Genomic DNA, 112158 nt, shown 5'->3' on the forward strand with positions numbered 1-112158 from the left:
AAGCTGAGCCTGACGCGGACCGGGTCGAAGGTGCTGCTGGACTTCGCCGGCAGCAGCCCGCAGGCGCAGGGGCCGATCAACTACTACCTGAACGAGAACCTGGTCCGGATGTTCTTCGGGATCTACATGATCACGGTCGCGGACCCGCAGATCCTGTGGAACGACGGGTTCTACCCCCTGGTCGACGTGAACATCCCGGACGAGTCGTTCTGGAAGCCGAAGTACCCGGCGGCGCTGAACGCGCGCAACCACGGGATCGGGCGGGTGTTCGACCTCTTCGGCGGGCTGCTCGGGCAGACGAACCCGAGCCTGCTGAACGCGGCCGGGTTCTCGTCGTCACCGCACTTCATGTACTCCGGGAACTACGGGCCGGGGGAGCGCAAGGGCGAGTGGTTCCAGCTGTACTCGATCGGGTTCGGCGGGATCCCCGGCCGGCCGATCGGGGACGGGCCGGACGGGCACTCGTTGTGGCCGTCGTTCGTGAACATCCCGTGTGAGTACCTGGAGTCGTACTACCCGCTGCGGATCGAGCGCTGGGAGACGGTCGCGGACACGGGCGGGGCCGGATTGCACCGGGGTGGGAACGGGGTCGATGTCGCGTACCGTTTCCTGGAGGCGGGCACGATCGCGATCCACGACGACCGGTGGCTGACGTATCCGTGGGGAGTGAACGGCGGCGAGCCCGGCGCGCGGTCGCGGAAGTGGTTGGAGCGGGCGGACGGCACCCGGGAGATGCTGGGCAGCAAGGTCCACGACGTACCGGTAGCCGTCGGAGACCTCCTCCACTTCGTCACCTGGGGCGGAGGCGGTTGGGGCGACCCACTCGCCCGCGACGCTTCTTTGGTCGGCCTGGAAGTCCTCCGCGGCCTGATCACAGTGGACGGCGCACGCAGGTACGGCGTGGTGTGCGACGAGGAGGGTGTCGTCGACGAGGCAGCCACGGATGCCCTTCGAGCGGACCTCCGCTCCACACGCCCGGACCCGCTTCCTACGTTCGACAACGGACCGGGCATCGAGACGATCCTGGCGAATGCGCTGGAGGAGACGGGTCTGCCCGCCCCACGGCCGCCGGTGGCGCGGTGAGCGGGCCTACTGATTCCACCGCAGCCGCAGCTCCACCCGCGGCCTCTGGCCACGAGCCGGGGTTTGGTGGACGGTTGGAGGCGGGGCGGCGGCCCGTCCTTCTGCTTGTCGACCTCATGCGGGCCTACTTCGATCCGGCTAGTCCGATGTGCTTGCCCTCGAAGGACTGTCTGGAGTCGGCTGCTCGGGTGCTGGGGGCGGCTAGGGAGTTTGGGGTGCCTGTTGTTCATACCCGGGTGGCTTACGCACGGGACGGCGCGGACGGCGGGTTATTTGTGCGGAAGGTGCCTGCGCTCCAGCAGTTGTTCGGCGGTGGGATGTTGGGCGAGTTGATGGAGGAGGTTGCGCCCGTCGAGGGTGAGTTGGTGGTGGTGAAGCAGTACGCGTCGGCGTTCTTCGGGACCTCGTTGGTTTCGACCCTTCAAGTGCGGGGGATCGACACCGTAGTGCTGGCAGGTGTGAGTACCAGCGGGTGCATCAGAGCGACCGCGGTAGACGCCATTCAGTACGGGTTCGTGCCGCTGGTGGTCAGCGACGCGGTCGGCGACCGAGGGCCGGGGCCGCACGAGGCCAACCTGTTCGACCTGCAGGCGAAGTACGCCGAGGTAGTGAGCGAGCAGACGGTGACCGACTACTTCGCGGAGGAGCGGTGAGTGTGACGTCGGTGGAGCTCGTCGAGATGGCCCCGCGCGACGGCCTGCAGAACGAGGACGCCATCCTCACCACCGAGGCCAAGCTCGAGCTGATCGATCGCGCCGTCCGCGCCGGCACGAAACGCATCGAGGTCACCAGCTTCGTGAACCCGAAGCGCGTTCCGCAGCTCGCCGATGCCGACGAGCTGATGCAGGCCCTCCCGCGGTACGACGCTGTCCGCTACGCCGGCCTGGTGATGAACCAGCGCGGCCTCGACCGCGCACTGGCCGGCGGCGTCGACGAGATCGACGTGGTGGTCGTCGCCACCGACACGTTCTGCCAACGCAACCAAGGCATGACAACCGCAGAAGCCTGCACAACTGCGGCGTCGATCGTGGAGGCAGCCAAAGCCGCGGGGAAGTTCACCACGATCACCGTCGGCGCTTCCTTCGGCTGCCCCTTCGAGGGTGAGGTTCCGCTGACCCGCCTGCGCGAGGTGCTCCAGCAGGTAGTTGCCGCAGGCCCCGATGAGCTCGCCCTCGCGGACACGATCGGCGTCGCCGTACCAACCGACGTCACCGAGCGCGCCGCGGTCGCGCGAGCAGCCGCCGGCCCTGACCTGCCGCTGCGTCTCCACCTGCACGACACCCGCAACACCGCCGCCGCCAATGCGGTCGCGGCTTTGTCCGCCGGCATCACCACCCTCGACACCAGCATCGGCGGTGCCGGCGGTTGCCCGTTCGCCCCGGCGGCAACCGGAAACCTCGCCACCGAGGACCTGCTGTATCTCCTCGACCGCATGGGCTGGACCACAACAGTCGACCTGCAAGAGACCATCGCGAACGCCGCCTGGCTGCAGAAGCAGCTCGACAAGACCCTCCCCAGCTCACTACTGCGGGCAGGGCCCTTCCCCTAACGCCCGAGGATGCCCTGTTCGTAGCCCTTGGCAACGGCCGCGGCTCGGTCGGTGACACCGAGCTTGGTGAAGACGTGGCTGAGGTGGGTCTTCACCGTGGCTTCGCTGATGAACAGCTCGCGGGCGATGTCGCGGTTCGGCGTACCCTTCGCGACCAGCTCCAAGACCTGCCGTTCGCGCGCGGCGAGCGGACTCGGCGCCGGCGTACGGACAGCCGTCACGAGCCGTGAGGCGACCGCGGGGGACAGCACCGTGCGACCCTCGGCCGCTTGGCGTACGGCGTTGAACAGGTCGTCCTGCGGCGCGTCCTTGAGCAGGTAACCGGTGGCGCCGGCCTCGATCGCCGGCAGCGTGTCGGTATCGGTGTCCCAGGTGGTGAGGACCAGCACCTTCGAGCGGATGCCGCGGCGGGTCAACTCGGTGATCGCGTCGAGGCCGCCACCGCCGGGCATCCGCAGGTCCATCAGGATCACGTCCGGGTCGAGGTCCGCGGCCAGCTCGACCGCCTCCACGCCGTTCGAGGCCTCGCCCAGGACGGTGAAGCCCGGCACCGATTCGAACATGCCGCGCAGGCCGTTGCGGACCACGGGATGGTCGTCGACGAGCATCAGCGAGATCTCAGGCAGGTTGCCGGGAAGTTTGTCAGGCATGGGGCACCAACGGTACGCGAGCCGACACCGCCGTACCGAAGCCTGGTTCGGCCTCGACGGTGAGGGATCCGGCGATGCGTTCGGCGCGGGCCCGCATGCCGTCGAGGCCGAAGCCGCCGGTGCGTGTGCGGGCGGGGAGCGACATCGGGTCGAAGCCCTTGCCGTCGTCGCGGACGTCCAACGTGACCTCGCTGTCCATGAAGCTGAGGGTGACGCCGACCCGGGTGGCCGCCGCGTGCTTCGCGACGTTGGCCAGCGCCTCTTGGGTGATGCGGAGGATCGTCGCCGAGATCTCACCGTGCAGATGCTGCGGTGTCCCGGTGACGGTGAACTCGGCCCGTACGTCGCTGCGCTCGGACCACTGCTCGACGATCTTCCGCAGTGCTTCGGGGAGACCGTCGTTCGACAGGCCGACCGGGGCGAGGTTGTGGACCGAGCGTCGCGCCTCGCCGAGGCTGTGCCGGGCCAGGTCGGTCGCGAGGCCCACGTGGTCCTTGACCGTCGCCGGGTCGGAGGTGTTCGCGACGACCTGGAGCTGGGCGATGATGCCGGTAAGACCCTGCGCGATCGTGTCGTGGATCTCCGCGGCCAGCCGGCGACGTTCGTCCGCGATACCGGCCTCGCGCGCCTGGACCAGAAGCTGTGCTTGCAATGCGGCGTTCTCGTCGTGCGCCTGCTGGAGCTCGGTGATCGTGGCGGCCCTGGCCCGTGATCGCGCCTCCTCCTGGTCGGCGAAGTGCTTCGCGACCGTCAGCAGCGCGTTGTTCGCGATCAACAGGCCCCCGAACACCAGCCAGCGGGCTACGTCGTGGACCGGGATGCCGCTGGCCTGAGCTGCGGAGATCGGGATGGAGCAGGCGAACAGAGCGGTCCGCCTGGCCCGTCGCCCGGGGATCCTCTCGTCGGCGTCGTAGTACCCGGCCGCGGCGTAGAACGCGAAGAAGCCGTTCAGCAGGGTGAGCGCGAAGCCGATCGCCCACCGCAGCACGTAGTACGTGACCGACAGCTTGCTTGGAACCGTTTGCTTCCAGCCGATCCTGCTCCAGCACAGCTCGACGACCAGAGCAGACCCCACCAGCACCGCGGCCACGGTGCGCTGGTCGTTGAACGGCGTGATCAGGCCGGCTGTCACCAAGGCCAGGAAGGTGCCCAGGGCGAGCAGGAAGTACGGCGCCCACCGGCGGAAGACTTCCTGCCGCCGGTCGAGGACGTCTCCTGCTGCCGTGGTCACGGTCCCAGTTTGCATGACTGACCGATCATTCCCAGCGGAACCACTTGGCGGCGGCTGCGGACAGGAGCACTGCCCAGACCGCCAGTACGCCGAGGTGGGACCAGGACGGCCAGTCTCCGGCCGCTGCCTGACCGAGTGCGCGAGCCGCGGCACCGAAGGGAGTCAGCTCGACGATCGTCCGCAGTACGTGCGGCATGGACTGCACCGGCAGCCAGACGCCCGCGCAGAACATGCTCGGGAAGAACACCGCGGAGCCGATCGCGGTGGCGATCTTCGCGGTCCGGGCGAGTGCGGACACCAGTGCTCCGAGTGCCAGCGCCGCGGCCGCCGCGAGGATCAGCGCCAACGCATAGCCGGCAGCCTGCTTCGGCAGCCGGACGTCGAACGCGAGCCGGCCGATCGTCAGGCAGACCAGCGCCGACACGACCGCGGCCGCACCGTTGAGTCCCATCTGCGCGGTCAGCAACGCGGACGGCTTGACCGGGGTCGCCGACATCCGGCGCAGGATGCCGCGCTCGCGGTACCCGGTGATGATCGGCGGCATCGTCTGCAGACCGGTCACGATCAGCGCGACCAGGACGAGGATCGGGACGTACAGGTCGATGATCCGCAGCCCGCCGAGGCCGGGGTCGACCTTGCGGAACGACGGGATGCTCCCCAGGATCACCAGCAGCAGCGGCGGGAAGCCGAGGATCCAGAACCAGCTCCCGGGCTCCCGGCGGAACAGCCGGGCCTCGGCACGCAGTACGGCGGCCCGGGGCGAGGTACGGCGTACTGGCGCAGTGGTGGCGATGGCGCTCATCGGGTGGCTCCTGTGAGGTCTAGGAACGCGTCGTCGAGGGTGGCATCGGTGACGCGGAGCTGGTGGGCGGTGATGCGGTGACGGGCGAGCAGCGACAGCACGGCGGTCACGGTTTCATCGGTGCCGCCGAGGGTGATCCGGCCGTCCTTCTGCTCGATGGATGCGAGCGCGGGCAGCCCGGCCAGATCCACGTCGTCGAGCGGGGCCGACGGGGTGAACGAGATGACGGTCGATCCCGCCGTACGGCTGATCAGACCCTGAGGTGTGTCGAGCGCGGTGATCTTGCCCTTGTCGATGACCGCGATCCGGTCACACAGCCGTTGGGCTTCCTCCATGAAGTGCGTGACCAGGAGGACGGTGACGCCGCGGGCGCGGACATCCTCGACGACCTCCCAGGTGTCTCGACGGGCGCGCGGGTCGAGGCCGGTGGTCAGCTCGTCCAGTACGACGACCCGCGGGTTGCCGATCAGCGCGAGCGCGATGAACAGCCGCTGCTTCTGGCCGCCGCTGAGTACGCCGAAGCGCGACGTCAGCTGATCCGTCAGGCCCAGCCGCTCGGCCAGCGGGCGCCAGTCGGCCGGGTTCGGGTACAGGGCGGCGTACAGCTCGAGCGCCTCGCGGACGGTGAGCTTGGCCTGCAGCTCGCTCTCCTGGAGCTGCGCGCCGAGCACCTGGGTGACAGCAGCGTGGTCGGCGACCGGGTCGAGCCCGGCGACGCGGACCAGGCCGCTGTCGGGGACGCGCAGTCCCTCGACGCATTCGACCGTGGTGGTCTTGCCGGCGCCGTTCGGGCCGAGGATCCCGAAGATCTCGCCCTCGTCGACGCTGAAGGACAGGTCGTCCACGACGGCGCGGCCGCCGTACGACTTACGCAGGTTGCCGACTTCGACGATCGGCCCGTTCGTGATCATGCCCCGAGCTTCGCCGACCAACCACCCCCCAGGCATCGCCCAACAAGCTCAAGCCGGCATCAGCCAAATGGCTGACCCCGCCCTACGACTCGAGCTGCTGGTCGGCAACCAGGACGCCAGAGAAAAAGAGATGAAGCAAATACAAGAAAGAAAACAAAGAAAGAGATATGGGGTTGTAGCTAGGTTCGGCGGTCGGCCGTGAGTTTGTCTGCACGATGGCAAACTCAGTCGGGTGGCTGGCTCTTTCTTCTTTGAGGACGATTCAGAAGTCCTGGGTCAGTCCGCGCCGTGGAAGCGCGGTGGGACCGTGGGAAGAGCTTGAAGACCAGATGCTTCGATGTCCGGTCCGGGTTTGGCTTGCGCCGCCAAGTCGTGCTCGTGCTCGGAGCCGGCCCCGACACCAACCGGATCCGGTGTCGGGTTCGTCGAGTCGTGGGTTCTGGCGATATTTTGCAGCCGCTGTCCACGACTCGGCGTACCGGCCCGGGGCCGTTCTCCACGACTCGGCGAACCAGCCGACCGGGTGGCCGCCGGCGTCGGGTCTGAGCAACGTTCTGCCGCAGATACATCAGCACCGGCACCACCTGCCGATACAAACCGAGCGACGGCGGACGACCAAAGGCTCTCCCGAGGTCGGCCGCCACTCAGTATCTCTTCTTTCTCTGTTCCTTCTTTAATCTCTTCCTTGCAGGCTCACCCAAGACTTCTGAATGACCCTCTTTCCTTTTCTTTCGTTCTTCGTTTGTTTCTGTCTACTTTGTGTAGAGGGCCTCTACGGCGGTGCCGTATTTTTCCATGACTATGTGGCGGCGGAGGGAGAGTTTGAGGGAGAGTTCGCCGGATTCTTGGGTCCAGTCGATTGGCAGGATCGAGAACTTCTTGATTGCCTCGGCGTGTGAGACCGAGGTGTTGGCCTCGTCGACTGCCTTCTGGAGCTCGGCGATCAGGTCTGTGTCGTGGGTCAGGTCCGCTGGGTCGGTCGGCTTGCCGCGTTCGGTTGCCCACGGGACGATCGTCTCCGGGTCGATCGTGATCAGCGCGGCGATGAACGGCTTGCCGTCGCCGACCACCATGCACTGGCTGATCAGCGGGTGCAGCCGGATCTGGTCCTCGAGCATGCTCGGCGCGACGTTCTTGCCGCCCGCCGTCACCAGGATCTCCTTCTTCCGGCCGGTGATCTTGATGAACCCGTCGACGTCGAACTCGCCCAGGTCGCCGGTGTGGAACCAGCCCTCGGCGTCGATCGCGGCCGCGGTCGCCTCGTCGTTCTTCCAGTAGCCCTGCATCACCTGGCCGCCCTTGAACAGCAGCTCACCGTCCTCCGCGACCGCGACCGCGACCGTCACGCCAGGCAGCGGCCGGCCGACGGTGCCGATCCGGATGTCATCAGGCAGGTTCACCGCAACGGCAGCGGTGGTCTCGGTGAGCCCGTAGCCCTCGAGAACCGGTACGCCGATGCCGCGGAAGAAGTGTCCGAGCCGATCACCGAGGGGAGCGCCACCGGAGACGGCGTACTGCACCTGGCCGCCGAGGACCGCGCGCAGCTTGCTGAAGACCAGCCGGTCGAACAGCATGTGCTTGGCCTTCAGCCCGAACGACGCGCCGCCCTTGTCCTGCGCCTGCGAGTACGCGATCGCGGTGTCCGCGGCGGCGTCGAAGATCTTGCCCTTGCCCTCGGAGTGCGCCTTCTGGCTGGCCGAGTTGAACACCTTCTCGAACACCCGCGGCACGCTCAGGATGAACGTCGGCTTGAACGCGCCGAGGTCCTCGACCAGGTTCTTCACGTCGGCGCTGTGGCCGACCTTGACCCGCTTCATCACGCAGCCGACCTGGATGATCCGGGCGAACACGTGCGCAAGCGGCAGGAACAGCAGCGTGCTCGCGCCGGTGGTGTCGAAGAGGCCGTCGAGGATCTTCACCGCGGGACCGAGCTCGTCGATGAAGTTCGAGTGGCTGATCTTGCAGCCCTTCGGGCGTCCCGTCGTACCGGAGGTGTAGATCAGCGTGGCCAGGTCGTCGGCCGTGACCGCGGAGCGGCGCTTGTCGAATTCGGCGTCGCTGATGTCGTGGCCGAGAGCGGTGAGCTGGTCGACGGCGCCGGCCTCGATCTGCCAGACCTCCTGCAGCGCAGGGGCTTCGGCCCGGGCGGACTCGACGACCGCGCCGTGGGTCGCGTTCTCGACGACGGCGACGACTGCCTCGGAGTCGGTGAGGATCCACTGGATCTGCGAGGGGGAGGAGGTTTCGTAGATCGGCACGGTGACCGAGCCGATGCTCCAGATCGCGTAGTCGATCAGAGTCCACTCGTACCGCGTCGGGCTGAGCAGGGCGACCCGCTCGCCGGGCTTCACACCGGCCGCCATCAGGCCCTTCGCGACGCCGATGACCTGCTGGGCGAACTCGGCGGCGGTCACGTCCTGCCAGCCGCCGCCCGCCACCCGGCGGCTGAAGACCGCGGTGTCAGGATGGGAGGACGCGTTCGCCCACACCGGGTCGCTCAGGCTCCCGCTGGCGGGCTCGGTCACAGCAGGAACGGTGTACTCACGCATCCGCGTCGTCTCCTCAGTCGGTCACGAATTGTCGACTTCCGGCGCACGCTACAGTCACCTACCCACAAGTAGCCACCTTTATGTGACCCAAGGAACTAAGTGTCCTGTGTGAGATGTAGCTCGACGCTATCGGCGCCCAGGCACGCACCTCGCGGCACTTGGCCAGCGCCCACGATGCTCCGCATCGAGGCCACTGACCAAGCACCACGATGCACGCACCTGGACACCGCTATCGTTCAAGCTACATCTCACACAGGACACTAGGTTCGAAGGCATGCCCACGCTCGACATCAGTTGCGACGACCTGGTCGTTGCTGATCCAGCCTACGTCGCCGAGCGACTCGGATCGGACACCCTCTGGCGCGAGTGGTGGCCGGACCTGACCCTGACACCGTCCGAACGACGCGGCGCGGAGGGGGTCCGCTGGGCCGTCACCGGAGCAGCCGTCGGTACGTCGGAGTGGTGGCTCGAACCGGTCCGCGACGGGGTCGTCGTGCACTGGTACCTCCGCGTCGACCCGGCCCGACCGGTCCGCGGCCGGGCCCTCGAACGGCTCAAGGAGCGGTACGTCGCGACGTACCGGGAGCACCTGTGGCGGTTCAAGGACGAAGCCGAAGCGGGCCGCGCGGCGGGCGAACGACGTACCTCGTCCGATCCCGCGATAGTCTCCGTTGAGGACCCCAAGTCCGACACTGAGAACCGACCGGCGAAGAGGTGAATCGATGGCGGAACAGACCACCTCGACCATCCAGGTGAACGCGAGCCCCAAAGACATCATGGCGGTGATCGCGGACTTCGCGGCGTACCCGGAGTGGGCCGACTCGATGCGGGAGACCGAGGTGCTGTCCACCGACGAGGCCGGCCGGCCGAACAAGGTCCGTTTCAAGGTCGATGCCGGCGCGATCTCGGACGAGTACACGCTGGCCTACGTCTGGTCCCGCAACGAGGTGACCTGGACGCTGGTCGAGGCGAAGATGGTGAAGGGGATGGACGGCGCGTACGTGCTGCGCGACCTGGGTGCGGAGGGGACCGAAGTGACGTACCGCTTGGCCGTTGATGTGGCGATCCCGATGATCGGCATGCTCAAGCGGAAGGCCGAGAAGGTCATCATCGACACCGCCCTGAAGGGCCTCAAGAAGCGCGTCGAGTCCTGATCCAGTGACTCGCGTTCTGCTGTATACGGGTAAAGGCGGGGTCGGCAAGACGACCTCTGCCGCGGGTACCGCCACGCTCGCCGCACTGCGCGGGCTGCGGACGCTGGTGCTGTCGACGGATGCCGCGCACTCGCTGTCGGACGCGTTCGACTCCGAGGTCGGCCCCGAGCCGACGGAGATCGACGATCTGCTGTTCGTGCAGCAGATCGACGCGCAGCGCAAGTTCGAGCGGTCCTGGGGCGACATCCAGAACTACCTGCGGTCGGTGCTGCACATGGTCGGGGTCGACCCGATCGAGGCCGAGGAGCTGACCGTGCTGCCCGGCGCCGCGGAGGTGCTCGCGCTGCTCGAGGTGCGCGACCATGTCCGGTCCGGTCGCTGGGACGTGATCGTCGTCGACTGTGCGCCGACCGCGGAGACGCTCCGGCTGCTGGGGCTGCCCGAGGCGCTGAACTGGTACCTCGACCGGATCTTCAACGCCGAACGCAAGATGATGCGCACGTTCCGGCCGTTCCTGAGCCGCGGGTCGAGCCTGCCGGTCCCGGACGACAACGTCTTCGACGCGTTGCGCCGGCTGCAGAGCGACCTGTCGGACATCCGCACGCTGCTGGCCGGCCCGGACGCCTCGGTGCGGCTGGTGCTGACGCCCGAGGCGGTCGTTGTCGCCGAGGCGCGGCGGTCGCTGACGAGGCTCTCGTTGTACGGGTACCGCGTGGACGGCGTCGTGGCCAACCGGGTCTTCCCGGCTGCCGGCGCGGACACCTGGCGCCGGCAGTGGGTTGCTGCGCAGCGGGGGATCCTCGAGGAGGTCGCCGACTCGTTCCGGCCGCTGCCGATCTGGGAGTCGCCGTACCGGGTCTGTGAGCCGGTGGGCGTCGAGGAGCTGGCCGCGTTCGCCGTCGAGATGTACGGCGGGGACGACCCGTTCGCGCGTGCCACCGATGAGACGTCGCTGTGGGTGGATCGGCACATCGACACCGACGGTCGGACGTACACGCTGACGATGCCGTTGCCCTTGGCATCGGCCAGCGAGCTGGAGCTGGCGCGGCACGGTGACGAGCTGATCATCACCGTCGGGTCGTACCGCCGCGTCCTGCCGTTGCCGGCGGCGCTGGCGCGTGGAGTGGTCGCGGGTGCACGGCTCGACGACGGACGGCTGCAGGTGCGGTTCGCGCCGCGGGAGAGTGCGCGGCCGGTCGCCCCGGCGGAGCTGCCCAGCGGATCGGGTCCGCTGGAGTCGGCGCAGGAGCTGGCCCAGGGCCTCACAGCGGAGTACCACGAGCAGCTGGCTCGCCGTACGGCGGCGATCGGGGAGGGCTTGTGAGCAAGGACCCGGTCGGCTCGGTTGCCGAGGAGGCGGCCAAGCTGTTCGCGGTGCTGCAGCATGCGGCCACGGACGCTCCGCCACAGCGCGAGCCGGCGGCTGACGCGGCTGACGAGGCGCCGCCGGCTGATGCAGTGGAGCACGAGCACAAGCTTGGGCCCGACTGTATGTGGTGTCCGGTGTGCCAGCTGATCCACCGGGTCCGGAACACCAGCCCGGAGACGATCGAGCAGCTGTCGACGGCGGCCGCGCATGTGTTGGGCTCGTTGAGATCCCTGCTGGAGGCCGCCGCGGAGGCGGCCCGGCAGTCGCGGGAGGACGCAGCGTCGCGGCCGAAGAGCTCCGCACAGCCCGAGGAGGAACCGGCCCCGACCAAGGTGGACCGGATCGACGTGAGTGAGGACCCCGAACCATGGGACTGACGATCGGCATCGATGTCGGCGGTACGAAGATCGCGGCCGGCGTGGTCGACGAGCACGGCACGATCGGGGCCCGCACGCACCGCGACACCCCGGCGGACTCCGCCGACGGGACCGCGGCGGCGATCTGCGACGCGGCGGCCGAGCTGATCGCCGAGCACGAGATCGAGGCGGTCGGGATCGGCGCCGCCGGGTTCGTCTCGTCGGACCGGTCGACCGTGCTGTTCGCGCCGAATCTGGCCTGGCGGGACGAGCCGCTCGGCGCGCGGGTGTCGGAGACGCTGAACATCCCGGTGGTCGTCGAGAACGACGCGAACGCCGCGGCCTGGGGCGAGTTCGCGTTCGGCGCGGCGAAGGACGTCGAGCACATGCTCTGCCTCACGGTCGGCACCGGCATCGGCGGCGCTGTGGTGAGCGACGGCGAGATGCTCCGCGGTGCTCACGGCGTCGCGGCCGAGCTCGGCCACATGCGCGTCGTACCAGGCGGGCATCGGTGCGGGTGCGGGTCGCGCGGATGCCTGGAGCAGTACGCGTCCGGGCGGGCGCTCGTGCGTGAGGGGCGGGCTCAGGCGGAGTCGGGTTCGATCGCGGCGGCGCAGATGCTGAGCGTGTGCGGGATCACCGACCCGGCGCAGCTGACCGGGCCGATGATCACCGAGGCGGCGATGGCCGGCGATCCCTGCGCGGTGGAGCTGCTCGAGGACCTCGGCCGCTGGCTCGGCGAGGGGCTGGCGAGCCTCGCGACGATGTTCGACCCGACGCTGATCGTGATCGGCGGCGGTGTGAGTGCCGCGCGGGACCTGCTGATGAAGTCCGCCGAGATCGCCTTCGAGAAGGTCCTCCCGGCCAAGTCCAACCGGCCCCACCCGACCTTCACCCTCGCTCTGCTGGGCAACGACGCCGGCCTGATCGGCGCCGCCGACCTGGCCCGCCGCCCGGCTCCTGTCCAGGCTCTCGCTCGGTGATCTGGGATACTGGGAGCGGACCGGCGGGGGTCGGGGGTACCGCGAGGAAGGTCGAACCTTGGCTCTGACGCAGGCTTTGACGATCGGGATCGATATCGGCGGGACCAAGGTCGCCGCCGGGGTGGTCGACCCGGAGGCCAACATCCTGGACCGGGTACGCCGGGACACGCCGACCACGGACCCGAAGGAGACCGAGGACGCGATCGCGGAGATCGTCCACGACCTCACGTCGCGGCACGACGTGATCGCGGTCGGGATCGGCGCGGCCGGGTTCGTCGACGTGACCCGGTCGTCGGTGTTGTTCGCGCCGCACCTCGCCTGGCGGCACGAGCCGCTGCGGGACGCGGTCGAGCGCCGGCTCGGTCTGCCGGTCGTGGTCGAGAACGACGCCAACGCGGCGGCCTGGTCCGAGTGGCGCTTCGGCGGCGGACAGGGCGAGAGCCACCTGGTGTGCGTCACGCTCGGCACCGGCATCGGCGGCGCGATCCTGAACGACGGCTCCCTGCAGCGCGGGAAGTTCGGCATCGCCGGCGAGTTCGGCCACATGCAGGTCGTCCCCGGCGGTCACCGCTGCGAGTGCGGCAACCGCGGCTGCTGGGAGCAGTACGCGTCCGGCAACGCGCTCACCCGCGAGGCCCGCGAGCTGGCGACGTCCGGCTCACCCGTCGCACACAACCTGCTGCGTGCGGCCGGCGGCGACCCGCGCAAGATCAACGGCCCGATGGTGACCGAGCTGGCCAAGGACGGTGACCCGGTCGCGGTCGAGCTGCTCGAAGACGTCGGCCGCTGGCTCGGCATCGGCCTCGCCAACCTGGCCGCCGCGCTCGACCCCGGCACGTTCGTCATCGGCGGCGGCGTGTCCGACGCGGGCGAGCTGCTGCTGGCGCCGGCTCGTGAGGCGTTCAAGCGCACGCTGACCGGCCGTGGCTTCCGCCCGGAGGCCCGGATCGTCCGCGCGGTCCTCGGCCCGGAGGCAGGCCTGGTCGGTGCGGCTGACCTGGCTCGGGAAGAGGCGACCTGGTTGCGCCGGGTCCGCGTCAAGACGACCGCGGTCACGGCAAAGACGGCAGCGGCACGCGGACGCTCGACTCGCTTGGAGCGGGCCGCCCGCAAGTCGGCCGCCCGGCGGACCGGAATGCGCGCCGCAGCGACTGAGACCGAGCTGCACCCGGCCGACGTGAACGGCGACAACGAGGCATGAGCGACAGGCCGCCTGCAGAGGCGGTGCTGCGGGTGCTGTCGTACAACGTGCACCGCTGGGGCGACGACCGTACGGCGCTCGCCCGGGTGGTGAGGGCATGCGCGCCGGACGTGATGCTGGTGCAGGAGGCGCCGACCTGGTTCGGTACCCGGCGCAAGCGACGCGCGATGGCGGCCACCTTCGGCCTGCGGTACGTCGCGGCGTCGGCCCGCAACGCGATCCTCGTTGCCGACGGCATCGACCTGACCGCCATCCGAGGCCGCCGCATCTGGCGCCCGTTCGTCCGCCGCCGCCTGAACTTCATCGCCACCCAACTCCCCGGCGGCGCCGTCGGCGGGGTAGTAGTCCTGGGCTCGACGCGCGTGGCCGTCGTGGTCTGCCACTTGGGCCTACACCCCCGAGGCCGCATCCACGAACTGGCTCAGGTCCTGACCCTCTGCCGCTCCTTCCACACGCCATACCTACTGACCGGCGATGTCAACGAAGAACCAGACGGCCCCATCTGGAAGACCCTCGCCGAAGAAGGCCTGGTCGACCTAGGCGGCGGACCCACCTTCAGCTCCACCAACCCCCGCAAACGCATCGACGCCGCCCAACTAACCCCCCAACTAACCGGCCGCCTCCGCCACATCCCGGCAACCAAACAAGACCTGGCCGCCGCCTCCGACCACCTCCCACTCCTGGTCGAGCTCGCCCCGTAACTCAGACGGACCTCCGCCACTGACCAACCTCGGTGCATCCACCCTCGCCAGGCGGGACGGGCCGCTCGACGCGTCGCCGGCGAGACCTTGGTCAGTGGCTCAGGTCCGGATCCCCAGCCCACCACATTCGAGGCCTCGAGCCCCCTCCACGCGCGACCCCGCGGGAAGCTGCCGATCGTGATGGCCTGGAGATCCGGGTCAGAGCCTGAACTCCAGCAGCGGGTCGGTGACCACCTCGCGCCAGCGCTCGCGATGGCCGGCGGCCTGGAGGCGGTAGTAGAGGGTCTCCCGGCGTACGTCCGTCGCCGTCCCGAAGTGGCCGCCGATGTTGTGGGCCAGCAGGTAGTGGGCGAAGAGCACGCTGCCGGCTGGGCCGGTCGCCTGGATGGGGTCGCCGAGAGGGACGTCTGGGTATGGGCCGGGGTTCATCTCGTCGAGGCGGGCGAGGGCGTCGGCGCCGTGCTCGGCCAGGTAGCCGCCGAGCCGCAGATGTGTGCCGGGCCAGATGTACAGATTCCCGCGGTCGGGCTCGGCGTGATCGGTCAGCCAGATCCCCGCGAGCATGCTGAACGTCCCCGGGGTGCCGTCGTCGAGACCCGGCGTGATGCCGTCGACATGCGGTCCACCCGGTCGGTGCGGCCACGGCGGGATCGTCGTCGCGACCTGCGCGAAGTCCGGATCTTGTACGGCGAGGTCCGGCCGCAACAGTTCACCGGCCAGCTCCGCGAGCTCGACCGAGTGGTAGAAGTCGAGCAACGGATGCCCGTCCCCGAATCGCGGCCAGAGGAAATGCGCACCGACCCCCTCCGGCGGCTGCCGCTCCAGCATCGTCGCCACGATCCGGCGGCCGGTCGCGAGTTGCGCGTCGGTCAGTACGCCGGGAACGACGAGGTACCCCTGCTCCTGGAAGTGCTTCCGCTGCGCATCGCTGATCATGTCGGCAGTCCATCAGCGGGCCGTCGTACCGGCAATTGAATTAGCTCTTGCGGCGGTTGAGGAAGGCGCGCATCGCGTCCTGGGCCACAGGCGAGCCGAAGAGCGACGCCGAGAGCTCCGCGAGGTCCTTGCCATTGGCATCGATATTGGCGAGGAGGTCGCGGTTGAGGAGCTTCTTGGTCTCGTGCATGCCCTGCGGGACACCCTTCAGCAGCGCCTCAAGCACCGTGTCGACCGCCGCGTCGAGGTCATCGTCCGGCACCGTCAGTGTGAGCAGCCCGAGCCGCGCCGCTTCCAATGCGTCGAACCCGTTGCCCGTGAGGAACGTGTACGCCGCCGCGCGATCGGTCAGCCGCGGAATGACAGTGAGCGAGATCGTCGCCGCCGCGAGCCCCAGCCGTACTTCGGTCAACGCGAACGTCGCGCTCTCCCCGGCGATGCTGATGTCGGCCGCCGCAACGATCCCGATCCCACCGGCCCGCACCGCCCCGGCCACCCGCGCGACCACCGGCTTCGGGTTCGCGACGATGGCCCGCTGTACGTCGACCATCCGCTGCGCCCCGACCCCCATCCCGACGGTCGTCGCCTCGGACAGATCAGCCCCCGAGCAGAACACATCCAGCGCCGACCGAACCACGATCACCCGCACCAGCTCATCCGCCCCCGCCGCCTCGAGTTGCTCCAACAACTCACCCGTCAACTGCTGCGACAACGCGTTCTTGTTCTGCGGCGAGTCCAGCGTGATCGTCGCGACGCCGTCGGCCACTTCGAGGTGCACGAGTTCGGTCATGTTCGCATTCAACACCCTCCACGCCACACCCGCTGTGTGCTGCGTTACCTGCCCCCGTCCACTCCTACGATGGGCTGCTTCAGCCCGATGAAGGAGTGGTGCGATGCCGATCGACATCAGCGGTGCGACCGTGAAGCAGACCGTCAGGTTCGATCGGCCGATCCGCGGCGACCAGCTGATCGATGCGGTCAGGCGGACCTGCGAGGCGAACCGGTCGAAGTTCTCCGAGACCAAGGAGTACGACGACGGCTGGCGGCACGCGGTTGGGCAGAGCTCGAGTACGCCGTACGAGAATCTGCTCGTCGCGCCCAACCGGACCGACGCGTTCATCGAGCCGAACGCTCACTACACCGAGGCCGTGGTCCTGCGTCACAACGACGGGTACGGCTCGCGCACGATGGCTCGCTTCACGATCGAGGACGAGGTCGAGTCGGCCGTCCAGTTCGCGGAGTCCCTGCAGCGGACCGTCAACCACGGTCCTGGCACCTCCGCCGGCATGACTCGCGCTCCGCAGACCCGCGGGGAGGAAGCCGACACGTCGCTCAACGCCGGTGACCCGGCGCGGTCCTGGGATCCGCCGTCGGGCGGTTACCGCGCCGGCAACCGCGACCTGAGTCGCTGACCGTCACGGGCCGGACGGGGAGGCCTTTGGATTGAGGGGGTCGGCGTGGCGGTGGGTGATTTTCCACTCACCGTGCTCGGCGCGGAACACCATCGTGGCCCGGAGGACGTGCGGGACCGGCTCGGGCTGGGTGATGTGGTGGACCGTGCAGCGCTCGATCGCGACCGTGTACGCCGTGTCCGCGCCGACGTGCTGCTCGAGGTACTCGAACTCGACCTTGGCGCCGGTGTCGCGGAACTGTGACGACGCCCATTCGTACCTGGGCCCGATCTGCGAGAAGCCGACCTCGTGGCCGCCGAAGCCGCCGAAGATCGAGGTCTGTTCGCTGTGCGACACCAGCGGCATCCACAACGACGGATCCCCGTTGACGAAGGCGGTGTTGGCCTCCTCGAACCGGCGCAGGAACGATTCGAAGTCTTCAATCACCCAGCCAGTCTCACCCGAGCAGGGGTCACTTGCTGTCGGCGTACTCCGGGGACAGCTCGCGGGCCAGGTGCTCGATGAACAGGCCGACGTCGGTGACGATGCCCCGCGCCTGCGACGAACCGCGGTCGGCGAGCTTGGTCACGGTCGCAGGGTTGATGTCCACGCAGGTCAGCGGGATCGACGCGGGCAGGATGTTGCCGGTGGCAACCGAGTGCAGCATGGTCGCCGCCATCAGGCAGTACCCGACCCCGTCCAGTTCGGCCCGCATCGCTCGCTGCCCCTCGAGTACGTCGGTGTAGACGTCCGGCAGCGGCCCGTCGTCGCGCACCGACCCGACCAGCACGAACTTGCCGCCCGTCTTCACCAGCGCGTGCATCACGCCCGAGGTGAGGACGCCCTGGTCGACCGCGGCCTTGATCGAACCGGCCTTGCGGATCGTGTTGATCGCGCGGATGTGGTGCTCGTGCCCGTGCTCGACGCCCCGCCCGCGGGCAAGATCCACCCCGAGCGACGTCCCGTACAGCGAGGACTCGATGTCGTGCGTCGCGAGCGCATTGCCGGCGAACAGTACGTCGACGTACCCGGCCTCGACGATCGCGACCATCGCCGGCGCCGCGCCGGTGTGAACGATGCCGGGGCCGCCGACCCACAGCACCTTCTGCCCGTTGGCCTTCGCCTCACGCATCCCGTCCGCGACCTGCTTGACCAGGACCCGCTGCGGCTTCTCCGACGACACGTCCGACTCCATGAAGCCGAAGCCCTCGTCGGTGTTCACCACGATCGGGGGAGTGACCCGCACGCCCTGCGCGCTGGTGATGATCCTCATCCCTGCACGTACGTCGGACATCGGGATCGTCCGCACGATGCCAGATTCAGGGTCGCCCTCGACGAGCAGACCGCAGTCCATTTCCGGGTTCTGCACCGGCACCCAGTGGCCGCCGAGTCGCACACTGGTCGGCAGGTTCGTGGTCGAGTAGAACCCGTCCGGGAACACGCCGTCCTGCGACACCTCGGTGATCTCCGGCGTACCGGGGTCGACCAGGTTGGCGCCCTTGGTCTGGATCCGCATCAGCAGCCGCTGCAGCGATTCCTCGTCGTCCGCGCCGACCGTCATCCGGACCGTGGACGGGTCGTCCTTGTCGTAGCCGAGGTCGAACTTGTCCAGCGTGTACTCGCCGCCGTACCCGCGGATGTCGTCGAGGACGCGGGACAGCAGCCCGGAGTCCATCAGGTGGCCGGTGATCTCGACCGTCTCGGTGACCTGCACGGGTGCCCTCCCTCGCGATTCGTCGGATTGTCCGACGATCCGCATGCTAACTCAGACGACCGCCCCGTCGTCGCCCCCGTCACCAGGTGGAAGGCGGTCCTTCATCCGCAGCACCAGCGTCAGGAAGCCGCCGATGAAGCCGGCGACCGCGAGCGTGGTGATCCGGCCGGTGCCGAAGTCGAGGACCGCGGCAGCGATCAGCAGCAACGGACCGCCGAGCAGCCCGAGCCAGGCGAGCCGGGTGATCCAGTCGAGCCGCGGGCCGCGCGGCGGGTCGGGCGGGACGAAATGGTCGTGCGGATCGTCGGCCTTGCGGGCCGGCTTCTCGTCCTTCTCGTCCTCGTCGTCGTCCGACGTCTCCGAGACGGTCAGCCCGGTCGGCACGTCGATGAGCGGCTCGTACTTGTCGTCGACGTCCTCGCTGGCCGGCCACCGCGGGACCGGGTCCTCGCCGCCGTCGTGACCCGGCGCGGACGGCTGGCTGAACTGCTGGACCAGCGACTCCCACTCCGCGTCCTCGGTACTGCGATCGATCACCGGGCGGGCCTTGTCCACCGCCTCGGCGTCGACGAAAATCTCGTCGTACCCGACCGGAATGCGGACCGGTTCCTCGGCCTCTTCCGGCGTTCGCGCCTCGCTCTGGTTCTCGCAGTACGCCGCGATCCCGGCCGCGGCGAGCGCGTCCAGCACCGGCTGGGCGACCAACGGGTCGATCCCCCCGAGCGACGCGTACGACGCCGCGGTCAGTCCGTTGTCACGCATCGGTGGTACCGCTCAGCCGCTTGATGAAGGCTGATGAGTCCGCGAAGATCCGCGGCGCGTCGTTGTCCAGGGTTGCCACGTGATAGCTGTCCTCGAGCAGGGTCTCGGTCACGTCGCGGGACGAGATCGAGGCCAGCACCGTCCGCCCCGAGCTCGGCTCCACCACATGATCGACAGTACTGCGGAACAGCAGCACCGGCTGCGTGACTTCGGCCAAATCATCGCGGGTGAGCTTCCACAGCTGCGACAGCGAATGCAGCGCGCGCAACGGCATCTTGTCGTACGCACCCTCGTCGGCGTCCGGTTTCTTGATGTCGTTCGAGATGCCGGGGAACGACGGCACCAGCCTGGCCAGCACCGGCAGCAGCGCCAGCCGCTTGTCGTCGGTGCGCACCGACGGGTTGATCAGGACCAGACCGGAAACATCCGTCCCGTGCTGCTCGGCCAGTCGCAGGACCAGGCAGCCGCCCATCGACAGTCCGACGAGGAAGACCTGGTCGTGCTCCTTGCGCAGGCGCATGAGCTCGTTGTCGAGTACGGCGTACCAGTCGGGCCAGCCGGTCTTGTTCATCTCCTGCCAGCTGGTCCCATGACCGGGCAGCCGCGGTACGGCGACGCCGTACCCCTCGGCGGCGAGATGTTCCGCGAAGGGCCGCATCGACTTCGGCGAGCCGGTGAACCCGTGGCTGAGCAGGACTCCGACGGCCGCGTTCGCCCCGCTTCCGGGACTGCGAAACTCCTCCGCGTGGGCTTGCACTGGCACGCTCGACTCCTCGCCGTTCCGTTCCTCACAGACGCCCCAGCCGAAGACGGCCGGAGCGCGTGTCAATCGTCGCATCTGGGCTGCGTCCAGTCTGCATCCAGGTGACAACACGGTGAGCAACACCCACATTCCTGGCGGTGACATTGCCTGAGGGGGAAGCTGGAACGTAGTGTCCGCTGTGTCGGGCGAGTGACGGAGGTCGAGGCGAATGCTGTACCTGTTCCTGAGACGGTTCCTGGTCGCTCCATTGATCAAGCTGCTCTTCCGGCCCAAGGTGACCGGGCTCGAGCACGTGCCGACCGACGGTCCGGCGCTGCTGGTCAGCAACCACCTGGCGTTCTGCGACTCGATCTTCCTGCCGGTGTCGGTACCGCGGCAGATCGTCTTCCCGGCCAAATCGGAGTACTTCACCGGTCCAGGCCTGAAGGGCAAGCTGGTCGCCACGTTCTTCCGGTCGGTGGGCCAGATCCCGATCGACCGGTCCGGCGGGCGCGCCTCGCTGGCCGCGCTGAACACCGGCCTGAGAATCCTCGAGGAGGGCGGCCTGTTCGGGATCTATCCCGAGGGCACCCGCTCGCCTGACGGCCGGCTGTACAAGGGCAAGACCGGCGTCGCACGGATGGCGATCGTGGCCGGCGTCCCGGTGATCCCGGTCGCGATGATCGACACCGAGAAGCTGCAGCCGCCGGGCAAGATCCGGCCGAACTTCTTCTACCGCGAGAAGGGCCGGCTGGTCCCGCGCCTGGTCCGTCCGGGCGTCGCGTTCGGCAAGCCGCTGGACTTCTCGCGGTACGAGGGCATGGAGCGCGACCGCTTCGTCCTGCGCTCGGTCACCGACGAGATCATGTACGCGCTGATGGACCTGTCCGGCCAGGAGTACGTCGACATGTACGCCGACAAGGCCAAGGAGCTGATCAAGGCCGGTGAATCGGTCGACGAGCACCTGCGACTCGGCGACACCAAGGCGAGCTGACGCGGTTCGGGGCCGGTCCCGGGCGAGGATGTCGCCATGGACAGCGACCTGAACGTGCTGGGCGGACCGCTGGAGGAGTGCGGGACCGATCCGGTCACCGGCTTCTACCGCGACGGCTGCTGCACGAGCGGCCCCGAAGACCTCGGCAGCCACACCGTCTGCGCGGTGATGACCGCGGACTTCCTCGCCCACCAGACCTCGGTCGGGAACGACTTGATCACACCCCGCCCCGAGTACAACTTCCAGGGTCTCGAGCCGGGGGACCGCTGGTGCGTGGTCGCCGCCCGCTGGCTCCAGGCGTACCACGCCGGCGCCGCGTCTCCCGTCGTACTCGCGTCCACCCACGCCCGTACGCTCGACACGATCCCGCTCACCGCGCTCCGCGAGCACGCGGTCGACGTACCGTCCGATCCGGGCTCATTGACCTGAGACGGTCACGGTCGGTTCTGGGCTCTGGCCTAGAGTTGGCCCCATGCAATTTGCGACGTTGACGGCCGGGGAAGTGCCGGGGGTTCCGAGTCTGGACGAGCTGCGGGAGATGAAGCCGCTGCAGCAGCCGGAATGGCCGGACGGGGCCGTGCTGGACCAAGTGATCCGTGAGCTCCGGACGCTGCCGCCGCTGGTGTTCGCCGGTGAGTGCGACGACCTGACCACGAAGATCGGCGCGGTCGCCCGCGGCGAGGCGTTCATCCTGCAGGGCGGCGACTGCGCCGAGACGTTCGCCGGCGTGACCGCGGAGAACATCCGGGCCAAGCTCCGGGTGCTCCTGCAGATGTCGGTCGTCCTGCAGTACGCCGCGAGCGTGCCCGTGGTGAAGATCGGCCGGATCGCCGGGCAGTACGCGAAGCCGCGGAGCTCCGGCGAGGAGACGCGGGACGGCGTCACACTGCCGTCGTACCGCGGTGATGCCGTCAACGGCTTCGACTTCACGCCCGAGTCGCGCATCCCGGACCCGAACCGGCTGCGCGGTGTCTACAACGCGGCCGCCGCGACGCTGAACCTGACCCGCGCGTTCACCACGGGTGGGTACGCCGACCTGCACCAGGTGCACGCCTGGAACACGGACTTCGTGAAGTCGTCGCCGGTCGGCCGCCGGTACGAGCAGCTGGCGTCGGAGATCGAGCGGGCGCTGGCGTTCATGCGGGCCTGCGGCGCGACGGCGGACGAGTTCAAGACCGTCGACTTCTACGCCTCGCACGAGGCGCTCATCCTCGAGTACGAACACGCCCTGACCCGGATCGACTCACGGACCGAGCAACCGTACGACGTGTCCGGCCACCTGCTCTGGGTGGGGGAGCGGACCCGTCAGCTGGACGGCGCGCACGTCGAGTTCCTGGCGTCGTTGTCGAACCCGCTCGGCGTCAAGATCGGCCCGACCACGACCCCGGAGTACATCCGGGCGTTGATCGACAAGCTGAACCCGAAGGGGATCGAGGGTCGGTTGACCTTCATCACGCGGATGGGTGCGGGCAAGATCCGCTCCGCGTTGCCGCCGTTGCTGGAGGCGGTGCGTGATCACGGCTCGCCGATCGCCTGGGTGTGCGACCCGATGCACGGCAACACGTTCGAGACCCCGAACGGGTACAAGACCCGCAACTTCGACGACGTGATGGACGAGGTGCAGGGCTTCTTCGACGCGCACGAGCAGGTAGGGACGTGGCCGGGCGGCGTACACATGGAGCTGACCGGCGACGACGTCACCGAGTGTCTCGGCGGCGGTGAGGAGCTGGTCGCGGAGGATCTCGTGAACCGGTACGAAACGGCCTGCGACCCGCGGCTGAACCGTCACCAGTCCCTGGAGCTCGCGTTCCTGGTCGCGGAGCGGCTGCGGGGCGCGCAGGCATGATCGATCTTCGCTCCGACACCGTCACGCGGCCGTCGGCCGAGATGCTGGCCGCGATGACGTCGGCGCCTTTGGGCGACGATGTGTACGGCGAGGATCCGACCGTCAACGAGCTTGAGGAGACGGTTGCGGGGCTGCTCGGGCATGAGGCCGGGCTGTTCACCGTCACCGGATCGCTCGCGAACATGCTCGGCGTACGGGCGTTGGTGCCGCGTGGCGGCGAGGTCCTGTGTGAGGCGAACGCGCACATCGTTCGCGCGGAGCTAGGGGCTCACGCGGCCGCCAGCGGCGTCACGACGCGGACCTGGAGCGCGCCGGGTGGGCAGATCGACCTGGAGCAGATCCGCGCGCTGATCGCGGCCGACCTCGGTCCGTATTTCGTGCGGACGTCCGCGGTCTCGGTCGAGAACACGCACAACTTCGGCGGGGGTGCGATCCAGCACGGGTACGACGCCCTTGCCGACGAGCTGGATGCCCGGGACATCCCGCTGCACCTGGACGGCGCTCGGCTGTGGAACGCGTCCGTGGCGTCGGGTGTGCCGGTCGCGGCCTATGCCTCGCGGGCTGCGGCCGCCAGCGTGTGCCTGTCCAAGGGCCTTGGTGCTCCCGTCGGCTCGGTGCTGGTCGGCTCAACGGAGCTGATCCGCGAGGCGCGGGTCTGGCGGAAGCGTCTCGGTGGCGGTTGGCGGCAGGCGGGCGTGCTCGCCGCGGCCGGGCTGTACGCCGTTGCGCACAACGTCGAGCGGCTCGCCTCCGACCACGCGAATGCTCGCGCGATCGCCGAGGTGTTGGCGGATGCTGCGCCTGGCTCGGTCAAGCCGGACCAGGTCGAGACGAATATCGTGGTCGCCGACCTGGCGAGTACCGGTCGCACGGTCGCCGAGGTGGTGGCCAGCGCGAAGGAGGCCGGCGTACTGGTCGGCGGTGTCGGCGCCACCCAGCTCCGGATCGTGACGCATCTCGACGCCTCCGCGGAGGACTGCCGCACGGCTGCGACAGTCCTCGCGCGTCTGGTCAGCTGAATCGGTAGGCGGCGATCGTCGGCCCGCTTGTCCCATGCACGTCACGAGACCCGCGAAGTGTTGAGCTTTCCGCTCGATGCCGTCGCTGCTCGACGCCCTCGGCACTAAGGGCACGGATGCGCCAGGTAGGCTGCGACTGTCGGGTTGCTGCGTTCGGGGAGAGCCGTGCGAGAGATCGTCGTGTTCAGCGGAAATGCCCATACCGAGTTGGCGGAGCAGATCTGTAGTGATCTCGGCGTACCGCTTTCACCGGTCGAGATCCATCGTTTCAGCAACGACTGCCTGCAGGTCCAACTCCAGGCGAACTGTCGGCAGCGAGACGTGTACATCGTGCAACCACTGGTGCCGCCGACGCAGGAGCACCTGATGGAGCTCCTGCTGATGATCGACGCCGCCCGCGGTGCGTCGGCCCAGCAGATCACCGCGGTGATCCCGCACTACGCGTACGCACGCTCCGACAAGAAGGACTCGTCCCGCATCTCGATCGGCGGCCGCCTCGTCGCGGACATGCTGACGACGGCCGGCGCTCACCGCGTCCTGACGATGGCACTGCATGCGCCGCAGGTCCACGGGTTCTTCTCCGTACCGGTCGACCACCTGACCGCGATCGGCGTACTCGCCGACCACTTCCGCGGCCGCGACCTCAGCGACACCGTCGTCGTCAGCCCCGACCTGGGCAACGCGAAAACCGCGACCCAGTTCGCCCGGCTCCTCGGCACCCCCGTCGCCGCCGGCAGCAAGCAGCGCCTGGCCGACGACCGGGTCGTCATCGACGCCATCGTGGGCGACGTAGCCGGCAAACGCGCGATCATCCTCGACGACGAGATCGCCACCGGCGGCTCCATCATCGAACTCCTCGACCGCCTCAAGGACCGCGGCTGCACGCAAGCCGCCGTAGCCTGCACCCACGGTCTCTTCGCCGGCCCCGCCGTCGAGCGCCTCCGCTCGCACCCCTCCATCACCGAAGTCATCAGCACCGACACCGTCCCCCGCCCCGACGGCTTCCCCGAACTGGAGGTCACGTCAGTAGCCGGCCTCTTCGCCGAAGCCATCAAACGAATCCACGACGGCGAATCGGTCAGCAGCCTCTTCGACGGCGTCGACCCAACCCACGCCCCGCCCCAACCCAAACTCCCCTTCTAAGGCGACTACGGGGTGACGATGGCGAAGTTCTTGTCGCCGGGATCCAGTACTGCGTTGAGTCGGGCGAGGACCGAGGCGTCCCCTGTCAGCTTCATGCCTGCGCTCGCGAGGGTGTCTGCCGACAACGTCCCCTGGGCAAGGACGGGTAGGGCGTGGCGGGTGGTGATCAGCTCCGCGTCGGCGTCGTCGCGTTGTGGTCGGGCGCTGTAGGTGAGGACACCGTTGGCGAGCCGGAGACGGTAGCGCTCGTCGGTGTCGGTGAGGACGATGTCGATGGTGAGCTGTTCGTTCCAGGCGGCGGGGCCGTTGACCTGGATTGCGATGGCGTCGAGGAGCATGGCTGGTGTGAGCTGTGCGATGACGTCGTGGGCGGCGGTCTCGGTCGGGGTGCCGAACTGCCCGTCGCGCAGTTCGATGGCGCCGGAGAGATAGAAGTCGCGCCAGGTGCCGTTCTCGGAGCCGTACCCGAGCTGCTCGTAGGTATCGGCCAGGATCTCCCGTGCGGGCGTGTGGTCCGGTTGGGCGAACACCGCGTGGTTGCCGAGCTCTGCCGCCCAGCGGTAGTCGCCGGCGTCGAACGCGCTGCGAGCTTTCTGTACGGCGTTGTCGATGCCGCCGACGAGTTCGACGTACCGCTTTGCTCGCTCGACCGGTGTGTGTTCCCACAGGTGTGCCGGGTTGCCGTCGAACCAGCCCAGGTAGCGCTGGTAGATGGCCTTCACGTTGTGGCTGATGCTGCCGTAGTACCCGTTGGTGTTCCAGGCGTTCTCCAGCGCGGGCGGCAGCGTGATCTCCTCGGCGATCTCTGGTCCGACCAGGCCTTTGTTCGCCAGCCGCAGGGTCTGGTCGTGGAGGTAGGCGTACAGGTCGCGCTGGGTGGAGAGGAACTCGACGACGCGGTCGTTGCCCCAGGTCGGCCAGTGGTGAGAGGCGAAGACGACGTCGACGTCGGCGCCGAACAGCTCGATGGTCTCGGTGAGGTACGTCGCCCATGCGTGCGGGTCGCGGACCACAGCGCCGCGAAGGGTGAGCAGGTTGTGCAGCGTGTGCGTGGCATCCTCCGCAGCGCAGAGCGCGTTGAAGGCGGGCAGGTACACCAGGAACTCCGAGGGCGCCTCGGTATCGGGTGCCATCTGGAAGACCATCCGGACGCCGTCGACAGTCGCTTCGTGACCGGTTGTCGTGACAACATCCGTCGGCTCGATCAGAGAGACGGTGCCGGTGGAGGTGGTCTGGCCGAGGCCGGCGCCGACGCCGCCCTGTGGTCCACGGACCAATGCCGCGCCGTACATGTAGCCCGCCCGCCGGCCCATCGCCGTACCGGCGTACACGTTCTCCACGATTGCGTCCTCGACGAAGCCCTCAGGAGCGAAGATCCGCACCTGGCCGGCGTCGACGTCGGCCTGGGAGATGAAGCCCTTGACGCCGCCGAAGTGGTCGACATGAGAGTGCGTGACCACGACCGCCTTCACCGGGCGGTCGCCGCGATGTTTGCGGTACAGCGCCAGTGCGGCCGCGCCGGTCTCCACCGACAGCAAGGTGTCGATCACGACGATGCCCTCGTCACCTTCGACGAGAGTGGTGTTCGACAGGTCCATGCCGCGAACCTGATAGATGCCGGGGACGACCTCGAAGAGTCCGTCGATCGCGGCCAGTTGCGACTGCCGCCACAGGCTCGGATGCACCGTGTCCGGGCAGCCGCCGGCGAGGAAGTCGTAGGTGGAGTTGTCCCACAGTACGGTGCCGTCCGCAGCGACGACGGGCTCGTCGATCGGTGAGATCAGCCCGCGGTTGGCATCCTCGAAGTCCCGCGTATCGGAGAACGGCAAGGATCCTGCGGCATCCCGGTGCTGAGAACGGATGGCGGCACTGGCTGGACGGGGAGTCGACGTCATATCCCGAGCCTGGGGGCACACCGAGTGCAGTGAATCACCCAATGAGGATGATCTGAGCCTCATCCGCGTGGGGTGAGGCGACCTGGTTGGGCCAGTAGTCAGGCTCTCGGGATAGACGCTCACCTAGGGGATCGGCCGCCTGTGGTCCTAGCAGGGAGATGGGATGGCGCACAGAGCGCGGGTCCTGTTCGGGTCGTTCGCCGGGTATCGGTCGCGTTGGCTGCGCCGGGACGTGGTCGCGGGCCTGACGGTATGGGCCGTGCTGGTGCCCGAGTCGCTGGCGTACGCCACGATCGCCGGTGTCCCTCCGGTGGTGGGACTGTACGCAGCAGTGCCGGCGCTGGTCCTGTACGCGATGGTTGGAAGCTCCCGGCACCTGGTGGTCGGCCCGATGTCGTCGACGGCAGCCCTGTCGGCAGGGATTGTCGGCACCTTCGCCGCGGGCGGCGGCGACCGGTACGTCGCGCTGTCAACCGCGCTCGCAATCATGACCGGAATCGTCTGTGTGGCCGCCGGGCTCGCGCGGCTCGGATTCCTGGCCTCGCTCATCTCCGAGCCGGTCTTGAAGGGCTTCATCGTCGGCCTGGCGCTGACGATCGTTGCCGGGCAGCTTCCCAAGCTCTTCGGGATCGAGGGCGGGGATGGCGACTTCTTCGCAAAGCTGTGGCACTTGCTCACGTCCCTGGGCCAGACCAATGGAGTAACGCTGGCGGTCGGCCTGCTCAGCCTGGTGGTCCTGCTCGGCCTGCGCCGGTGGCTTCCGCTCGTACCCGGATCTCTGGTGGCGGTCTTACTCGGCATTGCCGCCGTCGCCGTGCTCAACCTGGACCAGCACGGCGTGGCGATCGTCGGACCGATCCAGTCCGGCCTGCCGACGCTGGGACTCCCCTCCGGGCTGGGGATGGACGACTACCTCGCATTGGCGGGGCCGGCCGGGGGCGTGCTGCTGATCGGCTTCGCCGAGGGACTGGCGGCGGCGAAGACCTACGCCGCCCAGGCGGGCTACGACATCGACGCCAACCGGGAGCTGGTCGGTATGGGCACGGCCAACCTCGGCGCCGGGCTCGCGTCCGGAATGGTCGTCAACGGCAGCCTGTCCAAGACGGCCGTCAACGGCGGCGCCGGGGCCCGCTCCCAGCTCAGCGGTCTGACGGTCGCCACGCTCACGCTGCTGACGCTGCTGTTCCTGACCGGCCTGTTCGAGCAATTGCCGGAGGCAACCCTGGCCGCCGTCGTGATCGTCGCGGTCGTCGAGCTGATCGACATCCCCGCACTGCGCAGGCTGTACAAGGTCTGGACCGAACGGCTCGCCGGCATCTACGGCCCGGCCTCCCGCGCGGACTTCCTCGCCGCGATCACGGCAATGCTCGGCGTACTGATCTTCGACACCCTGCCCGGGCTGGTGATCGGCATCGTCGTCTCGATGACACTTCTGCTCTACCGGACCAGCCGACCACACGTAACCCAGCTGGTCCGCATAGCCGACTCGGACGGCCCCGGACTCTGGGTAGACGCCAGCCGGCACCCCGACCTTCACCCACCGCGGGGCGTCGTCGTGGTCCGCGTGGAGTCCGGCCTCTTCTTCGCCAACGCCGACCACGTCCGCGACCACATCCGCGCCCTCGCCACAGCCGGGACCAGCGCCGTGGTCCTCGACGGCGAGACCACCCCCTTCATCGACGTCACCGCGGCCCACATGCTCGACCAACTCACCCACGACCTGGCAGCCCACGACGTCCAGCTGTACTTCGCCCACGAGATCGGCCAAGTCCGCGACGTCGTGCACCACACCGAGAACGATCCCGAGCTCGTGATCTACCCAGACATCGACACCGCCGTCACCGCCGCCCGCGAGCACCCCCAACAACCCAGCAACTGACACCCCCGCCACACCGCCTTGCCGGAGGACCATGGTGAGACCGTTGCCGCGGACTTCGAGTTCGGCAGGTACGGCGTCGTCGTCTGGTCGAGCTGTGCGACGTACGGCGTTTACTGGCCGGCCAGCTTGGCCACCATCGGCGCGAGGGTGTCGGCGAAGTTGGCGCCGATGACGAAGTACGAGAAGCCGATCTCCTCGCGTCGGCGTTGGATCTCTTCGGCGGCTGCCGCGGGGTCACTCGGAAGGATGACGAGCGAGTCGGCGGCGCGGAGCGCAGCAGTGTCGAGGTTGGGCGCCGCCATGAACGGAGCGGGACTGTCTCCGACGGCGGCGACATGCTGGGCGAGCTCGATGTCGGTGCGGCCGGCAAAGTCGCGTACCCGCTTCGTGGTTTCAACCCGATCGTCGTCCGTTGCGAGTACGAACGTGACTGCGTCAGCGACTTCGAGCGCCAGCGCCTGCGACTTCGGTCCGCTCACCGCCATGACCACCGGCGTGTGCAGATCGGGGCCGTCAAATGTACGCAGAGCGGCCACGGTGTCGCGCATCCGGGTGCGACGCTCAGCGGGGGAGACGACCGGCTGTCCGAGTTCGACTTCGATGCCGGGTCGGCCGGCGCCGATGCCCATTTCGAACCGGCCTTCTGTGAGTACTGAGAGCGAGTGGGCTTCCCATGCTGTGCTCCATGGTTCGCGCAGTGCGGCGGCATAGACCCACGAGCCGATCCGCAGGTCACTGAGCGCGGCCGCGGTTGCCAGCGTGGGGCCAAGCGCTGGCTGCCAGGTAGGTACGTCGGGCATCAACAACGTCGAGTAACCGCTATCGGCGATGCGGCGCACACGGTCTCGCCACGTCGCCATGTCTGAAAGGATCGGCGCAACGACCCCGAAGCGGAAAGCTCTGGTCGCACGCCCAGCCTGGTCGTTCATCGTGGTTCTCCTCGAGTCTGGGACCTTGTCAGGTCCGGTTGCTCTATCCACGAACCCGCTACCCCCAATTCGACAACCCCACCCAAGAACGCCGGCCCGATGGGTCGCAAGGGTTCAGTGCCAGAAGGTCCAGCCTTCGGGGGCCTTCGGGAATGTGGGTGGGGGGTTCCAGCCTCGGAGTGGTCGCCAGTCCGGCGCAGCGGGTGGCCAGTTTGGGGGAGGGTGGAAGCGGTATCGCTTGTCTCGGAGTTGCCAGAACACTGACCACCCGGCCGCGACTACGGCCAACGTGAGGAGTGCCGCGCCGACTGCGGCGAATGTTGTGGGTTCGGGCCCGCACCCGGTCGCGTCCGGTGCGCAGGGGTCGGACGGAACTCCCAGCATCATCACGCCAAGGAATCCGAGTACTGCGAACACGCCCGACGCGCACCACCCAACCGTGATCAAGATCTTGTGGGTGGGCGCGTCGGAGAAGCCGTGAAACACGCGGGGGTCCGGGGGCGCTGACCAGCTCACGTCGTCATTACAGACCACGGACGTCGGAGTCCGGGCGACGTCGCCTCCTGTTGGCACCCAACCGTGACCTTCGAGCCAGTCTGTCAGCGGCGGCGGCCCCAGCGGCCCGCGCCGACGCCGGCCAGGTGGAGCGCGATGCACAGGAGGCCGGCCATTAACAGCGTCTGCGGCGTGAATGCGTCACTTACGCGGGCGTCGGCCCAGTCCAGAATGAGTGCCAGGCCAAAGATGACAGCGGCGATGATCGCGAACATTGCGTGCTCCTTCGAACGATCGGGCGGAAGTAGCCTTCAAGTACCCATCGGCTATTCCAGCCGCGAGCTGACCGCCGTACGAAATGAAATGTTTCCGGACTTGTCGCGGAGGGTAGAGGCGTCCCATTGATTTCGTTGACGATGCGCCTCAGGTTGCGGCTTTGGTGAGGAGGGCGATGATGATTTGCTGTTCGGCCTTCGCTTCATCTGAGCCGGTGCCGCCGCGGCCTGTTGTGAGGTGGGCCAGGTCGGACGGGGTCGAGCCGTGGTCGTTTGGCAGGCGGGGGTTGGCGCCTGCGCGGAGGAGTTGATCGACGGCGGCTGAGCAGCGGTTGCGGACTGCTCGGTGGAGGGGAGTGACGCCGCCGGCGGCAGTTGCGTTCGGGTCGGCCCCTGCTTCGATGAGGAACTCGATGATGGCTCGCTGAGCTGTCGGGTTCCAGTTCGTTGAGCCTGGTACGCCGTTGGCCGCGGCGTGCAAGGGTTGTGCGCTGCGTCGGTTTGGAGCGCTGATGTCGGCGCCGCGGGCGATCAGGTCTTGGGCGAGTTCGACGTCGTACGCGAAGGCCGCGGCGTGCAGTGCGGTGTCGCCTTCGTACAGCTGGGCGTGGCACTGGTCGATGAAGAACTCGTCGGGGCGCGCCAGGCGTGCCGTGACCAGCGACGGTGTGGCGTCGAGGGATGCCGTCACGGACCGTCGGTCGCCTGTTGCGATGGCCCTTAGCAGGCTGGGGAGGTCTTTCACATTACCTCGATAGGGACTACGCCCTTGCGGGTGTGCCCAGGCTTCTGAAGGTGAGTAGGACGAAAGGAATGGCGAGGAGGACTGCTCCTGCGATGGCCGATGCTGTGCTCGGTGTTCTGGTGCTGGAGTCCAGGAGGGCGTAGCGGATGATGAAGGCGAGGCCCAGGTTGATTGCGCCTACTGCGAAGATCGTCTGTGCGTCGCTCCATTTATCCACGTCCAGCACGTGTTTGGGCAGGTTGCTGATGCCCATCACAATCAGTCCGGTCGGAACGAGAGCGATGTACATGCTCAGCAGAAGCCACAAGATCTCGGTGAACTTGCCGCTCCAGCTGTCTTTACCCGTTACCAGCGCCACAATGCCGACCACTGCCGAATAGGCTCCCAATGCTTTCAGTACCTTGTCCATGCCGCCCCCTTGCTCCGATGGCAATCACGCCATCCGCGACGGCATCGGCCTAGCCGTCCGTCGCGCCCGCCCCGTCCCCCCCGGGATGAGGTCAGTGTGGCACCAGCACCTCATTCACGCCACGATCAATCCGCAGAGATTGCCCTAGGCCCATGAATTGCAACCTCTCCTTGATTCGGTGCGACTTTCGCTAACTAGGCTGGCGGTATGAGCCTCGACATTCCCGACCAGGTCCGCAAGACGGTCATGTCCGACGGGAACCAATCCTGGCTGGACGAGCTGCCAGCCGTGGTCGACTCGCTGTCCCAGGAGTGGTCTCTGACGATCGGGTCCAGCTTCGCGGGCGATCACGCAGCCCTGGCCGTCGAGGCCACGCTTGCTGACGGGACTCCGGCGGTCCTCAAGATCGGCGTACCGGGTCGCGACGTCGGGCCGGAGGCCACGGTGATGCGCCTGGCGAACGGAGAGGGATGCGCCAAGCTGTTGCGCGAAGACCTGGGTCGACAAGCCCTTCTGTTGGAGCGCCTTGGAGCCCCGATGTACGACGTCGTGGCCGACCCCGCGAGCCGGCACACGTTGCTGTGCGACGTGGCGGTTCGCTTGTGGCGTCCGATCGGTGCCGACGTTGACCTTCGAACCGGCGCGATGCTGGCCGAGCAGTACGCCGATCGGCTGCCGGAGCTATGGGAGCAGGCGGGGCGACCGTGTACGCCGGGCACCGTGGCGGATGCGCTGGAGTGCATGGATCGTCGTCGTGTCGCCCACGACGATCGGTCCGCGGTTCTGGTCCACGGCGATATCCACGAGATGAACGCGCTGCAGGCCAGTGACGGCACCTACAAGCTCATCGATCCAGCCGGACTTCGGGCCGAGCCGGCGTGCGATCTCGGCACCATCGTGCGCTGCAATCCCGACCTCGGCGACGACCTCCGGGCGCGGACAGAGCGACTGGCTTCGCGTACGGGCGTGGACGCCACCGCCATCTGGGAATGGGGAACCATCCACCGAGTCTTCAGCGGCGTCTACGCCTGCACCATCGACTTCCAGCCCTTCGGCAATCTCCTCCTAGCCGAAGCAGACCGCCTCACGGCATAGCCACCGGATAGGCGCGTTGCGGATGCGCAGCCCGTACTGGACGCCCGCCGGCCTCGGTATCGTCGGGGTATGGCGGGCTGGGAGAGTCTGCGGGTGGACCTGCTGCGGTTGCGTGAGGAGTCACCGGGCGCGCTCGTGGTGTGGCCGAGTCCCCACACCGAACGGCGGTCCGAGCGGCGATTTCGGATCGTATTGGCGGCCTGGGCGACCGAGATTGCGGACACGCTGAAGGCGAAGTACGGCGATGTGGTGGATCTGCAGGTCGGGGCGATGACCTTTCCAGGCGGGGAGTTGGTGGCGAGTGAGTCTGCCCTCCAGTTGCCGGGAGTCCCTGCCGAGGCTGCCGGGCTCGACGTCGAGCAACGTGGGACGCGGCGGACTCCCGATTGAGGCTCAGCAGAGTCGGCCCGTGACTGTGTTGGTTGGTACGGCGTCGGTGGTTCCTGAGTTGGGGTATGCGGTTCCGCCGGGGGAGTGGAAGCTGGTTGTCTTGTTGCAGACCGACGAGGGGTTCGTGGTGTCGGGGCCGTTGGAGATCATGGTTACGCCGTAGAGACGGATGGGAGCTGGCCTTGAGCGAGCAGGGGTGGCAGCGGTTTGTGGCTGCGGAGGGTGGGGGCGACTGGGTGGTGCTGCACGGCGGCGCGGTGGCGACCTTCCCGGTGGCGTCGCTGGTTGAGGCGGCGCGGTTGGCTGAGGCGGTGGCTCAGGTTGCCGGGGCGGACGTGATTCTGACCTTGACCGATCGCCAGCTCACTGTGCGGTTGGCGCGTGGTGTCTTTCGGTTGGAGGACGCGCATGTTGAGGTGGCTCGGGCGGTGTCCGCGGTAGCTCGAGCGCAGGGTGCGACGGCTGATCGGAGCCTGGCGCAGGAGGTGTCGTTTGCTGTGGCGGCTCAGCCTGACGCGATTGACGTCGGGTTCTGGCGTGCGGTCCTTGGGTACGACGAATTGGACTACGACAACGCCGTCGACCCGCTCGGCCACGGATCGACGGTCTGGATGCAGGACCTTGACCCGAACAAGCCCCTGCGACACGCGATGCACGTCGATGTGTCCGTCGCCCGCGAACAGGCTGAGCAGCGCCTGGCCGCGGCCCTGGCGGCCGGCGGCCGGATCGTCGACGATTCCACCGCCCCAGGCGCCTGGATCCTCGCCGACCGCGCCGGAAACAAGGTCTGCATAGCCGCCTGGCCAGACGGCGCCCCCGGCCTGCCGCCCTTTTCGCCGATGTAGCCGAACCGGGCGCGGTCGTGAAATCAGTGTGGCTTGGCGGATAGTGTCGGTGGGGTGAGATGGCTGGAGGACGGGTCGGCGGGGGCGGTTGGGGAGGCGTTGGAGGAAGTTGGGCTCGGCGGATACTCGGTGGTGGTTCGGGAATCGGTCGGCGGCGACCCGACGTGGTGGTCGGCCAGTGCGGTTGTGGGTGGTCGCTACGTCGTGAAGTTCGCGTGGTCGCAGCCTGCGGCGTTGCGGTTGGCGCATGAGATCGCCGTTTTGGCAGCGTTGACACCGACAGTTCCGTACCTGCCGGAGGTGGTTGCCAGTGGCACCGATCCGTTGTTGTTGGCGACTGCGCTGGTGCCTGGCGAGTCGTTGTTCGAGGTTGTGGACTCGATCGACCGGGACGAGGCCGGCCGGCAGCTCGCTGAGTTCCTCGGCGAGTTGCACCATCAAACAGAACATGACTTCCCCGCCGCATCGTTGCAGCCGGCCACGACCGACGTACTGCGGGAGCAGTTCCCGAAATGGGCCCGCCCGGATCAGCGCGCTGAGGTGATCAGCTGGTGCGACTGGGCGGACGACGTACTCGCGACGCCAGGTCCGCAGGTGCTGGTGCACGGCGACCTGCACGGCGGGAATCAGGTGTGGGACCAAGGGAAGCTCCGCGCTGTTGTGGATTTCGAGACCGCGGGTCTCGCTGATGCGGAGTACGACCTGCGGGCATTCCCTGGCACCGGCCCGGGCGTCGAGTTGCTGATGGCCACCATCCGTCACTACCCGCAAGAGTTGTCGGTCGAGCGGGTGATGGCGTGGCATCTGCGTACGGCGCTCGCAGACGCCCTGTGGCGAAGCGAATCCGGCGTACCGCTGCCGGACCACCGCACTCCGGAAGCGTGGGTCGATGACCTGGCGGACCGATTCGAAGCGCTGGGTATCAACCCCCAAGGCTGAAGTCCTTGTCCACGGCCCGGCAAGAGTGGCCTACTGGGACTCAGAAGGGGGGAGATGTGATGAAGCCTTTTGCGGTGCAGGCAGGTGACGGGGTGAGGCTCCCGACTCCCATCAAGGGGTCGGTTGTGGTCATGGCGGATACGCTGCAGACCAATGGATCGCTGACGGTGCTGGAGCTGGAGATACCGGCGTACGACGGCCCGGCGGCACATACGCACCTGCGTGAGGACGAGGTCTGGTACGTCCTCGACGGTGACTTCCGGTTCAAGGCCGGCGACCAGATGCTGCGAGCCACGACCGGCGGCATGGCCTTCGGCCCACGTGGGCTGCCGCATGCCTTCCAGAACATCGGCGACACGGTGGGAAGGCTGCTGATCATCACCACGCCGTCAGGTGTCGAGCGGTTCTTCGAGCAGGCCGGCAAGATGTCGCAACCGGTAGACCCCGAAGAGCTCGCCGCGATCGGCCGGGCCAACTGGGTCGAGTTCGGCGGCCCGCCGCTCGCGGTTTCCGACCCGCTCTAGCGAAGCTTGTTGGTCGCGAGCCAGTTGTCGACGTGGCTCATGGTGGTTCGGAGGATGTCGCCGAACAGGATCATGTGGTCGGCGTCGAGGAGTTCCTGGTAGGTGGCGTTGCGGTACTTCGCGGCCGTGGCGCGACAGACTGCTGGTACGACGGTGCGGTCCTGGGCGCCGCCGAAGATCAGGACCGGGCCGGCGATAGCTGAGTAGTCGACGCGGGACGCCTTGCGGCGGTCGAGCTGGGGGAAGGCCATCTCGCAGTACGCGCGGCCCGATTCACAGACGAGGTCCGCGAAGAGCGCGCGCGAGGCCTCCTCCGTCTGCGTGATCCGGCCGCCGACATGGAACTTGTCCCAGGTCGGCCGGAGCGGCTTGGTCCACGGCCGCGGCTGGAGGTAGTGGCTCAGGAACAGACGGCTCATCGACGGGTACATCGCGAAGATCCCTGCCCCCGGCGCTGGGCACACGCAGATCAGACCGGCATGCTTGGTCCGCGCCGCGACGAGCTGCGCCAGCAACCCACCCAACGAATGTCCGAGGATCAGCGGCGGCGAGTCGAGCGACTCACACAGCTCAACCAGGTCATCCGCGTAGTCCGTCAGACTGAGCGACGCGATCTGCGCTGCGCCTTCCTCCAAGGGCAGCTCGTGGTGGCGCAGCGTCGGCGTATGAACGACGAACCCACGATCCTCGAAGGCGGAACGCGCCTCGTGGAAGTGACTCCCGCGACCCCAGGTCCCGTGAATGAGAACAACATGCTCGACATCGCTCATGTCGCCGAAACCTATCCGACCGGAGCGTGGAGCGCGCTCAAGCCGCTCCGAGTGGTGCCGTCGGGAGTGGACTCACCGGTTCAGCGCGCTGCGGCGGCATTCATTCATAGGATGGCTTGTATGGCGGACTCGGTGCGGATCGGTGTGGTCGGGGCGGGCAGCATCTCGGTGCGGGGGATCTTGCCGCATTTGTCGCAGCCCGATCTTGCGGGACGGGTGACCCTTGCCGCGGTGTGCGATCCGGTCGCCGGGCGGGCGGAGGCGGCGGCTGAGCGGTTCGGGGTGGAGCGAGGGTTTACGGAGTACGAGGAGCTGTTGGCTCGGGGTGATGTGGATGCGGTGACGATTGCGTCGCCGATCGGGTTGCACTACGAGCAGGGGAAGCTCGCGTTGCAGGCCGGCAAGCATGTGCACTTCAACAAGACCATGACGCTGACAGTGGCCGAGGCCACCGAGTTGATCGAGCTCGCGGCCGCCAACGAGCTGCGGATCGTTGCCTCGCCGGGGGAGATGCTGCGTCCGCACCACATCCGCACGCGTGAGCTCATCGCCGAGGGTGCGATCGGCACGTTGTCATGGGTGAGCTGCGGCGCGTCGTTCGGCACCTATCACGAGAACGAGTCCGTGCGCGGCGGCAGCGACGTACTGAGCAACATCGACCCGTCGTGGTACTTCCGCAAACCCGGCGGCGGACCGATGTACGACATGACGGTCTACGCCCTGCACACGGTCACCGGCATCCTCGGTACGGCGAAGCGCGTGACGGCGATGTCCGGCGTACGGATCCCCGTCCGCAGCAGCGGAGGCGGCGACGTACAGACCGATGCCGACGACAACACCATCGTGCTGATCGACTTCGGCGACAACGTGTACTGCGTCGCGACCGGCACCGCCGCGGGACCGATCCGCGGCGGTTTCGGCGGCGCGTACTACGGCACGGAAGGCACGATCGACGGCCTCCTGCTCAACGGCGAACCGTTCGACTTCCCCAACCGCGACCCCGCCGAGCTCGCACCGCGCGGCTCGGGCAACCAGGCCCTCCTCCCGCACGTCACCGGCGCGCACCGCGACATCGAGGAGCAGCACGTGTACGAGGACGTCATGCAGCTCGTCGACTGGGTCCGCGACGGCACGCCGTCCATCGTCACCGCCGAACACGCCCGCCACGTCATCGACATCATCGAATCCGCCTACCGCGCCGCCGCCACCGGCCAGACCCAGGAACTCACCACCACCTTCTAACCCTCGCAGCAAACCCGATGAAGCCATTCGGGCTCGTGCCACCAGTAGGTGTCGTCGTGGGAGTGTGCCTGTTCGCGGGTGAGCGGTTGCGGAGCGTTGACCACCCGGACCGCGGGCTCGATCCGATTGCCGACCTGATACGGCGCCAGCAGCTCGTCGACCGTGTAGTGGTTGCCTGCGACAACGACCTGTGAGACGGCGGCGGCCGCGCGGATGTCGGCCAGCGGATCTCCGGCGACGAACGACAGGTCGGCCTGGGCTCCGGGTTTCACGACGCCGAGTTTGTCCTCCAAACAGAGCCAGCGCGCCGGATTGCGCGTCGCCGTGGTGAGAGCCTCGTACGGCGTGAACCCGCCGGCCACCATCGACCGCAGATTGGCGTGCAGCGAGACCGCCATGTTGTCCAACGGCGTATCGGTCCCGGAGATCACCAACCCGCCGCCACGATGGATCCGCAGGACCATGTCGACGTTCCCGCGCAGCAGCTCGCGAGTCGTGACGCCGGCAGGCCCACGAGCAGTGTTCACCTCGGCCATCAACGCGTTGTACTCCCACGACGGATACAGCGTCGTCGTACGCCGGTCCGTCAGCAGCGATGGATCGTCAACGTGAGCCATCGTCGAGTTGAACAACGTCGGCGTCACGGACAGCCCGGCCCGCGTGAACAGCGTGACCACATCGGCGTACGCGCGCCCGAGCCGACTGACCGTGTGCGAGTACCCGAGCCGGTTGGTCGCCCCGGTGTGCTCCATTCCGTCCATCCCGAGGTGCTCAGCCGGGTAGAGGTAATGCGACGACAACTGCAGCCCGAGCCGATGCACCGCAGCGATCGCCCGCCGCTGGTACTCGATCGGCAACCGCACGTACGTCTTCACCAAGTCGTACGCGAGACCCTCAACGCGATCGAGCTCCAGGCCGAGCTGCTGCACGGACAACGTCGGCCGCATGAAGTTGTAGTACACCCGCGACCCGTCGATCGCCTCGCCCGTCGCGAAGTACCGCGGCCCGCGCAAAGCGCCGCTGATCAAGGCCTCGCGTGTCTCCTGCATCTGGTACGCCGGATCGCCCGGCGACCGCGTCGACGTGATGCCATAGGCAAGCCAAAGGTTCCCCTGCCGCGCACCCCAGGCCCGCCCGCGCAGATGCCAATGGTTGTGCGCATCAACGAGTCCCGGCATCGCGGTGAGCTTCGACGCATTGATGTCGGCGCGGCCGTGATGCGGACGTACGGCGGCGATCCGCGACCCGTCCAGTACGACGTCGACGTCGCGCCGGAGCGAGGTCGACCGGCCGTCCCACAGCGCTCCGGCGTGGATCGTGACGTGCTGGTTGACCGTGGCCCGCCGGTAGGACAGGTCGATCCGGATCGTCTCCGGCCGGCCGCCGTTGATCGTTGTCCTGCGCAACTTCCCGTTCGACAGGTAGAGCAGCGTGCGACTGTCCTGCCAGACCGGCGAGTCCGTGACCTCGCCGGTGATCGCACGTGGCGAGCCGGTGAATCGGCCGCGGGCGTCGACCGGTACGACGTACAGCAGGCTCTCGACGACGAAGGCGAGCTGCGTGCCGTCGGGGGAGAAGACCGGCCCGTCGTCGCCGCGGGTGGCGAGCGAGCGGAACGGCATCGGTTCGACGTACTCGAGGGCGGCCGTCTCGACATCGACGTACAGAAGTTGGCTCGTGCCCTCGCGGAACCGTTTGGAGAAAGGCTTCACCGCGGCGAGGACGAGGGTGCGACCGTCGCGCGACCAGCTGACCCGGCCGGGTTGGAAGAGCGTCGGCGTGACCTGTCGAACCTCGCCGGACGCGATAGTGAGCACCCAGGCGATCCCGTCCTGGTCCTGGTAGGCGATCTGCTGACCATCCGGTGAGAAGCGTGGGGCAGTCTGGGCGCCCGGCAGGCCGGACAGTTTGGTGTCCACGCCCGAAGCCAGATCATGCAGCCAGAGATCCGCTGTGCCGTCGCGATCGCTTGCGTACAGCAACTTCGTGCCGTCCGGCGAGAAGTCCGGATCCGAGTTGAAGTAGCCGTCAGCAACCAGTTTGCGCGGCTCGCTGGAGCCCACCAGCCAGAGCGCGTTCAACGCCCGGAACGCGATCCACTTCCCGTCCGGCGACACCGTCGGACTCGCGATCCCGCGGACCGCACGCTTCCCGGAAGACTCGAGATCAGGCGCCTTCGGCCGCGGCCGTTTCGACGTGACCGGAACCGTCGCCTGGAAGGGTACGACGCCACCCTGGTAGCGATGGACCGTGCCGTCGGCGGTGTAGAAGAGGCCCGCGGAGGGCCAGGACGGCGGCAGCGCAAAGACGTCTTCACCGGTCGTCACTTGCTTGCCATCCACAACAAGATCGCACGTCGGACCAGTCAGCCGCACGTACGCGAGCTCGCCATCAGGCGAGTACGACGGCCCGAACAAACTGATCCCGCTCTGCGCGGCAACAAGCGTCGTACGGACGTTTGTCGTGAGATCGAGCTCAACGATCGCGCTGGTATCAACGGTGAAGGCAACCTTCAAGCCGTCAGGCGACACGGCCGGCTCGGCCTCCTCGCTGGCCTCGTCGGTGAGCGCCACGATCGCGCCGCTCGCGAGGTCCAGGCGATGGATCCCGTAGCTGCCGCCACGGTCCGAGGAGAACACGATCGAGCGGCCGTCCGGCGTGACATGCGGCTCGCGGTCGTCGAACCGTCCGCTCGTCAACTGGCGGAGCCCGCTGCCGTCCGGCCGGATCGACCAGAGGTGGAAGTTCCCGTCCCGATAGGACTGGAACACGATCGACTTCCCGTCCGGCGACCAGCGCGGCCGGGTCGCGTCTTGCAGGTCGTCGGTGAGCCGGCGCGAGGTTCCGCCCGCAGCCGGCGTCACCCAGATCGCCGTCACCAGGTCGAACGCCAGCCACTTCCCGTCCGGCGACACGGACACCATGAAGTTGGTGCCTTCCCGAAGTACTGCCTGATTCCCAGCAGCTTCAGCAGTCGAGCTCGGCAGTTGTACGGCGCCGACCGCGGCGACTCCGCCGCTGAGTTGCAGCGCACGACGCCGCGAGATGCTCCACGATCCAGGGTTCTCGGTCATGATCCGGATCCAATCCCTAGGGGGCGGTGGGACCTCTCCGAATCTGCCAGGACCGTCCGCACGGCACGATCCTGACCGGCGCGCCTCGCGCCCAACGGCCGCTAGCGTGCGACGAACGGTGAGCGTCTATCGTCTGCGGCATGCAATCTCTGTCTCCACGGGCCCGGGCGCTCGGTGCGGCCGTGCTCTGCCTGGTGATCGCGGTCGCGGCCGGACTCGCGGTGGACAGCCGGCTCGACCGGCACTGGATCCTGCGCGGGCTCACGGTCTTCCTCGCGATCTGCTGTGCGGCACTGCTGCTGACCGATCAGAGCCGGCGGCTCCGGCAGATCATCACGGCGATCGGGCTGGCGATGTTCGGGCTGATCATCCCCTGGTCGCAGACGACGTGGTCGAAGCCGCCGGAGATCAAGTTCGCGCTGCAGGTCGCGACCGACGCCAAGAGCGCGGCCGAGAAGGGATCCAGCAGTACCGTCACCGTCGCGAACGTGAAGACCGCGGCCGAGGCGCGCGGCGGCGCCATCGGCTCCTTCGTCACCGAGAAGAGCCCGCAGGTGCACGGCGCGGGCGCGTTCCCGGTCATCGTCCGCGCCAAGCGCGACCAGGGCCGCCCGTGGTCCTGCGTCTCATTCACCGGCCTCGACGCGAAGGTCCGGCCCTGCTGAGAGGACCTAGGCCTGCCGGGCCAGTTCCTCAGCGCGATCCAACGGGTTCCAGGTGATCGGGCGATCGGCGAGCTGAGCCTCGACAACCTCCAACCCGGCTTCCCAACCAGCGGCAGCAGGACGCGCGGCCGAGGGATCCGACAGCACGTTGGTGAAGACCAGACGGCTGCCCTCCGCCGTACCGGTGATCTCCCAGGTGAGGATCTCACCGGCCATTCGTACTCGAGCACCGACGGCGGCTCGTTCCGCAGCATCCGCCCGCTCGACCCTTCGCTCATCCCGTACCGGCGACGCTGCTCCTCGGTCACCCCGAAGAACAGCGCACTCCCGGCCGGCACATCCAGCTCCACGACGGCAGGCGTCAGGGAATCACTCGGGCCGCGTCGAACCAGGTGCCGGGGTTCTTCGGGTTCTTCGTCAAGGTCATGGATTCGGCGATCTGGCGCAGTTGCTCCATGGACGGCTTCGCGGCGTACGACGTGATCACGACCGCGACACCGTTCGACTCGAGGCGGAGGGTGTTGAGCGGTCCCGAGGTGGTGACCTTCGACGGATCCCTCTTCGAGTACGTGATGTGAGCGGGCGTGTAGTAGGCCTTCATGCCGTGGATGACGGTGTCGGCCTTGCCGCCGCGGATCGTGGTCATCTGGTTCCAGAACTTGCCGGTGTCGTACCTGATCGACAGGTCGTCACCAGGCATCGGGTCCCACGCGTTGCCGGCCACCAGGCCGGCCGGCTTCAGCACCGGCGGCACGTAGCCGGTGGCTGGGTTCCCGTCGCTCAGTAGTGCGGTGAACTCTTCGCCGGATCCGGGGATCCCGCTGTCGTACGGCTGGTAGAGAACCGAGTGCGGCGAAAGACCCTTCGGGAGTTCGCCGGGCTTGATCGGGGAGCCGAGATTGCGGGTCGGCGGTGAGATCAACTTGGCGAGGGTGACGGCCGGTGCCGGCTGCGTCGTCGGCTCCAGCTCGGTGCCCTGAGGGAGCAGAGTCTCGCAGCTGAGCAGCGCCCACACCCCGTCGACCGGCTGCCACGCCAGGACCTTCCGCTCCTTGGCGGACAACGGGAAGCTGTAGTTCGACGGCCCGGGCATGAACGGCGTCTTCCCGTCCGAGGTAACCACCCGCGCCTTGTGTTCGCCGATGTCGATCGTCGGGCTGCCGGCCGGGATCGTCGAGGGGTCGAAGTCGCCGTTGCGGTGCAGCTGAAGCTGGCAGAACGGCGCCGCGGTCCGGGTGTCGATGTTGACCAGCTCGTAGTCCTGGCGGTTCGCGGTGAATCGCTGGTCGACCGCCTTGAAGTTCTTCGGCAGGTTCAGGTCGACCCAGCGCGACCAGGCTGGGTTGCGCTCGTCCTGGGCTGCCGGGCCTGACCCGTTGTGCGAGATCACCTGAGGTAGGACGACCGCCGCGATCGCCGCACACGCGGTGGCGACCGCAGTACCGACGATCGGCCCGGTACGTCGTGATCGGCGCGCGCTCCGCGGCAGCAGACTCGCGCGGATGCCGGCGGGATGCGGCGCCTGGTCGGCCAGGTGGTCGAAGGCGTCGCGGAGGTCTTCTTCAGTACGCATGGTGGACGTCCTCTGTCACGCGATTGCTGGTGAATTCGATACGTAAGGTGGCCAGAGCTCGCGAGGCATGGGCGCGCACGGTGCCCGGCGAGCAGCCGATCGTCTCGGCGATCTCGTTGTCGGTGAGGCCGCCGAAGTACCGCAGTACCAGGACGGCTCGTTGACGCCGGGGGAGCTTGGCCAGCTCGCGAAGCAACTGGTCATGGTCGGCGGCAAGTTCGGCGTGGTCCGGGCTGGTGCCGGACTCGATCTCGGCGATCGGGACGTAGCGGGACCACTTCCGGCGCCAGGACAGGTACTCGTTGACCGTCATCCGGCGCAGGTAGGCGTCCGGGCTGTCGGCGGCACCGATCCGCGCCCAGTTGCGCTGCGCCTTGATCGCGACGTCCTGGACCACGTCCTCGGCCAGGTGCGGCGAGCCGCACAGCACCGTGGCGAACCGGAGCAGCGGCGGCAACCCGGACCGGGTCCACTCGTCGAAGGTCACGTCGTCTCCACTTCCGGCCGGTGCAGCACCGGCCTACACCAGTACAGACGACGGCAGGTCCGGATCTGCTGAGTCCAGACGGAGCCCACCCTGGGTCCATGGTGTGGGCAATCGATTTCTCAGAGCCCTCAGAACCGCTAGGGTCGCGCGTATGACTCTTGGGAATCTCACCGGTATCAGTGCGCTCGCCGAGGTCGAGTCGCGGTCCATCAGTGCGGAGAACCCGACCGGCGAGCCCGGTCAGGGTGGGCGGCGGACCGAGGGGACCGGGGCGCATGCGGCCCGGGATCTCGGTCAGGGGTGGAAGGTCTCGCCGTCGATCGAGATCGGGCCGGGGGAGACCGCGACGCTGGCAGATATCGCCGGCTCCGGCTGCGTCACCCACATCTGGCTGACCACGCACGTCGACCACTGGCGCCGGCTGGTGCTGCGCGGGTACTGGGACGGCGACACGGCACCGGCGATCGAGACTCCGGTCGGCGACTTCTTCTGCTCCGGCTGGGGCAAGTTCGCGCAGGTCAGCTCGCTGCCCGTCGCGGTGAACCCGAACGGCGGCTTCAATTGCTACTGGGAGATGCCGTTCAAGGAGCACGCCACGTTCACGCTGGAGAACACGCACGACGAGAAGGTGGTCGTGTACTTCCAGGTGGACTACTGGCTCGGCGCAGTGCCCGACAAGTCGGCGTACCTGCATGCGCAGTGGCGGCGGAGCAATCCGCTCGAGTCGAAGACGGTCCACACACTTCTGGACGGTGTGGAAGGGCCGGGGCACTACGTCGGCACCTACCTCGCCTGGGGCGTCAACAGCACCGGGTGGTGGGGTGAGGGCGAGGTGAAGTTCTACCTCGACGGCGACGACCAGTACCCGACCATCTGCGGCACAGGTACCGAGGACTACTTCGGCGGGGCGTGGAACTTCGACGTACCTCACCTGGGCGGCTACACCGAGTTCAGTACGCCGTACCTCGGTATGCCGCAGGTGATCCGCCCGGACGGGCAGTACCAGAGCCAGCAACGCTTCGGCATGTATCGCTTCCACCTGCCAGACCCGATCCGCTTCAAGGAGAAGCTGCGCGTCGACGTACAGGCGCTCGGCTGGCGCTCCGGCGGCCGCTACCTACCGCTGCAGGACGACATCTCCTCGACCGCGTTCTTCTACTCAGGCAGGACGAGTACGACGCGACCGGACGCGCCGACGCACGACGTCATGGAGATCTGCTAGAGCGCATCGATCCACCGCCGCAGCCGCCGCGCCTGGCCGGCCATCAGCTCGCGCTCACCGAGCGTCCCGGCCAGGACGGCAGCGCCCTGGTACCCGGCGACGAGCTCCACCGCGAGCGCCCGCGCGCCACGGCAACCCATCGCCCGGAACTCCCGCTCGGCCCAGTCGAGCGGGATCCGCATCAGCTCGACGGCATGCGGGTCCGTCCCGTCGGCGCGCTTGGCCAGCTCGGTCGCGAGCGTCCCGTACGGGCAGCCGTACAGCGCGGTCTCATCGGACCGATCCGCGAGTACGTCGACCAGCGCCTTGAGCCGCGCCTTCGGGCTGCGATGCCGGCGCTCCACCTCGGCGAGCGTCGCCGTCAGGCCCTCGACATGCGCCTCGACGATCGCGCCGACGATCTCTTCCTTGGTCTTGAAGTAGTAGTAGACGTTCCCCAGCGGTACGTCGGCCGCCGCCGCGATGTGCGTCAGCGTCGTCGGCGCGACACCCTGCCGATAGACCATCTCTCCGGCCGCAGCGACCAGTCGTTCTCGTTTGCCCACAGCCTCGAGTATAAGAACTGTCGGTGGCCGGTTCTAGGTTAGTTACCTAACTAACTCGAAGGTGAGGAGAGCACCATGCAACGCACCGCGATCAACCCGTGGAACTGGTCGGTGGGTCTGGGATTCGACCAGGCGCAGCTCATCGAAGGCCGCCGTCGTGAGCTCATCTGCAGCGCGCAGGACTCGGTGGACGCCGACGGAAACTCGCAGCATCCAGGTGACATGGCAGCGCAGTTGAGGCTGGCACTCGACAACCTCGAAGCTGTCCTCGACGGCGCCGACATGACCGTGGCCAACGTGGTCCGGCTCAACATCTACACGACCGACGTCGCCGGGTTGCTGCCGCACTTCGGCATCCTGGCCGAGCGCTTCGGAGGCACACCCGACCGCTTCGCCAGCAGCGTGCTCGGCGTCGCGAGCCTCGCGGGGCCGGACCTCCTGGTCGCCCTCGAAGCCACCGCGATGGATTAAGGCGTGGGCAAAGGATTCTGCAGAGCCGTGTCGGCGAGGACGACGAGGGCCGCGGTCCACGCGAGTGGCGCCTCGCCGGCCGGCTCCAGATCCCGGTTCACCTTTTCCGGCAAGGCGCCGGTGCTGGTCCGGTGCTGATCGAGCCAGGACAGCAAGGTGTTCGCCGTGGTCTGATCCCCGCGCGCTGCAGCGCTCAGCGCGAACAATGCGGTCTGGGGCGTCCAGGACACTCCATCTGCGCGCCAGGATTCGCCGGGCGTCACACCGCCGTTGGGCTGCATGAGTGCGGCGTGCGCGCGGTCGATCGCGCTCGAGACGACCGCACGCGCCGGGGCGAACGGCGGTCCGAGCACCGTCACGATCGCGTCCGCGCCGCCGCCGATGCCGATCGGTTCGACACCCGGCTCGACGAAGCTCGTCGCCGCCGCCGGAGTCCGCGGATAGTCCGGTCCGAAGACCCGATCGGTTGCCGCCGACAACGTTTCGAGCGCAGCCTGCCAGCGGGTCGCCTCAGCCGGGTGGTGCTGGTCGGTCGCGATCCGGACCGCTGACCGGAGCCCGGTCAGCAGCGGCGCGACTGTCCCGAGAGTCAGCTCCTTCTCGCGCCGCTCCCAGTAGTCGGACGACGGCGCAGGCAATCCGTCCGCGGCGAGCTCGGTGACGATCTGGTCGGCCGACTCCCGGACCATCTCCCAGTACCTGTCGCCCGCCCGGCAGAACCAGGTCGCCCACAGCACCCACCCGGACCCGTCCAGCTGCGACGCGCGACCGTCGTCGACCCGTGCGCCGGTCTCGGTGTACCGCGCCTCCCACCGTCCCGTTGACGGCCGGACGCGATCCAGAAACGCCAGTACGTCGAGCGCCGCGTCGTACTGGCCGATCGCGCACCGGGCGACGGCGACGAACGACGCGTCGCGCGGCCAGACGTACCGCCACGGGCCGTTCCAGCCGGCCAGCGTGGCGCCGTTCGGAAGCGTGAGACCGTCCAGATCGGCCAGTGCGTGCTGCACCAGGTCGTCGTACTTCCCGCTGACGAGGGCCGAGTCGGCGTGGGTCGCCGTACGGCCGGGGATACCGTCGCCGACCAGGCGGGGCTGCGGGTTGCGGATCAGGTTGCTGGTCGTCCCAGCGGCAAGGATCGCGAGCAGGAGGGCAATGACGGCGTACGGGAACCAGCTGTGCCGGCTGCCTCCGCGCATGGTCCCCTCCTATTGAGCCAGGTGCTGCACTTCCGCCTCGAACTTACGCCGCGGCGCCAGCTCGACCAGATACATCGCCGACACCACCAACGCTCCACCCACCAGCATCCGCCACGTGAGGCTGTCGGAGCCGAACAGTACTGCGAATGTCGAGGCGAACACTGGCTCCATTGTCATCGCAATCGCGGCCCGCGTGGGAGTCAGGTGTGCCTGCGCCCAGGTCTGCACGATCAGCGCGAGCGCTCCGGCGACCAGCGCCATGTAGACGACCGCGACCCAGTCGCGGCTGGAGCTCGGCACCGAGAACCCGCCGGGCAGTGCGCCGATCCCACAGACGCACGTGATCACGATCATCTGCAGCGCCGACAGGCCGAAGGCGTTCTTCGGGGTCGACCACGCGCCCAGCCCGATGATGTGCAGCGCATAGAGCCCGGCCGAGGCCAGCGTCAGCAGCTCGCCGGTGCCCAGTGTGAGCCCGCGCAGGGACAGTACGCCGAGGCCGACCGTGGCGAGGATCACGGCGAACCAGGCCCAGCGGCCGATCTTGTGCCGCAGGATGACCGCGCCGAGCAGCGGGGTGAACACGACGTACATGCCGGTGACGAAGCCGGAAACGCTCGCCGACGTGTGCCGCAGGCCCTCGGTCTGCACGAGCTGGGCGATGCCGTACGTGATGCCGAGGGCAACGGCCCGTCCGCGGTCCAGGCGGCTCAGCTTCGAGATCGCCGGCGGGTGGATCAGCACCAGCGCGACCGAGGCGATCAGGAATCGCAACGCCAGGTAGTCGGCGACGTCCATCCTGGTGAGCAGGTCCTTGGTCAGGAAGAACGTCGACCCCCACGCCGCCGCGACCGCGAGCAGGGCGAGTACGGCGATACGCGGGCGGTTCACGCCGCACATCACATCAGAAGCCTTCAGTAGAAGGCAAAACGGCCTAAAGCACAGTGACGATGACCGTGCTGCCGGGTTGCGCCTTCTTTCCGGCGCTCGGGCTCTGCGCGGCGACGATGTTCAGCCCCAGGTTGAACGGCGCCTTCTGCACCGTGACCTTGAAGCCGGCATCGGTCAGGATCTTCTGCGCGTCCGCGGTGCTCTTCCGCTTGACGTCCGGTACGTCGACCAGCGGCGGGCCGAGCGAGACCACCATCGTGACCTTGTCCTTGGCGAACAACGTGCCGCTGTTCGGGGTCTGGCTGATCACGTTGCCCTCGGCGACCTTCTCGTCGTACTGCGTGGTGCGGCCGACGGTGAAGCCGAGCTTGCGGAGTGCCTTGCCGGCGTCGTGGTAGGACTTGCCGGTCCAGTCGGGCACGGTGATCGGCCGTTTGCCCTTGCTGACCGCGAAGTTGACCGCGGTGCCCGGCTTCACGACCGTGTTGAACCGCGGGCTGATCGCCATCACCCGCCCCTGCGGCACGGTCTCGCTGTACTGCTCGTTGATCTGCCCGGTGATCAGCTTGATCGGGGACAGCGCCTGCTGGGCGGCCTCCAGTTGCAGACCGACGAGCTGCGGCACCCGGTAGCGTTCAGGACCCTTCGAAACGGTGAGACCGATATCACCGTTCTTCCGGATCCGATCGCCCGCCGCCGGGTCGGTCCGCATGACCGATCCCAAGGGCACGTCCTCGGAGTAGTCCTGGTTGTCCAGGCTCGTGCGCAGGCCGGACTTCTCCGCCTCCGCTGCTGCGACCGCGGGCGCCATGCTCACCAGGTTGGGCGTGGTGGTGTAGCGGTGGATGCCGTAGTACCAGGCCGCTGTGCCGATGGCGATCGCTGCGGCCAGGATGACGATCAGTGCGATCGGTCCGCGACCGCGGCGCTGCTGCTGCTGCGGTGGCGCGGCTGGTGGCTTGGCCGGAGCGCCTGTCGGCCGACCACGTTCCACAGGTACGACGATGGTGTCGTGGCGGAGCGGTTCACTCGATACGTCCCCGCGCGTGTAGCCGTCGTCGTACCCGCTGTCCTGCCGGATCTGCTGGATCGGCACAGTCAGGTCGCCGGTCAGTTCCGGGTCGTCCGGCAGGCCTTCCTCGAGCGCACTGCGTACGCGGTGCACCTGCCGGCTGAACACTCGCGCATCGGTCGGCCGTAGGTCCCGGTCACGCGCAGTCGCACGCTGCACGAGCGCATCGACGTACGGCGGGATGCTCGGCACCTCGAGCGAGGGAGCGGGTACGTCGGCGTGGACATGCGCGTATGCGACCTGGATCGGGGTGTCGCCGGAGTGGGGCTTGTTGCCGGTGAGCAACTCGTACAAGAGGATGCCGGCCGAGTACACGTCCGAGCGGGCGTCCGCACTGCCGTCGGTGACCAGCTCTGGCGCCAGGTACGACACCGTGCCCATCAGGAGGCCCTGCGTGGCGGTGTTGCCGCTGGCGCTGACCGCACGGGCCAGGCCGAAGTCGGCGACCTTCACCGCGCCCTTGTCGGAGATCAGCACGTTCTCAGGCTTGATGTCGCGGTGCACGATGCCGGCGTCGTGAGCGGCCGACAGTGCGGACAGGACCGGGGTGAGCAGGTCGAGCGCGCGGGCGGGGGAGAGCGGCGCCTGCTCGCGGATGACGTCACGCAGCGTGCGGCCCGGCACGTACTCCATCGCCAGGAACAGCGTGCCGTCGTCGTCACCTTGGTCGAAGACCGCGACCACGTTCGGGTTCGAGAGGCGGGCGGCGGCCCGGGCCTCGGCCACGAACCGGCGGGCGAACTGGGCGTCGTCACCGAGCCCGTCGTGCATCACCTTGAGCGCGACAGTGCGGTCCAGCCGGGTGTCGAGGGCACGGTAGACGGTCGCCATGCCGCCCTTCGCGACACGTGCGTCCACGCGATACCGGCCGTCGAGCACTCGCCCGACGAGGCGGTCGCTGACCTGCGTGTCCACGTCATCCGTCACTTGCGGTGAGCCGCCTCTCCAAACGTTCTGCTCAGAGAGTGTAGATAACGCCTCAGCGTGACTGGCTCAGGCTCACCGCAGGGGGTCCCACCCGCGTTCGAGCTGAGCCTTGATCCGGAGCACATTCTGGACGTACAGCTTCGTGTCCGGATACACACCGTTCTTCTTCACGCCGCCCAGGCCCTGGTAGTACCCGGCGACCGCGAGGTCGAGGCGGGCCGCGCCGGTCAGTCGGCTCAGGAGCACGACTCCGGCGGTGACGTTGTCCTGCGGCTTGAGCAGATCGAGCTTCCGGCCGACGATGCTCGAGGCGAACTTGCCGGTGGACGGGATCACCTGCATCGCGCCGACCGCGTTGGCGGGGGAGACGACGCGCTGCTTCCAGCCGGACTCCTGCCAGCTCACCGCGAGCGCGAGCTGCGGGTCGACGCCGTACCGCTTCGAGGTCGTCACGATCAGTGACCGCATCTGGGTGCGGGTCGGCAGCTTGCGCTGTTTCAGGATCGCCCGGTTGCGGTTGGCCTGCGCGACGATGTGGTCGGCGTACGTGCGGCCGGCGAAGGTGTTGTCGGTGCGTGCCTTCTTGGGCGGCTTCTTGGGGTGCAGCTTCACCGGGACCTGCAACGGCTTGCCGGCGTAGATGCGGTCGCCGGAGCGCAGCCCGTTCGCGGCCAGCAGGTTGGCCTGGGAGCACTTGAACCGCTTCGCGATCTTCGAGACGGTGTCGCCGCGCTTGACGACGTACGTCACCCGGCCGAGCTGGGAACGCTTGGCCGGCTGGGCTGTCCTGGTGGTCGACCCCTTGGCGGGGACCTTCAGGACCTCGCCGGCGTAGATCGCGTTGCCGTTGCCGGGCAGCTTGTTCAGCGCGACCAGCGTCATGACCGACGTGCCGTACCGGCCGGCGATGTGGCTGAGGGTGTCACCCTGTTTCACCTTGTACGCGCCGAAACCGGGCGAGCCGGCCGTGATCACGGCCGCGGTCAGGACCGGCACGGCGAGCCCGCTCAGCACCCGTAGGACCTTGTGCATGGCAACCATCTCCCCGTGTGACGTCCTGTTGACCGTAAGCGCTGGTACAGATGTGACAACAGGGGGCCATGGGGTACGTGTTACGCCTGTAATGCAATGTTTACAATTCAAGGCTGAACTACATTGTTGTCGTTCACAAGCATTCCGGTTGCTGCAGGCAACGGTGAGTCAGTGCCCGAACCGGCTGGCGAGGAAGGGCTTCGCGAGATCCGGCAGCGCTCCGGTGCGGACGGTCTCGGCCAGCACCTGCGCGGTGACCGGCGTCAGCAGTACGCCGTTCCGGTAGTGGCCGGTTGCCCAAAGCAACCGATCCAGACCGGACGGTCCGAGGATCGGCGCGTTGTCCGGAGTCGCGGGACGGAGCCCGGCGATCGCCTCGACCAGTTCGAGCTCGTCGATGATCGGCAGGACGGTCCGGGCGTCGCGCAGCAATGCGAACACGCCGCCCGCCAGTACCCGAGTGTCGTAGCCGAGCTCGGTGGTGGTCGCGCCGACCACGAGCTCGCCACCGGGCCGCGGCACCAGGTAGACGGAGAAGCCGCGCGCAGTCGCCCGCACGGTGTGCTGCAGCGCAGGACGGTACGCCTCGGGCACTCGCAGCCGCAGTACCTCACCCTTCACCGGTCGCACCGGCGGACGCAGCTCCTCGGGTACGCCGTCCAGCTGCGACGACCACGGTCCGGTCGCAGCGATCACGTGACCCGCCTGCACGGTGTCGCCGTTCTCCAGCAGTACGCCGACAGCCGTCGTACCTGACGTGAGGACGCGCGCAACACGTTGGCGGATGAGTTGGACGCCCGAGAGCTCGACGGCGCGCAGGAGAGTGGCGACTGCTTGCCTGTTGTCGACGGAGTGGTCACCGGGGACCCAGACGCCACCGGAGACGCCTGTGGCGAGTAGTGGTTCGCGCCGGCGGGCGTCGCGACCGGACAGCTCCTCCACCTCGAGTCCGAGCCGTCGCTGGTAGTCGGCGAGCCGGCGGAGCGCTGCTGCGTCGTCGACGTCGTACGCGACAGACAGCGTGCCGGTCCGGTGCAGGCCGGCGGGCTGGCCGGTCAGCTCTTCCAGTTCGTCGGCGAAGGCGGGCCAGGCTTTCACGGATGCCAGGTTGAGGGCGAGCAGGTCGTCCTCGCCGTACTCGACCTCGGTGACCGGCGCGAGCATGCCGGCGGCGACGTTGGAGGTCTGAGCGCCAGGCGTCGGGTCGCACACCGTCACCTTGATGCCGTCGACCGCCAGTCGCCATGCGGTCGCCAGACCGATCAGTCCGGCGCCGATCACCACCACGTCAGGCATGGCACAGAGCCTACGGCTGCGCTGGCATGGCAGGCTTTGGGGTGTGACTGACCACACCGAACGGCTCGACGACGCCCGCCTCTACCTGTGTACGGATGCCCGCGAGAAGCAGGGTGACCTCGAGCAGTTCCTCGACGCCGCACTGGCCGGCGGCGTGGACATCGTGCAGCTCCGGCAGAAGGAGATGGAGGCTGCCGACGAGCTGGCCGCGCTGGAGGTGTTCGCCGACGCGTGCAAGCGGCACGGCAAGCTGCTGGCAGTCAACGACCGCGCCGACATCGCCTTCGCCGCGGGCGCCGACGTACTGCACCTGGGGCAGCGTGACCTGCCGGTGCATGCCGCTCGCGCGGTCACCGGACCGGGCCCGATCATCGGGCGGTCGACGCACACATTCAGCCAGGTGAACGCCGCGGTGGCCGAGCAGGGGTCGGACTACTTCTGTGTCGGTCCGACGTGGGCGACGCCGACCAAGCCGGGACGTCAGGCCGCCGGTCTGGAGCTGGTGTCGTACGCCGCGGGGCGCCGCCAGTCGAAGCCGTGGTTCGCGATCGGCGGGATCGACCTCGAGCGGCTGGACGACGTACTGGAAGCAGGTGCGACGCGAGTGGTCGTCGTACGCGCGATCACCGACGCGGACGACCCGGGGGAGGCGGCCCGCGAGTTCAGTCGGAGACTTCGGTGATCAACAACCCGAAGGCCGCGCGGATCGTCGCGGTCGTGGTGATCGCCATGCTGGTGATCACGCTGGCGGCATCGCTGTTCGGGTGCTCGGCGGACACGAAGGCCTCCAGTGACGTCGATCCGGAGAGCGGTCTGAAGATCGTCGCGGTCGCCGACCTGCCGAAGGAGGCGCAGGCCACGCTGAAGCTGATCGACCAGGGCGGACCGTACCCGTACAGCCGCGACGGCGTGGTGTTCGGGAATCTGGAGAAGATCCTTCCGAAGCACGATCGCGGCTACTACCACGAGTACACCGTGAAGACGCCGGGCGAGAAGGACCGTGGTGCCCGCCGGATCGTGACCGGTAACGCTCAGGAGCGTTACTACACGGACGACCACTACAAGTCCTTCCGCCGCATCGCGGAAGACGGGGGAACTTCATGACCGATCTACGCGCGCTGCTGTCGGACGGGCTCCGTCCGGGCGTCTACCGCTGGCCATCGACGGCGACTGCCGACCAGGTACGCCGTGATGCTGCCGCAGCCGGGTTCGGATTCGTCCTGCTCGACACCGGCGAGATCCAGGACAAGGCAGGGTTCCTGGACCTGTGTGCGACTGCGTTCGACCTGCCGCGCTGGTTCGGCCGGAACTGGGACGCGCTGGCCGATTCCCTGAGCGACCGATCGACCGGAGAGCCCGAGGTCGTGCTGTGGTCCGGTCTACGGCACCTGCTCGAGCACGACCACGACACCGTCGATGTAGCCCTGCAGATCTTCGCCGAGGACACCACCAACTCCGGTCAGCTCCGGGTCCTCATTCACGAGCGGGCCGGCGCCGAAGCGCCGGACCTGTTGAGCTCACTGCCGATCCTGTAGGCGCTCGGTCAGTTCGTCGAGATCCTCGGCGAACAAGAGATTGCGGCCGCGGTTGCTCTCCCGGACCCAGTCGGCCAGCGGCCGGCTCGCCGCGACCCGCGACGAGATGTCGCCGACGACGGCAAGCCCCATCTGGTACATCACGAACTTCTGCGTGATCGCACCGGCCAGCCCGGTCCGCAGTTCGAAGAACTCGTCACCGAGCTGCTCCGGCGTGAACGCGATCCACTCGGCCCGGTGCGCGTAGTGCGCGTCGACGATGAGCTGCACGGCGTCGCTCTCGGTGGCAACGGCCGTTTCACTGACGAACACCTTCACGCTGGCAAGGTCAACCATATGCTTCAAAATACCTTATCTGTCCCTCTGTTGCCATTTATAGGGAATTCTAAGGAACTTGCCATAGTCTAGTGAGATGGCGCAGGAGCTGTACTCGGTCGAGCAGGTGGCGAATCGGCTGGGGCTGCACGTTCGCACGATCCGGAACTACGTTCGCGACGGCCGGCTCAAGGCGGTGCGGATCGGCAAGCAGTACCGCATCACCCGCGAGGACCTCGAGGAGTTCACCGGCGCACCCACCGCCGTGGTCGACGTCGACCGGTCCGCCCGGCACGTCGAGGCGTCGAGCATCGTCCACATCGACGCCGTCGATCGAGCGACCGCGGACCGCATCACCACGCACATCCTCGGCGCGCTCAACCAGCCCGAGGCGGTCAACCTCAAGGCCGAGACCATCTACGACGAGGACCGGGCCGTCCTCAAGGTCATCGTCCTCGGCAACCTTCCGGCCACCGCCGACCTGCTGCGGCTGATCAACCTGATGGCCGACCAGTAGCTGCTACACCGAGCGAGAGGTCGCCGCGATCGCCAAGTCCGTCAGGGCTTTGCGGCTCGCGTCGTCGGCAAGCGGCGCCTCGTCCAGAGCGTCGAGGGCATCCTCGGTGCGGTTGGTGATCAGTTCTTCGCAGGCCTGTACGGCGCGGGAGTCCTGCAGGATCTCGCGCAGCAGCTGGATCTCGTCGTCGTCCAGATCCGGCCGCCCGAACAGCCGGTCGAACTCGGACAGCTGGACCTCGGACGCGTGGTCGATCGCATAGGCGATCAGGACCGTGCGCTTGCCCTCGCGCAGATCGTCCCCGGCCGGCTTGCCGGTGACCGCCGGATCACCGAAGACTCCGAGCAGATCGTCCCGCAACTGGAACGCCTCACCCAGCGGCAGTCCGTAGCCCGACAACGCCGAGATCAACCGCGAGTCGGCGCCGGCCAGCGCGGCGCCCACATGGAGCGGGCGTTCGATCGTGTACGTGGCGGACTTGTAGCGCAGTACTCGCAGGGCCAGATCCATGTCCGACTCGCCGCTCGCCTGCGCCAGCAGATCGAGGTACTGCCCGGCGGTCACCTCGACGCGCACCGCGTCGAAGTACTGCTCGGCTCGCGCCAGCGCCGCCGCGTCGAACCCGGACGTGTGCAGCAGCTCGTCGGCCCAGATCAGGCACAGATCCCCGAGCAGGATCGCCGCGCCGATCCCGAAACCGACCGGATCGCCGCCGTGGCCGCTCTTCTCGGCCCGCTCCCGCTGCAACGCCTCGAACCGGCGATGAGCGGCCGGCGCACCCCGTCGTACGTCGGAAGAATCCATCACGTCGTCGTGGACGAGCGCGCTGACGTGCAGCATCTCCAGGCTCGCCGCGGCGGTCAGGATCGGCTGCGCCGGATCACCCCCGGCGGCCCGGAAACCCCAGTAACAGAAGGACGGACGCAGCCGCTTGCCGCCGCTGGTCGCGTCCCGTGCGGCCTGCACCTGCTCGGTCAGCTCCGGCCCGATCGCGGCCAGCCGCTCCTCCTGCCGATCCAGGAATCCACTCAGCGCCAGCTGGATCCCGCCCGGAATATCCACATCACCGTCCACGTCTCGGAGCGTAGTCGGTGGGCAGACAGGTCCGAGCACCGCGGGTAACCTGTGCGGCATGGCGAACGGGCTTCCTTCGACGCGTCCCGGCGGGGCGCCGACGATCCGCGAACTGCTTGCGTCCGGAGACCGGTCCTTCTCGTTCGAGTTCTTCCCACCGAAGACGCCCGAGGCGGAGGAGGTGCTGTGGCGGTCGATCCGTGAGATCGAGCAGCTGCACCCGACCTTCGTCTCGATCACGTACGGCGCCGGCGGGACGACCCGTGACGGCACGATCCGGGTCACCGAGCGGGTCGCCCAGGACACCTCGCTGACCCCGCTCGGTCACCTGACCTGCGTCTCGCACTCGCGGGACGAGCTGCGCTCGGTGATCGGTGCGTACGCCGGAGCCGGCGTCCGGAACATGCTCGCGCTGCGCGGCGACCCGCCCGGCGGGCCGAACCAGCCGTGGGTCGCGCACGCCGAAGGCCTCAACCACGCGGTCGAGCTGGTCGAGCTGATCCGTTCACTCGGCGACTTCAGCGTCGGCGTCGCGGCGTTCCCGGACAAGCACCCGGAAGCGACCTCGCTGGAGGCGGACGCCCAGGTGCTCGCCGCCAAGGCGCAAGCGGGTGCCGACTACGCGATCACCCAGATGTTCTTCGGCGCCGACGACTACTTCCGGTTGATCGACCGCTCCGCTGCGCTCGGCTGCGACATGCCGGTGCTGCCGGGCATCATGCCGGTCACCAACATCAAGCAGATCCAGCGGATGGCCGAGCTCACCGGGATGGCGTTGCCCGAGGTGGTGACGTCGCGGCTGCTCGCGGTCGAGGACGAGCCTGCGGCGGTTCGCGAGATCGGTATCGAGATTGCGACCGAGCTCTGCGAACGCCTGCTGGCCGGCGGAGCGCCGGGCATCCACTTCATCACCCTGAACAGGTCGACGGCGACCCGACAGGTCTTCCGCAACCTCAGCTCGACCGTCGTATCCTGACGCAATGGCTGACCCGTCGGACCTGTTGATCGACCGCACTCTCGTCCTGCTCCGGCACGCGAAGGCGGTGCCGCCCGAGTCGAGGCCGGATCTGCCCGACCTCGACCGGCCGCTCGCCGACCGCGGTCGCGCCGACGCCGGCGCGGCCGGCCGGCATCTCGTTGCCCAGGGCATCGAAGCGGACCTGGTCCTCTGCTCGCCGTCGAAGCGCACCCGCGAGACCTGGAAGTACGTCGCCGAGGCCGGCGTCACCGCGGCCGACGCCTGGTACGACAAGCGGATCTACAGCGCCGACGCCGACGGACTCCTCGACGTCATCCACGAGGCCCCGGCCGAGGCCCGCACGGTGATCGTCGTCGGCCATGCGCCCGGCATCCCGTGGCTCGCCGACGAGCTGGCGCTGGACGGCACCAGCCCGGAGCGCGTCGAGCTCACCCAGAAGTACCCGACGTCCGGTCTCGCGATCCTGCACCTCACCTGCCGCTGGTCGGACCTCGCCGCGAACGAGGCCGACCTCGTGCAGTACGTCGTACCGCGCGGCTAGCCGGCCGCCGGGCAGTTGCCGTCGGCCGGCAACAGGCCGGTGAGCAGGTACTTCTCGGCCTTGCCGTCGACGCACGGGTTGTTCGAGAACAGGTACGACGCGTGGTTGCCGCCCTTGTCGAGGAGCAGCCGGGAGTTGGGGAGCACCTCACGCATCCGCCGCGCACCGATCACCGGCGTGGCCGCGTCGTACCGTCCCTGAAGCAGCAGGACCGGTGCGGCGGACCGGATCTGGACCTGCTTCGCCGGTGCGACCGGCCAGAACGCACAGGGCGCGCTGTACCAGGTGTTCATCCACGCGAACTGCGGGGCCCGATGGTCCGCGACCGTGGTGTCCCAGTGCCAGGCACTCCAGGTCCTCGGCCAACCCGGGTCCATGCAGTTGTACGCCAGCTGCGCAGGGTCGACCGACTGCAACGCGAACTGGTCAGTGATCGACAGCAACCCAGACGGATCAATGTGACGGTACTGAACGATCGCATCGGCCACTGAGGACCACAGGTCGTCGGTGTAGAGAGCCGATGCCAGCAAGTCGCTCAGCTCGGCCACTCCGGCACGTCCACCGGCCGGCTTCTCGGCTACGTCGCTCTGGACCTTCTGCCAGACCGCTCCGACCGCCTTCGCAGTTTTGCCCAGGTGGTACGTCGTGTCCCGCGCAGCGATCCAGCCGAACATCACCTGCGCCCTGGCCTCGAACGCCGGGTCCTGCTCGTACGTCGTCCGGTACGTCGACACCAGCGGGTCGACCACGCTGTCCAGGATCATCCGGCCGGTGTGCTGCGGGAACAGCGTCGCGTACGTCGCTCCGAGCTTGGTCCCGTACGAGTAGCCGAGGTAGTCGATCTTGTCGCGGCCGAGTGCGATCCGGATCCGGTCCATGTCCCGGGCGGCGTTCTCAGTCGTGATGTACGGCAGTAGCCCCTTGGCGTTGCGGTCGCACTGGTCGGCGACCTGCTTGGCCTGCTGGACTCGCTGCTGTTCCTGCCGTGCGTTGACGGGCCGGTAGGGGAGCGCGGGGTGCGTGACCAGCTTGCTGGTATCGCCGCAGCTGACCGGAGTGCTGTCGCCGACACCACGCGGGTCGAAGCTGAAGACTGCGTACTGCTCGGCGACCTTCTCCGGCAGCGCCGCGCTGACCATCTGCTCGACACCGATCCCAGGAGCGCCTGGGCCGCCCGGATTGACCAGCAGCGCGTGCGGCGCGGTCAGACTGCCGACACCGGAGATCGTCAGCGTGATCTGCCGGCCGTTCGGGTTGGCGTAGTCCAGCGGGACCTTCAGCGTCGCGCAGGCGACCTGCCGGAACGCACCGGAGTCAGGTGGGCACTCGCCCCACGTGAGCTTCGGTGCAGCGACGGCAGGCAGGGTGAGCTGCGCGGCCAGCGATACGACGGCAACGCCGATCGCGGCCGCGCGCAAGACCTTGGTCAAGGCACGCTACTTCCTTCTCAGGAGTCGCGGGCGGGCAACCAATGGGTAGTGCTGTTGATGGTAATCAAACGTTGGGTTGCCCGGGTCAATACGACATACAGCGCGCGGACTCCGCCCAGCGTGTCGCTGACGATGCGGTCCGGCTCGACGACCACGACAGCGTCGTACTCGAGGCCCTTGGACTCCAGTGGGCTGAGTGCGACGACACGTGGGTCGCCCAGCTCGGCGAGCACCTGGTCGACGGCTGGGCGCAGCTTCGGCGTCACGATGACGCCGACCGTTCCCTCGACCAGCTGGAGCAGCTCGGCGGCTGCGTCGGCGGCGGCCTCCGAGACCTTGCCGTCGTCGAAGATCCGGTGCTCCGGCTCCACTCCGGTACTGCGGACCGCGTTGGGCAGGTCTGCGTCGGGGATGGACTGCCTGATCACCTCACCGGCGAACGAGTAGATCTCGGCCGAGTTCCGGTAGTTGGTGGACAGCCGGAACGAGTGCCGCTGCAGGTGCGAGAGCATCGAGTCCATCGCCGCGCGTGCCTCGTCCGGGTCCGGCCAGGAGCTCTGCGCCGGGTCGCCGACGATCGTCCAGCTGGCCTGCGGTCCGCGCCGGGTGACCATCCGCCACTGCATGGGGGAGAGGTCCTGCGCCTCGTCCACCAGCACGTGTGCGTACTCCTCCGGCTCCTCCGCTTCCCGGGCGGCAGCGGCCCGGGCGCGGCGCTCGGAGCTGGTCAGCACCTCGTTGACGCCGTCGCTCAGCCCCTCCAGCCAGTCGAACTCCTCATCGGTGTTCTCCTGCACCGGTGGGCGACCGAGGAACGCGCTCAGCTCGTCCAGCAACGCCACGTCGGCGATGGTGAACTCATTCGTCGTACGGATCCCTCTGGCGAGCGCGTCGATCTCAGCCGGGGTCATGTCGTTCCGCGCCCAGCGCTGCAGCCGGCGTGGGTCACCGAGCCAGCGCAGCACGGACTCCGGCGTCACCACCGGCCACCACTGGCTGAAGAACGTCCGGAACGCCGGAGTGTCGCCAACACGATCGCCGAACGCCTCACGGTCGCCCAGCGGCCCACTGCGCAGGTCCTCCGGGAACCGCTGCCACAGTGCGGCAATCAGCCCCTTGCGAGCCTCGCTGGCTGCCTTGTTGCGAGCAGTCCGGCGCAGCGCGTTCCGGCGTACGTTGTCGAGCTGGTTCGCATCCAGCTCGACCGTGGCGCCTCCGATGAACACGCGAAGGTTGGTCGGTGCATTCGGCACCCGGTCGCGGGCAGCACGCGACAGCACGGCGCGCATCCGCAGCGAGCCTTTGATCGCGGCTACGTCGGCGTCGTCGACCGCAGTGGCCTTCACGCCGTCGACCAGCTCACCAACGGCCCGCAGCGAGACGGTGTTCTCACCAAGGCTCGGCAGAACCCGCTCGATGTAGGCCATGAACGCGGCAGACGGCCCGACAACCAGTACGCCGCCACGCTCGAAGCGCCTGCGGTCGCTGTAGAGCAGGTACGCCGCCCGGTGCAGAGCGACCACGGTCTTGCCCGTGCCCGGTCCGCCGCCGATCACGGTGACGCCACGGGCTGGTGCGCGGATCGCCTCGTCCTGCTCGGCCTGGATGGTCGCGACGATGTCGCGCATCGTGTGACCACGGGCCCGGGACAGCGAGGCCATCAGCGCGCCCTCACCCATCACCGGCAGGTCCTCGGGCGCGCGCTCCGGCGCCAGCAGGTCGTCCTCGAGCCCGACGATCCGCGGGCCCTTGTTCCGCAGTACGCGGCGCCGGACGACCTTCTGGCGGTCCGTCGCGGTGGCCCGGTAGAACGGCTCGGCCGCGGGCGCGCGCCAGTCGATCACCAGTGGCTCGTACTCCGCGTCGCGGACACCGATCCGGCCGACGTACAGCTTCTCGAGATCGGCAGCGGTCCCGGCGGGCGGCTCGTCGTCACCGAGGTCGGAGTCGAGCCGGCCGAAGACCAGGCCCTCGTGCTCGGCGTCGAGCTCGGCGATCCGGCGGGCAGCGGCGAACACGAGCACGTCCCGCTCGTACAGACCGGTCTGCTCCTCGTCGCGGACCCGGCCGACGTTCTGCGCCTGGCCACGCTGGTGGCCCTCGACAGCGATCCGGGATGCGGACCGCGCGGCCTCCTCGACCCGGCCGTACACCCGGTCGATGTGTTGCTGCTCAGCCGCCAGCTCCGCCCGCTCCACGCTGTCAAAGTTGTCGTGATCGGCCGATGTGGGGGTTTGATCCACCGAGGTCCTCTCTACCGCCGGGCACCACCCCGACTCAGAACACAGGAACAACCAATCTTAGTTTGTTCCCTTGTCCAACCCCACCGCGGCCTCAGGCCTTCCCGATGGCGTCGGCCACAATCGCGGCGCCGAGCGTGGTGGCAGGCACGCCGGAGCCCGGGTGCGCGCCCGCGCCGACGCAGTACAGGCCCTTCACCGGGGACACGTTCGAGGCGCGGCGGCGGGCGGTCCGGTAGCCCTCCCAGGCCACGCCGGCCCACCACGACGGCGACGTCTGCCGCGACACCACGTTGTCCCGGACGGGCAGCCCGCGCGCGACCAGCAGGTCCAGTACGTCGTCGGTGGGGTAGCCGTGGACCAGCACCGACCACGCCTGGTGACCGGCCGGCGCCGTACCTCCGGTGCGGACCACGACCGTCGGTGTGCCGTGCAGCACGGTCTCGAACGGCAGCTCCGGGACCGGATCCTTCAGGCCAAGGTGGACGACGTACGCCGCCTGGGCCTGGTGTGTCGCGAGGATCCGCTTGCGGACCTTCTTGGCCACTGGATCGGCCACGAAGCTCTCGTAGAGCACCCGTGGGTCGACGTCACTCACTACGACGTCCGCTGGGAGCTCCGTGCCGTCAGTAAGCCGTACGCCGGTCACTGCGCCGCCCGTCGTCGTCACGGCGACCACCTCCGCGCTGGTGTGGACGGTGATCTTCCGCTCGCTCGCCCGCTGCACCAGAGCGTCGGCCAGGGCACCGAAGCCGCCTGCGATCGTCCAGCGGCCGAACGTGCGCTCCAAGTACGACCACACGCCGACATACCCGGGCGTGAGCGTGGCATCCGAACCGCCTTGGGCGGCGAAGTGCCGCAGTACCGCACGGGCTCGCTCGTCGCTCAGCTCGCGCTGTGCGACCTTCTCCAGCGACTGCCACGGCTTGAGGGTCCGGATCGTCTTGATGGGCAGCTTGTCCTCGAGCGGTGGCTCGAGTGAGGACTTCCGCAGGATCTGCCACGTGTCGCCGTACGAGTCGACCAGCGCGGTCCACTGTTCGGCCACAGCCGCACCAGCGAGGTCGGTCCAGGCCTCCTCCTGCAGTCCGCGATCACTGATCGGCAGGTCGAGCACAGAGCCGTCAGTGAACATGTGGCGGCGTGGCTCGGTCACCGGCTCCAGCTGGACCAGGCTCTCGATCGGACGGCCGCTCTTGCGGAACAGGTCACGCAGCGCGGCCGGCAGCGTCGTACTGGCTGCTCCGGCGTCCCAGGTAAAGCCGTCTGCTTCGACTCGTCCGAGCACTCCGCCGAGATGCTCGTTCTGCTCGCAGATGGTGACCTGGTGACCCAGCTTGGCCAGCCGCACCGCACTGGCGAGACCGGCCAGACCGGCCCCGACGACAATCACATTGGCCATCAGGCAGCACTGCTCCCAGTCGCAGGGGTACTTCGTCTCTCGCGCCACGCTTTGAACCTGCGATACCCGCGCCGGATGAACCGGAACGCGAAGTACACCCCGATCAGTCCGAGGATCAGCAGGACACTCGCGACGATCAGCGCGGCCTCCGGGTGGAAGGCGGCCAGCGTCACCACACTGGCGACCGCGACATCCTCACCGGAGGACGCTGCGATGTTGGTGACCGGCTCGGGGGAGGTGTTGATCGCGAGCCGCAGACTGGCCTTCACCGAGTGCGAGAGCAGCGCCACCAGACCGCCTGTGGTCGCGATGATCGCCTGGTGCAGCGTGCTCGCCTCGCCGGACAGCATCGCGGCCAGGATCGCGCCGATCGTCGGCCGGATCACCGTCGAGATCGCGTCCCACGCGGAGTCGACGTACGGGATCTTGTCGGCGACGAACTCGAACGCGAAGAGAACACCCGCTGCGATCAACACCGGTGTCGTGGTCAGCGCGTGCGGTACGTCGTCGGCGCCGGCGAACCGGCCCAGCAGACCGAGAATCAGCACGCAGACATAGGCATTCACGCCACTGGCCCAGCCAGTCGTGATCGCCAGCGGCAGCGCTTCCAATGTCCTGCTCCGTAACCCTCAGTGGCCGTACTTCCCGACACACGTTTTCGTCAGTATCGAACCCTCGTACGTGAGTTTTGGTTAACCGTTGACATCCGCGTCGCCTCGACTCACAGTGACTAGGCTGCCAGTCTGTGTGACCGGCACCCGCCCGAGGGGTTCAGGAGAACATCATGCTGCGTCGTCCGAAGATTCTTGCCGCACTCGCTGCGGTAGCGCTGCCGGCCGCCCTGGTCGGCGTGTCGTTGGGAGGTCCACCCGCTGAGGCGTCACCTGCGCCGGCGAAGCCCGCGCCGTCCGCCGTCGCCGCCACGGCGTACAGCGCGGCCGCTGCGAAGTACGGCGTACCGGAGTCCGTCCTGCTGGCGGTCTCGTACGCCGAGTCGCGCTGGGATGACCACGCCGGCGCGCCGAGCACGTCAGGTGGCTACGGCCCGATGCACCTCACCTCGCTGGGGGCGTCCGAGGTGGCCGACCTGTCCGGCAAGCAGAAGGTTGCCACCGCCGAGTCGCTGCAGACGCTGAAGAAGGCGTCCGAGCTGACCGGGCTGGACGCGTCCTCACTGCGCACTGACGTCACCGCGAACATCAACGGCGGCGCCGCGGTGCTGGCGTCGTACCAGAAGTCGCTCGGCCTGCCGGTCGGCGCGACCACCTCACCGGCCGAGTGGTACGGCGCAGTGGCGTCATACGCCGAGTCCGGCGACAAGGTCGGCGCTGCCGGGTTCGCCGACGACGTCTACTCGATCATGGCCAAGGGCGCGGCCCGGACGACGAACACCGGCCAGCAAATCGTGATGCCGGCGGTCGCGGTCAAGCCGGACAAGGCGCAGGTCGGCAAGCTGTCGCTGCCGGCCGGAGTACAGCCGTCGAAGTCGGACGTGGAGTGCCCGCCGACGCTCGGCTGCGAGTGGCTGCCGGCGCCGTACTCGACGTTCGGCACGGCAGGTGACTACGGCAACCACGACCTCGCCAACCGGCCGAAGACCGGCAAGATCGACTACATCGTCATCCACGACACCGAGGGCACCTGGCAGGGCGTGCTGAACCTGGTGCAGGACCCGACGTACGTGAGCTGGAACTACACCATGCGGTCGTCCGACGGACACACCTGGCAGCACGTCAAGGCCAAGGACGTCGCCTGGCACGCCGGCAACTGGTACGTGAACATGCACAGCATCGGCATCGAGCACGAGGGCTTCGCACCGCAGGGCGCCACCTGGTTCACCGAGTCGCTGTACCGCAACTCGGCCAAGCTGGTGAAGTACCTGGCCGCGAAGAACAACATCCCGCTCGACCGCGCGCACATCATCGGCCACGACCAGGTGCCGGGCACGGTTCCGTCCACGGTCGCCGGCATGCACTGGGACCCGGGACCGTACTGGGACTGGGAGCACTACTTCGACCTGCTCGGCGCGCCGATCTACGGACACAAGGTCTTCCCGGTCCGCGCCGGTTCGATCGTGACGATCAAGCCGGGCTTCGCGAACAACGTCCAGGTCGTCTCCAACTGCGACGCACCGACCACCACGTGCACCCCGCAGGGCACCAACTTCGTGTACCTGCGCCAGTCGCCGGACGACAACGCCCCGCTGGTCAAGGACATCGGGCTGCACCCGAGCGGGATCGACGGCACCACTGACGTGTCCGACATGGGCTCACGGGCCGCAGCGGGGTCGCAGTACGTCGTGGCGCAGCGTCAGGGCGACTGGGTGGCGGTCTGGTACCTGGGTGCACTGGGCTGGTTCAAGAGCCCGGTCAACGCACCGGATGCCTTCGCCAAGCCGGGTCTGGTCGTGAAGCCGAAGGCCGGTCTCGCGTCGGTGCCTGTCTACGGACGCGCCTACCCGGAGCAGTCGGCGTACCCGACCGGTATCCCGTACCAGACGGTGACGCCGCTGCAGTACTCGATCGGCGCGGGGCAGTCCTACCCGGTCGGTGACCTGAACATCGAGACCGACTACTACCGGGCCGTGACGTTCGACGGGCAGCCGCCGACCGACCACGTCCAGGTGCTCGGCAAGGACAGGTACTACCAGATCTGGTTCGGCCACCGGATGGCCTACGTACGGGCTGCCGACGTAGACGTCCGACCGGCGATCTAGTCTGTCGCACGTGATCGACGAAGCCGTCCAGCAACTGCTGGACGGCTTCGTCACGTCGGTACGCGAAGTCGCCGCCGTCGAGGCGGTCTGGCTGCACGGCTCACTGGCACTGGGGGACTACCAGTTGGGCCGCAGCGACCTGGACGTGATCGTCGTGACGTCCTCACCTCCGCCGCCCGCTGTCGCCGACGTACACCGGCAACTGATCCGCGACTCACCACTCGCTGCGAAGCTGCATTGCTCTTATATGACCGACCTGGCCGACCTCTCGGTGCGGCATCCGACGTTTGCGCAGAAGCGGTACTTCGACCGGCCGGTGAGTCCGGTGACGCGGCGAGAGCTTGCCATCGGCAACCGCACGCTGTTCGGTCCGACGCCCGCGGAGCTGTTGCCGGCGACAACCGACGAGGAGCTCTTCGCCTTCGTCCGTCGGGACCTGCGGGAGTTCTGGCTCCCAGCGACCCGCAAGCGCACCAACTGGTACACCGACATCTGGGTCGATCTCAGCCTGCTCACGCTCGCTCGCGCCCACGTGACTCTGGCGACGGGCGACCTGATCACCAAACGCGCCGCTCTCGACGTACTGCCCGGTCTCGGGGCTCCCGCGTCGGTGATCGACGACATCAGGGCACGCCGCTACGGACCAGTGCCTCGGACGTCGCCGTGGTGGCGACACAGCCGGGGCGTGCTGACCCGGCGCTTCGTGAGTACGGCGATTCCCGCCGTACTCAGTTGACCGTGACGGGCGTGCCCTCGGTGAGCTTGAGCAGCTCGTCGTACGTCGTCGGGAAGACCGAGTGCGGGATGCCGGCGGCGGCCCAGATCACGTCGTACTGCTTGAGGGCGGCGTCGACGTACGTCGGGACGCGGCCCGGGTGCCCGACCGGGGCGACGCCGCCGATCGACTGACCGGTGTGCTCCTTCACGAACTCCGGGGTGGCCCGCTTCAGCTTGGCGATCCCGAGCTCGGCGGCGACCTTCGCGGTGTCCACGCGGTGCGCGCCCGAGGTGAGGATGAGAACCGGTGCGCCGTCGCCGTTGAAGATCAGGCTGTTCGCGATCGCGCCGACCTCGCAGCCGAGCTCGGCCGCCGCGGCAGCCGCCGTCGGCACCGCCTCGTCCAGGATCACGATCTCGCCGGTGGCGCCTGCCGCCGCGAGCGCGTCGGCAACCTTCTGCACATTGGGATGACTGCTCACCCGACTGAGCTTATGCGAGCGCGGCCGCGCCGAACGACACGTTGAAGCGATCGCACCAGATCACCACGCTGCGGAAGTCCCCGAGCTTCACTTCCGCCGGGATCGGATAGTTCTGGTTGCCGTGGTTGCCCTTGAGGCTGCCCAGGCTCCGATAGGCGCCGTCGTCGAAGACATGCCAGCCCGCGCGGCCGGCGATCACCTCGGCGTCGCTCAGCCACACCTTCAGGTCGGGGCCGTCGGAGGTGTCGAGGTTCTCGATCCGCAACACCCGGCTGCCGTCCGGCAGGGCGAGTACGGCGACCGTGCCGGATGTCCGGTGTTCGTGAGTGATCAGCTTCCCGGTCAGGAGAACCTTCGGCCGGGGCTTGACAACCGGCGTCGGTTTTGCCGTGTGCGCAGAAACTGTCGGTGGCGTGGTCGACGATGAAGTCGTGGAGATCGGAGCAGTGCCGGGCAGCGCCTCGTCGACGACCCTGTCGGTGAGCAGCCGCCACGGCTGGAAGAGCGGCAGCGCGACCGCCGCGACCACGACGGCAACCGCCGCCGCGGTGATTCCTGCTGTCCGTCTCCGCATCGTTCGTCCTTCCGTCCCGGGCTTTCCAGTCTGGCGTCCGGAGGCGCCGCGTGGCGACGCGCCGGAATTACGGGCCGTTGACGATTGTCGGCGGGCGACGATACGCTTCCAGTGTTCGAACAGATGTTCGATTACCTCGGCCCCGGTTTCGTCGGGAGGCCGGACCGGGGTGAGCCGGGCAGCTGGACGGCTCCGGTGCGGAGTTGCGGCCGCATCGGAATCCGGTGGTCCCGGCGGGCCGGGCACCGGGGTGGACCTCGACCCCCACCCCGGGCTCACCCGCCGGGCCTCGGACCCGGCAGTGAAACAGGGACTGCCATCGATTACAGGCGGCGTACAGAGGAGGCGATGGGCCATGTGGGAGTTCGACGACGCAGTCGAGGTGCACTCGGTGTTCGTGGACGGCATCGAGACCCCGGACCAGTTCCTCTGGCGCGGCCGCCTCTGGCGGGTCACCGCGCTCAGGTCCCAGTGGACCGAGACCGCCGTCTGGTGGGAGCGCGGCATCATCGGCCCAGGCGCCATCCACGACCCACGCGCCCAGCGCCCGGCGCAGCCCGAAGCGTTGCCGGCCCGGATCGACGCGGCCATGGTCGCCGAAGCCTGCTCGGCCGCTGTCGGGGTGCTGGATGCGGACTGGGGACCGGAGCGCACGGTGTTCAGGGTGGAAGCGGGCTCCGGCCGGTATGGCCGACGTGAGTTGTTCGATCTCGCCCATGACCCGGTCTCGGGTCGTTGGCAACTGGAGAGGGTGACCGACCGATGACTGTTTCACCGGTATCGCCGGCAGCTGCCGGCGCGGCCAGCCGAGAGCTGTCCCGTGCCCGCACCGCGCTGGTCGAGGCCACGGAGACCACTGACCACCTGATCCGCTACTCGAGCGCCCACGTCGCGGCGCTCCGGGTCGCGGCCGCGGTGCTCGCCGTCCGCGCCCGCCCGGTCCGCTCGGGCAGCCGCCGCCGGGTCCAGCGCAACGCCTGGGTGCTGCTGGCCGAGGTCGCCCCGGAGTTCGGCGAGTGGGCGACGTTCTTCGCCGCCGGCGCCTCCCAGCGTGCCGCCGCCGAGGCGGGCCTGGAGCGCGCCGTCACCACCCGCGAGGCCGACGACCTGGTCCGCGCGGTCGACACCTTCTACGGGCAGGTCGAGGCCAGCCTGCGACTGTCCACCACCCCGGTGCTCACGGCCACCACCGACCCGCAGTCCGTCCTGACCCAACCCTGGATGCAAGCCAGCTGACCAGTCTGGCGCTGAGGTACTTGAGGAGATCCCGACCGTGAACGAACAGCCGAGAGGCCTGGGCAAGGACCTGTGCGGTCGTGTGCACGCCCACACCGGCGCCGAGTGCTACCTGCCTGACACCCACTACCCGCGCCCCCACCACTCGCTGACCGATCAGACCTGGCATGACGGCCTCTGCACCCAGTGCGCCGGTTCCGGCATCCAGGACGACGCCCTGTGCCCAGCCTGCAACGGCACCGCCTTCGAGCCGCTGACGCTTCCGGAGACGTACCAACCGGGCTGATCACCGATCCGCTGGATCACCAGACATGCCCTAAGGTCAGCCACGTGAGTGACCTTCCTGTTCTGGATGCTGAGGACCAGCGGGTGCTGGGGAGCTTGCTGGAGAAGCAGGCGACCGTGCCGGCGTCGTACCCGCTCACCGCTAACGCGCTGCGGACGGCGTGCAATCAGACCAGCAACCGGGATCCGGTCGTCGACTACGACCAGGGGACCGTCGAGCGGGTCGCGCGGTCGCTGCGGGATCGCGAGCTGCTGCGGATCGTCTGGGTCGACACCGGTCGCCGGACGCTGAAGTACCACCAGACCCTCGACGAGAAGCTCGAGCTCGAGCCGGACGAGCGCGCGCTGATCACGGTGTTGCTGCTGCGCGGTGCACAAGCGCCGGGTGAGCTGCGGACGCGGACCGAGCGGATCCACAAGTTCGACGACCGGACCGACGTCGAGGCGTGCCTGCGGCGGATGGCCGCACGCACCGAGCCGCTGGTGCGTGAGTTGGAGCGCCGCGCCGGTCAGCACGACCGCCGGTGGATCCACCTCCTCGGCCCGGTGCCCGAAGAGGAAGCAATCGCCGTCGTCGAGTCCGTCGACCGCGACACCGTCATCGCCGACGGCACCGAAGCGCGTGATGCCCGGGTGCGTTCGTCGTACGACGCGGTGGCGACGGCGTACGCGGATGAGCTGCTCCACGAGCTCGACGGGTTGCCGTTCGAGCGGTGGCTGCTCGATCGGGTCGTTGCCCAAGCCAACGGTCTCCCGGTGGTCGAGGTCGGTTCGGGGCCTGGGCACATCACGGCGTACCTGGCCGACTACGGCGTTGACGCCACCGGTGTCGACATCTCGCCCGAGATGGTCGCCGAAGCACGGCGGCGCTTCCCGGATCGCACGTTCGAGGTCGGCGATCTCCGTCGGCTCGGTCGTCCGCCGTCCAGCTCCGGTTGGGCCGCAGTCCTCGCGTGGTACTCGCTCATCCACCTCGCCGCGTCGGAGCTTCCCGACGCGATCGCCGCGCTGACTCGTCCGCTCGATCCCGGCGGTTGGCTGGTGCTCGCACTCCACGCCGGCGCGGAGGTCCGCCACGTCGAGGAGTTCCTCGGCCATGAAGTCAACCTGGACTACGTCCTCTATGACCCGAGCCAGGTCGTGAACATCGTCGAGGCCGCCGGTCTGACAGACGTCGAGTGGTACCTCCGCGGACCGATCGCCGCCCGCGCCGAAACCACTCGCCGCCTCTACGTCATCGCCCGTAGGCCGTCGTGACAAGCCCCGTACTCACGTCAGGCCTTCGCGTACGTCTCCGCCGCGACTGACTCGAACTCCAGGCCGACCGCAGGATCGTTGCCGACGACCCAGGCGTCGTGCCCCGGTTCGATGACGTACGCGGATCCTGCCACCAGCTGTGCCTTCGTGCCGTCGTTGTGCACGACCTCCATCTCGCCGGAGAGCAACGCCCCGACATGGCGGACCTGGCAGGACTCGCCGCCGACGACGGGCTGGATGCACTCGGACCAGCGCCAGCCCGGCTGGAAGGTGAGTCGGGCGACACTGGCGCCCGGCAACTTCACGAGGTCGACTCTCGTCTTGTCCGGCGAACGTCGTTCGTCCGGCTCGTCGAATGACTTGCTGAAGATGGCCATGATCCCTCCCTGGTGATCGGCTCTCCCCTTCCCTTCACCATTGCTCCGCCGCCCGGCAGGCGATAGGTGTCAGGACTTATGGACTGCTTACGACGGACGGCACGTGACGGCGGACGGGATCCGTCTGCCGGACCGGGGGCGGGGTGGAAGTAGGGTGTGGCGCGGCGGTGCTGATGGGGGACTGGCTGGAGGGTTGATGGTGGATCGGCGACGGCGGAGCGTGCGTACGGCGTTGGTAGGCGAGGCGTTGCGCGTTGCGTTGGCAGGCCGGAGCCGGACCGATCCGGACGGCGGGCTGGACATCGTCGACCTCGGCGGCGGCACCGGTGGGTTCGCGGTTCCGTTGGCGGTCGAAGGACATCGCGTGACGGTCGTCGATCCGAGCCCGGACGCGCTGGCGTCGTTGGAGCGGCGGGCCAGCGACGAGGGCGTGAGCAAGCTGGTTCGCGGCGTCCAGGGCGACGCGGCGGAGCTCCCCGGGCTGGCCGGGGAGTCGAGCGCCGACGCCGTGCTGTGCCATGGCGTGCTCGAGGTCGTCGACGACCCGGTGCAGGCGCTGCAGGCGATGGCGTCGGTGCTGCGGGAGGGCGGCGTACTGAGTCTGCTTGTTGCCCAGCGCAACGCCGTCGTACTGGCCCGAGCGTTGGCCGGTCATCTGGCCGAGGCGCGGATCGCACTGCAGGACCCGGACGGGCGCTGGGGTGCGACGGATCCGATGCCGCGGCGGTTCGACGAGGCCGGGATCACGGCGCAGCTGGCCGATGCCGGATTCATGGTGCACACGGTGCACGGGGTGCGGACGTTCGCCGACCTGGTGCCGGCCGCGTTCGTCGACTCCGAGCCGGGCGCCGCGGACTCGCTGGCCGAGCTCGAGCGGGCCGCGAGTCAGCACCCGGCGTTCCGTGCGCTGGCTACTCAGCTGCACATTCTCGCGACGCGCTGAGGCGTTTGCCGGATGTCCGGCGTACGGCCGATCGCGACGGAGGGTGACGAGCGGGCTACCTGAGGCACGGTCAGAGGGCCGTCGCTGTGAACCGACTGTGAGCGACACGCCGCAATACATGGGTTTGGGACCTGTTCTGCGGGGGCAGTTGCCGGACCGTGACGCGCTGGACAGCCGGTCAGGGTTTCGTGTCAGCCACCTGCGGCCTAGACTGAAGGCGGCCTATCGAGATCGCGCTCATCATGGAGGGATCGACGGTGCCCCTCTCGGAAGAAGAGCAGCGCCAGTTCGAGCAGCTCGAACGCGCCCTCGCTGCGGAAGACCCGAAGTTCGTTTCCGCCATGCGGGGAACCAATGTGCGCTTGTACTACAAGCGGCGGGCAGTGCTTGCCGGCGTTGGATTTGTGCTGGGCATCGTCGTACTGATGACCGGTGCGATCATCCCCAACACGATCATCGGCGTCGTCGGCTTCGTGATGATGGTCGCGTGCCTGTACATCGCGGCGCTGAGCATGAAGCGGATCAGCAACGCGGGGGAGTCCGACGACATCCCACCGCCGCCGACCACCAAACGCCACCGGACCAAGCACGACTCCTCCGGCAGCTTCATGGAACGCATGGAAGACCGCTGGCGCCGCCGCCGCGACGAAGACCTCTAACCCACCAAACTTCCCACCACACCCGTGCCCCCGCGGCACGGGTGTTGCTGGTTTTGTCGGAGGTTGAGCCGACAGCGCTCCCCGCGCCACGCGCGCGTGCGACTGACAGCGCTGGCACTCGGGGCTGGGTTAGCGCCGAGCGCCGTCCCGGCGCATCACGCGCGATGCGCGCCGGGTGCACACCCGAGGCTTCGCGTCGGGTGGTGGCGGGCAAGCGCGCCTGCCCTGGCTTCGGTGCGAAGGGAGCCGAGTGCACGTGGCTTGGGTGTAAGGCGGGGAGCCGACGCTTCGCGTCGGGTGGTGGGTACGTGAGTGTGCTTGGTGTGGCTTGAATGCGGTGGGTGCAGGCGGCTTGGGCTAAGGGCGGGTGTCGACGCTTTGCGTCGGATGGTGGGTAAGCGCGAGTGCGCTTGGCGTGGCTTGAGTGCGGTGAGCGCAGGGCGCATACGGCTTGGGCTTAAGGCGTTGGCTGCAGGTGTGCTCGTGTGAGTGCCGGCGTCTAGGTGTCCTCCGGCTGTTGCTGGGGTGCGTGAGTGTTCGCTCACGCACCCCGTTCGGCTAGTTGGTGTGGGGGCGTTTGGGGAGGACCAATGAGCGTAGGCGGGCTAGTAAGAGGTCGAATTCGTCTAGGAGGTCGGAGGCTTCTGTGCTGCCTCGGCTTAGGTACCAGCGCCAGGATGGGGGGAGGAAGCGGGCGCGCAAGCGGCGGCGGCGTGAGGCTCGGGTCCATAGCGCCTTGCGGATGGCGGATGCCTCCGGGCGGAGGTCCAGCTCGGGGTCGGCGTCCCCGGCGTACCGGAGTGCTTCGATCCCGCGGGCCAGCTTGCGGGCGGCTGGATGGGTTTCGTCGGGGAGCTTGGTGAGCAGCCACTGGCCGGTCTGCCGCGGCGTGGAGATCTCGGACCAGTCGAGGCCCAGATCTCGTGCCGTGTCGCGGATCTCCGCCCACAACCCCTCGGCGCTTACCCGTCCCGGCGGTCGCAGGAAGCGCCGTCGCCGGGTCGCCGCGCGGATCATCCACGGGATGCACAGCAGCAACGCCACCCCGAGCACGCCGCCGATGATCTGCCCACCGCCATTGGTGAACCAGTTGCCCGAGTCAACGATCCCGACCGAGCTCTGGTCCGGCAGGTTCGGGTCGTGCCGCGGCTTGTCGATCCCCGGGGTCTCGCCGGCGCCTGGCGTGCTCGGCACGGTGGTGGGCCCGGTCGTCGGGCTGGTCGCGTCGCCGGTCGCCGGCACGGTCCAGTTCGGCGTGGCCGAGACGCGGGCGGACGGCGTCGGCTCGAAGCGGACCCAGCCGATGCCCTGGAAGTACAGCTCCGGCCACGCGTGCATGTCGTGCATCCGGACGGTGAACTCGCCGTCCTTGCCGGCCTGCCCGGGCAGGAAGCCGATCCCGACCCGGGACGGGATGCCCATGATCCGCGCCATCAGCGCCATCCCGGTCGCGAACTGCTCGCAGTACCCGGTCTTGTTCCTCAGCAGGAAGTCCTCGAGGGCGGTCATCCCGCTGCCCTTGGCGTTCGCGGTGCTGTAGGTGAAGTCACCGCTGCGGAACCAGTTCTGGATCAGCACCGCGGCCTCGAACTTGTTGTCCCCGGCCGCGGCGGTGACCTCGAACGTCTTCTGCTTGATGTCGTTCGGCGTCTTCTGCGGAACCACCAGCGTGTACTGGTCCGGGCCGGCCGTGGTGATCGAGTCGTGCAACTGCTGCGGCGTCGGTTGGATGTCGTACGACGAGAGCTTGTACTTCTTGCCGGCGACGATCGACCCGTTCGTCGAGACGACGTCCAGCGCCTCGGCGTCGTACTGCCAGTCCTTCTTCAGCGAGATCGAGTGCAGCGGATACGGGACCGGGGCGAACTGGGAGCGGAACGTCCGGGTGACGTCGATCTCCATGTTGCTCTGCGAGACCTTCGACAGATCACCGGAGTACCCGGGCGGCGGCGTCAGGTCGCCGCTGATCTTGTGCCCGTCGTCCCCCCGCGGCGCGATCCGCCAGGTGTTGCCGTCGAAGAGGTCGAGCGCGGTCAGTCGCAGGTACGTGCCGCCGGACGGACCGCCTTTGTACGTGAGCGCGACGACGTTGTCGCCGCGCTTCAGGTTCTTGCCCATGTCGAGCATCGGATCGGTCGACGAGATCGACGCCCCGAGCCCGTTGGCGGTACCGCCACCCGCCAGACCGTTGCCGATGACACCTTCCGGCAGGGCCGGCAGCAACGCGGGCAGGAGCGCAGCGATCGCGACTACGGTCAGCCCGATCCGACGACCTGCCTGGCCGAGCGCCGACGCCTCGACCGGCTCGGCCGCGTCGAGGTGCGAGACGCCCGAGATCCGGCGGCCCCACCGGCTGAGCCGGCTGCGGCCTTCCGCGGACAGCAGGACGATGTAGCCGATCGCCGGCGGGATGAACAGCAGCGCCGGCAGACCGCCGTGCACCGTCGCGGCCGGCACCGTGTACATGATCAGCAGCAGCAAGCCCGACCACGCGGCCTGCCGCAGCTGTACGGCGATGATGTGGACCAGCAGCCCGGTCGCCGTGATCACCGAAACCGCGAACAGTGTCAGATGCGAGTCCTGCGGCAGTGGCGCGCTGAATCGGTTGATCGAGTCCATCGCGTCGACCATCTGCGAGTTGAACTCGAGCGCGGTCGCCTTCCACGGGATCAGCCCGAACTTCATCGTCCCGTGCAGGAAGAACAGCGACAGCAGCTCCACCAGCGCGAACAGCTGAACGATCGGTACGACGATCCGCGGGGTCCGCAGGTTCTGCAGCAGGACCCCGATCCCCGTCACCACCGCGCACAGGAACGCGCTGATGAACAGGAACGGTCCGGAGAACACCGGCGTCAGCACGAGCGACCCGAGAACGGTCGCTCCCCAAGCAGCGATAGAGATCCTTGCGTGACCGGTCACGGGGCCTCCCGCCCTGGACTGAGGAGTGGAGGGAGCGAAGCGACCGGAACGACGAGGGAAGGGCGGGAGTCACAGCCCCGTGACCCGCCGCGCCGGAGGCGTGGCATTAACACAGTCATGCGATACGTCCGCTCCGTAGTCCTAGGCCGGACCACACGGTGGGGAGGTGGTCGCCGCGGCGGACTCTGGCTACTCGCCAGCCGTTGCGACGTAGTTCGTTCTCAGTTGCGTCTGTGGCGGCGGTCAGCCGGGCCGCCTTCTCGGTTGCCTCGGCGCCGACCGCCCAGCTCGCGGCGTCGAGCAGCAGGGCGACTCCCGTCGCCTGGCTGGTCCGCCAGCGGTTGAGGGCGATGACGTCGTCGGTGCTGCAGGCGCCGAGGATCGCGATCACCAGGCTCGGCTCCTGCGCGTGCCGGTCGACGGTCAGCAGTGGAGCGAGCTCGGCGTACTTGTGCTCTGCGACGGTCGCGCACTCGGTCAGCAACTCCTGCTGGTTGAGCGGCTGGTGCACCGAAGCGGAGGTCCGGTGGGTGATGGCGGACAGCGTGGTCGGCCCGCCGAGCATCGTGGTCACGTACCCGCGCCGGATCCGGTCGATGCCGGCCGACGCGGCCGCACTGACGGCCCACTCCAGGCTGGACGACGGACCGTGCCCGTGGTGCGAGATCGTCCGCGCGTCCAGGAACAACGCGCACCGGCTCTGCCAGGGCTGCTCCTCGCGGCGGACCATCAGCTCACCGCGGCGAGCCGTCGAGCGCCAGTGCACCCGGCGCAGGTCGTCACCGTCCCGGTACTCGCGGACCGTCGCGTCCTCTTCACCAGCAGAGGCGATCGCCCGCGGCCGGTTCTCGCCCGAGCCGGCCCGGTCCGCGCCGAGACGGATCTCGGGCAGCCGGTAGACCCGCGGCGTGACCAGCAGGTGCTGGCTGCGCGTGAACGTCCGGCTGGTCTCCACCAGCCCGAACGGGTCGGCGACCGTCAGCATCAACGGCCCGACCTGGAACAGTCCCCGTACGTCGGACTTGACCGGATAGGTGACCGTACGACGCCAGTTCGGGCTGACACGGTCCACGACGAACCGCGGCCGGTGACCTAGTACATAAGGAATGCGGTCCTCGAGCAGCAGCAGGCCCGCGGGCATCCGGCCCTGATTGCTCAGGGTCAGCTCCACCGTGGCCTGCGTCCCGACCGGAACCTGGTCAGGCGCGAGGCTGCGCCGTACCTGCAGCCGCAGCCGCGTCCGGCCGACGACCAGCGCCGCGACGACCGGCAACGCCGCCAGCAGGATGCCGACGCGCAGCAGGTCCTTCTGGCCGAGCAGCAGCGCGCACAGCGAGGCGGTGAGACCGGCTGCGACGAACGCCCGCCCTCTGGTGGTCAGTCCGCGCAGTGCCTGCCGCATGTCTCAGTCCCGGCGGGTGCGGGGGAGGGCCACGCTGGACACCAGCCCGGAGATGATGTCGGCTGCACCGCGCCCACCGAGATGCGCCTCAGCCGCTGGGAGCACCCGGTGCGCGAGGACCGGCACCGCGAGCTCCTGGATGTCGTCAGGCAGTACGAACTCGCGTGCGTCGAGCGCGGCCGCCGCACGCGCCGCCCGGATCAGGTGCAGCGTCGACCGCGGGCTGGCGCCGAGCCGGAGCTCCTGCGACCGCCGGGTCGCGCCGACCAGGGCGACGGCGTACTCCTTGACCGACTCGGACACGTGCACGGACTGCACCGTCTTGACCAGCCGCAGGATCTGCTGGCCGTCGGTGACCGGCTGCAGGCTCAGCAGCGGGTCGTCGGCGGCGTGCCCGTCGAGCATCCGCAGCTCGGCGGCCGGCTCCGGGTAGCCCATCGAGACGCGGGCCATGAACCGGTCGCGCTGCGCCTCGGGCAGCGGGTAGGTGCCTTCCATCTCGATCGGGTTCTGCGTCGCGATGACCATGAACGGCGCGTCCAGGTGGTACGTCGTGGTGTCGACGGTGACCTGGCGCTCCTCCATCGACTCCAGCAACGCGGCCTGGGTCTTCGGCGAGGCACGGTTGATCTCGTCGCCGACGACGATGTTCGCGAACACCGCGCCGGGCTTGAACTCGAAGTCGCGGATCTCCTGGTTGAAGACGGAGACGCCGGTGATGTCCGACGGCAGCAGGTCCGGCGTGAACTGGATCCGGCGCACGGTGCAGTCGATCGACTTCGCCAGCGCCTTCGCCAGCATCGTCTTGCCGACGCCCGGCACGTCCTCGATCAGTAGATGTCCCTCGGCCAGCAGCACGGTGATGGCGACCTCGACCACGTCGGGTTTGCCCTCGATCACCTGCTCCATGGCCCGGCGGACGCGGCCCGCCACCTCGGACAGCTCGTCGAAGTCCCCGGCTCCTGCCAGCGGCGAGCTGGTCGCGGTGGTGCTCACTCTGTGTCCTCCCCATTCGTTGACTGCCGACACATTCTCACCCGCTGTAGGGGTCGGGCCTAGTGCGGCGGGGGTTTCGTTACCTGGCGTTTCGGTGTTCATCGGCGCACGCCCTCACGGGGTCGGAGTCGTCCCTCCAAGCGTACGGGCGGGAAAAGCATGCGTGCGCCGTACGACGTCCGGAGCCCGTAGAAGGTTCACGACGAACCGCACCGAATGGTTCATCAGGTCCCCGGTGGAGCGAAGTGGACGAAGGAGTGGAGCGAAGTGGAGGAAGGGAGTGGGGCGAAGTGGAGGACTCAACGGCTGAGCCGGCAGCGACACGCGGGAAAGCAGGCGTGGATTCAGGCGGCGCGGGGGCGGAAGGGGGCGGAAGTTGGTTGACGGTGGTGGAAAGTGGAGTAAGGTGGAGCGCAGTGGAACTGAAGTGGTGGAAACACTCGCCTGAGTCGGAGAGTCCGCAACGGGGAGGTGGAGCGTGTTCCTCGGAACTCACTTCCCCAAGCTCGATGACAAGGGCCGGCTGTTCCTGCCGGCGAAGTTCCGCGACGAGCTGGCCGACGGTCTGGTGATCACACGTGGGCAGGAGCGATCGCTGTCCGTGTGGCCGGAGCGTGAGTTCGTCCAGCTGACCGAGCAGTTGAAGCAGGCTCCGATCACCAACAAGGGTGCGCGGGACTACCTACGGATGTTGTTCGCCGGCGCCTCCAACGAGATGCCGGACAAGCAGGGCCGGGTCACCATCCCACCGATGCTGCGCGATTACGCGTCACTGGATCGCGACTGCGTCGTCATCGGGGCGATGAACCGGGTGGAGATCTGGAACACGGAGAACTGGAACCGGTACTCCGCGGAGCAGGAGCAGGCGTTCGCCGACCTCTCCGAGGAAGTGCTGCCAGGCATCTTCTAGAGGCACAGCTGAACAGAGTGCGAGGACACACCGACCGTCCGGTGAGATCACGGGTCCGACTTCCGACCTGCAGTGTTGGCGTCACTTCCCCGGCGCCAAGGCCAGCAGGTACTTCCCCGGGAGGCGTACCCGCGATCTGACCGGACGGTGCTGTCTACGTACCACACAAGACCTGCGGGGGCAGGGTCGCTCCCACAGTGCAGGGGGAGTGACGGGAAGGGTCGAGATGAACGCTGCGGAGCGGCATGTGCCGGTGATGCTGGAGCGCGTGGTCGCGCTGCTGGCGCCGGCACTCGCGCATCCCGGCGCCGTCTTCGTCGACGCCACTCTCGGCCTCGGCGGTCATTCCGAGGCATTCCTGCGGGAGTTCCCCGACGTCCGGCTGATCGGCTTCGACCGGGACCCGGCCGCGCTGCGGCTGGCCGGTGAGCGACTGGCGCCGTACGAGGAGCGGATCACGCTCGTGCACGCCGTGTACGACCAGCTTCCGCGCGCACTCGCCGATCTCGACGTGCCGGCGATCGACGGGATCCTGTTCGACCTCGGTGTCTCGTCGATGCAGCTGGACGAGGCCGACCGCGGGTTCGCCTACGCGCAGGATGCGCCGCTGGACATGCGGATGGACTCGACCGGCCCGACCACGGCCGCCGACATCGTCAACACCTACAGCGCGGCCGACCTGGCCCGGATCCTGTTCCAGTACGGCGAGGAGAAGTTCGCCCGCCGGATCGCGGACCGGATCGTGCGGGAGCGGGAGACCGAACCGTTCACGAACAGCGCGCGGCTGTCCGAGCTGGTGCGGAACGCGATCCCGCAGGCGGCCCGGCGTACCGGGGGACACCCTGCGAAGCGGACCTTCCAGGCCCTGCGGATCGAGGTGAACGGCGAGCTCGACGTACTGCGTCGTGCCCTGCCTGCAGCACTGCAGGCGCTGGCGTTGCACGGGCGGATCGTGGTGATGAGCTACCACTCGCTCGAGGACCGGATCACCAAGCAGGCGTTGGCGGCCGGCACGAAGAGCGACGTACCGGACGACCTGCCGGTGATTCCCGCCGGACATGAGCCCTATCTGAAACTGCTGACCCGCGGCGCCGAGCGCCCGACCGAGGAAGAGGTCGCGGCGAACCCGCGGGCTGCGTCCGCTCGGGTGCGGGCGGCGACACGAATCCGGGAGAAGGGACTGGTGGCCTGATGAGTACTGTCTTCAGCCCGCAGAAGGCGCGGGTGACGCCTGTCCCTGCGAAGAAGCGCTCCGAGCCGCGGCTCAGGGTGGTGTACGGCGCGCCGTTCCGGCCGCCGCGGATGCCGTTCGTCATCTTCGTGGTGTCGCTGCTGGCCGCCGGACTGGTCGGTCTGCTGCTGCTGAACACGCAGCTGCAGAGCGGGACGTTCGAGGTCACCAAGCTGAGCAGCCAGGCGGATCAGCTGCGCGACCAGCAGGAGCTGCTGGAGAAGCAGGTCCGCACGCTGGAGTCGCCGCAGAACCTGTCCGACCGCGCGCTGCGGATGGGCATGGTGCCGAACCCGAACCCGGTGTTCCTGCGGCTGTCCGACGGGCAGGTGCTCGGTGTGCCGGCCGAGGGCAAGGCCGGCACCGGTACGGCGATGTTCGGCCCGGGTACGCCGACCGGCACCGCCACCAAGCCGCCGGTCGTGAAGCCGACAGCGAAGACACCGGCGAAGACACCGGTGAAGCCGACGACACCGGTGAAGCCGACGGCGGGCACCACCAAGCCGCCGGCGGGTACGACGAAGCCGCCGACCGGGACGACGAAGCCGCCGGTCACGACGAAGAAGCCTGCTACGACCACACGGGGATGATCGGATGACGGATCGACGGGGTAACGAGCCGCCACGCAAACGTGGTGCCACACCGGGTCGGGAGAACCCGCCGCGCAAGGCTCAACCCCGTCGCCCGTCCACTACGGACAGTGCCCGCACGACCCCGCCCCGCCCCGAATCCACCCGGGACCGCCTCCTCCGCAAGGCCCGTGAGGAGGAGGCGGCGGCGCGTCGTCCGGTGAAGAAGGCGGCAGCGAAGAAGGCAACAGCGAAGAAGGCAGCTCCGAAGCGGCCTGCTCCCGGCGGTGCCGCGCCGCGCAAGCAAGCTCCCGCCGGCGGCGCGGCCAAGAAGACGGCCAAGCGCCCGGTGAAGAAGGGTGCTGCCAAGAAGCGGCCTCCGCAGAACCGGCCGCAGCCGCGGCCCAAGAAGCGGAGGGTGCCGAAGGCGCCCCGGATGTTGCGGCTGGGGCGGCCGGCGGTGCGGTTGCGGGTGACGTTCGGGGTGATGGCGTTCGTACTGTCGCTGTTCGCCGGTCGGCTCGTCCTGCTCCAGGGCGTGGACCCGGACAGCTATGCGCAGGCGGCGGCGCGGGAGAACACCAAGCCGTTCATCCTGCACGCGACCCGCGGTGCCATCACCGACCGAAACGGTGTCGAGCTGGCCGTGTCCGAGGATGCGGTCGCGATCGTCGCCGACCCGACGCAGACCAAGCCCGTCGCGCAGCAGCTCGCCTCGATTCTCGCGCCGAAGGTCACCGGTACGACGTACGCCAAGCTGGTCGCCGCGATGACCGGCAAGGGCCGCTTCACCTACCTCGCGCATCAGGTGCCGCCGACGACGTGGAGCGCGATCCAGGCCGAGATCAAGACCGCGAACGCGACCATCGCCCAGCAGAACAAGGGCAAGCCGCAGGCCCAGGCGGCTCCGTTGCTGATCGGTCTGTACACCGAGGACGACCCGATCCGCAGTCACCCGAACGGCAGCGTCGCCGCGACCGTGGTCGGTGTGACGGGTGCCGACGGCAAGGGGCTGTCGGGGCTCGAGTACGGGCTGAACGACAAGCTGTCCGGCCACGACGGCAAGGCGATGTACGAGGTCGACACCAAGGGCAACAAGATCCCGAACGCGAACCATACGGTCGAGGAGCCGAAGCCCGGCGTCGGCGTACAGCTGACCCTGGACAGGGATCTGCAGTACTTCGCGGAGAAGCGGATCGAGGAGGCGGTCAAGCAGTACAAGGCCAGCTCCGGCACCGTCATCGTCGAGGACGTGAAGTCCGGCGAGCTGCTGGCGATGGCCAACTACCCGAGCTTCGACCCGAACAAGCCGTACAAGTCCAGCGACCTGAACAACCCCGCGCTGGAGCGCACCTACGAGCCGGGCAGCGTGCAGAAGGTCGCCACGATGGCCGCGCTCGCGGACGCCGGCCTGATCGACCTGAACACCAAGCTCCGGGTGCCGGGCAGCATCGACGTGCAGCGGCGCACGATCAAGGACCACTGGGACCACGGCCCGCTGAACCTGACCATCGCCGGCGTGGTCGCGAAGTCGTCGAACGTCGGCACGATCATGGCCGCGCAGCAGATGCGGATCCCGCAGTTCGTGAAGTACCTGCACGACTTCGGGTTCGGCCAGCCGACCGGCCTGAACTTCCCCGGCGAGAGCAACGGCAAGCTGATGGACGGCGACGAGTGGCCGGAGATCACCCGGTCGAACGTCGCGTTCGGTCAGGGCCTGTCGGTGAACGCCGTGCAGATGACCGCCGCGGTGAACACGGTCGCCAACGGCGGCGTCTACGTGCCGCCGAAGCTGGTCCGCAACTACGTCGACGCGAACGGCACCGTGATCCCGAACCAGACGGCGGCGCCGCACCGGGTGGTGAGCGAGAAGGCCGCCAAGGAGGTCGCCACGATGATGGAGGCGGTGACCGCGAAGAAGGGCACCGCGCCGCAGGCCGCGATCGACGGTTACCTGGTGGCCGGCAAGACCGGTACGGCGCAGGAGGTCGACTCGGCCTGCAGCTGCTACCGCAAGTGGGCCACTTCTTTTGCCGGATTTGCTCCGGCCGACAACCCGCGCTTCGTTACCTACGTCGTACTGCACGACCCGAGTGACGGAGTTCGGGGTGGTGGCCTGCAAGGAGGACCGGTGTTCCGAGACGTGATGAGCTACGCGTTGCAGAAGTACGTTGTCCCGCCGACCGGAGCGAAGCAGCCCAACGTTCCCATCACCTGGTGATGGTGACGCAGGGTCAGGTAGGACTCACAGGGTCCGGAGCGGTAGCCTCAGGGCCCGTGTCCACCCCTACCGCCGCAGGCGGCGCGGTCGCAGCGATCAGGCCACGGCACGTCGTGCCGGTCAGCCTCGCCGACCTCGCGAGCGTCGCCCACTCAACAGTCCTGGCAACGTCGCCGGCGACTGTCACCGGCGTCACCCTCGACTCGCGCTCTGTCCTCCCCGGCGACCTGTACGCCGCCCTGCCCGGTGCCGTCACGCACGGTGCGGAGTACGTCGCCAAAGCCCAGCAGGCGGGCGCCGTCGCCGTACTGACCGACCCCACCGGCGCTGAGCGGGCCGCTGCGACCGGTCTGCCGGTGCTGGTCGTCGACAACCCGCGCAGCGTGCTCGGTGCGGTCGCGTCCCGCGTGTACGGCGAGCCGACCAGCGAGCTGCGACTGCTCGGAGTCACGGGGACCAACGGCAAGACCACGACCAGCTTCCTGCTGGACGCAGTACTGCGGAGACTCGGTTCGGCGGCGTTGATCGGGACGATTCAAACGCGTGTTGGCGACGAGGTCGTGAAGAGCGTCCGGACCACTCCGGAGGCCACCGACCTGCAGGCTCTGTTCGCGGTGATGCGGGAGCAGGCGGTCGAGTGGTGCGCGATGGAGGTGTCGAGCCACGCGCTGGCCATGGGCCGCGTCGACGGTGCCCGGTTCGCGGTTGCGGGGTTCACCAACCTCACGCAGGACCATCTGGACTTCCACAAGACGTTCGAGGACTACTTCCAGGCGAAGGCCTCGTTGTTCACCCCGGAGCGGTGTGATGTCGCGGTGGTGACCATCGACGACGAGTACGGGCGCAGGCTTGCGGCGCAGACCGTCGTACCGCTTGTCACCGTGTCGACCAAGGGCGAAGCCGACTGGACTGTGGCCAACCGGCATCTGTCCGAGCACGGCACGACGGTGTTCGACGTGCAGGGACCGGGCGAGACGCTGACGCTGGAGATCGCGCTTCCGGGCGAGTTCAACATCGCCAACGCGCTGCTCGCGACCGTGATGCTGCGACAGGCCGGCGTACCCGCCGACGCGATCGCGGCCGGTCTGCGTACGGCGACCGTGCCTGGGCGGATGGAGCTGTTTACCCGCGAGGACGGCCTAGCCGTGATCGTCGACTATGCGCACACCCCGGACGCGGTCGAGCTGGCGTTGAAGGCGGCGCGCGGCGCGACCAAGGGCCGGCTGTTCGCCGTCGTCGGTTGTGGCGGCGACCGCGACCCGTGGAAGCGGCCGGCGATGGGCGCCGCCGCAGCCCGGACCGCGGACGTGGTGATCGTGACCGACGACAACCCGCGCAGCGAGGACCCGGCGGCGATCCGGGCCGCCGCCGTGCAGGGTGCGCGGGAGGCGGTCCCGGCCGTCGACCTGCACGAGATCGGCGACCGCCGGCAGGCCATCGCGTCGGCGATCGAGCTGGCCGGCCCCGGCGACACCGTCATCGTCCTCGGAAAAGGCCATGAGACCGGCCAGGACGTCGGCGGTGTGATCCACCCGTTCGACGACCGCGAAACCGTGCGTGACCTGTTGGAGGCAGACCGGTGATCCCTGTCAGTTGCGGCGAGATCGCCGACGCCGTCCGCGGCGAGCTCGTGGGCGTCGATCCCGCGGCCGTCGTCGACGGCTCGGTGGTGATCGATTCGCGAGCCGCCGAACCGCGCGGGCTGTTCGTCGCCCTGCCCGGTGAGCGCGTCGACGGGCACGACTACGTGGGTACGGCGACCGCGGCCGGCGTCACCGCCGCGCTGACCACCCGGCCGATCGAGGGGAGTCCGTGCATCGTCGTCGACGACACCCAGCGGGCCCTCGGCGACCTGGCCCGGTTCGTGGTCGGCAAGCTGCCGGACCTCAACGTCATCGCCCTGACCGGTTCGTCCGGCAAGACCAGCACCAAGGACCTGATCGCCCAGGTCATCCGCCCGTACGGCGAGACCGTGTCGCCGGAAGGCTCGTTCAACAACGAGATCGGGCATCCGCTCACCGCGCTGCAGGCGACCGCGGCGACGAAGTACCTCGTCGCCGAGATGGGGACCCGGCATCAGGGCGACATCGCCTACCTGACCGCGATCACGCCGCCGGGTATCGGCCTGGTGCTGAACATCGGCACCTCGCACATCGGCGAGTTCGGATCCCAGGACAACATCGCGATCGCCAAGGCCGAGCTGATCGAGGCGGTGCCGGCCGACGGCATCGCGATCCTGAACGCCGACGACCACCGGGTCGCCGCGATGCGGAGCCGGACGCAGGCACGGGTCCTGACCTTCGGCGAGGCGGCCGAGGCCGACATCCGCGCGGAGGGCGTCAAGCTCGACGCGGAGGGACGTCCCGCGTTCGCCTTGCACATCGGGGACTTCAGCGGCGACGTACAACTGCAGTTCATCGGCGAGCACTATGTGTCGAACGCCCTCGCCGCTGCGGCGGTCGGGGCGGCGATCGGCCTGACGCCGGAGCAGATCACCGACGGCCTGAACGCTGCCACCCGGATCTCCGCCGCGCGGATGGAGCTGACCGAGCGGGCCGACGGTGTGACGATCATCAACGACGCGTTCAACGCCAACCCGGACTCGACCCGCGCGGCGCTGAAGTCGCTGGTCGCCATCGGCCGGTCGCGCGGTGCACGGACCTGGGCGGTGCTCGGCGAGATGCTCGAGCTCGGCGAGACCTCCGCGGACGAGCACGACGCGATCGGGCGCCTCGTCGTACGGCTGGACGTGAACCGGCTGCTGGTGGTCGGCGAGGGAGCCAAGCCGATCCATCTCGGCGCCTCGCTGGAAGGCTCGTGGGGCAACGAGTCCGCGTTCGTCGACACGATCCCGGAAGCGCTCGAGCTGCTCAGGTCCGAGCTGCGCGCGGGGGACGTCGTACTCGTGAAGTCTTCTAAGGGCTCGAAACTGCGCAGCCTCGCTGACGCATTGCTGGAGGACGTGCAGTGATCTCGATCCTGTTCGGTGGCGCCGTCGCGATGGTGCTGACGCTGATCGGCACGCGCTGGGCGATCAGATGGCTGGCCAAGCGCGGCTACGGCCAGGAGATCCGCGCGGACGGCCCGACCTCGCACCACATCAAACGCGGTACGCCGACCATGGGCGGCACGGTCTTCATCGTCGCGACGATCGTCGGGTACTTCGCGGCGAAGCTGTTCACGATGACGCCGCCGAGCGCATCGGCGCTCCTCGTGCTGTTCCTGTTCGCCGGGATGGGCGCGGTCGGCTTCCTGGACGACTTCATCAAGATCTTCCGGCAGCGCAGCCTCGGCCTGCGCAGCAAGGCGAAACTGGCCGGTCAGACCTTCGTCGCGGTCGTGTTCGCGGTGCTCGCGCTGCAGTTCCCGGACGAGCGCGGGCAGAAGCCGGCCTCGCCGTTCATCTCGTTCATCCGCGACATCGGCTGGCTCGAACTGCCGGCCATCCTGGTGATCATCTGGATCCTGCTGCTGATCGCCGGAATGTCGAACGGAGTCAACCTCGTCGACGGTCTGGACGGTCTGGCGACCGGCGCGTCGATGATGGTGTTCGGCGCCTACACGCTGATCTGCATCTGGCAGTTCAACCAGAGCTGCGCGACCGCGAACGGCGTCGGCGCCAAGTGTTACGAGGTTCGAGATCCACACGACCTCGCCGTGGTCGCCGCGTGTTTGACCGGCGCGCTGTTCGGCTTCCTCTGGTGGAACGCCTCGCCGGCGAAGATCTTCATGGGTGACACCGGTTCGCTGTCGCTCGGCGGCGCCCTGGCCGGGATGGCGGTGATGACCCGGACCGAGCTGCTCGTGCTGCTGCTCGGCGGCCTGTTCGTCATCGTCACCGCTTCGGTCATCCTGCAGGTCGGCTACTTCAAGGCCACCAAGGGCAAACGCCTGTTCCGGATGGCGCCGCTGCATCATCACTTCGAGATGCTCGGCTGGGAACAGGTCAACATCGTGATCCGGTTCTGGATCATTCAAGGCTTGTGCGTGGTGATTGGTCTCGGGGTCTTCTACGCGGAATGGGTGACCGGATGAGTCTCGACACACGGACGGACGACGGCTGGGCGACGACGCGGTTCGTCGTGCTCGGCTTCGGTACTGCGGGCTACGCCTGCGCGGACTCCCTGATCCAGGCCGGCGCCGAGCACCTCGTCGTACTCGATGATCGCGACAACGAGGCGCTGCGCGAGAAGGCAGTGATCCTGGAGACGCTCGGCGCCACGATCACCCTCGGCCCCGGCAGTACGGCGGAGTTGCCGAAGGAGGTCGACGTCGTCGTCACGTCGCCCGGCGTACCGCCGCACTCGCCGTTGCTGGCGCAGGCGGCCGAGCGGGACGTGCCGATCTGGAGCGAGATCGAGCTGGCGTGGCGACTGCGCGACCCGGCGACCGCCGCGCCGTGGTTGTGCATCACCGGCACCAACGGCAAGACCACGACGGTGCAGATGCTGACCGCGATGCTGCAGGCAGCCGGGCTCCGGACGGTTGCCGCGGGCAACGTTGGTCTGCCGTTGCTCGAGGCGGTGATGGACCCCGAGCCGTACGACGTGATCGCGGTCGAGCTGTCCAGCTACCAGTTGCACTACACGCACTCGATGTCGGCGCACTCGGCCGCCGTACTGAACATCGCGCCGGATCATGTCGACTGGCACGGCTCGCTGGATGCCTATGCCAAGGACAAGGGCCGGATCTTCGAGAACTGCCAGATCGCGTGCGTCTACAACGTCGCCGACCAAGCGACCGAAGAGCTCGTGATGGACGCGGACGTGATCGAGGGCTGCCGCGCGATCGGCTTCACCCTCGGTACGCCGGGACTGTCGATGCTCGGGATCGTCGACGACCTGCTGGTGGATCGGGCGTTCGTCGAACAGCGCGCCACGTCGGCGCTCGAGCTGGCGATGATCTCTGACGTCACGCCGGCCGCTCCGCACAACATCGCGAACGCGCTGGCCGCGGCCGCGTTGGCGCGTTCGTTCGGCGTACCGCCGACGGCGATCCGCGACGGGCTGCGGGGCTTCCGGCCGGACAAGCACCGGATCGCGCATGTCGCGGATGTTGCCGGGGTCAACTATGTCGACGACTCGAAGGCAACCAACCCGCACGCCGCGCAGGCTTCGCTGCTCGCCTACGAGCAGGTGGTGTGGATCGCCGGCGGTCAGGCCAAGGGCGCGACGTTCGACGAGTTGGTCATCGCGGCCCGCGACCGGTTGCGTGCCGTCGTGCTGATGGGCCAGGACAAGCAGGTGATCGCCGAAGCTCTCGAGCGACACGCACCCGATGTGCCGAGGATCGTCGTCGAGGCAACAGACACTGGAGCTATGCAGATCGTGGTGGGGGAGGCGGCGAAGCTCGCACAGGTGGGTGACACCGTGCTGCTCGCGCCTGGCTGCGCATCCTGGGACATGTTCGCCAACTACGGAGCCCGTGGGGACGCCTTCACCGAAGCCGTACACGCGCTCGACAACTGATCCGGAGGTGATCGCGTGACGTCGATCGCGGATCAGCCCCAGGGTAGGAAGAACGGCGAACGGGCCTGGGTCGCGGCCATCCGGGACGTGCTCGACCGGCCGCTGACGTCGTACCACATCGTGCTCGGCGCGACCGGTCTGCTGCTCGTGCTCGGGCTGATGATGGTGCTCTCGGCATCGAGTGTGCTGTCGCTGCGCATCAACGGGAACAGCTACACGATCTTCGTCCGTCAGCTGATCTGGGTCGTGGTCGGTCTGCCGATGGCGTACGTCGCCTCGCGGATGACGCCACGGCACTTCCGCATGCTCGCGTACGTCGCGCTGCTCGGATCGATCTTCCTGCTGGTGCTGACCTACATCCCGGGCCTCGGCGTCGGCGTGAACGGCAACACCAACTGGCTGAACCTCGGCGGACCGCTGCAGATCCAGCCGAGTGAGTTCGCCAAGCTGGCGATGGTGATGTGGTGCGCGGATCTGTATGCCCGCAAAGAGAAGCTGCTCACCCAGTGGAAGCATCTGCTGGTCCCGATGGTGCCGGTCTGCGGTCTGGTGATCGCGCTGGTCGTCGGCCAGCACGACCTCGGTACTGCGCTGGTGCTGATGGCCGTGATGATCGGCATGATCTGGATCGTCGGCGCCCCGACGCGGCTGTTCGTCGCGACGATCGTCGTGGTCGGCGCGGTGGCGACGTACTTCGTCAACGCGGAGAAGTACCGGATGCAGCGGGTCACGTCGTTCCTCGATCCGTTCTCGGACCCGATGGGTGTGGGGTGGCAGGCGTACCACTCGTTCTACGCACTCTCGACCGGAGGCTGGTGGGGCGTCGGCATCGGCAACAGCCGGCAGAAGTGGAGCAACCTGCCGGAAGCGCACACCGACTTCATCTTCTCGGTGATCGGTGAGGAGCTCGGCCTGGTCGGGTCGCTCACCGTGCTTGCTCTGTTCCTCACACTGGCGTACGCCGGAGTGCGGATCGCGACGCGGAACACCGAGCCGTTCGTCCGCTACGCGGCGGCGGGGATCACCATCTGGATCATGGCCCAGACGCTCGTCAACCTGGGCGCCGTGATCGGACTGCTACCCATCGTGGGTATCCCGCTCCCGCTTTTGTCGTACGGTGGTTCCGCACTGCTGCCGACCCTCATCGCGATCGGCATGCTGCTGTCCTTCGCGAAGGCCGAGCCCGGCGCGCAGGCCGCCCTGAAAGAGACCAGGCGGCCCCGGTTCGGGTGGCTGCCTTCGCGGCGTACGCCGCACCACAAGTGAACCCGCGGGAGCGTTGAAAGCTGTGCCCAGCATCGTTCTGGCCGGCGGCGGTAGCGCCGGCCACACCTCACCCCTGATCGCCACCGCCGACGCCCTGCGCCGGATCGACCCGACCGTCGAGATCCTCGCCCTCGGGACGGAGCGCGGCCTCGAGACCCGCGTCGTACCGGAGGCCGGCTACCGGCTGGAGCTGATCCCGCCGGTGCCGCTGCCCCGCAAACCCACGCCGGCCCTGCTCGCCGTACCTGGGAAGATGCTGGCCTCGGTCAGCGCCGCCCGGCGGGTGCTCGACGAGGCCAAGGCCGACGTCCTGGTCGGGTTCGGCGGCTACGTCTCCACCCCGGCGTACGTCGCCGCCTGGCGACGGAAGACGCCGATCGTCGTCCACGAGGGCAACGCGGTGCCGGGGATCGCGAACAAGTTCGCCGCCCGCTACTGCACGCAGTACGTGAAGACGTCGTTCCCGGGCAGCGAGCTGCCGCACGCGGAGTACGTCGGGCTGCCGATCCGCCGCGCGATCTCGACGCTGGACCGGGCCGCGCTGCGGGCCGAGGCGCGGCAGTTCTTCGGCCTGGATCCGGACGCGCCGACGCTGTTCGTCACCGGCGGGTCGCAGGGTGCGCGGCAGATCAACGAGGCCGTCTCCGGCGCCGCCGCGGACCTGCAGGCAGCCGGTATCCAGGTCCTGCACGCGATCGGCCCGAAGAACAGCCTCGAAGTGCCGCAGACCGGCCGCTACCCGTATGTCGTTCTGAACTACGTCGACCGGATGGACCTGGCGTACGCCGCGGCCGACCTGGTGGTCTGCCGCTCAGGGGCGAACACGGTCACCGAGGTGTCCGGCGTCGGGCTGCCCGCGATCTACGTTCCGCTGCCGATCGGTAACGGTGAGCAGCGGTTGAACGCCAAGCCCGTGGTGGACGTGGGTGGAGGTGTGCTGATCGACAACGCCGGGATGACCGCGGACTGGATTCGCGCGAACGTGCCGCAACTTCTGCACGACCGCGAGCGTCTGACAGCCATGTCCACAGCTGCGACCGGTGTGATCAGGACGGATGCCGACGAGCGATTGGCGCGGATCATCCTGGATGTGGTGAGGTCTGCTTCGTGATCGTCACCGCACCTGACACGCTCCTGCCTGCCGAAAAGCTGGGCAGAGTGCACTTCGTAGGAATCGGCGGAGCCGGTATGTCCGGTATCGCCAGGATCATGGCCTCCCGCGGGATCGAGGTGTCCGGGTCCGACGCCAAGGACGGCAAGGTGCTCGCCGCGCTCCGCGCGCTCGGTGCGACCTGCTGGGTCGGTCACGCCGCCGAGCACGTGAAGGACGTCGACACCGTGGTGGTGTCGACCGCGATCCGCGAGACCAACCCCGAGGTGGTCGCCGCCCGCGCGGCCGGGATCCCGATCCTGCCCCGCGCCGCCGCGCTCGCCTCGGTGATGGTCGGCCGCCGCACGCTCGCGATCGCCGGCACGCACGGCAAGACGACCACGACCTCGATGCTGACGGTCGCGCTGCAGCACTGCGGCGCCGACCCGTCGTACGCGATCGGCGGCAACCTGAACGAGTCCGGGTCGAATGCCCACGACGGCACCGGCGACCTGTTCGTCGCCGAGGCGGACGAGTCGGACAAGTCGTTCCTGACGTACTCGCCCGAGGTGTCGATTGTCACGTCGGTCGAGCCGGACCACCTGGACAACTACGGCGACGAGGCCAGCTACCGCAAGGCGTTCGAGGAGTTCTGCGATCGCGTGCTGCCCGAGGGCTTCATGGTGATCTGCCAGGACGACGCGGGCGCGCGGCGGCTGGCGGAGTACGCGCGCGACCGCGGCATCGACGTACGGACGTACGGCGAGTCGGAGGACGCGGATCTGCATGTCACCGAGATCACCGCGACCGGCGCGACGCAGTCGTTCGTGCCGGTGTACCGCGGGCGGAAGCTGCCGATGGTGCAGTTGCAGCAGGCGGGTAAGCACAACGCGCTGAACGCGTCGGCGGCGCTGACGGTCGGGCTCGGGCTCGGGTTCTCCGCGGCCGACCTGGCCGAAGGGCTGGCGGCGTTCACCGGCACCGGCCGGCGGTTCGAGTTCAAGGGGCTCGAGGACGGGGTGCGGGTGTTCGACTCGTACGCGCACCACCCGACCGAGCTGGCTGTCGACCTGACCGCGGCGCGCACGGTGGCGGGGGAGGGGCGCGTGATCGCCTGCTTCCAGCCGCACCTGTTCAGCCGGACGCGGATCTTCGCCAAGGAGTTCTCCGAATCGCTGGCGCTGGCCGACGAGGTCGTGGTGATGGACGTGTTCGCGGCCCGCGAGGACCCGGAGCCGGGCGTCACCGGGGCGTTGATCGCGAATCATGTGCCGCTGGAGCCGGACCAGGTCCGGTTCGAGCCGTCGTGGTCCGCCGTGCCGCAGCTGGTCGCGGACCTGGCCGGGCCGGGCGACCTGGTGGTGACGCTGGGCGCGGGCGACGTGACCCTGATCGGCCCGGAAGTCGTTGGTCTGCTGGCCGAACGCGCCAGTGCTCGCGACTCGGCCCGCGAGCCTGCCGAGTCAACGCCGGTAGCTGTGGTGGAGTAATTGGGTGGGGTTTGTTGAATGAGCCAGAGCGTTGATCTGGCTCGGGCACAGCAGCGGTTCGCGCGCCGGCAACGGCTGGTGCGCTGGCGGAGTTGGCTGCCTTGGGCGATCGGCGGCGGACTCGTTGTCGTGGCCGGGCTGGTCGTCTGGCTGTTCTACTTCTCCTCCGCGCTTGCTGTCTCGGGCGTTCGGATCAGCGGTGCCGACACGGTGCCGCTGGCAACGATCGAGCAGACCGCGGCCGCACCGGTCGGCAGCCCGCTGGCGAAGGTGGACCTGCGGTCGATCGCGGACCGGGTGCGGACGATCCCGGCGGTCGCGGACGCGCAGGTAACCCGCGCCTGGCCGAACAAGATCGTGATCGTCGTCACCGAACGGGTTCCGGTCGTGGTCGTCACGGACGGCTCGCGGTACGAACTGGTCGACGCGACCGGTACGTCGTACCGCACCGTGCCCGACCGGCCGGCCGGACTGCCGGACGCGAAGGTGACCGGCGTACGGCGCGACGTCACGATCCACTCGGTGGTGACGGTTTCGGCCGCTCTCCCGGACACCTTGCGGGCGCAGGTGAGCTCGATCTCGGCAGCGTCGCCGGATTCGATCACGCTCAACCTGAGCTCGGGTGTGAAGGTCGTTTGGGGTAGTTCCGATGACAGTGCGCGCAAGGCCGGGGTACTGAGCGTGCTGATGAAGCGGCAGGCGAAGGTGTACGACGTCTCGGCGCCCGATCTCCCTGTCACCAAAGGGGAAAAGCGGTGACGAGTCACATCCCGGGGACGCCCGGCGAGGCGCGTGGACTTTGGCCGGAAGCGTCCCGTACCGTGCGTCGTAATCTAAAGTTGACATAACTCTAAGCATTCAGTTGAGGTTCAGTCTTTTCGCTGGACAACGGGAAACGAACGAGGCGAGAGGCGCGGACGTGGCGGCACCGCAGAACTACCTGGCACTCATCAAGGTCGTTGGTATCGGCGGGGGCGGCGTGAATGCCGTCAACCGGATGATCGAGCACGGTCTGAAGGGCGTTGAGTTCATCGCCATCAACACCGACGCGCAAGCGCTGTTGATGAGCGACGCGGACGTCAAGCTCGACATCGGTCGCGAGGAGACCCGTGGTCTGGGTGCCGGCGCGAACCCGGCGATCGGGCAGAAGGCCGCCGAGGACCACTCCGAGGAGATCGAGGAGGCGCTGAAGGGCGCCGACATGGTCTTCGTCACCGCGGGTGAGGGCGGCGGTACCGGCACCGGCGGCGCGCCGGTGGTCTCCCGGATCGCCCGCTCGCTCGGCGCGCTGACCATCGGTGTGGTGACCCGGCCGTTCTCGTTCGAGGGCAAGCGCCGTGCGACCCAGGCCGAGGACGGCATCGCGGCGCTCCGCGAAGAGGTCGACACGCTGATCGTCATCCCGAACGACCGGCTGCTGACCATCTCCGACCGCGCCGTGTCCGTGCTGGACGCGTTCAAGCAGGCCGACCAGGTGCTGCTGCAGGGTGTTTCCGGCATCACCGACCTGATCACCACGCCCGGTCTGATCAACGTCGACTTCGCCGACGTCAAGGCCGTCATGTCGAACGCCGGCTCCGCGCTGATGGGCATCGGCTCGTCCCGCGGCGAGGACCGCGCGGTCGCGGCCGCCGAGGCGGCCATCTCGTCTCCGTTGCTTGAGGCAAGTATCGAGGGCGCGCACGGCGTACTGCTGTCGATCGCGGGCGGGTCCGACCTGGGCCTGTTCGAGATCAACGAGGCGGCCCAGCTGGTGTCGGAGTCCGCGCACACCGACGCGAACATCATCTTCGGCGCGGTCATCGACGACGCCCTCGGCGACGAGGTCCGCGTCACGGTGATCGCGGCCGGCTTCGACGGCGGCATGCCCAAGCGCCGCGAGCAGGCGATGAACCAGGCTCGCCCCCAGTCCTCCCGCCCGCAGGGCTACTCGGCCCCGATGTCAGGCGCCCCGACGACCGGCCAGCCCGCCAGCGGCGCGCCGTCCGGTGGACAGGTCCCCGGCGTTCCGGTGCAGCCCGGCCAGACTCCCGGCACGACGCAGCCTCCGGCTCAGCAGCCGCCGACGGCTCCCGGTGCCAACACGCAGAGTGCACCGGCAACCGGCGGCCCGGCTGCCAACGTGACACCGACGACGCCTCCGATGCCGACGGACGACACGGTCCCGGTGCCTGCGCCGACCGAGCCGCGGCCCGGCGTCGGCACGACCAACTCCGCGCGCCCGCCGGCCGGGGACGGGGTTCGCACCGTGCAGTCCGGTCAGCAGTCGACCCAGCCGACGCCGCACACCCCGGCATCGCCGACCGCTCCGCACTCTTGGCCGACCAACGGCCCGAGCACCTCGAGCCAGTCTGCCCAGCCCAGCGCCCCCAAGCCGAAGAAGCCAGAGCCCGAGGAAGACCTCGACATCCCGGACTTCCTGAAGTAACTCCCGCGCAGCCCCAACCTTGTGCACCCACCAACCACTTCGCGCTCGCGAATCTGGTTGGTGGGTGCACAAGGTTGTGGGGGACTTCAGGCTGTCGGGTCCGGCTGGCGGGGGCGGTAGACGGAGACCAGGACGCCGTAGCGCGACTCGGTCGGGCCGGCGTCGGTGAGGTCGTGGACCATCCGGTCCAGGGTCGCGGCGAGTTCCGCGGCCTGGGCGGCGGTGAGCCGGAGGTTGCGCAGGTTGAACAGCGGGTCGTCCGCCGCGGTCTCGAGCTCGGCGCTGACGGCCTGGAGCGCGACGGTGTTGGCCGCCCGGGCGCCTTCACCGACGAAGTCGAACCGCCGTACCGACCGTCGGTAGTACTGCTCCGTCCCGCCGCGCACTTGCCGAGTCTCGGCCACGTGCACCATCCCGGCGTCGCGCAGCACGCCCAGGTGATGGGCGACATTGCCTTTGGCTGTCCCGAGCGCAGCGGCCAGCTGGCTGATCGTGGCCGCCTCCTGCCCGAGCGCGAACAGCAAACGGTGCCGCAACGGGTGCCCGAGCGCCTTGAACTGCGCGGCGCTCGACACCTCTAGGTGATCGACGATCTCAGCCATGGATTAAGCGTCTATATTTCTTGACGCTTTGTCAAACGGCGTGCTCTACTTCTGCCCATGCACACCGAAGAGATCAGGGCCGTCGTCGGCCGGCTGGGCGCGCTGGTCGCCGAGCACTATGTCTTTCCCGAGATCGGCGCCGAGGTGGCGGATCGGCTCGCCGCGGCGGTCGCCGAGGGTCGGTACGACGACCTCGGTACGCCGGAGCAGCTGGCCGAGCGAGTCACGACCGACCTGCAGGTCGGCAATCAGGACAAGCACCTGCGCCTCATCTTCCGCCGCGACGGACTGCCGGACGAGACGGATCCGGTGGCCGAGGAAGCGCATTGGCGGCGCCGGGCAGAGCTCGACGCCGGCGGGATGGCACGCGTCGAACGGCTCGACGGCAACATCGGGCTGCTCGAGATCCGGCCGTTGCTCTATCCCCCCAACATGGCCGGACCGGCAGTCACCGCGGCGATGTCCCTGCTCGCGTCGACCGACGCGTTGCTCATCGATCTGCGCCGCTGTGTGGGTGGATCGCCCGATCAGGTCGCCCATGTCTGCAGTTATCTGCTCGACTCCGACGAGCCGATCCACCTGCACGATCTGGTCAAACCGGCCGACGGTACGACGCGGCAGTTCTGGACCATGCCGTACGTGCCGGGTCCGCGGTTCAGCGGCACCAAGCCGATCTGGGTTCTGACCAGCCCCGCGACCTTCTCGGGCGGCGAGGAGCTGGCGTACAACCTGCAGCAGTTCGGGCGGGCGGTCGTCGTGGGCGAACGGACCGGCGGCGGCGCGCACCCGCGCCAGGGGTTCAAGTTGCACGAGCAGCTCGAGGCGAGCGTGCCGGTCGCGCGTTCGGTGAGCTCGGTCACGGGGACCAACTGGGAGGGCACCGGTGTCGTTCCCGACCTCGACGTACCGGCGGACGAGGCGTTTGCCGAGGCTTATCGCCTGGCGGCCGGGTACGTGCTCGAGCTGCCGGCGGATCCCGAACGGAACGGTGTGACCGATGAGGCGCGGGCGCTGCTGGGTGCCGGGGTCAGCGCTGGGTAATCTTCAGTCGTGTTCGGCTACGACGAGGTTCGCATCCCCGCCCGGGTCGTCTTCACCGATCGGTACGGCGGCGCCAGCAAACCGCCGTACGGCGAATTCAATCTCGGTGGGTACGGCGAGGACGCCGAGAGGATCGCCGAGAACTACCGTCGGGTCGCGACCGCGTTCGAAGTGGAGCCCGACGCGGTCGTCCGCGTCAGCCAGGTCCATGGACGCGACGTCTATGTCGTCGGCCCGGATGACGACCTACCGCTCGAGCAGAACCCGAAGGCTGACGGGCTCGTCACGACCCGCTCCGACGTCGTCCTCGCCGTACGCGCCGCGGACTGCCTCCCTGTGTTGCTGGTCGGCGACGGTGTCATCGGTGCAGCCCACTCCGGACGCAAGGGCATGTACGTCGGCATCGTGCCGGCGACCGTCGACGCGATGCGGGACCTCGGCGCCTCGCGCATCACCGCCGTACTCGGGCCGTATGCCTGTGGGAAGTGCTACGAGGTCCCTGAAGAGATGCGGGCCGAGGTCGCCGAGCGCGTGCCGGCGGCGTACTCCGAGACCAGTTGGGGGACGCCCGCCCTCGACGTGGCGGCCGGCGTGAAGGCGCAACTGGCCGAGCTCGACGTCGAGGTGGTCGACGCGACCGCGTGCACGATCGAGTCCGGCAACCTGTACTCGTACCGTCGCGAAGGCCCGACCAGCGGCCGGATGGCGGGCCTCATCAAGCTGGTCACGCGATGACCGACCGTTCCGACGAGCTGCGCGGCAACTTGCTGCAGGTTCAGGAGCGGATCGAGAAGGCCTGTCAGGCGGCCGGGAGATCCCGGGACGAGGTCACCCTTGTCGCGATCACCAAAACCTTCCCAGTCAGCGATGTACGGGCGCTGGCGGCCCTCGGAGTGCGGGACGTCGGCGAGAACCGCGAGCAGGAGCTCAAGGTCAAGGCGCCGGAGTGCGCGGACCTTACCTGGCACTTCGTCGGTCAGCTGCAGTCGAAGAAGGCCCGGTCCGTCGTCCGGAACGCGTCGATCGTGCACTCCGTCGATCGGTCGTCACTCGTCGAAGCGCTGTCCAAGGCCGCGGTCGCCGAGGAGAAGACGGTGCGCTGCCTGATCCAGGTGAGCCTCGCGGCGTACGGATCGGCCGATGCGGCGACCGGCGCGGGGCGGGGCGGTGTCGAGCCATCCGACGTACCCGGACTGGCCGCGGAGATCGCGGCGGCGGACGCACTGGAGCTCGGGGGAGTGATGGCTGTCGCGCCGTTGGGATCGGACCCCGGCGAAGCCTTCGCCGGACTGCGGGACGTAGCGTCGCGGCTACGCTCCGAACACCCCGGCGCCGACTGGATCTCGGCCGGGATGACCGGTGATCTGGAGGCCGCGATCAAGCACGGTGCGACACACGTCCGGCTCGGGCGCGCCTTACTCGGTACGCGTCCTTCACTCGGTTAGTGTCGACATCGAGCAGGTTTTGCTTCCTGGTCACCGTTGTCGTTGGAGTTGTCGTAGAACCGGATCGAGGTGCTGGAGGGCCATGAGCGGCGCACTGCGCAAGATGGGTGTGTACCTCGGCTTGGTCGAGGACGGGGAGCGCTACAACGCGCGGTACGACGACTACGAGTACGACGAGTACGACGATGACGCAGTCGACGATGTTGACGGGGACTCCCACGAGACCGAGCCGGTACCTGCCGGCCGGGAGAGCCGCGAGTCTCGCGAGCACCGCGAGGACCGTGAGAACACCAGCGGCGCCACGGTCAGCAAGTTCCCAGACCGGCGCGGGGTCGCGCCGTCCCCGGAGGTTACCGAGTTGGCCCGCATCACCACCGTGCACCCGCGCAGCTACAACGAGGCGCGCGTCATCGGTGAGCATTTCCGCGACGGCACCCCCGTCATCATGAACCTGACCGAGATGGATCACGCCGACGCCAAGCGACTCGTCGACTTCGCCGCCGGGCTGATCTTCTGCTGCCGTGGATCGATCGAGCGGATCACCACCAAGGTGTTCCTGGTCTGCCCGCCGAACGTCACGGTCGCCGCCGAGGAGAAGGAGAAGATCGCCGCGGACGGGTTCTACAACCAGAGCTGAGGCTCTGGTTGGCTCCTGGCCTTCCGCCGTCTTCTACACTCATTGACGACATGAATGCTCTAGCGCTCGTCCTCAGTGTTCTCAGCTGGGTGCTGCTCGCCTTCTTCCTGGTACTGGTGGCGAGGTTCGTGCTCAGTCTGATCGTCATGTTCGCGCCCCAGTGGCACCCGAAGGGTCCACTGCTCCTGTTCTTCGAGCTGATCTACTCGATCACCGATCCGCTGCTGAAGCCGTTGCGGCGGATCCTGCCCCCGATCGGGGCGGGCGGGGTGCGGATCGACCTGTCCATGCTGATGCTGTTCGTCATCGTGTCGGTGGCGATGTCCATCAACTCAACGGCTTTGCGGTCGTTGTGAGGGTGGGAACGGCGAGGACTGGGTAGGTAGAGTCTCGGGAAAAACGGAGCCGTTCCTACCGGGCCGCTCCACCGGGCAGGACCGTTGTCGACCGCCCGGATTCCGTCATAAGACAACGAAGCGATAACGTGATCTACTGAGTCGCCGGGGTGCAACACTACGGGGACTCCGCCAAGACACAGACAAACGAGGTGAAAGATGCCGCTGACGCCGGATGACGTCCGCTCGAAGCAATTCACGCCCGTCCGACTACGGGAGGGCTACGACGTCACAGAGGTCGACTCCTTCCTCGACGAGGTCGAGGCAGAGCTCGAGCGACTTCTCGCCGAGAACGAGGAGCTGCGGGCCAAGCTCGCGGCGGCTCAGCGCGCAGGTGCGGACCAGCAGCGGCCGGTCGTCGACCAGACCGCCGCCCTGCCGCCTGTCGTGCAGCAGCCCAAGCCCCCGGTCGTGGTCGAGAAGCCGGAGGAGAAGCCCCCGGTGATGCCGCCAGTCGTGGCTGCCAGCGCTGCTGCGGCGGCCGGCTCGGTCGGCGACGCCTCCAGCTCGGCCGTCAGGCTGCTGGAGATGGCCACCAAGCACTCCGACGACCTGGTCCAGGAGGCGAAGGACACCGCCGACAAGATCATCGGCGAGGCCCGCGCCAAGGCGGAGCGCCTGGAGAACGAGGCGCGTGGCAAGGCCGACCGGATGACCGGTGAGGCCCGCGCCCGCGCCGAGAAGCTCGACGGCGAGATCGCGGAGCGTCGTGCGCAGATGCTCGGCACGCTGGAGAAGCAGAAGGGTCAGCTCGAGCGCACGATCGACGACCTGCACGCGTACGAGCGTGAGTACCGCAGCCGCCTGAAGACGTACTTCACCGAGCAGCTGAAGGCGCTCGGCAACGGCGACGACACGCTCAGCCCGCGCAACGGCTTCCGCCCGGAGGCCCGCGCCCAGGCTCACGGTCACGGCGTGTAAACAAAACCTCGTTGAGGAGGCGGTGCTTTCCGGCGGCACCGCCTCTTCGTCATGTCTGGACACTTTTGACACACGGTCCCGTCGCGGTGACAGGGTGTCAGGTCCGGGTCAGAGGATGTAAAAGTTTGAAGAAGTACGGGTGATTCCCCGGCCGGTTCCATCGGGGAACACACTCCAGAAGACAGCACCGAGTACAGCCCGGCGCGAGCTCCTCGTCAGGAGCCCGCGCCGTTCGTCTGCCGGTCAGGCCTTCGTCAGCCAGTAGCTGAGCTGCAGGTCCTCTTCGGTGCCGCTGGCAACATCCGCCTCTGTGGGGGCGGACTGGTTCAGCTCGACGGCGAGGACCTCGCGGGCGATCTCGTCGGCGTGCTTGCCGAGGGCATCGGTCAGTTCGGTGTCGGCCGAGGTCAGCCAGACCTTGATCCGGTCCGAGACCTCGAGGCCGGCGTTCTTCCGGGCCTCCTGCAACGTCCGGACCACCTCGCGGGCCAGGCCGGCCTGTCGCAGCTCCGGCGTCACCTCGAGGTCGAGGGCAACGGTCTCGCCCTGCTCGTTCACCACCGACCAGCCTTCCTTCGGCCGCTCGGACAGCAGTACTTCGGCCTCGCTGACCCGAACGTCCTCGCCGTCGACGACGACCGACGCCGTACCGGTCTCCTTGAGCTCGACAGCGAGCGCACCGGCGTCGGCGGCGGCGATCGCGGCCGCGACCACCGGCGTCTGCTTGGCGAACCGCTTGCCCAGCTCACGGAAGTTGCCCTTGGCGGAGAACTCGACCAGGTCGGCGCCCGCCGCGGACAGCGGCTCGACCGTGCCCACATTGAGCTCGTCCGCGATCTCCTGCAGCAGCTCGGGCGACAGGTCCGCGATCGCGGCCGATCCGACCAGAGCGCGGGCCAGCGGCTGCCGCGTCTTCACCTTCGCCTCGGCGCGGGCCGACCGGCCGAGCTCGACGACCCGCTTGGCCATCGACACGTGCTGCGCCAGTACGTCGTCGATCAGCGTCTCGTCGTACGTCGGGAAGCTCGACAGGTGGACCGACTCGGGCAGCTCCGGCGTGACCGGACGGAACACGTCCTGCCAGACCCGCTCGGTGACGAACGGCGTCAGCGGCGCCATCACCCGCGTCAGCACCTCGAGCGTCTCGTGCAAGGTGGCCAGCGCGCCGGCGTCTCCGGCCCAGAACCGGCGGCGCGAACGGCGGACGTACCAGTTCGACAGCACGTCGACGAACGAGTTGATGAGCAGACCGAGCCGCTGCGTGTCGAACGCGGCGTACGCCTCGTCGGTGTCGCGGACCAGCCGATGCGTCTCGCTCACCAGCCACCGGTCCAGCACCGAACGGTCCTCGACCGCGGGCGCGTCGGCAGGCGACCAGTCCGCGAGCCGGGCGTACAGCGCGTGGAAGGCGACCGTGTTCCAGTAGGTGAGCAGCACCTTCCGGACGATCTCGTTCAGCACGTTCGGCCCGATACCGCGCGCCTTCCACGGCGAACCGGAGGCGGCCATGAACCAGCGCACCGCGTCCGCGCTGTGGTCGTCCATCAGCGGGATCGGCTCGAGGATGTTGCCGAGGTGCTTGGACATCTTCCGGCCGTCCTCGGCCAGGATGTGCCCGAGGCAGACGACATTGCGGTACGACGACTCGTCGAAGACCAGCGTGCCGATCGCCATCAGCGTGTAGAACCAGCCGCGGGTCTGGTCGATCGCCTCGGAGATGAAGTCGGCCGGGTAGGTCGTCGCGAACTTCTCCTTCGACCCCTCCGCCCACGGGTAGCCCCACTGTGCGAACGGCATCGAGCCCGAGTCGTACCAGGCGTCGATCACCTCGGGCACGCGGTGCGACTCCGCACCACAGGTCGGACAGTCGAAGGTGATGTCGTCGACGTACGGCCGGTGCGGGTCGGTGGCACTCAGGTCGCGACCGGCCAGCTCGCCGAGCTCGGCCAGCGAGCCGACACACACCTGGTGGTCATCGGCACAGCGCCAGATCGGCAGCGGCGTACCCCAGAAGCGCGAGCGGGAGACGGCCCAGTCGATGTTGTTGCGCAGCCAGTCGCCGTACCGGCCCCACTTGACCGAGTCCGGGTACCAGTTGGTCTGCTCGTTCTCGCGGAGCAGGGCGTCCTTCACCTGCGTGGTGCGGATGTACCAGGACGGGAGTGCGTAGTACATGACCGGGGTGTGGCAGCGCCAGCAGTGCGGGTACGGGTGCTCGTACGGCACGTGCTTGAACAGCACACCGCGCGCGTCGAGGTCCTTGACCAGGTCCTCGTCGGCCTTCTTGAAGAACTGCCCGCCGACCAGCGGCACGTCGGCGTTGAAGTGACCGCTCGAGTCCACCGGGTTCACTACCGGCAGGTTGTAAGCGCGCCCGACCGCGAGGTCGTCGGCGCCGAACGCGGGGGACTGGTGCACCAGACCGGTGCCGTCCTCGGTGGTGACGTACTCCGCGAGCACGACGTAGTGCGCCGGCTCGTCGAACGGCACGAGCTCGAACGGCCGCTGATAGTTCCACAGCTCCATCTCGCGGCCGGCGTACTCGTCGGTCACCGTCCAGCCTTCACCGAGCCGGTCGAGCAGCGGCTTGGCGACGACCAGCGACTCCACGCCGTCGGTGGCGACGACATACTCGACGTCGGGGTGTACGGCGACTGCCGTGTTTGAAACGAGTGTCCACGGAGTCGTCGTCCAGACCAGCAGCGACGCCTTGCCGGCGAGCGGACCGGAGGTCAGCGGGAAGCGGACGTACACCGACGGGTCGACGACGGTCTCGTAGCCCTGGGCCAGCTCGTGGTCGGACAGGCCGGTGCCACAGCGCGGGCAGTACGGCGTGATGCGGTAGTCCTCGACCAGCAGGCCCTTGTCGTGGATCTGCTTGAGCGACCACCACACCGACTGGACGTACTCCGGGTCCATGGTCTTGTACGGGTGCTCGAGGTCGACCCAGTAACCCATCCGGACGGTCAGCTCGTTGAACGCGTCCACATGCCGCAGTACGGACTCGCGGCACTTGGCGTTGAACTCGGCGATGCCGTACTTCTCGATGTCGTTCTTGCCGCTGAAGCCGAGCTCCTTCTCGACGGCCACCTCGACCGGGAGGCCGTGGCAGTCCCAGCCGGCCTTGCGCTCGACCCAGAAACCCTTCATGGTCCGGTAGCGCGGGAACACGTCCTTGAAGACGCGGGCCTCGATGTGGTGCGTGCCCGGCATGCCGTTCGCGGTCGGCGGACCCTCGTAGAAGGTCCACGGCTGACCGCCGGCGGACTGCTCGAGGCTCTTGGCGAAGGTGTCGTGCTCGTCCCAGAGGGTGAGCATCTCGCGCTCGAGCGCAGGGAAGTCGACCTGGGCGGGAACCTGCCGCCAAGGAGTGTGAGGGTTTTCTGCCGCCATCGTTCGTCGTCCTTCGTCGCCACTGACCTGCGGGACGAGGGACGAAGCACCGGCCTGTCGCCGGCACCGCGCGGTACCACCCTCCTTGGTGTCTCTTCGCGAGATACCCACTTCCTTTTGCTGCCGCTGCCGGTTCTAATGGGTCCCTTACAGACCGTTCTTCCGGCGGCTCCGGGGTGATAGCCCCATCACTGCCTTGCGGATCGCGGTTGTCAGTGTACGGCGTCGTACGAGCTGACTACGAATCGTTAATCGTTCTTGGGGGAGCTGTCGATGAGTCGACTGAAACGTTCGGGTGACTGACGGTAACGGCTGAGACAGGGCTGTGACGCGCGGAACATCGAGCGGACTTGAAGAACCGACTACCGTATGTCCACGGTCTGCGCGTCGGGCTGGCACGTGGTGATCACGTGGCCTACTGTCTTGCGACCAGTCCGCTTCAGTCTCCGACGAAGGCAGGGGGTAGCTGATCAGCATGGCTACATCGGCACAGAAGAAGTCCGCCCCCCAACGTTCCGCCGCGGCCGAGAAGAGCGCTGCGAAGAAGTCCGAGCCGGTTCAGAAGACAGCGGCCCGGAAAGCCCCGGCGAAGAAAACACCGGCGACGGCCTCGCCGGCCAAGAAGACTCCCGCGAAGAAGTCGGCGTCGACTTCCACTGCGGCAAAGAAGGCTCCGGCCAAGAAGATCCCTGCCAAACAAGCCCAGACGAAGAGGGTGGCCATGAAGACGAACGAGAACAGGACCCCGGCCACAGCGCCGGCGAAGTCCGCTGCGCATACGGCCGAAACCTTCAAGGTGAAGCCGGGCGAGGACCCGTGGACCGCGGCCGAGCTCGCCGAGCTCCGCACGGAACTCGAGGGTGAGGTCGAGCACCTCACGCAGGAGATCCGCGACGCCGAGCAGGAGATCGCGGGCCTGTTCCGCGACGGCAGCGACGGCGCCGGGAACGACCAGGCCGATGTCGGGTCGACCACCCTGGAGCGGTACCACGAGCTGTCGCTGGCCAACAACGCCCGCGACATGCTGAACCAGATCGAGTTCGCGCTGACCCGGATCGACGACGGCACGTACGGCGTCTGCGAGAGCTGCGGCAATCCGATCGGCAAGGGTCGGCTGCAGGCGTTCCCGCGTGCGACACTGTGCGTGTCATGCAAAGAACGCCAGGAACGCCGCTGAACGACCCCGCCTCGTCTCACCAGGTGGGAGACGCAGACACCACGGAACCGGCCGACGACCCGTCGGCCGGTTCTCCGTCGTCCCCGCCGCCGCCACCGCCGCCCCGATCCTGGAAATGGATGGGGCTGTTCGGTGCGGTCGGCCTCGTGATCCTGCTGCTCGACCAGGTGACCAAGGCGCTCGCGCTGGCCCACCTCACGCCGGGTGAACCGGTGAATGTGGTCGGGTCGCTGCTCAAGTTCAACCTGATCCGGAATCCGGGCGCCGCGTTCAGCCTCGGGACCGGCTACACGCCGTACATCTCGGCGATCCAGATCACCGTCGCGATCGGCGTGATCTACCTGTCCCGGCGGCTCGGGTCGGCGGGCTGGGCGGTCGCGTTCGGGCTGCTGTTCGGCGGCGCGGTCGGGAACATCATCGACCGGATCTTCCGCGAGCCGTCGGCGTTCCACGGGCACGTGGTCGACTTCCTGCAGACGCCGCACTGGGCGATCTTCAACGTCGCGGACATGGCGGTGACGTCGGCCGCCATCCTGCTGGTGATCCAGACGCTGCGCGGGGTCAAGCTCGACGGCACCCGGGAGCAGCGCAAGTGACTTCGCGGACCGTGATGGTGCCGGACGGTCTTGCGGGGGAGCGGCTCGACGCTGCGCTGTCCCGGCTGTTCGGGGTGTCCCGGACGAAGGCGGTCGAGATGATCGAGTCCGGCCTGGTTCAGGTCGACGGCTCGCCCGCGCCGAAGTCCTCGCGGGTCGCGGCCGGCGTGATGCTCGATGTCGAGCTGCCGGCGCCGCCGTCCGACGTGACCGTCGTGCCGGAGACCGTGGACAACCTGCGGATCGTGTACGACGACGATGAGATCGTCGTCGTCGACAAGCCGGTCGGGGTCGCCGCGCACCCGTCGCCCGGGTGGACCGGCCCGACCGTGATCGGTCATCTGGCCGGCGCCGGCTTCAACATCTCCACGAGCGGCGCGGCCGAGCGCAAGGGCATCGTGCACCGGCTCGACGTCGGCACGTCCGGGCTGATGGTCGTCGCCAAGACGGAGTACGCGTACACCGTCCTGAAGCGCGCCTTCAAGGAGCGGACGGTCAAGAAGATCTACCACGCGCTGGTGCAGGGTCACCCCGACCCGTTCACCGGCACCGTGGACGCGCCGATCGACCGGCACCCGCACCACGATTACAAGTTCGGCGTGGTGGCCGGCGGCAAGCCGAGCGTCACCCACTACGAGACCCTCGAGGCGTTCCGCTACGCGACCCTTCTCGAGATCACCCTCGAGACCGGCCGCACGCACCAGATCCGCGTGCACATGTCCGCGATCGGCCACCCGTGCTGCGGCGACCTCACGTACGGCGCCGACCCGGTCCTCGCCGAACGCCTCGGCCTCACCCGCCAGTGGCTGCACGCCATGCGCCTCGGCTTCACCCACCCCGGCACCGGCGAGTACGTCGAGTTCACCTCGGAGTACCCCCCCGACCTCGACCACGCCCTGGACCTCCTCGTCGACACATGAAGCCCCGCCCAGCGCTGGCGATCGCCACCATCGCCGCGCAGGGAATCTTCATCGCCGGCACCGTGCTCGGCGGCGCGATCGAGCGACACGGGTACCGCACTCCCCGCTGCCTCCCTCCGGTGGGTTTGGGGAGCGCAGCGCACCCGAGGTGACAGGCAGGAATCCCCACTCGGGCTCGTCCACAGGGAAAAGAAGGCGTCTGGGGAAGGGGGTCGGGGAGTGCATCTTCTCTGGCGTGGACGATGAGGAATTCGCCGCGCTGAGGCGACGGCAAGTGGGTGCCTTCACCCGGCAGCAGGCCAACGAGCATGGGGTGTCGGACCGAATGCTCGCGGTACGTCGCCGGACGGGCCGGATCCAACGTGTGTTCCGTGGCGTGTACGTGGACTTCACCGGGCCGGTTCCCTGGGAGACTCGCCTGTGGGCGGCTTGGTTGGCGTACGGACCCGAGGCTGCGCTGAGCGGCGAGACCGCCCTGCGCAGGTTAGGGATGGAGGGCAACTGGGGCGACGACCTGATCCGGCTGGAGCTCCCGCACAATCGCCGGGTGCGCGGTCAGCCGGGCGTGCAGATCAGGCGCTGTCGAAACCTCGACAGCCGGTTGCAGGGTTGGCGTGAGCCGCCGATCGTCCGGCTGGAGATCGCTGTACTCACCGTCGCCAGTCGCCGGCCAAGGACCGATGACGCCGTGGCGCTCGTGCTCGACGCATGCCGCCAGCGGCGTACGACGCCTGAGCGTCTTCTTGCCGAGCTCGACCGCCTGCGCCAGCTTCCACGGCGCGGTCTCCTCCTCGCCGTACTGCATGAAGCCGCTGATGGAGTCGAGTCGTTCCTCGAACTGGCCTACCTGCGCAAGGTCGAACGGGCGCACGGGCTACCGGCGGCAACTCGGCAGGTCCGGGCCGGCGGCGCTCACGGCACCGTGTACCGCGATGTCGTGTACCAGGATTACGACTTGGTCGTCGAGCTCGACGGCCGGACCGGGCACGACGACGTACGCTCGCGCTGGCGCGACATGACCAGGGACAACGCAGCGCTGATCGCGGGGAAGGCGACGCTCCGGTTCGGGTACCGATTGATCGGTGATCCCTGCGCGGCGGCGACTCAGGTCGCGACCGTACTCCGTGCCCGTGGCTGGACCGCGTCTCCGACCCCCTGCACGCCCACCTGCTCCCTCCCACTGGAGCTGGTGGGGAGCGCCGGAGACGTTGTATGACTGGTTGGGCTCCCCGACTCTCGGCGTTTTGGGACGGGCGGAAATGGTGTGGTTGTGGTGTCGTCCACGAACGGATATCGGGCGGCCGGGTGGTGGCCGGAGCGGCGGTTCAGAAACTGTCCGGGGCGCCGATTAGTCTGTACCGGTCCACCTCACTTACGCCCTGGGAGGTTCGTGCCGATATGGGGTCCAGCGACAGTTTTGTGCATCTTCATGTGCACACCGAGTACTCGATGCTGGACGGCGCCGCGCGGATCGACGAGTTGTTCAAAACCGCCCAGGAGATGGGGCAGCCGGCGATCGCGACGACCGACCACGGCTACGTGTTCGGGGCGTACGAGTTCTGGAAGACCGCGAAGAAGTACGACGTCAAGCCGATTATCGGCGTCGAGGCGTACCTGACGCCGCACACCCACCGCTCGGAGCGGAAGCGGGTCAAGTGGGGCGACGCGAACTCGGGCCGTGACGACGTCTCCGGCTCGGGTGCGTACACGCACATGACGCTGCTGGCGAAGAACACCTCCGGCATGCACAACCTGTTCAAGATGAGCTCGCTGGCCAGCCTCGAGGGCTACTACTTCAAGCCCCGGATGGACCGCGACCTGCTGAACACCTACGGCCAGGGACTGATCGCGACCACCGGCTGCCCGTCCGGCGAGGTGCAGACCCGGCTGCGGCTCGGGCAGTACAAGGAGGCCATCGAGGCGGCCGCCGAGTTCCGCGACATCTTCGGCAGGGAGAACTACTACTGCGAGCTGATGGACCACGGCCTCGGCATCGAGCGGAACATCCAGGGCGACCTGCTGAAGCTGGCCAAGGAGCTCGGCCTGCCGCTCGTCGCGACCAACGACCTGCACTACACCAAGCCCGAGGACTCGACCGCCCACGCCGCGCTGCTGTGCGTCCAGTCCGGCTCGACGCTGTCCGACCCGAACCGGTTCAAGTTCGACGCGAACGAGTTCTACGTCAAGACCGCGGCCGAGATGCGCGAGGTCTGGAAGGACTTCCCCGAGGCCTGTGACAACACGCTGCTGATCGCCGAGCAGTGCGAGGTCGGCTTCACCGAGGGCGAGGGCCGGTTCATGCCGCGCTTCCCCTGCCCGGAGGGTCACAACGAGGAGTCCTGGTTCGTCGCCGAGGTCGAGACCGGTCTGCACCACCGCTATCCCGAGGGCATCCCGGACGACGTCCGTAAGCGCACCGACTACGAGCTCGAGGTCATCGTCTCGAAGGGGTACGCCGGCTACTTCCTCGTCGTCGCAGACTTCATCAACTGGGCCAAGGCGAACGGCATCCGGGTCGGCCCCGGCCGTGGTTCCGGCGCCGGCTCGATGTGCGCGTACGCGATGAAGATCACCGACCTGGACCCGCTGCTGCACGGTCTGTTCTTCGAGCGGTTCCTGAACCCGGAACGTATGTCGATGCCCGACTTCGACATCGACTTCGACGACCGTCGCCGCCCCGAGGTGATCCGCTACGTCACCGAGAAGTACGGCGACGACCGGGTCGCGATGATCGTCACCTACGGAACCATCAAGGCCAAGCAGGCGATCAAGGACGCCGGCCGGGTGCTGGACTATCCGTTCGCGATGGGCGACCGGATCACCAAGGCGATGCCGCCGGCGGTGATGGGCAAGGACGTGCCGCTGTCCGGCATCTTCGACCCGCAGCACAAGCGGTACTCCGAGGCCGGCGAGTTCCGCACGCTGTACGAGGGCGACCAGGACGTCCGCAAGATCGTCGACACCGCCCGCGGCCTGGAGAACCTGAAGCGCCAGTGGGGTGTGCACGCGGCCGGCGTGATCATGTCCAGCGAGCCGCTGATCGAGCTGATCCCGATCATGCGCCGCGACCAGGACGGTCAGGTCATCACTCAGTTCGACTACCCGAGCTGCGAGACGCTCGGCCTGGTCAAGATGGACTTCCTCGGCCTGCGCAACCTGACGATCATGGACGACGCGGTCAAGAACATCGAGGCCGCGCACGGCATCACGGTCGACCTCGACAAGCTGAGCAAGGACCTCGACGACAAACCGACGTACGACCTGCTCGCCCGGGGTGACACGCTCGGCGTCTTCCAGTTCGACGGCGGGCCGATGCGGGCCCTGCTGCGGCTGATGAAGCCGGACAACTTCGAGGACATCTCGGCGAGTACCGCGCTGTACCGGCCGGGCCCGATGGGCGCGAACAGCCACACCAACTACGCGCTGCGCAAGAACGGCGCGCAGGAGATCAGTTACCCGCACCCCGAGCTCGCCGTGCCGCTCGAGCCGGTGCTGGGTGTCACCTACGGCCTGATCGTGTACCAGGAGCAGGTGATGGAGATCGCCCAGCGCCTGGCCGGCTACTCGCTCGGCAAGGCGGACCTGCTCCGCCGCGCGATGGGCAAGAAGAAGCGTGAGGTCCTCGACGCCGAGTACGTCGGCTTCTCCGAGGGCATGAAGGCGAACGGGTACTCCGAGGCGTCGATCAAGGCGCTCTGGGACGTCCTGCTGCCGTTCTCCGACTACGCGTTCAACAAGGCGCACTCCGCGGCGTACGGCCTGGTCTCGTACTGGACCGCCTACATGAAGGCGAACTACCCGGCGGAGTACATGGCCGCTGTTCTGACGTCCGTGAAGGACGACAAGGACAAGATGGCCATCTACCTGAACGAGTGCCGCCGGATGGGCATCAAGGTGCTGCCGCCGGATGTCAACGAGTCCGACTCGAACTTCACCCCGGTCGGCACCGACATCCGCTTCGGCCTGTCCGCGATCCGCAACGTCGGCGTGAACGTGGTCGCCGAGATCGTCGTGGCCCGCGAGGAGAAGGGGCGGTTCACCGACTTCGTCGACTTCATCGACAAGGTGTCGCTGCCGGTCTGCAACAAGCGCGTGATCGAGTCGCTGGCCAAGGCCGGTTCGTTCGACTCGATGAACCACGCGCGCCGGGCCGTGGTCGCGGTGCACGAACAGGCCGTCGACGAAGCCATCGACCTCAAGCGCAACGAGGCACACGGCCAGTTCGACCTGTTCTCGATGGGGGACGACGAGGCCGACGAGGGCGAGGGCAACAGCCGCCTCACCGTCACCGTCCCCGAGATCGAGGAGTGGGACAAGGCGACCAAGCTGGCGCACGAGCGCGACATGCTGGGGCTGTACGTGTCCGACCACCCGCTGTTCGGTGTCGAGCACGTGCTCACCAACGGGTCCGATTGCACGATCGGTCAGCTGCTCGCCGACGAGGATCGTCAGGACGGCAGCCGGGTCACGATCGGCGGGCTGGTGACCGGTGTCCAGCGGAAGGTGAACAAGCGCGGCGACATCTACGCGATCGTCACCATCGAGGACCTCGAAGGTTCGATCGAGGTGATGATGTTCTCCTCGGCGTACCAGCTGCACGCGCACCTGCTCACCAACGACGCGATCATCCTGATGAAGGGCCGGGTACGCCGCCGCGAGGACCGGCTCGAGCTGAGCGGTGACGAGGTAGTCGTTCCCGACCTCACCGAAGGCCCGACCGGACCGGTCGTGATCACGATGGCAGCCAACCGGTGTACGCCGCCGGTCGTCACGCAACTGCGGGACGTGCTGAAGTCACATCCGGGGATGACCGAGGTGCAGCTCAAGCTGCAGGCGCGGCAGAAGACCGAGATCTGGCGGATCGCGGATCAGTACCGGGTGACGCCGACGGCTTCGCTGATGGCTGACCTGAAGGCGCTCCTCGGCCCGTCCTGCCTGGCCAGCTGATCGGCGCTGGAACGGATGCGGCACACTGTCGACGTGAGTCAAGAGTCGTCTCAGCCTTCGCCGTACATGGCGCCGCCGTCGAGCAATCCGTTCGGTGCACCGCCGGTGGAGGATCGCCCGCTGCCGTGGGCGAAGGCCGTGCTGGTGACGGTTGCGGTGTTCCTTGTGGCCGGCGTCGTGGCCGGCTGGGCGTGGCAGGAGTTCTCGCCGCTCGCGCAGTACACCGTGGACGAGCAGGGTGGTGCGCTGGGCGAGGAGCAGATGACCCGGATCTTCGGGCCGGACGGGACGTTCACCGCGATCGGGTTCCTGACCGCGCTGGTGCTCGGGGGTGCGCTGTTCTGGTGGCTGCGGAACTACGGTCCGTGGTCGGTGGCGATTGTTGCCCTCGGCGCCTGCTTGGGTTCCGGCATCTGCTGGGGCGTCGGCATGCTGCTCGGGCACGACGCGATCGAGCCGCGGCTGCAGGCTGCCCGGCCGGGTGATCTGGTGGCGGCCCCGCTCGAGTTGCATACCTGGACACCGGCGGCCGCCTGGCTGGTCGGCGCGGCGCTCGCGTGCGCCGTCATCGCGGCCGCGACCTGGCGCGCGGACCCTGTTACTCCGGTTGCAACCACTTCGCAACCTCCTGCGTCAGACCCTGCGCCACCGGTCCACTAGCCTTTGCAGGTCCGGCGGGTGAGGCCACCGGAGCCAGCGAGGGAGCTTATGTCCGACCAGAACCAACCCCCCAACCCGCAGTACCCAGGCGCCGGCGGTCCGCAGTACGGTCCGCCGCCCGGCCAGCAGCCCGGCCAGAACCCCTGGCCGCAGCAGGGGCAGCCACCGCGGGGGCCGCAGGGACAGCCGCAGCAGGGTCAGCGGCCGGGTCCGCAGCAGGCGCCGGGGTACCAGCAGCAGCCCGGTTACCAGCAGCACCCGCAGCTGGGCCAGCCGCAGCACGGCGGTCCCCAGCAGGGGCAGCAGCAGGGCCAGCAGTACGGCGGACCGCAGCAGGGCCAGCAGTACGGCCAGGGCGGACCGCAGTACGGTCAGCCGGGACAGGCGTCCTACGAGCAGATGCATGTCGGCGGTCAGCCGCCGCAGGGCCCGGGGTATGCCGGGCAGCCGCAGTGGCAGCCGGAGCCGAAGAAGAAGCGCGGCAAGGTGATCCCGATCATCGCCGCCCTTGCGATGGTCCTGGTCGTGGCCGGCGGCGGAATCTTTGCCTACGGCAAGCTCGCCGGCGGTAAGCAGCCGGCTGACGTCCTGCCGGGCACCGCGGTTGCCTACGCCCGGGTCGACCTGAACCCGTCCGCGGGCCAGAAGGTCGCGGCGATCCGGTTCATGATGAAGTTCCCGTCGGTGAAGGACAAGCTCGGCCTGACCGGCGACACGGACGATCTGCGGCAGAAGCTGTTCGAGCAGATCAAGAAGTCCTCCGGCGACGACCTCGCCGACGTCGACTACGACAAGGACATCAAGCCGTGGCTCGGTGACCGGGCCGGTGTCGCCGCGCTTCCGCCGGCCGACGGCAAGCGTGAGCCGACCGTCGTGGTCGCGGTCCAGGTGAAGAACCAGGACGCGGCGAACAAGGGCATGGACAAGCTGCTGGCGAACGAGGACAAGAAGCCCGGTCGCGCGTTCAGCGACGGGTACATGCTGCTCTCGGACGACCAGGCGACTGTCGACTCGGCTGTCGCGACCGCCAAGAGCAACCCGCTGACCAAGAATGCCAAGTTCAGCGCGGACATGGACAAGCTCGGCGAGCAGGGCTTCCTGTCGGGCTGGGCGGACGTGAAGGGGATCGCCTCGATCACCGGCAAGGTCGACTCCGGTCAGATCGCCGGCCTCGGCGACGCCACGACGGCGGTCGCGCTGCGGTTCGACGCGTCGTACGTCGAGCTGAAGGGGATCGGCCAGGGCGACAAGTCCATCAAGGTGAACTCGGGCGCCGACGCCGCCGACCTGATCTCGAAGCTGCCGGACAGCACGGCCGGCGCGATCGCGATCTCCGGTGGCGACAACCTGATCGACACCGCGTGGCAGCAGGTGCAGAAGGCGGGCGGCGAGAACCTCAAGCCGATGCTCGACCGGATCGCCGAGGAGACCGGCCTGAACCTGCCGGACGACCTGAAGGCCCTGGCCGGTAAGAACCTCGCGGTCGCGATGGACAAGGACACCGCGAACGGGCCGAAGATCGCGGCCCGGATGGAGACCGACCCGGCGAAGGCCGAGCCGGTGGTGCAGAAGCTGACGTCGCTGCTGCGGCAGCGTTCGTCGGCCAACATCCCGATCGAGACCGCGAAGGACGACGACACGCTGGTGGTCTCGACCAGCAAGGAGTACGCCGACCAGGTGCTGCAGGGCGGCAACCTCGGCGGGACGGACAACTTCAAGCAGGCGCTGCCGGACACCAAGGGCGCCCTGATGATCGGGTACGTCGACTTCGCGTCGATCGGCTCGATCAGCGAGCGGTTCGCGGACGACAAGGACCTGGCCGCGCTCCGCTCGGCCGGCATCGTCACCCGCTCGACCGGCGACGGTCAGGCCGAGTTCAGCCTGCGGGTCGTCGCGAAGTAGCCACTGCCTGAAAAAGCCCCGGGTCGTCCGCATGTGGACGGCCCGGGGCTTCTTCGTGATCGTCTACAGTGCGGATATGGACGGGGACCTGGTAGCACGGTTGCGGTCGACCTACGAGGATCTGCACGCTCACCCGGAGCTGTCCGGCGACGAGCACCGTACGGCGGGGATCGCCGCGGGCTGGTTGCGTGAGCAGGGCTTCGACGTACACGAGGGTATCGGCGGAGCCGGTGTCGCCGGGGTGCTGAGGCAGGGCGACGGGCCGACGGTGTTGCTGCGGG

At 68.3% G+C, this 112158-nt stretch carries 110 protein-coding genes and 1 pseudogene (2 of these 111 only partly in view); 69 read left to right on the forward strand and 42 right to left on the reverse strand.

Annotated elements, in window-relative coordinates:
* The 3 genes from ACQPYH_RS16275 to ACQPYH_RS16285 form a co-directional block, all read left to right on the forward strand.
* A protein-coding gene (locus ACQPYH_RS16275) for a hydantoinase B/oxoprolinase family protein (protein ID WP_432892176.1) crosses the window boundary here: on the forward strand, positions 1–1083 show its 3' portion. Its footprint begins 789 nt before the window's first position; the window shows 1083 of its 1872 coding nt (coding positions 790–1872); the start codon falls outside the window, past its left edge; the stop codon is at positions 1081–1083.
* Between the two features lie 146 nt (positions 1084–1229).
* Complete coding sequence (locus ACQPYH_RS16280) at positions 1230–1736, forward strand: isochorismatase family protein (RefSeq protein WP_432894408.1); 507 nt, start codon at positions 1230–1232, stop codon at positions 1734–1736.
* Complete coding sequence (locus ACQPYH_RS16285) at positions 1733–2632, forward strand: hydroxymethylglutaryl-CoA lyase (RefSeq protein ID WP_432892179.1); 900 nt, start codon at positions 1733–1735, stop codon at positions 2630–2632. The genes ACQPYH_RS16280 and ACQPYH_RS16285 overlap by 4 nt, the downstream gene beginning before the upstream one ends.
* On the opposite strand, the gene ACQPYH_RS16290 is transcribed toward ACQPYH_RS16285, so the two are convergent.
* The 5 genes from ACQPYH_RS16290 to ACQPYH_RS16310 form a co-directional block, all read right to left on the reverse strand.
* Positions 2629–3282 carry a response regulator gene (locus ACQPYH_RS16290; RefSeq protein ID WP_432892181.1) on the reverse strand — a complete coding sequence of 218 codons (654 nt, stop codon included), beginning with the start codon at positions 3280–3282 and terminating at the stop codon, positions 2629–2631. The two genes, ACQPYH_RS16285 and ACQPYH_RS16290, sit on opposite strands and share 4 nt — an antisense overlap.
* The gene (locus ACQPYH_RS16295; RefSeq protein WP_432892182.1) at positions 3275–4513 is read right to left on the reverse strand and encodes a sensor histidine kinase; all 1239 of its coding nucleotides are present in this window, start codon (positions 4511–4513) and stop codon (positions 3275–3277) included. Before ACQPYH_RS16295 ends, ACQPYH_RS16290 begins: the two co-directional genes overlap by 8 nt.
* A gap of 25 nt (positions 4514–4538) precedes the next feature.
* Positions 4539–5315 (reverse strand): ABC transporter permease, encoded by a 777-nt coding sequence (locus ACQPYH_RS16300; protein WP_432892183.1) that lies wholly within the window; start codon positions 5313–5315, stop codon positions 4539–4541.
* Entirely contained in the window at positions 5312–6226 is a 915-nt protein-coding gene (locus tag ACQPYH_RS16305; RefSeq protein ID WP_432892185.1) for an ABC transporter ATP-binding protein, read from the reverse strand. Before ACQPYH_RS16305 ends, ACQPYH_RS16300 begins: the two co-directional genes overlap by 4 nt.
* 752 nt (positions 6227–6978) lie before the next feature.
* A complete protein-coding gene (locus ACQPYH_RS16310; RefSeq protein WP_432892187.1) occupies positions 6979–8775 on the reverse strand; it encodes an AMP-dependent synthetase/ligase in 1797 nt (598 codons plus the stop codon).
* Positions 8776–9049: 274 nt separating this feature from the next.
* On the opposite strand from ACQPYH_RS16310, the gene ACQPYH_RS16315 reads away from it, so the two are divergent.
* From ACQPYH_RS16315 to ACQPYH_RS16345, 7 genes are read left to right on the forward strand one after another with little or no spacing between them, the layout of a single operon-like run.
* A complete protein-coding gene (locus tag ACQPYH_RS16315) occupies positions 9050–9493 on the forward strand; it encodes a hypothetical protein (RefSeq protein ID WP_432892189.1) in 444 nt (147 codons plus the stop codon).
* Positions 9494–9497: 4 nt separating this feature from the next.
* On the forward strand, positions 9498–9929 hold the full coding sequence (locus ACQPYH_RS16320; protein ID WP_432892190.1) for an SRPBCC family protein: 432 nt from the start codon (positions 9498–9500) through the stop codon (positions 9927–9929).
* Positions 9930–9933: 4 nt separating this feature from the next.
* Positions 9934–11253: an ArsA family ATPase gene (locus ACQPYH_RS16325; protein WP_432892191.1), complete on the forward strand. Its 1320-nt coding sequence runs from the start codon at positions 9934–9936 to the stop codon at positions 11251–11253.
* Complete coding sequence (locus ACQPYH_RS16330) at positions 11250–11675, forward strand: hypothetical protein (RefSeq protein ID WP_432892192.1); 426 nt, start codon at positions 11250–11252, stop codon at positions 11673–11675. The genes ACQPYH_RS16325 and ACQPYH_RS16330 overlap by 4 nt, the downstream gene beginning before the upstream one ends.
* Positions 11666–12637, forward strand: a complete 972-nt coding sequence (locus ACQPYH_RS16335; RefSeq protein WP_432892193.1) for an ROK family glucokinase — start codon at positions 11666–11668, stop codon at positions 12635–12637. Before ACQPYH_RS16330 ends, ACQPYH_RS16335 begins: the two co-directional genes overlap by 10 nt.
* Positions 12638–12695: 58 nt before the next feature.
* A complete protein-coding gene (locus tag ACQPYH_RS16340) occupies positions 12696–13838 on the forward strand; it encodes an ROK family glucokinase (protein WP_432892195.1) in 1143 nt (380 codons plus the stop codon).
* A complete protein-coding gene (locus tag ACQPYH_RS16345) occupies positions 13835–14539 on the forward strand; it encodes an endonuclease/exonuclease/phosphatase family protein (protein ID WP_432892197.1) in 705 nt (234 codons plus the stop codon). The genes ACQPYH_RS16340 and ACQPYH_RS16345 overlap by 4 nt, the downstream gene beginning before the upstream one ends.
* Positions 14540–14737: 198 nt before the next feature.
* Here the strand turns inward: ACQPYH_RS16345 and ACQPYH_RS16350 are convergent, their stop codons facing one another.
* Positions 14738–15475 carry a phytanoyl-CoA dioxygenase family protein gene (locus ACQPYH_RS16350; RefSeq protein ID WP_432892199.1) on the reverse strand — a complete coding sequence of 246 codons (738 nt, stop codon included), beginning with the start codon at positions 15473–15475 and terminating at the stop codon, positions 14738–14740.
* 40 nt (positions 15476–15515) lie between these two features.
* Positions 15516–16265, reverse strand: a complete 750-nt coding sequence (locus ACQPYH_RS16355; RefSeq protein ID WP_432892200.1) for an enoyl-CoA hydratase-related protein — start codon at positions 16263–16265, stop codon at positions 15516–15518.
* A gap of 103 nt (positions 16266–16368) precedes the next feature.
* On the opposite strand from ACQPYH_RS16355, the gene ACQPYH_RS16360 reads away from it, so the two are divergent.
* Positions 16369–16887 (forward strand): hypothetical protein, encoded by a 519-nt coding sequence (locus ACQPYH_RS16360; RefSeq protein ID WP_432892202.1) that lies wholly within the window; start codon positions 16369–16371, stop codon positions 16885–16887.
* A 3-nt stretch (positions 16888–16890) separates the two neighbouring features.
* Here ACQPYH_RS16360 and ACQPYH_RS16365 read toward each other — a convergent pair whose 3' ends face one another.
* From ACQPYH_RS16365 to ACQPYH_RS16380, 4 genes are read right to left on the reverse strand one after another with little or no spacing between them, the layout of a single operon-like run.
* On the reverse strand, positions 16891–17313 hold the full coding sequence (locus tag ACQPYH_RS16365) for a YybH family protein (protein WP_432892204.1): 423 nt from the start codon (positions 17311–17313) through the stop codon (positions 16891–16893).
* Between the two features lie 25 nt (positions 17314–17338).
* Positions 17339–18580: a TIGR00300 family protein gene (locus ACQPYH_RS16370; RefSeq protein ID WP_432892206.1), complete on the reverse strand. Its 1242-nt coding sequence runs from the start codon at positions 18578–18580 to the stop codon at positions 17339–17341.
* Between the two features lie 51 nt (positions 18581–18631).
* The gene (locus ACQPYH_RS16375; protein ID WP_432892207.1) at positions 18632–19342 is read right to left on the reverse strand and encodes a hypothetical protein; all 711 of its coding nucleotides are present in this window, start codon (positions 19340–19342) and stop codon (positions 18632–18634) included.
* Positions 19335–20105, reverse strand: coding sequence for an alpha/beta hydrolase (locus tag ACQPYH_RS16380; RefSeq protein ID WP_432892209.1), 771 nt, complete (start codon positions 20103–20105; stop codon positions 19335–19337). Before ACQPYH_RS16380 ends, ACQPYH_RS16375 begins: the two co-directional genes overlap by 8 nt.
* A gap of 208 nt (positions 20106–20313) precedes the next feature.
* On the opposite strand from ACQPYH_RS16380, the gene ACQPYH_RS16385 reads away from it, so the two are divergent.
* From ACQPYH_RS16385 to ACQPYH_RS16405, 5 genes are all read left to right on the forward strand, one after another.
* Entirely contained in the window at positions 20314–21078 is a 765-nt protein-coding gene (locus tag ACQPYH_RS16385) for a lysophospholipid acyltransferase family protein (protein ID WP_432892211.1), read from the forward strand.
* 36 nt (positions 21079–21114) lie between these two features.
* A complete protein-coding gene (locus ACQPYH_RS16390; protein WP_432892213.1) occupies positions 21115–21507 on the forward strand; it encodes a DUF2237 family protein in 393 nt (130 codons plus the stop codon).
* A 43-nt stretch (positions 21508–21550) separates the two neighbouring features.
* Positions 21551–22924, forward strand: a complete 1374-nt coding sequence (locus ACQPYH_RS16395) for a class II 3-deoxy-7-phosphoheptulonate synthase (protein ID WP_432892214.1) — start codon at positions 21551–21553, stop codon at positions 22922–22924.
* Entirely contained in the window at positions 22921–23943 is a 1023-nt protein-coding gene (locus ACQPYH_RS16400) for a threonine aldolase family protein (protein ID WP_432892215.1), read from the forward strand. The genes ACQPYH_RS16395 and ACQPYH_RS16400 overlap by 4 nt, the downstream gene beginning before the upstream one ends.
* 165 nt (positions 23944–24108) lie before the next feature.
* Positions 24109–25086 carry a ribose-phosphate diphosphokinase gene (locus tag ACQPYH_RS16405; RefSeq protein ID WP_432892217.1) on the forward strand — a complete coding sequence of 326 codons (978 nt, stop codon included), beginning with the start codon at positions 24109–24111 and terminating at the stop codon, positions 25084–25086.
* Between the two features lie 5 nt (positions 25087–25091).
* Here ACQPYH_RS16405 and ACQPYH_RS16410 read toward each other — a convergent pair whose 3' ends face one another.
* Positions 25092–26915, reverse strand: a complete 1824-nt coding sequence (locus ACQPYH_RS16410) for an alkyl/aryl-sulfatase (protein ID WP_432892219.1) — start codon at positions 26913–26915, stop codon at positions 25092–25094.
* Between the two features lie 229 nt (positions 26916–27144).
* Between ACQPYH_RS16410 and ACQPYH_RS16415 the strand changes: the two genes are divergently transcribed.
* A complete protein-coding gene (locus tag ACQPYH_RS16415) occupies positions 27145–28860 on the forward strand; it encodes a SulP family inorganic anion transporter (RefSeq protein ID WP_432892221.1) in 1716 nt (571 codons plus the stop codon).
* Between the two features lie 110 nt (positions 28861–28970).
* Here ACQPYH_RS16415 and ACQPYH_RS16420 read toward each other — a convergent pair whose 3' ends face one another.
* The 4 genes from ACQPYH_RS16420 to ACQPYH_RS16435 form a co-directional block, all read right to left on the reverse strand.
* A complete protein-coding gene (locus ACQPYH_RS16420; RefSeq protein ID WP_432892223.1) occupies positions 28971–29789 on the reverse strand; it encodes an LLM class flavin-dependent oxidoreductase in 819 nt (272 codons plus the stop codon).
* A gap of 599 nt (positions 29790–30388) precedes the next feature.
* On the reverse strand, positions 30389–30559 hold the full coding sequence (locus tag ACQPYH_RS16425) for a hypothetical protein (protein ID WP_198681871.1): 171 nt from the start codon (positions 30557–30559) through the stop codon (positions 30389–30391).
* Positions 30560–30707: 148 nt separating this feature from the next.
* Complete coding sequence (locus ACQPYH_RS16430) at positions 30708–31250, reverse strand: ankyrin repeat domain-containing protein (protein ID WP_432892225.1); 543 nt, start codon at positions 31248–31250, stop codon at positions 30708–30710.
* Between the two features lie 70 nt (positions 31251–31320).
* On the reverse strand, positions 31321–31713 hold the full coding sequence (locus tag ACQPYH_RS16435; RefSeq protein ID WP_432892227.1) for a hypothetical protein: 393 nt from the start codon (positions 31711–31713) through the stop codon (positions 31321–31323).
* A 207-nt stretch (positions 31714–31920) separates the two neighbouring features.
* Between ACQPYH_RS16435 and ACQPYH_RS16440 the strand changes: the two genes are divergently transcribed.
* The 6 genes from ACQPYH_RS16440 (at position 31921) to ACQPYH_RS16465 (ending at position 35506) form a co-directional block, all read left to right on the forward strand.
* Positions 31921–32808 (forward strand): aminoglycoside phosphotransferase family protein, encoded by an 888-nt coding sequence (locus ACQPYH_RS16440; protein ID WP_432892229.1) that lies wholly within the window; start codon positions 31921–31923, stop codon positions 32806–32808.
* Positions 32809–32877: 69 nt separating this feature from the next.
* On the forward strand, positions 32878–33198 hold the full coding sequence (locus ACQPYH_RS16445; protein ID WP_432892230.1) for a hypothetical protein: 321 nt from the start codon (positions 32878–32880) through the stop codon (positions 33196–33198).
* A 19-nt stretch (positions 33199–33217) separates the two neighbouring features.
* Positions 33218–33361 carry a hypothetical protein gene (locus tag ACQPYH_RS16450; protein ID WP_432892231.1) on the forward strand — a complete coding sequence of 48 codons (144 nt, stop codon included), beginning with the start codon at positions 33218–33220 and terminating at the stop codon, positions 33359–33361.
* A 19-nt stretch (positions 33362–33380) separates the two neighbouring features.
* Positions 33381–34043, forward strand: a complete 663-nt coding sequence (locus ACQPYH_RS16455; RefSeq protein WP_432892233.1) for a VOC family protein — start codon at positions 33381–33383, stop codon at positions 34041–34043.
* Between the two features lie 54 nt (positions 34044–34097).
* Positions 34098–34982 (forward strand): phosphotransferase family protein, encoded by an 885-nt coding sequence (locus tag ACQPYH_RS16460; RefSeq protein WP_432892235.1) that lies wholly within the window; start codon positions 34098–34100, stop codon positions 34980–34982.
* A 131-nt stretch (positions 34983–35113) separates the two neighbouring features.
* Positions 35114–35506, forward strand: coding sequence for a cupin domain-containing protein (locus tag ACQPYH_RS16465; protein ID WP_432892236.1), 393 nt, complete (start codon positions 35114–35116; stop codon positions 35504–35506).
* Here the strand turns inward: ACQPYH_RS16465 and ACQPYH_RS16470 are convergent.
* On the reverse strand, positions 35503–36276 hold the full coding sequence (locus ACQPYH_RS16470; RefSeq protein ID WP_432892237.1) for an alpha/beta hydrolase: 774 nt from the start codon (positions 36274–36276) through the stop codon (positions 35503–35505). The genes ACQPYH_RS16465 and ACQPYH_RS16470 overlap by 4 nt on opposite strands.
* Before the next feature lie 120 nt (positions 36277–36396).
* Here ACQPYH_RS16470 and ACQPYH_RS16475 point away from each other — a divergent pair, with 120 nt between their 5' ends.
* Positions 36397–37518, forward strand: a complete 1122-nt coding sequence (locus ACQPYH_RS16475; protein ID WP_432892239.1) for a Gfo/Idh/MocA family protein — start codon at positions 36397–36399, stop codon at positions 37516–37518.
* On the opposite strand, the gene ACQPYH_RS16480 is transcribed toward ACQPYH_RS16475, so the two are convergent.
* Positions 37515–40592 (reverse strand): amidohydrolase family protein, encoded by a 3078-nt coding sequence (locus ACQPYH_RS16480; RefSeq protein WP_432892241.1) that lies wholly within the window; start codon positions 40590–40592, stop codon positions 37515–37517. The two genes, ACQPYH_RS16475 and ACQPYH_RS16480, sit on opposite strands and share 4 nt — an antisense overlap.
* A gap of 140 nt (positions 40593–40732) precedes the next feature.
* Here ACQPYH_RS16480 and ACQPYH_RS16485 point away from each other — a divergent pair, with 140 nt between their 5' ends.
* Complete coding sequence (locus tag ACQPYH_RS16485) at positions 40733–41257, forward strand: hypothetical protein (protein ID WP_432892243.1); 525 nt, start codon at positions 40733–40735, stop codon at positions 41255–41257.
* A 6-nt stretch (positions 41258–41263) separates the two neighbouring features.
* Here the strand turns inward: ACQPYH_RS16485 and ACQPYH_RS16490 are convergent, their stop codons facing one another.
* The 3 genes from ACQPYH_RS16490 to ACQPYH_RS16500 form a co-directional block, all read right to left on the reverse strand.
* On the reverse strand, positions 41264–41473 hold the full coding sequence (locus tag ACQPYH_RS16490) for a hypothetical protein (RefSeq protein ID WP_432892244.1): 210 nt from the start codon (positions 41471–41473) through the stop codon (positions 41264–41266).
* 145 nt (positions 41474–41618) lie between these two features.
* A complete protein-coding gene (locus ACQPYH_RS16495; protein ID WP_432892245.1) occupies positions 41619–42830 on the reverse strand; it encodes a hypothetical protein in 1212 nt (403 codons plus the stop codon).
* On the reverse strand, positions 42820–43317 hold the full coding sequence (locus tag ACQPYH_RS16500) for a SigE family RNA polymerase sigma factor (protein WP_432892246.1): 498 nt from the start codon (positions 43315–43317) through the stop codon (positions 42820–42822). Before ACQPYH_RS16500 ends, ACQPYH_RS16495 begins: the two co-directional genes overlap by 11 nt.
* Positions 43318–43468: 151 nt before the next feature.
* On the opposite strand from ACQPYH_RS16500, the gene ACQPYH_RS16505 reads away from it, so the two are divergent.
* Entirely contained in the window at positions 43469–44539 is a 1071-nt protein-coding gene (locus tag ACQPYH_RS16505; protein ID WP_432892248.1) for a glycoside hydrolase family 172 protein, read from the forward strand.
* On the opposite strand, the gene ACQPYH_RS16510 is transcribed toward ACQPYH_RS16505, so the two are convergent.
* Positions 44536–45084 carry a TetR/AcrR family transcriptional regulator gene (locus ACQPYH_RS16510; RefSeq protein ID WP_432892249.1) on the reverse strand — a complete coding sequence of 183 codons (549 nt, stop codon included), beginning with the start codon at positions 45082–45084 and terminating at the stop codon, positions 44536–44538. The genes ACQPYH_RS16505 and ACQPYH_RS16510 overlap by 4 nt on opposite strands.
* A 75-nt stretch (positions 45085–45159) precedes the next feature.
* Between ACQPYH_RS16510 and ACQPYH_RS16515 the strand changes: the two genes are divergently transcribed.
* Entirely contained in the window at positions 45160–45555 is a 396-nt protein-coding gene (locus tag ACQPYH_RS16515) for a RidA family protein (RefSeq protein WP_432892251.1), read from the forward strand.
* On the opposite strand, the gene ACQPYH_RS16520 is transcribed toward ACQPYH_RS16515, so the two are convergent.
* From ACQPYH_RS16520 to thiO, 5 genes are all read right to left on the reverse strand, one after another.
* A complete protein-coding gene (locus tag ACQPYH_RS16520) occupies positions 45552–46754 on the reverse strand; it encodes a glucoamylase (protein WP_432892253.1) in 1203 nt (400 codons plus the stop codon). The genes ACQPYH_RS16515 and ACQPYH_RS16520 overlap by 4 nt on opposite strands.
* Before the next feature lie 9 nt (positions 46755–46763).
* The gene (locus ACQPYH_RS16525) at positions 46764–47645 is read right to left on the reverse strand and encodes a DMT family transporter (RefSeq protein ID WP_432892255.1); all 882 of its coding nucleotides are present in this window, start codon (positions 47643–47645) and stop codon (positions 46764–46766) included.
* 43 nt (positions 47646–47688) lie between these two features.
* Positions 47689–49644, reverse strand: coding sequence for a Stk1 family PASTA domain-containing Ser/Thr kinase (gene pknB, locus ACQPYH_RS16530; protein WP_432892257.1), 1956 nt, complete (start codon positions 49642–49644; stop codon positions 47689–47691).
* Between the two features lie 72 nt (positions 49645–49716).
* On the reverse strand, positions 49717–50676 hold the full coding sequence (locus tag ACQPYH_RS16535; RefSeq protein WP_432892259.1) for a LysM peptidoglycan-binding domain-containing protein: 960 nt from the start codon (positions 50674–50676) through the stop codon (positions 49717–49719).
* A 168-nt stretch (positions 50677–50844) separates the two neighbouring features.
* Positions 50845–51972, reverse strand: a complete 1128-nt coding sequence (gene thiO / locus ACQPYH_RS16540) for a glycine oxidase ThiO (RefSeq protein ID WP_432892260.1) — start codon at positions 51970–51972, stop codon at positions 50845–50847.
* A 43-nt stretch (positions 51973–52015) separates the two neighbouring features.
* On the opposite strand from thiO, the gene thiE reads away from it, so the two are divergent.
* Genes thiE through ACQPYH_RS16555 form a run of 3 tightly spaced genes read left to right on the forward strand, consistent with a single transcriptional unit; the run spans position 52016 to position 53507 of the window.
* Complete coding sequence (thiE, locus tag ACQPYH_RS16545) at positions 52016–52654, forward strand: thiamine phosphate synthase (RefSeq protein WP_432892262.1); 639 nt, start codon at positions 52016–52018, stop codon at positions 52652–52654.
* Complete coding sequence (locus ACQPYH_RS16550; protein WP_198681868.1) at positions 52651–53076, forward strand: ribonuclease domain-containing protein; 426 nt, start codon at positions 52651–52653, stop codon at positions 53074–53076. Before thiE ends, ACQPYH_RS16550 begins: the two co-directional genes overlap by 4 nt.
* On the forward strand, positions 53073–53507 hold the full coding sequence (locus tag ACQPYH_RS16555; RefSeq protein WP_432892265.1) for a barstar family protein: 435 nt from the start codon (positions 53073–53075) through the stop codon (positions 53505–53507). Before ACQPYH_RS16550 ends, ACQPYH_RS16555 begins: the two co-directional genes overlap by 4 nt.
* Here the strand turns inward: ACQPYH_RS16555 and ACQPYH_RS16560 are convergent.
* The gene (locus ACQPYH_RS16560; RefSeq protein ID WP_432892267.1) at positions 53490–53843 is read right to left on the reverse strand and encodes a DUF4180 domain-containing protein; all 354 of its coding nucleotides are present in this window, start codon (positions 53841–53843) and stop codon (positions 53490–53492) included. The genes ACQPYH_RS16555 and ACQPYH_RS16560 overlap by 18 nt on opposite strands.
* Before the next feature lie 76 nt (positions 53844–53919).
* Between ACQPYH_RS16560 and ACQPYH_RS16565 the strand changes: the two genes are divergently transcribed.
* Complete coding sequence (locus tag ACQPYH_RS16565; protein WP_432892269.1) at positions 53920–54339, forward strand: helix-turn-helix domain-containing protein; 420 nt, start codon at positions 53920–53922, stop codon at positions 54337–54339.
* 3 nt (positions 54340–54342) lie between these two features.
* On the opposite strand, the gene ACQPYH_RS16570 is transcribed toward ACQPYH_RS16565, so the two are convergent.
* Complete coding sequence (locus tag ACQPYH_RS16570) at positions 54343–55413, reverse strand: polyprenyl synthetase family protein (protein ID WP_432892271.1); 1071 nt, start codon at positions 55411–55413, stop codon at positions 54343–54345.
* A gap of 58 nt (positions 55414–55471) precedes the next feature.
* Between ACQPYH_RS16570 and metF the strand changes: the two genes are divergently transcribed.
* Complete coding sequence (gene metF / locus ACQPYH_RS16575; RefSeq protein WP_432892272.1) at positions 55472–56389, forward strand: methylenetetrahydrofolate reductase [NAD(P)H]; 918 nt, start codon at positions 55472–55474, stop codon at positions 56387–56389.
* 4 nt (positions 56390–56393) lie between these two features.
* Positions 56394–56933, forward strand: coding sequence for a SixA phosphatase family protein (locus ACQPYH_RS16580; RefSeq protein WP_432892273.1), 540 nt, complete (start codon positions 56394–56396; stop codon positions 56931–56933).
* On the opposite strand, the gene ACQPYH_RS16585 is transcribed toward ACQPYH_RS16580, so the two are convergent.
* The 4 genes from ACQPYH_RS16585 to ACQPYH_RS16600 all read right to left on the reverse strand — a co-directional run bounded on the left by ACQPYH_RS16585 (position 56930) and on the right by ACQPYH_RS16600 (position 62616).
* A complete protein-coding gene (locus ACQPYH_RS16585; RefSeq protein ID WP_432892274.1) occupies positions 56930–58363 on the reverse strand; it encodes an alpha/beta hydrolase in 1434 nt (477 codons plus the stop codon). The genes ACQPYH_RS16580 and ACQPYH_RS16585 overlap by 4 nt on opposite strands.
* A gap of 17 nt (positions 58364–58380) precedes the next feature.
* Positions 58381–60561, reverse strand: coding sequence for a HelD family protein (locus ACQPYH_RS16590; protein ID WP_432892276.1), 2181 nt, complete (start codon positions 60559–60561; stop codon positions 58381–58383).
* Positions 60562–60697: 136 nt separating this feature from the next.
* Positions 60698–62005, reverse strand: a complete 1308-nt coding sequence (locus ACQPYH_RS16595; protein WP_432892277.1) for a phytoene desaturase family protein — start codon at positions 62003–62005, stop codon at positions 60698–60700.
* The gene (locus ACQPYH_RS16600; protein ID WP_432892278.1) at positions 62005–62616 is read right to left on the reverse strand and encodes a DUF4126 domain-containing protein; all 612 of its coding nucleotides are present in this window, start codon (positions 62614–62616) and stop codon (positions 62005–62007) included. Before ACQPYH_RS16600 ends, ACQPYH_RS16595 begins: the two co-directional genes overlap by 1 nt.
* 173 nt (positions 62617–62789) lie before the next feature.
* Between ACQPYH_RS16600 and ACQPYH_RS16605 the strand changes: the two genes are divergently transcribed.
* Both ACQPYH_RS16605 and ACQPYH_RS16610 read left to right on the forward strand, forming a co-directional pair.
* Positions 62790–64721 carry an N-acetylmuramoyl-L-alanine amidase gene (locus ACQPYH_RS16605; protein WP_432892280.1) on the forward strand — a complete coding sequence of 644 codons (1932 nt, stop codon included), beginning with the start codon at positions 62790–62792 and terminating at the stop codon, positions 64719–64721.
* 10 nt (positions 64722–64731) lie between these two features.
* A complete protein-coding gene (locus ACQPYH_RS16610; protein WP_432892282.1) occupies positions 64732–65457 on the forward strand; it encodes a nucleotidyltransferase domain-containing protein in 726 nt (241 codons plus the stop codon).
* On the opposite strand, the gene ACQPYH_RS16615 is transcribed toward ACQPYH_RS16610, so the two are convergent.
* Together ACQPYH_RS16615 and ACQPYH_RS16620 are read right to left on the reverse strand one after the other, a co-directional pair.
* Positions 65450–65920, reverse strand: a complete 471-nt coding sequence (locus tag ACQPYH_RS16615; RefSeq protein WP_432892284.1) for a YbaK/EbsC family protein — start codon at positions 65918–65920, stop codon at positions 65450–65452. The genes ACQPYH_RS16610 and ACQPYH_RS16615 overlap by 8 nt on opposite strands.
* Before the next feature lie 10 nt (positions 65921–65930).
* The gene (locus ACQPYH_RS16620) at positions 65931–66494 is read right to left on the reverse strand and encodes a DM13 domain-containing protein (protein ID WP_432892285.1); all 564 of its coding nucleotides are present in this window, start codon (positions 66492–66494) and stop codon (positions 65931–65933) included.
* 355 nt (positions 66495–66849) lie between these two features.
* Between ACQPYH_RS16620 and ACQPYH_RS16625 the strand changes: the two genes are divergently transcribed.
* The 4 genes from ACQPYH_RS16625 to ACQPYH_RS16640 are packed head-to-tail and all read left to right on the forward strand — an operon-like array spanning position 66850 to position 69272.
* Positions 66850–67260: a DUF6504 family protein gene (locus ACQPYH_RS16625; RefSeq protein WP_432892287.1), complete on the forward strand. Its 411-nt coding sequence runs from the start codon at positions 66850–66852 to the stop codon at positions 67258–67260.
* Entirely contained in the window at positions 67257–67730 is a 474-nt protein-coding gene (locus ACQPYH_RS16630) for an SAV_6107 family HEPN domain-containing protein (protein ID WP_432892288.1), read from the forward strand. Before ACQPYH_RS16625 ends, ACQPYH_RS16630 begins: the two co-directional genes overlap by 4 nt.
* A 37-nt stretch (positions 67731–67767) precedes the next feature.
* On the forward strand, positions 67768–68016 hold the full coding sequence (locus ACQPYH_RS16635; protein ID WP_432892290.1) for a hypothetical protein: 249 nt from the start codon (positions 67768–67770) through the stop codon (positions 68014–68016).
* Between the two features lie 44 nt (positions 68017–68060).
* The gene (locus ACQPYH_RS16640) at positions 68061–69272 is read left to right on the forward strand and encodes a DUF480 domain-containing protein (protein WP_432892291.1); all 1212 of its coding nucleotides are present in this window, start codon (positions 68061–68063) and stop codon (positions 69270–69272) included.
* Between the two features lie 17 nt (positions 69273–69289).
* On the opposite strand, the gene ACQPYH_RS16645 is transcribed toward ACQPYH_RS16640, so the two are convergent.
* Entirely contained in the window at positions 69290–69649 is a 360-nt protein-coding gene (locus ACQPYH_RS16645) for a cupin domain-containing protein (protein WP_432892293.1), read from the reverse strand.
* 196 nt (positions 69650–69845) lie between these two features.
* Between ACQPYH_RS16645 and ACQPYH_RS16650 the strand changes: the two genes are divergently transcribed.
* Together ACQPYH_RS16650 and ACQPYH_RS16655 are read left to right on the forward strand one after the other, a co-directional pair.
* On the forward strand, positions 69846–70592 hold the full coding sequence (locus ACQPYH_RS16650; protein WP_432892295.1) for a methyltransferase domain-containing protein: 747 nt from the start codon (positions 69846–69848) through the stop codon (positions 70590–70592).
* Positions 70593–70849: 257 nt separating this feature from the next.
* Positions 70850–71251: a DUF3040 domain-containing protein gene (locus ACQPYH_RS16655; protein ID WP_432892297.1), complete on the forward strand. Its 402-nt coding sequence runs from the start codon at positions 70850–70852 to the stop codon at positions 71249–71251.
* Between the two features lie 558 nt (positions 71252–71809).
* On the opposite strand, the gene ACQPYH_RS16660 is transcribed toward ACQPYH_RS16655, so the two are convergent.
* From ACQPYH_RS16660 to ACQPYH_RS16670, 3 genes are all read right to left on the reverse strand, one after another.
* The gene (locus ACQPYH_RS16660) at positions 71810–74170 is read right to left on the reverse strand and encodes a transglutaminaseTgpA domain-containing protein (RefSeq protein WP_432892299.1); all 2361 of its coding nucleotides are present in this window, start codon (positions 74168–74170) and stop codon (positions 71810–71812) included.
* A 115-nt stretch (positions 74171–74285) separates the two neighbouring features.
* A complete protein-coding gene (locus tag ACQPYH_RS16665; RefSeq protein ID WP_432892300.1) occupies positions 74286–75572 on the reverse strand; it encodes a DUF58 domain-containing protein in 1287 nt (428 codons plus the stop codon).
* A 3-nt stretch (positions 75573–75575) separates the two neighbouring features.
* Positions 75576–76481, reverse strand: a complete 906-nt coding sequence (locus ACQPYH_RS16670; RefSeq protein WP_432894410.1) for an AAA family ATPase — start codon at positions 76479–76481, stop codon at positions 75576–75578.
* Positions 76482–77046: 565 nt separating this feature from the next.
* Here ACQPYH_RS16670 and mraZ point away from each other — a divergent pair.
* The 13 genes and pseudogenes from mraZ to ftsZ form a co-directional block, all read left to right on the forward strand.
* Positions 77047–77478 carry a division/cell wall cluster transcriptional repressor MraZ gene (gene mraZ, locus ACQPYH_RS16675; RefSeq protein WP_130446673.1) on the forward strand — a complete coding sequence of 144 codons (432 nt, stop codon included), beginning with the start codon at positions 77047–77049 and terminating at the stop codon, positions 77476–77478.
* A 226-nt stretch (positions 77479–77704) separates the two neighbouring features.
* Entirely contained in the window at positions 77705–78670 is a 966-nt protein-coding gene (gene rsmH / locus ACQPYH_RS16680; protein WP_432892302.1) for a 16S rRNA (cytosine(1402)-N(4))-methyltransferase RsmH, read from the forward strand.
* The gene (locus ACQPYH_RS16685; protein WP_432892304.1) at positions 78670–79299 is read left to right on the forward strand and encodes a hypothetical protein; all 630 of its coding nucleotides are present in this window, start codon (positions 78670–78672) and stop codon (positions 79297–79299) included. The genes rsmH and ACQPYH_RS16685 overlap by 1 nt, the downstream gene beginning before the upstream one ends.
* A gap of 4 nt (positions 79300–79303) precedes the next feature.
* Positions 79304–81499: a peptidoglycan D,D-transpeptidase FtsI family protein gene (locus ACQPYH_RS16690; RefSeq protein ID WP_432892305.1), complete on the forward strand. Its 2196-nt coding sequence runs from the start codon at positions 79304–79306 to the stop codon at positions 81497–81499.
* Complete coding sequence (locus ACQPYH_RS16695; protein WP_432894412.1) at positions 81499–83082, forward strand: UDP-N-acetylmuramoyl-L-alanyl-D-glutamate--2,6-diaminopimelate ligase; 1584 nt, start codon at positions 81499–81501, stop codon at positions 83080–83082. The genes ACQPYH_RS16690 and ACQPYH_RS16695 overlap by 1 nt, the downstream gene beginning before the upstream one ends.
* Positions 83079–84470, forward strand: coding sequence for a UDP-N-acetylmuramoyl-tripeptide--D-alanyl-D-alanine ligase (locus ACQPYH_RS16700; protein WP_432892307.1), 1392 nt, complete (start codon positions 83079–83081; stop codon positions 84468–84470). Before ACQPYH_RS16695 ends, ACQPYH_RS16700 begins: the two co-directional genes overlap by 4 nt.
* A 29-nt stretch (positions 84471–84499) precedes the next feature.
* Positions 84500–85534, forward strand: coding sequence for a phospho-N-acetylmuramoyl-pentapeptide-transferase (mraY, locus tag ACQPYH_RS16705; protein WP_432894414.1), 1035 nt, complete (start codon positions 84500–84502; stop codon positions 85532–85534).
* Positions 85531–86967: a UDP-N-acetylmuramoyl-L-alanine--D-glutamate ligase gene (gene murD, locus ACQPYH_RS16710; RefSeq protein WP_432892309.1), complete on the forward strand. Its 1437-nt coding sequence runs from the start codon at positions 85531–85533 to the stop codon at positions 86965–86967. The genes mraY and murD overlap by 4 nt, the downstream gene beginning before the upstream one ends.
* A 15-nt stretch (positions 86968–86982) precedes the next feature.
* Complete coding sequence (gene ftsW, locus ACQPYH_RS16715) at positions 86983–88233, forward strand: putative lipid II flippase FtsW (RefSeq protein ID WP_432892311.1); 1251 nt, start codon at positions 86983–86985, stop codon at positions 88231–88233.
* 22 nt (positions 88234–88255) lie between these two features.
* Entirely contained in the window at positions 88256–89344 is a 1089-nt protein-coding gene (gene murG, locus ACQPYH_RS16720) for an undecaprenyldiphospho-muramoylpentapeptide beta-N-acetylglucosaminyltransferase (RefSeq protein WP_432892313.1), read from the forward strand.
* Positions 89341–90813, forward strand: a complete 1473-nt coding sequence (murC, locus tag ACQPYH_RS16725; RefSeq protein WP_432892314.1) for a UDP-N-acetylmuramate--L-alanine ligase — start codon at positions 89341–89343, stop codon at positions 90811–90813. The genes murG and murC overlap by 4 nt, the downstream gene beginning before the upstream one ends.
* An 18-nt stretch (positions 90814–90831) precedes the next feature.
* On the forward strand, positions 90832–91572 hold the full coding sequence (locus tag ACQPYH_RS16730) for a cell division protein FtsQ/DivIB (protein WP_432892315.1): 741 nt from the start codon (positions 90832–90834) through the stop codon (positions 91570–91572).
* A gap of 160 nt (positions 91573–91732) precedes the next feature.
* A pseudogene (gene ftsZ / locus ACQPYH_RS16735) lies at positions 91733–92738 on the forward strand (cell division protein FtsZ); the annotation flags it as partial.
* A gap of 589 nt (positions 92739–93327) precedes the next feature.
* Here ftsZ and ACQPYH_RS16740 read toward each other — a convergent pair.
* Positions 93328–93843, reverse strand: a complete 516-nt coding sequence (locus ACQPYH_RS16740; RefSeq protein ID WP_432892317.1) for an ArsR/SmtB family transcription factor — start codon at positions 93841–93843, stop codon at positions 93328–93330.
* 57 nt (positions 93844–93900) lie between these two features.
* Between ACQPYH_RS16740 and ACQPYH_RS16745 the strand changes: the two genes are divergently transcribed.
* The 6 genes from ACQPYH_RS16745 to ACQPYH_RS16770 all read left to right on the forward strand — a co-directional run bounded on the left by ACQPYH_RS16745 (position 93901) and on the right by ACQPYH_RS16770 (position 98282).
* Positions 93901–94884, forward strand: coding sequence for a S41 family peptidase (locus tag ACQPYH_RS16745; protein WP_432892319.1), 984 nt, complete (start codon positions 93901–93903; stop codon positions 94882–94884).
* Between the two features lie 9 nt (positions 94885–94893).
* Positions 94894–95619, forward strand: a complete 726-nt coding sequence (gene pgeF / locus ACQPYH_RS16750; RefSeq protein ID WP_432892320.1) for a peptidoglycan editing factor PgeF — start codon at positions 94894–94896, stop codon at positions 95617–95619.
* Entirely contained in the window at positions 95616–96329 is a 714-nt protein-coding gene (locus ACQPYH_RS16755; RefSeq protein ID WP_432892322.1) for a YggS family pyridoxal phosphate-dependent enzyme, read from the forward strand. Before pgeF ends, ACQPYH_RS16755 begins: the two co-directional genes overlap by 4 nt.
* Positions 96330–96411: 82 nt before the next feature.
* Complete coding sequence (locus tag ACQPYH_RS16760; protein WP_350862673.1) at positions 96412–96966, forward strand: cell division protein SepF; 555 nt, start codon at positions 96412–96414, stop codon at positions 96964–96966.
* 50 nt (positions 96967–97016) lie between these two features.
* The gene (locus ACQPYH_RS16765) at positions 97017–97322 is read left to right on the forward strand and encodes a YggT family protein (RefSeq protein WP_432892324.1); all 306 of its coding nucleotides are present in this window, start codon (positions 97017–97019) and stop codon (positions 97320–97322) included.
* A gap of 198 nt (positions 97323–97520) precedes the next feature.
* Positions 97521–98282, forward strand: a complete 762-nt coding sequence (locus ACQPYH_RS16770; RefSeq protein WP_432892326.1) for a DivIVA domain-containing protein — start codon at positions 97521–97523, stop codon at positions 98280–98282.
* Between the two features lie 243 nt (positions 98283–98525).
* Here ACQPYH_RS16770 and ileS read toward each other — a convergent pair whose 3' ends face one another.
* Entirely contained in the window at positions 98526–101675 is a 3150-nt protein-coding gene (ileS, locus tag ACQPYH_RS16775) for an isoleucine--tRNA ligase (RefSeq protein ID WP_432892327.1), read from the reverse strand.
* A 558-nt stretch (positions 101676–102233) separates the two neighbouring features.
* On the reverse strand, positions 102234–102398 hold the full coding sequence (locus tag ACQPYH_RS16780) for a hypothetical protein (protein WP_432892328.1): 165 nt from the start codon (positions 102396–102398) through the stop codon (positions 102234–102236).
* Between ACQPYH_RS16780 and ACQPYH_RS16785 the strand changes: the two genes are divergently transcribed.
* The 9 genes from ACQPYH_RS16785 to ACQPYH_RS16825 all read left to right on the forward strand — a co-directional run.
* Positions 102397–102852 (forward strand): TraR/DksA family transcriptional regulator, encoded by a 456-nt coding sequence (locus ACQPYH_RS16785; protein ID WP_432892330.1) that lies wholly within the window; start codon positions 102397–102399, stop codon positions 102850–102852. The two genes, ACQPYH_RS16780 and ACQPYH_RS16785, sit on opposite strands and share 2 nt — an antisense overlap.
* A 119-nt stretch (positions 102853–102971) precedes the next feature.
* Positions 102972–103448, forward strand: a complete 477-nt coding sequence (gene lspA / locus ACQPYH_RS16790; RefSeq protein ID WP_432892332.1) for a signal peptidase II — start codon at positions 102972–102974, stop codon at positions 103446–103448.
* Positions 103449–103462: 14 nt separating this feature from the next.
* Entirely contained in the window at positions 103463–104368 is a 906-nt protein-coding gene (locus tag ACQPYH_RS16795; RefSeq protein WP_432894416.1) for an RluA family pseudouridine synthase, read from the forward strand.
* Entirely contained in the window at positions 104365–104520 is a 156-nt protein-coding gene (locus ACQPYH_RS16800; RefSeq protein ID WP_432892334.1) for a hypothetical protein, read from the forward strand. Before ACQPYH_RS16795 ends, ACQPYH_RS16800 begins: the two co-directional genes overlap by 4 nt.
* An 83-nt stretch (positions 104521–104603) precedes the next feature.
* Positions 104604–105584 carry a type IV toxin-antitoxin system AbiEi family antitoxin domain-containing protein gene (locus ACQPYH_RS16805; protein WP_432892336.1) on the forward strand — a complete coding sequence of 327 codons (981 nt, stop codon included), beginning with the start codon at positions 104604–104606 and terminating at the stop codon, positions 105582–105584.
* Between the two features lie 182 nt (positions 105585–105766).
* The gene (gene dnaE, locus ACQPYH_RS16810; RefSeq protein ID WP_432892338.1) at positions 105767–109315 is read left to right on the forward strand and encodes a DNA polymerase III subunit alpha; all 3549 of its coding nucleotides are present in this window, start codon (positions 105767–105769) and stop codon (positions 109313–109315) included.
* 33 nt (positions 109316–109348) lie between these two features.
* Positions 109349–109975, forward strand: a complete 627-nt coding sequence (locus tag ACQPYH_RS16815; RefSeq protein ID WP_432892340.1) for a hypothetical protein — start codon at positions 109349–109351, stop codon at positions 109973–109975.
* Positions 109976–110023: 48 nt separating this feature from the next.
* A complete protein-coding gene (locus tag ACQPYH_RS16820; protein WP_432892342.1) occupies positions 110024–111877 on the forward strand; it encodes a DUF3352 domain-containing protein in 1854 nt (617 codons plus the stop codon).
* A 76-nt stretch (positions 111878–111953) separates the two neighbouring features.
* Positions 111954–112158, forward strand: the beginning of a protein-coding gene (locus ACQPYH_RS16825; protein ID WP_432892344.1) for an amidohydrolase. It continues 1046 nt past the right edge of the window; 205 of the gene's 1251 nt are visible here — the first part of the coding sequence; the start codon lies at positions 111954–111956; the stop codon falls past the right edge of the window.

This window comes from Kribbella sp. CA-245084 (genome assembly GCF_050942355.1).
In the GTDB taxonomy this organism is placed as follows: Bacteria; Actinomycetota; Actinomycetes; order Propionibacteriales; family Kribbellaceae; genus Kribbella.

What these genes read in the sequence shown, in the direction of transcription:
- ACQPYH_RS16360 (WP_432892202.1), top strand. Translation starts at nt 16,369, where the DNA reads ATGCCGATCGACATCAGCGGTGCGACCGTGAAGCAGACCGTCAGGTTC.
- ACQPYH_RS16320 (WP_432892190.1), top strand. Translation starts at nt 9,498, where the DNA reads ATGGCGGAACAGACCACCTCGACCATCCAGGTGAACGCGAGCCCCAAA.
- ACQPYH_RS16650 (WP_432892295.1), top strand. Translation starts at nt 69,846, where the DNA reads ATGGTGGATCGGCGACGGCGGAGCGTGCGTACGGCGTTGGTAGGCGAG.
- ACQPYH_RS16355 (WP_432892200.1), bottom strand. Translation starts at nt 16,265, where the DNA reads ATGACCGAACTCGTGCACCTCGAAGTGGCCGACGGCGTCGCGACGATC.
- ACQPYH_RS16755 (WP_432892322.1), top strand. Translation starts at nt 95,616, where the DNA reads ATGACCGACCGTTCCGACGAGCTGCGCGGCAACTTGCTGCAGGTTCAG.
- rsmH (WP_432892302.1), top strand. Translation starts at nt 77,705, where the DNA reads ATGAACGCTGCGGAGCGGCATGTGCCGGTGATGCTGGAGCGCGTGGTC.
- ACQPYH_RS16785 (WP_432892330.1), top strand. Translation starts at nt 102,397, where the DNA reads ATGAAGACGAACGAGAACAGGACCCCGGCCACAGCGCCGGCGAAGTCC.
- ACQPYH_RS16310 (WP_432892187.1), bottom strand. Translation starts at nt 8,775, where the DNA reads ATGCGTGAGTACACCGTTCCTGCTGTGACCGAGCCCGCCAGCGGGAGC.
- ACQPYH_RS16605 (WP_432892280.1), top strand. Translation starts at nt 62,790, where the DNA reads ATGCTGCGTCGTCCGAAGATTCTTGCCGCACTCGCTGCGGTAGCGCTG.
- ACQPYH_RS16820 (WP_432892342.1), top strand. Translation starts at nt 110,024, where the DNA reads ATGTCCGACCAGAACCAACCCCCCAACCCGCAGTACCCAGGCGCCGGC.
- lspA (WP_432892332.1), top strand. Translation starts at nt 102,972, where the DNA reads ATGGGGCTGTTCGGTGCGGTCGGCCTCGTGATCCTGCTGCTCGACCAG.
- thiO (WP_432892260.1), bottom strand. Translation starts at nt 51,972, where the DNA reads ATGCCTGACGTGGTGGTGATCGGCGCCGGACTGATCGGTCTGGCGACC.
- ACQPYH_RS16765 (WP_432892324.1), top strand. Translation starts at nt 97,017, where the DNA reads ATGAATGCTCTAGCGCTCGTCCTCAGTGTTCTCAGCTGGGTGCTGCTC.
- ACQPYH_RS16730 (WP_432892315.1), top strand. Translation starts at nt 90,832, where the DNA reads ATGAGCCAGAGCGTTGATCTGGCTCGGGCACAGCAGCGGTTCGCGCGC.
- ACQPYH_RS16745 (WP_432892319.1), top strand. Translation starts at nt 93,901, where the DNA reads ATGCACACCGAAGAGATCAGGGCCGTCGTCGGCCGGCTGGGCGCGCTG.
- ACQPYH_RS16670 (WP_432894410.1), bottom strand. Translation starts at nt 76,481, where the DNA reads ATGGAGCAGGTGATCGAGGGCAAACCCGACGTGGTCGAGGTCGCCATC.
- ACQPYH_RS16625 (WP_432892287.1), top strand. Translation starts at nt 66,850, where the DNA reads ATGTGGGAGTTCGACGACGCAGTCGAGGTGCACTCGGTGTTCGTGGAC.
- ACQPYH_RS16580 (WP_432892273.1), top strand. Translation starts at nt 56,394, where the DNA reads ATGGCTGACCCGTCGGACCTGTTGATCGACCGCACTCTCGTCCTGCTC.
- ACQPYH_RS16280 (WP_432894408.1), top strand. Translation starts at nt 1,230, where the DNA reads ATGTGCTTGCCCTCGAAGGACTGTCTGGAGTCGGCTGCTCGGGTGCTG.
- dnaE (WP_432892338.1), top strand. Translation starts at nt 105,767, where the DNA reads ATGGGGTCCAGCGACAGTTTTGTGCATCTTCATGTGCACACCGAGTAC.
- ACQPYH_RS16645 (WP_432892293.1), bottom strand. Translation starts at nt 69,649, where the DNA reads ATGGCCATCTTCAGCAAGTCATTCGACGAGCCGGACGAACGACGTTCG.
- ACQPYH_RS16695 (WP_432894412.1), top strand. Translation starts at nt 81,499, where the DNA reads ATGGTGACGCAGGGTCAGGTAGGACTCACAGGGTCCGGAGCGGTAGCC.
- ACQPYH_RS16335 (WP_432892193.1), top strand. Translation starts at nt 11,666, where the DNA reads ATGGGACTGACGATCGGCATCGATGTCGGCGGTACGAAGATCGCGGCC.
- ACQPYH_RS16305 (WP_432892185.1), bottom strand. Translation starts at nt 6,226, where the DNA reads ATGATCACGAACGGGCCGATCGTCGAAGTCGGCAACCTGCGTAAGTCG.
- ACQPYH_RS16475 (WP_432892239.1), top strand. Translation starts at nt 36,397, where the DNA reads ATGGCGGACTCGGTGCGGATCGGTGTGGTCGGGGCGGGCAGCATCTCG.
- ACQPYH_RS16565 (WP_432892269.1), top strand. Translation starts at nt 53,920, where the DNA reads ATGGCGCAGGAGCTGTACTCGGTCGAGCAGGTGGCGAATCGGCTGGGG.
- ACQPYH_RS16465 (WP_432892236.1), top strand. Translation starts at nt 35,114, where the DNA reads ATGGCGGATACGCTGCAGACCAATGGATCGCTGACGGTGCTGGAGCTG.
- ACQPYH_RS16495 (WP_432892245.1), bottom strand. Translation starts at nt 42,830, where the DNA reads ATGCGTACTGAAGAAGACCTCCGCGACGCCTTCGACCACCTGGCCGAC.
- ACQPYH_RS16440 (WP_432892229.1), top strand. Translation starts at nt 31,921, where the DNA reads ATGAGCCTCGACATTCCCGACCAGGTCCGCAAGACGGTCATGTCCGAC.
- ACQPYH_RS16520 (WP_432892253.1), bottom strand. Translation starts at nt 46,754, where the DNA reads ATGCGCGGAGGCAGCCGGCACAGCTGGTTCCCGTACGCCGTCATTGCC.
- ACQPYH_RS16480 (WP_432892241.1), bottom strand. Translation starts at nt 40,592, where the DNA reads ATGACCGAGAACCCTGGATCGTGGAGCATCTCGCGGCGTCGTGCGCTG.
- ACQPYH_RS16345 (WP_432892197.1), top strand. Translation starts at nt 13,835, where the DNA reads ATGAGCGACAGGCCGCCTGCAGAGGCGGTGCTGCGGGTGCTGTCGTAC.
- ACQPYH_RS16315 (WP_432892189.1), top strand. Translation starts at nt 9,050, where the DNA reads ATGCCCACGCTCGACATCAGTTGCGACGACCTGGTCGTTGCTGATCCA.
- ileS (WP_432892327.1), bottom strand. Translation starts at nt 101,675, where the DNA reads ATGGCGGCAGAAAACCCTCACACTCCTTGGCGGCAGGTTCCCGCCCAG.
- ACQPYH_RS16385 (WP_432892211.1), top strand. Translation starts at nt 20,314, where the DNA reads ATGCTGTACCTGTTCCTGAGACGGTTCCTGGTCGCTCCATTGATCAAG.
- ACQPYH_RS16555 (WP_432892265.1), top strand. Translation starts at nt 53,073, where the DNA reads ATGACCGATCTACGCGCGCTGCTGTCGGACGGGCTCCGTCCGGGCGTC.
- ACQPYH_RS16620 (WP_432892285.1), bottom strand. Translation starts at nt 66,494, where the DNA reads ATGCGGAGACGGACAGCAGGAATCACCGCGGCGGCGGTTGCCGTCGTG.
- ACQPYH_RS16760 (WP_350862673.1), top strand. Translation starts at nt 96,412, where the DNA reads ATGAGCGGCGCACTGCGCAAGATGGGTGTGTACCTCGGCTTGGTCGAG.
- ACQPYH_RS16535 (WP_432892259.1), bottom strand. Translation starts at nt 50,676, where the DNA reads ATGCACAAGGTCCTACGGGTGCTGAGCGGGCTCGCCGTGCCGGTCCTG.
- ACQPYH_RS16505 (WP_432892248.1), top strand. Translation starts at nt 43,469, where the DNA reads ATGACTCTTGGGAATCTCACCGGTATCAGTGCGCTCGCCGAGGTCGAG.
- ACQPYH_RS16595 (WP_432892277.1), bottom strand. Translation starts at nt 62,005, where the DNA reads ATGGCCAATGTGATTGTCGTCGGGGCCGGTCTGGCCGGTCTCGCCAGT.
- ACQPYH_RS16400 (WP_432892215.1), top strand. Translation starts at nt 22,921, where the DNA reads ATGATCGATCTTCGCTCCGACACCGTCACGCGGCCGTCGGCCGAGATG.
- ACQPYH_RS16390 (WP_432892213.1), top strand. Translation starts at nt 21,115, where the DNA reads ATGGACAGCGACCTGAACGTGCTGGGCGGACCGCTGGAGGAGTGCGGG.
- ACQPYH_RS16445 (WP_432892230.1), top strand. Translation starts at nt 32,878, where the DNA reads ATGGCGGGCTGGGAGAGTCTGCGGGTGGACCTGCTGCGGTTGCGTGAG.
- ACQPYH_RS16485 (WP_432892243.1), top strand. Translation starts at nt 40,733, where the DNA reads ATGCAATCTCTGTCTCCACGGGCCCGGGCGCTCGGTGCGGCCGTGCTC.
- mraY (WP_432894414.1), top strand. Translation starts at nt 84,500, where the DNA reads ATGGTGCTGACGCTGATCGGCACGCGCTGGGCGATCAGATGGCTGGCC.
- ACQPYH_RS16515 (WP_432892251.1), top strand. Translation starts at nt 45,160, where the DNA reads ATGCAACGCACCGCGATCAACCCGTGGAACTGGTCGGTGGGTCTGGGA.
- ACQPYH_RS16375 (WP_432892207.1), bottom strand. Translation starts at nt 19,342, where the DNA reads ATGCGTGACAACGGACTGACCGCGGCGTCGTACGCGTCGCTCGGGGGG.
- ACQPYH_RS16770 (WP_432892326.1), top strand. Translation starts at nt 97,521, where the DNA reads ATGCCGCTGACGCCGGATGACGTCCGCTCGAAGCAATTCACGCCCGTC.
- ACQPYH_RS16690 (WP_432892305.1), top strand. Translation starts at nt 79,304, where the DNA reads ATGACGGATCGACGGGGTAACGAGCCGCCACGCAAACGTGGTGCCACA.
- ACQPYH_RS16685 (WP_432892304.1), top strand. Translation starts at nt 78,670, where the DNA reads ATGAGTACTGTCTTCAGCCCGCAGAAGGCGCGGGTGACGCCTGTCCCT.
- ACQPYH_RS16740 (WP_432892317.1), bottom strand. Translation starts at nt 93,843, where the DNA reads ATGGCTGAGATCGTCGATCACCTAGAGGTGTCGAGCGCCGCGCAGTTC.
- ACQPYH_RS16395 (WP_432892214.1), top strand. Translation starts at nt 21,551, where the DNA reads ATGCAATTTGCGACGTTGACGGCCGGGGAAGTGCCGGGGGTTCCGAGT.
- ACQPYH_RS16630 (WP_432892288.1), top strand. Translation starts at nt 67,257, where the DNA reads ATGACTGTTTCACCGGTATCGCCGGCAGCTGCCGGCGCGGCCAGCCGA.
- murD (WP_432892309.1), top strand. Translation starts at nt 85,531, where the DNA reads ATGAGTCTCGACACACGGACGGACGACGGCTGGGCGACGACGCGGTTC.
- ACQPYH_RS16780 (WP_432892328.1), bottom strand. Translation starts at nt 102,398, where the DNA reads ATGGCCACCCTCTTCGTCTGGGCTTGTTTGGCAGGGATCTTCTTGGCC.
- ACQPYH_RS16425 (WP_198681871.1), bottom strand. Translation starts at nt 30,559, where the DNA reads ATGTTCGCGATCATCGCCGCTGTCATCTTTGGCCTGGCACTCATTCTG.
- ACQPYH_RS16795 (WP_432894416.1), top strand. Translation starts at nt 103,463, where the DNA reads ATGGTGCCGGACGGTCTTGCGGGGGAGCGGCTCGACGCTGCGCTGTCC.
- ACQPYH_RS16665 (WP_432892300.1), bottom strand. Translation starts at nt 75,572, where the DNA reads ATGCGGCAGGCACTGCGCGGACTGACCACCAGAGGGCGGGCGTTCGTC.
- ACQPYH_RS16435 (WP_432892227.1), bottom strand. Translation starts at nt 31,713, where the DNA reads ATGGACAAGGTACTGAAAGCATTGGGAGCCTATTCGGCAGTGGTCGGC.
- ACQPYH_RS16290 (WP_432892181.1), bottom strand. Translation starts at nt 3,282, where the DNA reads ATGCCTGACAAACTTCCCGGCAACCTGCCTGAGATCTCGCTGATGCTC.
- ACQPYH_RS16350 (WP_432892199.1), bottom strand. Translation starts at nt 15,475, where the DNA reads ATGATCAGCGATGCGCAGCGGAAGCACTTCCAGGAGCAGGGGTACCTC.
- ACQPYH_RS16420 (WP_432892223.1), bottom strand. Translation starts at nt 29,789, where the DNA reads ATGAACGACCAGGCTGGGCGTGCGACCAGAGCTTTCCGCTTCGGGGTC.
- ACQPYH_RS16470 (WP_432892237.1), bottom strand. Translation starts at nt 36,276, where the DNA reads ATGAGCGATGTCGAGCATGTTGTTCTCATTCACGGGACCTGGGGTCGC.
- metF (WP_432892272.1), top strand. Translation starts at nt 55,472, where the DNA reads ATGGCGAACGGGCTTCCTTCGACGCGTCCCGGCGGGGCGCCGACGATC.
- ACQPYH_RS16800 (WP_432892334.1), top strand. Translation starts at nt 104,365, where the DNA reads ATGAAGCCCCGCCCAGCGCTGGCGATCGCCACCATCGCCGCGCAGGGA.
- ACQPYH_RS16490 (WP_432892244.1), bottom strand. Translation starts at nt 41,473, where the DNA reads ATGGCCGGTGAGATCCTCACCTGGGAGATCACCGGTACGGCGGAGGGC.
- ACQPYH_RS16300 (WP_432892183.1), bottom strand. Translation starts at nt 5,315, where the DNA reads ATGAGCGCCATCGCCACCACTGCGCCAGTACGCCGTACCTCGCCCCGG.
- ACQPYH_RS16415 (WP_432892221.1), top strand. Translation starts at nt 27,145, where the DNA reads ATGGCGCACAGAGCGCGGGTCCTGTTCGGGTCGTTCGCCGGGTATCGG.
- ACQPYH_RS16560 (WP_432892267.1), bottom strand. Translation starts at nt 53,843, where the DNA reads ATGGTTGACCTTGCCAGCGTGAAGGTGTTCGTCAGTGAAACGGCCGTT.